General features: G+C 72.7%; 108 protein-coding genes (1 of these 108 cut by a window edge). 64 read left to right on the forward strand and 44 right to left on the reverse strand.

What is annotated here, in order from left to right; all coding sequences use genetic code 11:
• Positions 1-106 precede the first annotated feature (106 nt).
• From ACFYXU_RS33855 to ACFYXU_RS33890, 8 genes are all read left to right on the forward strand, one after another.
• Complete coding sequence (locus ACFYXU_RS33855) at positions 107-754, forward strand: HAD family hydrolase (protein ID WP_389461462.1); 648 nt, start codon at positions 107-109, stop codon at positions 752-754.
• A gap of 43 nt (positions 755-797) precedes the next feature.
• On the forward strand, positions 798-2000 hold the full coding sequence (locus ACFYXU_RS33860) for an MFS transporter (RefSeq protein ID WP_376516577.1): 1203 nt from the start codon (positions 798-800) through the stop codon (positions 1998-2000).
• Positions 1969-3144 (forward strand): acetoin utilization protein AcuC, encoded by a 1176-nt coding sequence (locus tag ACFYXU_RS33865; RefSeq protein WP_389461464.1) that lies wholly within the window; start codon positions 1969-1971, stop codon positions 3142-3144. The genes ACFYXU_RS33860 and ACFYXU_RS33865 overlap by 32 nt, the downstream gene beginning before the upstream one ends.
• Before the next feature lie 113 nt (positions 3145-3257).
• Positions 3258-4073, forward strand: a complete 816-nt coding sequence (locus ACFYXU_RS33870; RefSeq protein WP_389461466.1) for a phosphatase — start codon at positions 3258-3260, stop codon at positions 4071-4073.
• Positions 4074-4200: 127 nt separating this feature from the next.
• Positions 4201-4410 carry a helix-turn-helix domain-containing protein gene (locus ACFYXU_RS33875; RefSeq protein WP_015034391.1) on the forward strand — a complete coding sequence of 70 codons (210 nt, stop codon included), beginning with the start codon at positions 4201-4203 and terminating at the stop codon, positions 4408-4410.
• Positions 4411-4572: 162 nt separating this feature from the next.
• Positions 4573-4671: a 30S ribosomal protein bS22 gene (locus ACFYXU_RS33880; protein WP_003948845.1), complete on the forward strand. Its 99-nt coding sequence runs from the start codon at positions 4573-4575 to the stop codon at positions 4669-4671.
• Between the two features lie 136 nt (positions 4672-4807).
• A complete protein-coding gene (locus ACFYXU_RS33885; RefSeq protein WP_389408900.1) occupies positions 4808-5866 on the forward strand; it encodes an NAD-dependent epimerase/dehydratase family protein in 1059 nt (352 codons plus the stop codon).
• Between the two features lie 15 nt (positions 5867-5881).
• A complete protein-coding gene (locus tag ACFYXU_RS33890; protein WP_376516585.1) occupies positions 5882-6940 on the forward strand; it encodes a lysophospholipid acyltransferase family protein in 1059 nt (352 codons plus the stop codon).
• Positions 6941-7024: 84 nt separating this feature from the next.
• Here ACFYXU_RS33890 and ACFYXU_RS33895 read toward each other — a convergent pair whose 3' ends face one another.
• From ACFYXU_RS33895 to ACFYXU_RS33905, 3 genes are all read right to left on the reverse strand, one after another.
• Positions 7025-8275 (reverse strand): DUF5667 domain-containing protein, encoded by a 1251-nt coding sequence (locus ACFYXU_RS33895; RefSeq protein ID WP_389461468.1) that lies wholly within the window; start codon positions 8273-8275, stop codon positions 7025-7027.
• A gap of 298 nt (positions 8276-8573) precedes the next feature.
• Positions 8574-9365 carry an ECF subfamily RNA polymerase sigma factor, BldN family gene (locus ACFYXU_RS33900; protein ID WP_329857936.1) on the reverse strand — a complete coding sequence of 264 codons (792 nt, stop codon included), beginning with the start codon at positions 9363-9365 and terminating at the stop codon, positions 8574-8576.
• Between the two features lie 438 nt (positions 9366-9803).
• A complete protein-coding gene (locus ACFYXU_RS33905; RefSeq protein ID WP_376516589.1) occupies positions 9804-10751 on the reverse strand; it encodes an HAD family hydrolase in 948 nt (315 codons plus the stop codon).
• 93 nt (positions 10752-10844) lie between these two features.
• Between ACFYXU_RS33905 and ACFYXU_RS33910 the strand changes: the two genes are divergently transcribed.
• The 7 genes from ACFYXU_RS33910 to ACFYXU_RS33940 all read left to right on the forward strand — a co-directional run bounded on the left by ACFYXU_RS33910 (position 10845) and on the right by ACFYXU_RS33940 (position 18135).
• Positions 10845-11123, forward strand: coding sequence for a glutaredoxin family protein (locus ACFYXU_RS33910; RefSeq protein WP_329857933.1), 279 nt, complete (start codon positions 10845-10847; stop codon positions 11121-11123).
• A 272-nt stretch (positions 11124-11395) separates the two neighbouring features.
• Positions 11396-12193, forward strand: coding sequence for a redox-sensing transcriptional repressor Rex (locus ACFYXU_RS33915; RefSeq protein WP_361394369.1), 798 nt, complete (start codon positions 11396-11398; stop codon positions 12191-12193).
• A complete protein-coding gene (locus tag ACFYXU_RS33920) occupies positions 12190-13545 on the forward strand; it encodes a glutamyl-tRNA reductase (protein ID WP_329857930.1) in 1356 nt (451 codons plus the stop codon). Before ACFYXU_RS33915 ends, ACFYXU_RS33920 begins: the two co-directional genes overlap by 4 nt.
• Positions 13542-14528 carry a hydroxymethylbilane synthase gene (gene hemC, locus ACFYXU_RS33925; protein ID WP_376516593.1) on the forward strand — a complete coding sequence of 329 codons (987 nt, stop codon included), beginning with the start codon at positions 13542-13544 and terminating at the stop codon, positions 14526-14528. Before ACFYXU_RS33920 ends, hemC begins: the two co-directional genes overlap by 4 nt.
• The gene (locus ACFYXU_RS33930; RefSeq protein WP_376516596.1) at positions 14525-16195 is read left to right on the forward strand and encodes a uroporphyrinogen-III synthase; all 1671 of its coding nucleotides are present in this window, start codon (positions 14525-14527) and stop codon (positions 16193-16195) included. The genes hemC and ACFYXU_RS33930 overlap by 4 nt, the downstream gene beginning before the upstream one ends.
• Before the next feature lie 564 nt (positions 16196-16759).
• Positions 16760-17764 (forward strand): porphobilinogen synthase, encoded by a 1005-nt coding sequence (hemB, locus tag ACFYXU_RS33935; protein ID WP_376516598.1) that lies wholly within the window; start codon positions 16760-16762, stop codon positions 17762-17764.
• A gap of 101 nt (positions 17765-17865) precedes the next feature.
• On the forward strand, positions 17866-18135 hold the full coding sequence (locus tag ACFYXU_RS33940) for a DUF1876 domain-containing protein (protein WP_361395026.1): 270 nt from the start codon (positions 17866-17868) through the stop codon (positions 18133-18135).
• A gap of 58 nt (positions 18136-18193) precedes the next feature.
• Here ACFYXU_RS33940 and argS read toward each other — a convergent pair whose 3' ends face one another.
• On the reverse strand, positions 18194-19990 hold the full coding sequence (argS, locus tag ACFYXU_RS33945; RefSeq protein ID WP_389461471.1) for an arginine--tRNA ligase: 1797 nt from the start codon (positions 19988-19990) through the stop codon (positions 18194-18196).
• Between the two features lie 173 nt (positions 19991-20163).
• Here argS and lysS point away from each other — a divergent pair, with 173 nt between their 5' ends.
• The gene (gene lysS, locus ACFYXU_RS33950) at positions 20164-21888 is read left to right on the forward strand and encodes a lysine--tRNA ligase (RefSeq protein WP_376516601.1); all 1725 of its coding nucleotides are present in this window, start codon (positions 20164-20166) and stop codon (positions 21886-21888) included.
• Positions 21889-21960: 72 nt separating this feature from the next.
• Here lysS and ACFYXU_RS33955 read toward each other — a convergent pair whose 3' ends face one another.
• The 3 genes from ACFYXU_RS33955 to ACFYXU_RS33965 form a co-directional block, all read right to left on the reverse strand.
• A complete protein-coding gene (locus ACFYXU_RS33955; protein ID WP_389461474.1) occupies positions 21961-23271 on the reverse strand; it encodes a DUF2637 domain-containing protein in 1311 nt (436 codons plus the stop codon).
• 120 nt (positions 23272-23391) lie between these two features.
• Complete coding sequence (locus tag ACFYXU_RS33960) at positions 23392-24135, reverse strand: DUF3558 domain-containing protein (protein ID WP_389408895.1); 744 nt, start codon at positions 24133-24135, stop codon at positions 23392-23394.
• Between the two features lie 81 nt (positions 24136-24216).
• Positions 24217-25143 carry a DUF3558 domain-containing protein gene (locus ACFYXU_RS33965; protein ID WP_389461476.1) on the reverse strand — a complete coding sequence of 309 codons (927 nt, stop codon included), beginning with the start codon at positions 25141-25143 and terminating at the stop codon, positions 24217-24219.
• Positions 25144-25316: 173 nt separating this feature from the next.
• Between ACFYXU_RS33965 and ACFYXU_RS33970 the strand changes: the two genes are divergently transcribed.
• Positions 25317-26510, forward strand: coding sequence for an RtcB family protein (locus ACFYXU_RS33970; RefSeq protein ID WP_389408893.1), 1194 nt, complete (start codon positions 25317-25319; stop codon positions 26508-26510).
• A gap of 168 nt (positions 26511-26678) precedes the next feature.
• Here ACFYXU_RS33970 and ACFYXU_RS33975 read toward each other — a convergent pair whose 3' ends face one another.
• Both ACFYXU_RS33975 and ACFYXU_RS33980 read right to left on the reverse strand, forming a co-directional pair.
• A complete protein-coding gene (locus ACFYXU_RS33975; RefSeq protein ID WP_376511744.1) occupies positions 26679-27443 on the reverse strand; it encodes an SDR family NAD(P)-dependent oxidoreductase in 765 nt (254 codons plus the stop codon).
• 65 nt (positions 27444-27508) lie between these two features.
• Positions 27509-27844, reverse strand: coding sequence for a YnfA family protein (locus tag ACFYXU_RS33980; protein ID WP_329857914.1), 336 nt, complete (start codon positions 27842-27844; stop codon positions 27509-27511).
• Positions 27845-27919: 75 nt separating this feature from the next.
• Between ACFYXU_RS33980 and ACFYXU_RS33985 the strand changes: the two genes are divergently transcribed.
• Positions 27920-28405 (forward strand): hypothetical protein, encoded by a 486-nt coding sequence (locus ACFYXU_RS33985; protein ID WP_329857913.1) that lies wholly within the window; start codon positions 27920-27922, stop codon positions 28403-28405.
• A gap of 22 nt (positions 28406-28427) precedes the next feature.
• Here ACFYXU_RS33985 and ACFYXU_RS33990 read toward each other — a convergent pair whose 3' ends face one another.
• Entirely contained in the window at positions 28428-29843 is a 1416-nt protein-coding gene (locus tag ACFYXU_RS33990) for an FAD-dependent oxidoreductase (protein ID WP_389461478.1), read from the reverse strand.
• Positions 29844-29957: 114 nt separating this feature from the next.
• Between ACFYXU_RS33990 and ACFYXU_RS33995 the strand changes: the two genes are divergently transcribed.
• Together ACFYXU_RS33995 and ACFYXU_RS34000 are read left to right on the forward strand one after the other, a co-directional pair.
• Positions 29958-30518, forward strand: coding sequence for a TetR family transcriptional regulator (locus ACFYXU_RS33995; protein ID WP_389408892.1), 561 nt, complete (start codon positions 29958-29960; stop codon positions 30516-30518).
• A 54-nt stretch (positions 30519-30572) separates the two neighbouring features.
• Positions 30573-31058 carry a MarR family winged helix-turn-helix transcriptional regulator gene (locus ACFYXU_RS34000; RefSeq protein ID WP_389461480.1) on the forward strand — a complete coding sequence of 162 codons (486 nt, stop codon included), beginning with the start codon at positions 30573-30575 and terminating at the stop codon, positions 31056-31058.
• A gap of 69 nt (positions 31059-31127) precedes the next feature.
• On the opposite strand, the gene ACFYXU_RS34005 is transcribed toward ACFYXU_RS34000, so the two are convergent.
• Together ACFYXU_RS34005 and ACFYXU_RS34010 are read right to left on the reverse strand one after the other, a co-directional pair.
• On the reverse strand, positions 31128-31865 hold the full coding sequence (locus ACFYXU_RS34005) for a Mut7-C RNAse domain-containing protein (RefSeq protein ID WP_389461482.1): 738 nt from the start codon (positions 31863-31865) through the stop codon (positions 31128-31130).
• A 112-nt stretch (positions 31866-31977) separates the two neighbouring features.
• Positions 31978-32856, reverse strand: coding sequence for an NAD(P)H-binding protein (locus tag ACFYXU_RS34010; protein WP_389461484.1), 879 nt, complete (start codon positions 32854-32856; stop codon positions 31978-31980).
• Between the two features lie 111 nt (positions 32857-32967).
• Here ACFYXU_RS34010 and ACFYXU_RS34015 point away from each other — a divergent pair, with 111 nt between their 5' ends.
• Positions 32968-33438 (forward strand): GNAT family N-acetyltransferase, encoded by a 471-nt coding sequence (locus ACFYXU_RS34015; RefSeq protein WP_376511755.1) that lies wholly within the window; start codon positions 32968-32970, stop codon positions 33436-33438.
• A gap of 119 nt (positions 33439-33557) precedes the next feature.
• On the opposite strand, the gene ACFYXU_RS34020 is transcribed toward ACFYXU_RS34015, so the two are convergent.
• The 3 genes from ACFYXU_RS34020 to ACFYXU_RS34030 are packed head-to-tail and all read right to left on the reverse strand — an operon-like array spanning position 33558 to position 35270.
• On the reverse strand, positions 33558-34085 hold the full coding sequence (locus tag ACFYXU_RS34020) for a GNAT family N-acetyltransferase (RefSeq protein WP_389408889.1): 528 nt from the start codon (positions 34083-34085) through the stop codon (positions 33558-33560).
• Positions 34086-34099: 14 nt separating this feature from the next.
• Positions 34100-34966 (reverse strand): DUF6597 domain-containing transcriptional factor, encoded by an 867-nt coding sequence (locus tag ACFYXU_RS34025; protein WP_389408888.1) that lies wholly within the window; start codon positions 34964-34966, stop codon positions 34100-34102.
• A gap of 55 nt (positions 34967-35021) precedes the next feature.
• Positions 35022-35270 (reverse strand): hypothetical protein, encoded by a 249-nt coding sequence (locus ACFYXU_RS34030; RefSeq protein WP_329853059.1) that lies wholly within the window; start codon positions 35268-35270, stop codon positions 35022-35024.
• Positions 35271-35525: 255 nt separating this feature from the next.
• Here ACFYXU_RS34030 and ACFYXU_RS34035 point away from each other — a divergent pair, with 255 nt between their 5' ends.
• Entirely contained in the window at positions 35526-36365 is an 840-nt protein-coding gene (locus ACFYXU_RS34035; RefSeq protein WP_389408886.1) for an ABC transporter substrate-binding protein, read from the forward strand.
• Between the two features lie 73 nt (positions 36366-36438).
• On the opposite strand, the gene ACFYXU_RS34040 is transcribed toward ACFYXU_RS34035, so the two are convergent.
• Positions 36439-36849: a MerR family transcriptional regulator gene (locus ACFYXU_RS34040; RefSeq protein ID WP_376511763.1), complete on the reverse strand. Its 411-nt coding sequence runs from the start codon at positions 36847-36849 to the stop codon at positions 36439-36441.
• 116 nt (positions 36850-36965) lie between these two features.
• On the opposite strand from ACFYXU_RS34040, the gene ACFYXU_RS34045 reads away from it, so the two are divergent.
• On the forward strand, positions 36966-38921 hold the full coding sequence (locus ACFYXU_RS34045; protein WP_376511765.1) for an APC family permease: 1956 nt from the start codon (positions 36966-36968) through the stop codon (positions 38919-38921).
• An 11-nt stretch (positions 38922-38932) separates the two neighbouring features.
• Here the strand turns inward: ACFYXU_RS34045 and ACFYXU_RS34050 are convergent, their stop codons facing one another.
• Positions 38933-39535, reverse strand: coding sequence for a hypothetical protein (locus ACFYXU_RS34050; protein ID WP_376511767.1), 603 nt, complete (start codon positions 39533-39535; stop codon positions 38933-38935).
• Positions 39536-39766: 231 nt separating this feature from the next.
• Between ACFYXU_RS34050 and hemL the strand changes: the two genes are divergently transcribed.
• The 8 genes from hemL (at position 39767) to ACFYXU_RS34090 (ending at position 48096) form a co-directional block, all read left to right on the forward strand.
• Positions 39767-41113 carry a glutamate-1-semialdehyde 2,1-aminomutase gene (gene hemL, locus ACFYXU_RS34055; RefSeq protein ID WP_329853390.1) on the forward strand — a complete coding sequence of 449 codons (1347 nt, stop codon included), beginning with the start codon at positions 39767-39769 and terminating at the stop codon, positions 41111-41113.
• Entirely contained in the window at positions 41110-41805 is a 696-nt protein-coding gene (locus ACFYXU_RS34060) for a histidine phosphatase family protein (RefSeq protein ID WP_376511769.1), read from the forward strand. Before hemL ends, ACFYXU_RS34060 begins: the two co-directional genes overlap by 4 nt.
• 214 nt (positions 41806-42019) lie before the next feature.
• Positions 42020-43297 (forward strand): hypothetical protein, encoded by a 1278-nt coding sequence (locus ACFYXU_RS34065; RefSeq protein ID WP_389461695.1) that lies wholly within the window; start codon positions 42020-42022, stop codon positions 43295-43297.
• A gap of 77 nt (positions 43298-43374) precedes the next feature.
• Positions 43375-43992, forward strand: coding sequence for a TlpA family protein disulfide reductase (locus ACFYXU_RS34070; RefSeq protein WP_389408883.1), 618 nt, complete (start codon positions 43375-43377; stop codon positions 43990-43992).
• A 22-nt stretch (positions 43993-44014) separates the two neighbouring features.
• Complete coding sequence (locus ACFYXU_RS34075) at positions 44015-44737, forward strand: cytochrome c biogenesis protein CcdA (protein WP_361395032.1); 723 nt, start codon at positions 44015-44017, stop codon at positions 44735-44737.
• 5 nt (positions 44738-44742) lie between these two features.
• Entirely contained in the window at positions 44743-46446 is a 1704-nt protein-coding gene (locus tag ACFYXU_RS34080; protein WP_376511772.1) for a cytochrome c biogenesis protein ResB, read from the forward strand.
• Entirely contained in the window at positions 46443-47525 is a 1083-nt protein-coding gene (gene ccsB / locus ACFYXU_RS34085) for a c-type cytochrome biogenesis protein CcsB (protein ID WP_361394451.1), read from the forward strand. Before ACFYXU_RS34080 ends, ccsB begins: the two co-directional genes overlap by 4 nt.
• A gap of 37 nt (positions 47526-47562) precedes the next feature.
• The gene (locus ACFYXU_RS34090; RefSeq protein WP_389408882.1) at positions 47563-48096 is read left to right on the forward strand and encodes an SRPBCC domain-containing protein; all 534 of its coding nucleotides are present in this window, start codon (positions 47563-47565) and stop codon (positions 48094-48096) included.
• Between the two features lie 28 nt (positions 48097-48124).
• On the opposite strand, the gene ACFYXU_RS34095 is transcribed toward ACFYXU_RS34090, so the two are convergent.
• The 3 genes from ACFYXU_RS34095 to ACFYXU_RS34105 form a co-directional block, all read right to left on the reverse strand.
• On the reverse strand, positions 48125-49672 hold the full coding sequence (locus tag ACFYXU_RS34095; protein WP_376511776.1) for an ABC transporter substrate-binding protein: 1548 nt from the start codon (positions 49670-49672) through the stop codon (positions 48125-48127).
• 4 nt (positions 49673-49676) lie between these two features.
• Positions 49677-51740, reverse strand: coding sequence for a hypothetical protein (locus tag ACFYXU_RS34100; protein ID WP_376511778.1), 2064 nt, complete (start codon positions 51738-51740; stop codon positions 49677-49679).
• A gap of 100 nt (positions 51741-51840) precedes the next feature.
• On the reverse strand, positions 51841-52293 hold the full coding sequence (locus ACFYXU_RS34105) for a nucleoside deaminase (RefSeq protein WP_376511780.1): 453 nt from the start codon (positions 52291-52293) through the stop codon (positions 51841-51843).
• A 156-nt stretch (positions 52294-52449) separates the two neighbouring features.
• Here ACFYXU_RS34105 and ACFYXU_RS34110 point away from each other — a divergent pair, with 156 nt between their 5' ends.
• Positions 52450-52641 (forward strand): hypothetical protein, encoded by a 192-nt coding sequence (locus ACFYXU_RS34110; protein WP_376511782.1) that lies wholly within the window; start codon positions 52450-52452, stop codon positions 52639-52641.
• Positions 52642-52648: 7 nt separating this feature from the next.
• Here the strand turns inward: ACFYXU_RS34110 and ACFYXU_RS34115 are convergent, their stop codons facing one another.
• Positions 52649-53266 carry a flavodoxin family protein gene (locus tag ACFYXU_RS34115; protein ID WP_389461488.1) on the reverse strand — a complete coding sequence of 206 codons (618 nt, stop codon included), beginning with the start codon at positions 53264-53266 and terminating at the stop codon, positions 52649-52651.
• 149 nt (positions 53267-53415) lie between these two features.
• Between ACFYXU_RS34115 and ACFYXU_RS34120 the strand changes: the two genes are divergently transcribed.
• On the forward strand, positions 53416-54345 hold the full coding sequence (locus tag ACFYXU_RS34120) for a DMT family transporter (RefSeq protein WP_376511786.1): 930 nt from the start codon (positions 53416-53418) through the stop codon (positions 54343-54345).
• On the opposite strand, the gene ACFYXU_RS34125 is transcribed toward ACFYXU_RS34120, so the two are convergent.
• On the reverse strand, positions 54248-55126 hold the full coding sequence (locus tag ACFYXU_RS34125) for a LysR family transcriptional regulator (protein ID WP_376511788.1): 879 nt from the start codon (positions 55124-55126) through the stop codon (positions 54248-54250). The genes ACFYXU_RS34120 and ACFYXU_RS34125 overlap by 98 nt on opposite strands.
• Positions 55126-55530 (reverse strand): PLD nuclease N-terminal domain-containing protein, encoded by a 405-nt coding sequence (locus tag ACFYXU_RS34130; protein ID WP_361394474.1) that lies wholly within the window; start codon positions 55528-55530, stop codon positions 55126-55128. The genes ACFYXU_RS34125 and ACFYXU_RS34130 overlap by 1 nt, the downstream gene beginning before the upstream one ends.
• Before the next feature lie 89 nt (positions 55531-55619).
• Here ACFYXU_RS34130 and ACFYXU_RS34135 point away from each other — a divergent pair, with 89 nt between their 5' ends.
• From ACFYXU_RS34135 to ACFYXU_RS34145, 3 genes are read left to right on the forward strand one after another with little or no spacing between them, the layout of a single operon-like run.
• The gene (locus tag ACFYXU_RS34135; RefSeq protein WP_389408878.1) at positions 55620-57077 is read left to right on the forward strand and encodes a menaquinone biosynthesis decarboxylase; all 1458 of its coding nucleotides are present in this window, start codon (positions 55620-55622) and stop codon (positions 57075-57077) included.
• Complete coding sequence (gene mqnP, locus ACFYXU_RS34140) at positions 57074-57976, forward strand: menaquinone biosynthesis prenyltransferase MqnP (protein WP_329853087.1); 903 nt, start codon at positions 57074-57076, stop codon at positions 57974-57976. The genes ACFYXU_RS34135 and mqnP overlap by 4 nt, the downstream gene beginning before the upstream one ends.
• A gap of 31 nt (positions 57977-58007) precedes the next feature.
• Positions 58008-58676, forward strand: coding sequence for a UbiX family flavin prenyltransferase (locus ACFYXU_RS34145; protein ID WP_376511794.1), 669 nt, complete (start codon positions 58008-58010; stop codon positions 58674-58676).
• On the opposite strand, the gene ACFYXU_RS34150 is transcribed toward ACFYXU_RS34145, so the two are convergent.
• A complete protein-coding gene (locus ACFYXU_RS34150; RefSeq protein ID WP_329853089.1) occupies positions 58673-58810 on the reverse strand; it encodes a hypothetical protein in 138 nt (45 codons plus the stop codon). The two genes, ACFYXU_RS34145 and ACFYXU_RS34150, sit on opposite strands and share 4 nt — an antisense overlap.
• A 113-nt stretch (positions 58811-58923) precedes the next feature.
• Here ACFYXU_RS34150 and ACFYXU_RS34155 point away from each other — a divergent pair, with 113 nt between their 5' ends.
• Positions 58924-59379, forward strand: a complete 456-nt coding sequence (locus tag ACFYXU_RS34155) for an Lrp/AsnC family transcriptional regulator (RefSeq protein ID WP_361394483.1) — start codon at positions 58924-58926, stop codon at positions 59377-59379.
• Between the two features lie 91 nt (positions 59380-59470).
• Positions 59471-60634 (forward strand): aminofutalosine synthase MqnE, encoded by a 1164-nt coding sequence (gene mqnE, locus ACFYXU_RS34160; protein ID WP_361394486.1) that lies wholly within the window; start codon positions 59471-59473, stop codon positions 60632-60634.
• 134 nt (positions 60635-60768) lie between these two features.
• Here the strand turns inward: mqnE and ACFYXU_RS34165 are convergent, their stop codons facing one another.
• Positions 60769-61302, reverse strand: a complete 534-nt coding sequence (locus ACFYXU_RS34165) for a GNAT family N-acetyltransferase (protein WP_329853092.1) — start codon at positions 61300-61302, stop codon at positions 60769-60771.
• Positions 61303-61437: 135 nt separating this feature from the next.
• Here ACFYXU_RS34165 and ACFYXU_RS34170 point away from each other — a divergent pair, with 135 nt between their 5' ends.
• The 4 genes from ACFYXU_RS34170 to ACFYXU_RS34185 all read left to right on the forward strand — a co-directional run bounded on the left by ACFYXU_RS34170 (position 61438) and on the right by ACFYXU_RS34185 (position 66126).
• The gene (locus tag ACFYXU_RS34170; RefSeq protein WP_329853093.1) at positions 61438-61704 is read left to right on the forward strand and encodes a DUF4229 domain-containing protein; all 267 of its coding nucleotides are present in this window, start codon (positions 61438-61440) and stop codon (positions 61702-61704) included.
• Between the two features lie 359 nt (positions 61705-62063).
• Entirely contained in the window at positions 62064-63404 is a 1341-nt protein-coding gene (locus ACFYXU_RS34175; RefSeq protein ID WP_361394491.1) for a dicarboxylate/amino acid:cation symporter, read from the forward strand.
• Positions 63405-63558: 154 nt separating this feature from the next.
• Positions 63559-64137: a TetR/AcrR family transcriptional regulator gene (locus tag ACFYXU_RS34180; protein WP_361394494.1), complete on the forward strand. Its 579-nt coding sequence runs from the start codon at positions 63559-63561 to the stop codon at positions 64135-64137.
• A 108-nt stretch (positions 64138-64245) separates the two neighbouring features.
• The gene (locus ACFYXU_RS34185) at positions 64246-66126 is read left to right on the forward strand and encodes an AMP-dependent synthetase/ligase (RefSeq protein ID WP_389461493.1); all 1881 of its coding nucleotides are present in this window, start codon (positions 64246-64248) and stop codon (positions 66124-66126) included.
• Between the two features lie 3 nt (positions 66127-66129).
• On the opposite strand, the gene ACFYXU_RS34190 is transcribed toward ACFYXU_RS34185, so the two are convergent.
• The 3 genes from ACFYXU_RS34190 to ACFYXU_RS34200 all read right to left on the reverse strand — a co-directional run bounded on the left by ACFYXU_RS34190 (position 66130) and on the right by ACFYXU_RS34200 (position 69367).
• Positions 66130-66786 (reverse strand): pyridoxal 5'-phosphate synthase, encoded by a 657-nt coding sequence (locus ACFYXU_RS34190; RefSeq protein ID WP_389461495.1) that lies wholly within the window; start codon positions 66784-66786, stop codon positions 66130-66132.
• On the reverse strand, positions 66783-68048 hold the full coding sequence (locus ACFYXU_RS34195) for an FAD-dependent monooxygenase (protein WP_389461497.1): 1266 nt from the start codon (positions 68046-68048) through the stop codon (positions 66783-66785). Before ACFYXU_RS34195 ends, ACFYXU_RS34190 begins: the two co-directional genes overlap by 4 nt.
• Before the next feature lie 155 nt (positions 68049-68203).
• Complete coding sequence (locus ACFYXU_RS34200; protein ID WP_389408868.1) at positions 68204-69367, reverse strand: acetyl-CoA acetyltransferase; 1164 nt, start codon at positions 69365-69367, stop codon at positions 68204-68206.
• Between the two features lie 106 nt (positions 69368-69473).
• Between ACFYXU_RS34200 and ACFYXU_RS34205 the strand changes: the two genes are divergently transcribed.
• Together ACFYXU_RS34205 and ACFYXU_RS34210 are read left to right on the forward strand one after the other, a co-directional pair.
• Complete coding sequence (locus ACFYXU_RS34205; protein WP_389461499.1) at positions 69474-70694, forward strand: acyl-CoA dehydrogenase family protein; 1221 nt, start codon at positions 69474-69476, stop codon at positions 70692-70694.
• The gene (locus ACFYXU_RS34210; RefSeq protein ID WP_361394511.1) at positions 70695-71165 is read left to right on the forward strand and encodes a nitroreductase family deazaflavin-dependent oxidoreductase; all 471 of its coding nucleotides are present in this window, start codon (positions 70695-70697) and stop codon (positions 71163-71165) included.
• Positions 71166-71428: 263 nt separating this feature from the next.
• Here the strand turns inward: ACFYXU_RS34210 and ACFYXU_RS34215 are convergent, their stop codons facing one another.
• Positions 71429-72076 carry a TetR family transcriptional regulator gene (locus tag ACFYXU_RS34215; protein ID WP_329853105.1) on the reverse strand — a complete coding sequence of 216 codons (648 nt, stop codon included), beginning with the start codon at positions 72074-72076 and terminating at the stop codon, positions 71429-71431.
• A 307-nt stretch (positions 72077-72383) separates the two neighbouring features.
• Here ACFYXU_RS34215 and ACFYXU_RS34220 point away from each other — a divergent pair, with 307 nt between their 5' ends.
• Both ACFYXU_RS34220 and ACFYXU_RS34225 read left to right on the forward strand, forming a co-directional pair.
• On the forward strand, positions 72384-73169 hold the full coding sequence (locus ACFYXU_RS34220) for a VOC family protein (protein WP_376511810.1): 786 nt from the start codon (positions 72384-72386) through the stop codon (positions 73167-73169).
• Positions 73170-73332: 163 nt separating this feature from the next.
• On the forward strand, positions 73333-75762 hold the full coding sequence (locus ACFYXU_RS34225) for a PQQ-binding-like beta-propeller repeat protein (protein ID WP_389461501.1): 2430 nt from the start codon (positions 73333-73335) through the stop codon (positions 75760-75762).
• A 36-nt stretch (positions 75763-75798) separates the two neighbouring features.
• Here the strand turns inward: ACFYXU_RS34225 and ACFYXU_RS34230 are convergent, their stop codons facing one another.
• Positions 75799-76380 carry a hypothetical protein gene (locus ACFYXU_RS34230; protein ID WP_389461503.1) on the reverse strand — a complete coding sequence of 194 codons (582 nt, stop codon included), beginning with the start codon at positions 76378-76380 and terminating at the stop codon, positions 75799-75801.
• A 126-nt stretch (positions 76381-76506) separates the two neighbouring features.
• Here ACFYXU_RS34230 and ACFYXU_RS34235 point away from each other — a divergent pair, with 126 nt between their 5' ends.
• A complete protein-coding gene (locus ACFYXU_RS34235) occupies positions 76507-77061 on the forward strand; it encodes a hypothetical protein (protein ID WP_389408866.1) in 555 nt (184 codons plus the stop codon).
• Between the two features lie 52 nt (positions 77062-77113).
• Here ACFYXU_RS34235 and ACFYXU_RS34240 read toward each other — a convergent pair whose 3' ends face one another.
• Genes ACFYXU_RS34240 through ACFYXU_RS34250 form a run of 3 tightly spaced genes read right to left on the reverse strand, consistent with a single transcriptional unit; the run spans position 77114 to position 79456 of the window.
• Positions 77114-77890: an enoyl-CoA hydratase/isomerase family protein gene (locus ACFYXU_RS34240; RefSeq protein ID WP_389461505.1), complete on the reverse strand. Its 777-nt coding sequence runs from the start codon at positions 77888-77890 to the stop codon at positions 77114-77116.
• Positions 77887-78312: a Zn-ribbon domain-containing OB-fold protein gene (locus ACFYXU_RS34245; protein ID WP_376511817.1), complete on the reverse strand. Its 426-nt coding sequence runs from the start codon at positions 78310-78312 to the stop codon at positions 77887-77889. Before ACFYXU_RS34245 ends, ACFYXU_RS34240 begins: the two co-directional genes overlap by 4 nt.
• 1 nt (position 78313) lies before the next feature.
• On the reverse strand, positions 78314-79456 hold the full coding sequence (locus ACFYXU_RS34250) for a lipid-transfer protein (protein WP_389461507.1): 1143 nt from the start codon (positions 79454-79456) through the stop codon (positions 78314-78316).
• A gap of 84 nt (positions 79457-79540) precedes the next feature.
• On the opposite strand from ACFYXU_RS34250, the gene ACFYXU_RS34255 reads away from it, so the two are divergent.
• Positions 79541-81106 (forward strand): FadD3 family acyl-CoA ligase, encoded by a 1566-nt coding sequence (locus ACFYXU_RS34255; protein WP_376511820.1) that lies wholly within the window; start codon positions 79541-79543, stop codon positions 81104-81106.
• 55 nt (positions 81107-81161) lie between these two features.
• On the opposite strand, the gene ACFYXU_RS34260 is transcribed toward ACFYXU_RS34255, so the two are convergent.
• The 3 genes from ACFYXU_RS34260 to ACFYXU_RS34270 all read right to left on the reverse strand — a co-directional run bounded on the left by ACFYXU_RS34260 (position 81162) and on the right by ACFYXU_RS34270 (position 85133).
• Entirely contained in the window at positions 81162-81332 is a 171-nt protein-coding gene (locus tag ACFYXU_RS34260; RefSeq protein ID WP_389408864.1) for a hypothetical protein, read from the reverse strand.
• A gap of 290 nt (positions 81333-81622) precedes the next feature.
• A complete protein-coding gene (locus tag ACFYXU_RS34265) occupies positions 81623-81853 on the reverse strand; it encodes a hypothetical protein (protein ID WP_376511823.1) in 231 nt (76 codons plus the stop codon).
• 211 nt (positions 81854-82064) lie between these two features.
• On the reverse strand, positions 82065-85133 hold the full coding sequence (locus ACFYXU_RS34270; RefSeq protein WP_389461509.1) for a BTAD domain-containing putative transcriptional regulator: 3069 nt from the start codon (positions 85131-85133) through the stop codon (positions 82065-82067).
• A 156-nt stretch (positions 85134-85289) separates the two neighbouring features.
• Between ACFYXU_RS34270 and ACFYXU_RS34275 the strand changes: the two genes are divergently transcribed.
• The 8 genes from ACFYXU_RS34275 (at position 85290) to ACFYXU_RS34310 (ending at position 96570) form a co-directional block, all read left to right on the forward strand.
• A complete protein-coding gene (locus tag ACFYXU_RS34275) occupies positions 85290-86507 on the forward strand; it encodes an amidohydrolase family protein (RefSeq protein ID WP_389461511.1) in 1218 nt (405 codons plus the stop codon).
• A gap of 216 nt (positions 86508-86723) precedes the next feature.
• Positions 86724-87944, forward strand: a complete 1221-nt coding sequence (locus ACFYXU_RS34280; protein ID WP_389461513.1) for a hypothetical protein — start codon at positions 86724-86726, stop codon at positions 87942-87944.
• Between the two features lie 164 nt (positions 87945-88108).
• Positions 88109-89026, forward strand: a complete 918-nt coding sequence (locus ACFYXU_RS34285; protein WP_376511831.1) for an LLM class F420-dependent oxidoreductase — start codon at positions 88109-88111, stop codon at positions 89024-89026.
• 19 nt (positions 89027-89045) lie between these two features.
• Positions 89046-89807, forward strand: coding sequence for an SDR family NAD(P)-dependent oxidoreductase (locus ACFYXU_RS34290; RefSeq protein WP_376511833.1), 762 nt, complete (start codon positions 89046-89048; stop codon positions 89805-89807).
• A gap of 98 nt (positions 89808-89905) precedes the next feature.
• A complete protein-coding gene (locus tag ACFYXU_RS34295; RefSeq protein WP_361394550.1) occupies positions 89906-91030 on the forward strand; it encodes an LLM class flavin-dependent oxidoreductase in 1125 nt (374 codons plus the stop codon).
• Positions 91031-91529: 499 nt separating this feature from the next.
• The gene (locus ACFYXU_RS34300; RefSeq protein ID WP_376508367.1) at positions 91530-93266 is read left to right on the forward strand and encodes an amidohydrolase family protein; all 1737 of its coding nucleotides are present in this window, start codon (positions 91530-91532) and stop codon (positions 93264-93266) included.
• Positions 93267-93309: 43 nt separating this feature from the next.
• Positions 93310-94767, forward strand: coding sequence for an aldehyde dehydrogenase family protein (locus ACFYXU_RS34305; protein ID WP_376508366.1), 1458 nt, complete (start codon positions 93310-93312; stop codon positions 94765-94767).
• A 237-nt stretch (positions 94768-95004) separates the two neighbouring features.
• Complete coding sequence (locus ACFYXU_RS34310; RefSeq protein WP_389461517.1) at positions 95005-96570, forward strand: APC family permease; 1566 nt, start codon at positions 95005-95007, stop codon at positions 96568-96570.
• A gap of 75 nt (positions 96571-96645) precedes the next feature.
• Here ACFYXU_RS34310 and ACFYXU_RS34315 read toward each other — a convergent pair whose 3' ends face one another.
• On the reverse strand, positions 96646-96864 hold the full coding sequence (locus ACFYXU_RS34315) for a hypothetical protein (RefSeq protein ID WP_376508364.1): 219 nt from the start codon (positions 96862-96864) through the stop codon (positions 96646-96648).
• 116 nt (positions 96865-96980) lie between these two features.
• On the opposite strand from ACFYXU_RS34315, the gene ACFYXU_RS34320 reads away from it, so the two are divergent.
• Positions 96981-97454 (forward strand): GNAT family N-acetyltransferase, encoded by a 474-nt coding sequence (locus ACFYXU_RS34320; RefSeq protein ID WP_389461520.1) that lies wholly within the window; start codon positions 96981-96983, stop codon positions 97452-97454.
• On the opposite strand, the gene ACFYXU_RS34325 is transcribed toward ACFYXU_RS34320, so the two are convergent.
• The 3 genes from ACFYXU_RS34325 to ACFYXU_RS34335 form a co-directional block, all read right to left on the reverse strand.
• A complete protein-coding gene (locus ACFYXU_RS34325; RefSeq protein WP_376508362.1) occupies positions 97420-97887 on the reverse strand; it encodes a carboxymuconolactone decarboxylase family protein in 468 nt (155 codons plus the stop codon). The two genes, ACFYXU_RS34320 and ACFYXU_RS34325, sit on opposite strands and share 35 nt — an antisense overlap.
• 99 nt (positions 97888-97986) lie before the next feature.
• A complete protein-coding gene (locus ACFYXU_RS34330) occupies positions 97987-98793 on the reverse strand; it encodes a GNAT family N-acetyltransferase (RefSeq protein WP_389461522.1) in 807 nt (268 codons plus the stop codon).
• A 4-nt stretch (positions 98794-98797) separates the two neighbouring features.
• On the reverse strand, positions 98798-99235 hold the full coding sequence (locus tag ACFYXU_RS34335) for a nuclear transport factor 2 family protein (RefSeq protein WP_389461524.1): 438 nt from the start codon (positions 99233-99235) through the stop codon (positions 98798-98800).
• Positions 99236-99334: 99 nt separating this feature from the next.
• Between ACFYXU_RS34335 and ACFYXU_RS34340 the strand changes: the two genes are divergently transcribed.
• From ACFYXU_RS34340 to ACFYXU_RS34360, 5 genes are all read left to right on the forward strand, one after another.
• Complete coding sequence (locus ACFYXU_RS34340) at positions 99335-100165, forward strand: LLM class F420-dependent oxidoreductase (protein WP_389461526.1); 831 nt, start codon at positions 99335-99337, stop codon at positions 100163-100165.
• A gap of 51 nt (positions 100166-100216) precedes the next feature.
• Positions 100217-100678, forward strand: coding sequence for a DUF6247 family protein (locus tag ACFYXU_RS34345; RefSeq protein ID WP_376508358.1), 462 nt, complete (start codon positions 100217-100219; stop codon positions 100676-100678).
• On the forward strand, positions 100675-101028 hold the full coding sequence (locus ACFYXU_RS34350; RefSeq protein ID WP_389408855.1) for a hypothetical protein: 354 nt from the start codon (positions 100675-100677) through the stop codon (positions 101026-101028). Before ACFYXU_RS34345 ends, ACFYXU_RS34350 begins: the two co-directional genes overlap by 4 nt.
• A gap of 58 nt (positions 101029-101086) precedes the next feature.
• Entirely contained in the window at positions 101087-103672 is a 2586-nt protein-coding gene (locus ACFYXU_RS34355) for a bifunctional FO biosynthesis protein CofGH (protein ID WP_389461528.1), read from the forward strand.
• 733 nt (positions 103673-104405) lie between these two features.
• On the forward strand, positions 104406-105524 hold the full coding sequence (locus tag ACFYXU_RS34360) for an ADP-ribosylglycohydrolase family protein (protein WP_389408853.1): 1119 nt from the start codon (positions 104406-104408) through the stop codon (positions 105522-105524).
• A 133-nt stretch (positions 105525-105657) separates the two neighbouring features.
• Here the strand turns inward: ACFYXU_RS34360 and ACFYXU_RS34365 are convergent, their stop codons facing one another.
• Positions 105658-106440, reverse strand: coding sequence for an SDR family oxidoreductase (locus ACFYXU_RS34365; RefSeq protein ID WP_361394584.1), 783 nt, complete (start codon positions 106438-106440; stop codon positions 105658-105660).
• Between the two features lie 82 nt (positions 106441-106522).
• Here ACFYXU_RS34365 and ACFYXU_RS34370 point away from each other — a divergent pair, with 82 nt between their 5' ends.
• Positions 106523-107347 (forward strand): hypothetical protein, encoded by an 825-nt coding sequence (locus tag ACFYXU_RS34370; RefSeq protein ID WP_389408851.1) that lies wholly within the window; start codon positions 106523-106525, stop codon positions 107345-107347.
• Positions 107348-107466: 119 nt separating this feature from the next.
• Here ACFYXU_RS34370 and ACFYXU_RS34375 read toward each other — a convergent pair whose 3' ends face one another.
• The 3 genes from ACFYXU_RS34375 to ACFYXU_RS34385 form a co-directional block, all read right to left on the reverse strand.
• Positions 107467-107667 (reverse strand): DUF397 domain-containing protein, encoded by a 201-nt coding sequence (locus ACFYXU_RS34375; RefSeq protein WP_041133951.1) that lies wholly within the window; start codon positions 107665-107667, stop codon positions 107467-107469.
• Between the two features lie 180 nt (positions 107668-107847).
• Positions 107848-108708, reverse strand: coding sequence for a helix-turn-helix transcriptional regulator (locus tag ACFYXU_RS34380; protein ID WP_329853151.1), 861 nt, complete (start codon positions 108706-108708; stop codon positions 107848-107850).
• 206 nt (positions 108709-108914) lie between these two features.
• Positions 108915-109613, reverse strand: a complete 699-nt coding sequence (locus ACFYXU_RS34385; RefSeq protein ID WP_329853152.1) for a GPP34 family phosphoprotein — start codon at positions 109611-109613, stop codon at positions 108915-108917.
• Between the two features lie 183 nt (positions 109614-109796).
• On the opposite strand from ACFYXU_RS34385, the gene ACFYXU_RS34390 reads away from it, so the two are divergent.
• On the forward strand, positions 109797-111022 hold the 5' end (the start) of the coding sequence (locus tag ACFYXU_RS34390; RefSeq protein WP_389461531.1) for a serine hydrolase. Its footprint extends 1258 nt past the window's final position; 1226 of the gene's 2484 nt are visible here — the first part of the coding sequence; the start codon lies at positions 109797-109799; its stop codon lies beyond the right edge, outside the window.

Consider the following 111022-nt stretch of genomic DNA (forward strand, 5'->3'; position numbering starts at 1 on the left):
GCAGGGGGGACCCTGTGGGAGAGTAGGACGCCGCCGAACAATTTTTAGCCTCAACCCCTGGACCTTGTCCGGGGGTTGAGGCATTTTTGCGTTCTAGGCTGTGGTCATGCGATACGACCTGGTCATCTTCGACAACGACGGGGTGCTCGTCGACAGCGAGCCGATTTCCAACACCCTGCTGGCCGGCTATCTGACGGAGCTCGGGCACCCCACCACGTACGAGGAGTCCGTGCGCGACTACATGGGTTCGGCCATGCACACCATCCATGAGCGTGTCGAGGAGCGGAGCGGGCAGAAGCTGCCCGCGGACTTCGACGACGTCTTCCACTCCCGTGTGTTCGCCGCCTTCCAGGCCGAGTTGGAGCCCGTGGCCGGGGCCGGAGACGTCCTCAAGGGGCTTGCCGCGGCCGGCGTCCCGTACTGCGTGGCCTCCTCCGGCAGCCACGAGCGCATCAGGGTCGGTCACCGGAAGACCGGGCTCGACGTCTGGTTCACGGACGCGACCATCTTCAGCGCCGAGGACGTCGGCCGGGGCAAGCCGGCGCCCGACCTCTTCCTCCACGCCGCCGAGCGGATGGGGGTCGCGCCCGAGCGGTGTGTGGTGGTCGAGGACAGCGGGCCCGGGGTGCAGGCCGCCCTGGCCGCCGGGATGGACGTCTACGGGTTCACCGCCATGACCCCGGAGGCCAAGCTCACGGGGGCCAAGGGCTTCTTCGACAGGATGGATGGGCTTCCCGCGATTTTGGGGACGTGATCCATCTACCCAGCGGTAGTTTCCGGCCGTACGCTGTGCCGCCATGACGGATGCGCGTGTGCGGCGTGGGCGGGGAGCCCTGGCGGTCAGCTTCTTCGTGCAGGGGGTCACCTTCGCCCTGCTCGTGACCCGAATACCAGCGATCCAGGACCAGTACGGGATCTCGGACGGGCTGCTGCCGGCCTTCCTGGCGGCCGTCCCGATCCTGGCCGGTGTGGCGAGTGTGGTGACCGAGAAGGTCGTCGCGAGGGTCGGGCCCGCGGTGGTACTGCGGTGGGCGCAGCCCTTCGTGCTGCTGGCCCTCCTCGCGGTGGGCCTGGGGTCCGAGCTGTGGCACGCGGCGGTCGCCCTGGGGCTCTTCGGGCTGGCCGTGGGCGCCCTGGACGCCTCGATGAACATGCTGGGCGTCAGCCTCCAGCGGGCGTACGGGCGGAGCATCATGCTCGGCTTCCACGCCGCGTACAGCCTCGGCGGGATCGCGGGGGCGTCGCTGGCCTGGGTGGGGGCCCACTGGCACCTGTCGCTGTTCGTCTCGTACCTGCCGGTGGTGGCCGTGCTGCTGCCCGTAGTGCTCGTCGGCAGCCGGTGGTACGTGGGCGGCGGGGAGCCGGCGGTCGACGGGGCGGAGGCGGGCGGTCGGGGGAACGGTGTCGTCTTCAAGCTGCTGCTGCCGCTCTGCCTCGTGATGACCTTCGCGTACATCGGGGACTCGACGGTCTCCAACTGGAGTGCCAAGTACCTCCAGGACGTGCTCGGCAGCTCCGAGGAGCTGGCGACGGTGCCGTACAACGCGTACATGGTGACGACGCTGCTCGGGCGGGCCGTCGGGGACTTCGGGGTGCGGCGCTTCGGGGCCGTCCTGGTGGTGCGCGCGGGTGCCGTGCTCGCCGGGCTCGGGTTCGCGGTGGTCGCGGTGGCCCCGGGGTCCTGGGCAGGGATCGCCGGGTTCACGGTGCTGGGGCTCGGGCTGAGCGTGATCGTGCCGCAGACCTTCGCCGCGGCCGGGCGGCTGTTCCCGGGGGCCAGTGACGCGGCGGTGGCGCGGCTGAACGTCTTCAACTACGTCGGGTTCCTCGTGGGATCCCCGCTCGTGGGGGCGCTCGGGGACGCGTGGAGCTACCGGGGGGCGATGCTGGTGCCGATGGTGCTGGTGCTCGTCACGGTGGTGTACGCCACGTCGTTCGGCTCGCGCGAGGCCCGATACGGTGGCGGGCATGAGCGGCCGCGCACTGTTGATGTGGGATGAAGCTGTCACGCAGTACGACTTCGGGTCCGAGCATCCGATGGATCCGGTCCGGCTCGCGCTGACGATGTCGCTGGTGCGGGCCTACGGGCTCGACCGGGCGGTGAATGTGGTGGCTGCGAAGCCGGCCGGGGAGTCGACGCTTCGGCTCGTGCACCGTGAGGACTACGTCGCTGCGGTGCGGGCGGCCTCGGCCGATCCCCGGCACGCGGACCAGGCGTACGGGCTGGGCACGGTCGACGATCCGGCTTTCTCCGGGATGCACGAGGTGTCGGCGCTGATCGCCGGGCAGTCGGTGGGCGCGGCCGAGGCGGTCTGGCGCGGGGAGGCCGCGCACGCGGTGAACTTCGCCGGGGGGCTGCACCACGCCATGCCGGGGGCCGCCTCGGGCTTCTGCATCTACAACGACGCGTCGCTGGCGATCGCCCGGCTGCTCGAACTGGGCGCGGAGCGGGTCGCGTACGTGGACGTGGACGTGCACCACGGCGACGGGGTGCAGGCGGCGTTCTGGGAGGACCCGCGGGTGCTGACGGTCTCCCTGCACGAGCATCCGCGGACGCTGTTCCCGCAGACCGGCTGGCCGGAGGAGACGGGTGCCCCGGGCCCCGGGGAGGGCGGGGCCGTGAACGTGGCGCTGCCGGCCGGGACGGGGGACGCGGGGTGGCTGCGGGCCTTCCACGCGGTGGTGCCGGAGCTCCTGGCGGACTTCCGTCCGCAGGTGCTGGTGACGCAGCACGGGGCGGACACGCACTTCGAGGATCCGCTGGCGCACCTGGCGGTGTCGCTGGACGCGCAGCGGGCGGTGCAGGAGGCCTGTCACGAGCTCGCGCACGAGCACGCGGAGGGGCGCTGGGTGGCGCTCGGCGGCGGCGGGTACGCGGTGGTCGACGTCGTACCGCGGTCGTGGACGCATCTGGTGGGGATCGCGGCGCACGCCCCGGTGGATCCGGCGTCGGTGATCCCGGAGTCCTGGCGGGACGAGGTGTACGCGCGGACCCGGCAGCGGGGGCCGGCGCGGATGACGGACGGGCGGTGGCCGGTGGGCTTCCGCGACTGGGCCGGGGGGTACGACCCGGCGGACCGGCTCGACCAGGCGGTGCTGGCGACCCGGAAGGCGGCGTTTCCGCTGCGGGGGCTGCTGGCCTAGTCCCGGGGCCTCGGCCTGCCCGCGCTGGAACGTTTTCCCGGGTGTTACGCCGACGGTGGGGTGTCCGGGGGGTTTGGATCCCGGGGTGGGGGCGTTCCGGCAGCATCGGGTGGGTGTGGAGTACCGGGGCGCTGCGGGCGCATCTGTTGGCGGCGGGGTTGGCGGGCACGGTGGCGACCTCGCGGGAGGAGAACCTGCGGAGCTACCGGCTCTTCGCCGCGCGTGATCCGAGGGTGCTGCTGGGGCTCGACCCCGCCTGGGGGTGGGACGAGGCCGGTCTGCTGCGGCTGATGGCCGACAAGTGCGGGGTGTCGGGGGATCCGGGGCACCGGTCGGGGGCGGACGTCATCGATCCGGAGCGCACGGTGCGGGGGCTCGACGCCTTCGCGGCGCGCCTGGGCGCGGCGGCGGCGCGGCGGGTCCCGGTGCTCCTGGGGACGGGTCATCCGCACCGTCTCCTCGGTTTCTACGCCGCTCTCGCAGACGCGTTGTCGTCGGCGGGATGTCTTGTCCTCACACCGGCGCAGGGGCGATGTGTCGACATAACGACCCGGTTCGGCGTACGTACGTACCTCCTCGACTACGTACGGGGGGTCGCGCTGGTACGGGAGCCCGGGCCGTCCGGCGGGGGGCGTGTGCCGGGGGCGCACTGCCATTCGCCGCTGCCGGTCAGGGCCGCCCTGGAGAGCGCGGCGGACGGCGGCGGGCCGCTGCCGGAGCTCGTGGTGGGGGACCACGGATGGGTCTGCGGGGCAGGTCAGCTGGGTATCGAGGCCATCGGTCTGGCCGATACGGACGATCCGGCGCTGTTCGTCGGTGAGGCGGAGGGGCAGGTGTCGGTGGCCGTTCCGCTCGATGACGGCGTGCGCTCCGCCTCGTACCTCCCGCTGACGCGCTATGTACTCAATCGAGCGCGTCTGTCACGGTAAACGGCCGATGGCAGCTCCTCTTCCCCACTCGTACCACCCGCCCCTAGTCTGGAGAGTGAGCGCTCGGCGACGAAGAGTCACCGGAGGGGAAGCCGGTGGGCGTCGCGGCGGAAGGTACAGGTGGGTCATGGCTGCTGGCGAACGACCTCTCAACGAGGTCAAGTTTCTGACCGTGGCGGAAGTCGCCTCGGTGATGCGCGTCTCGAAGATGACCGTGTACCGCTTGGTGCACAGCGGTCATCTGCCGGCGATCCGGGTGGGCAGGTCCTTCCGGGTGCCGGAACAGGCGGTTCACGAGTACCTGCGGGAGTCCTTCGTGGGGGTGGGGACCGCGTAGAGAGCGCCCGGCCGTCGGGCCGGGAGCCCTGAACCGCCCTCGGAGTACGAGCCCGGTCCTCGGGACGGTAGGCTAGGCCGACGTAGGTCGTGTGGGCCCAGACGCCCCGCACCGATCCCCGCCGGGAGGCGGGGATGTTCCGAGAAGTGAGCGAGGGTAGTCGTGGGCTCTGTTATCAAGAAGCGGCGCAAGCGGATGGCGAAGAAGAAGCACCGCAAGCTGCTCAAGCGCACGCGCGTTCAGCGTCGCAACAAGAAGTAAGGCGACAGCTGCTCCGCAGCGTTTCGCGTCAAGCGTGGCCCTTCACCGTTCGCGGTGGAGGGCCACGCTTTTATCCCGCGGAAATCTCGAGGCGCTACGGTGGCGACCAACGGAAGACGGACGGAAGGCGCTGATCTTGGGCAGGGTCGTGCTCGTCACCGGTGCCGCCCGGCATCTCGGGGGCCGCTTCGTGCGGCGGATCCAGCGGGACCCGGAAGTGGAGCGGGTGGTCGCCGTGGACGCGATCGACCCCGCGCACCAGTTGGGCGCCGCCGAGTTCGTACGGGCGGACATCCGCCGGCCCGAGATCGCCAAGGTCCTCGCCGAGCACGACGTCGACACGGTGGTCCATCTGGACGTCACCGGTACGGCGCTCGGCGGCGGCGGGCGGACCTCGGTCAAGGAGACCAACGTCATCGGCACCATGCAGCTGCTGGGTGCCTGTCAGAAGTCGCCGCGCATCAGGCGGCTGGTCATCAAGTCCAGTACGAGCGTCTACGGGGCCGCGCCCCGGGACCCGGCCGTCTTCACCGAGACGACCGCCGCGAAGTCCCTGCCGAGCGGCGGCTTCGCCAAGGACGCCGTCGAGGTCGAGGGCTACGTCCGGGGTTTCGCCCGGCGCCGGCCGGACGTCGCGGTGTGCGTGCTGCGGTTCGCGAACATCCTCGGGCCCCGGATCGACTCGCCGCTCGCCGAGTACCTGGCGCTGCCGGTGCTGCCGACCGTCCTCGGCTACGACCCCCGGCTCCAGTTCGTCCACGAGGACGACGTCGTCGACGTCCTGCGCCTGGGGGCGCACGAGCCCCGCAGGGCGACCCAGAACAGCGGCACCTTCAACGTGGCCGGGGACGGCGTCCTGCTGCTGTCCCAGTGCGCGCGGCGCCTCGGGCGGCCGACGGTGCCGGTGCTGCTGCCCGCGGTCACCTGGGTGGGCACGGCGCTGCGCACGGTCGGGATCACCGACTTCGCGCCCGAGCAGATCCGGCTCCTCACGCACGGCCGGGTCGTCTCGACGGTCCAGACCCGGGAGGTCCTCGGCTTCTCCCCGCGCTACTCGACGGCGGAGGCGCTCGCCGACTTCGCGCGCGGCCGGGGGCCGGGACTGCTGCCGCCCGAGCTGCTCGCCGGGGCGGTGGACCGGCTCGCCGGGCGGCTGGGCACCACTGACGCTTCCACCCTTCACCACGGCGCCTGAGGAGACCCGACTGCGATGGCGGACGCCAAGGTCATTCCGTTCGACGACGACCGCTCACGGGCCCGGCGGCGGCCCGCCAGGGCCGAGGGCGAGGCGGCGGCCGTACGGGCCCTGCCGGGGGCCGAGGAGGTCCCGGGGGAGCCCGCGGAGCCGGCGGCCGTGCCACGGCCCCCCGTGCCCGCCGGGGCGGCTCCCGGGCCCGGCCCCGGGGCGGAGCCGGCCGGGGGTGGCCGGGGTGGCTGGGAGCGGCGGCTCGCGGGCGGGCTCGCGTTCCTGCGGCGGCGGGTCACCGGGGAGTACGAGGTCGACGAGTTCGGCTACGACGAGGAGCTCACCGACCAGGTCCTGATGTCGCTGCTGCGCCCGCTGTACGAGAAGTACTTCCGGGTGGAGGTGAAGGGCGTCGAGAACATCCCGGCCGAGGGCGGGGCGCTGATCGTCGCCAACCACTCCGGGACGCTGCCGCTGGACGGGCTGATGATGCAGGTCGCCGTCCACGACAACCATCCGGCCGGACGGCATCTGCGGCTGCTCGCGGCGGACCTCGTCTTCGTGCTGCCGGTCGTCAACGAGCTGGCCCGCAAGGCGGGACACACCCTGGCCTGCGCCGAGGACGCGGAGCGGCTGCTGCGCGCGGGCGAGATCGTCGGCGTGATGCCGGAGGGCTTCAAGGGGATCGGGAAGCCCTTCGGGGAGCGGTACAAGCTCCAGCGGTTCGGTCGGGGCGGCTTCGTCTCGACGGCGCTGCGGGCCGGGGTGCCGATCGTGCCCTGCTCGATCGTGGGCGCGGAGGAGATATACCCGATGCTCGGGAACGCCAAGACCCTGGCACGGGTCCTGGGCTTCCCCTACTTCCCGCTCACGCCGACCTTCCCCTGGCTGGGGCCGCTCGGCGCGGTGCCGCTGCCGACGAAGTGGACGATCCAGTTCGGCGAGCCGATCCCGACGGACTCGTACGCGCCGGAGGCGGCGGAGGACCCGATGCTGATGTTCAACCTGACGGACCAGGTGCGGGAGCAGATCCAGCACACGCTCTACAAGCTGCTGGTGCAGCGGCGCTCGGTGTTCTTCTGACCCGGAGAGACCCAGGCAGACCCCGACAGACCCCGGCAGGAAGGAAGGGGCGCCCCCCGTCCGTGGGGGCGCCCCTTCTCCGTGTCAGCGAGCGTCCTCGCTGTCGATGCCGAGGCCCGGAAGCAGGCCCGGCAGGAGTGGCGGCAGGGTCACGTCCGGCACGTCGGGGGTCGGGTGACCCTCGGTGGGTGCCGCCGGCGTGCCCGTCGGGGAGGGCTTGAGCAGTCCGCCGGCGCTGCCGCCGAGCAGGCCGTCGTCCTCCGGCGCGTCCGTGCCGCCGCCCGTGCTCGGGGTGGTTCCCGTGCTGGGCCCGGACGAGTGCGGCGGGGCCGAGTGGCTGCCCGGGGCGGAGGACTGCGGGCCGGTGTGGGGGTGCTGGGTGCCCGCGCCCGGGGTGCTGCTTCCCGGGGTGCGGGGCCCGCCGCTCGGGCCCGTGGAGCCGACCGCGCCCTTCTGGGGGGTGCGGGGCAGCATCGACTGGAGCGGCTGGACCTCTTCGTCTATGGCGTCGAAGACGTCCGTCACCTCGCTGCCGACGTCCGCCAGCTGGACGGGGAGCCGGTCGCGCAGGCCGTTCCAGGTGTCCCGGTGGGCCTGGGCGAAGGAGTTGAGCCGGGCCATCGGGCCGATCTCGCCGTCCCGCTCATAGGCCGCGTGGAGCAGCCGGTGGCCCTCGGCGGCGTCGTGCGTGACCCCGCTCAGGACGCGCCGGATCTCGGCGAGGGACTCGTGGTCGAGCTCCCCGAAGCGGCCGCGCTCCATGAGTCTGCGGGCCTCGCTGAGGCGGGTGGAGGCCTGGTCGAGGTAGATGCCGCCGCGGTCCGCGTCGTCGTCCGCCATGCCCAGCTTGATGTCCTCCATGCCCCGCTTGAGCCCGTAGAGGGAGTCACCGGGGAGGGCGTCGGAGCTGGCCGCGGCCACCCCGCCGAAGGCGCCCGCCGCGACGCCGACCGTGAGGCCGCCGGCGGCGAGGCCCTTGGTCCAGCGGGACCTCGGGCGCAGTTTCCGGAGGGGGGACGCCCGGTGGGCGCCCTTCCCGGAGGACGTCCGCTGCTCCGGGACCGAAGGGCCCGCGCCGGCGCCCCCTTCCATGAGCATCGCTTCCATGGCGGCGACGAGCTGCGCTCGCTGCACCACCTTGACCTCGGGGTCGAGCTGTGGCTTCGGCAGCTCGCCCAGGCCGTTCGCCAAGGCCAACAGCTGTCCGTGTCCGGCGGGTTCGGCCGGTTCCGCCGGGGCCTCGGGCTGATCGGCCGCCGCGTCCTCGGACGCCCGGTCCTCCAGGGCCTGGGCGAAGGCGTTCGCCCGCCGGTGCGCCGATACGTTCGCGATCACTGGCGGCACCTCCTCTCGTCATGACGGTCGACTCCCCGGGGTGTCCGGAAGGTTGCACACCTTGAGCACATCCACTCGAAGGAGTGAGTGGCTGCGGACGTGGCGTGACCAGAGGGAGCCTGCATCCCGCACAACGAGCGGCGCGGCACTTGGGTTACGCGCGAAAGATGATCGGACCAGTGCGTCATCGGAGCGTCACCGACTGTGAGTTGGGCAGGGGTCGTGGGGATGTGGGGGGAGGTGGGTGCGTGGGGGCGCGGACCGGGGTGGGGGAGCGCGTGTGGGGGGCGCGGAACGGTCAGCGGGCGTCGTCCGGGAGGAGGCGGGCGAGGGTGCGGACGGCCCGGTACTGGAGGGTCTTGATCGCCCCCTCGTTCTTGCCCATGACCCGGGCGGTCTCGGCGACCGAGAGGCCCTGGAGGAAGCGCAGGGTCACGCACTCCTGCTGCTGGGGGTTGAGGCGGCGGACCGCGTCGAGGAGCGCCGCGTTCGACAGGGACTCCAGGACGGAGTCCTCGGGGCTGCGCTCGACCTCGTTGGCGTCGAGCATCTCGCCGGTGGTGACCTCGAGGCGGAAACGGCTGGACTTGAAGTGGTCCGCGACCAGGTTCCGCGCGATGGTGACCAGCCAGGCGCCGAAGTCGCGGCCCTGCCAGGTGAAGGTGGAGATCCGGCGCAGGGCGCGCAGGAACGTCTCGCTGGTGAGGTCCTCCGCCGTCGCCTTCCCGCCGACGCGGTAGTAGATGTAGCGGTAGACCGTGTCGCTGTACTGGTCGTACAGGCGGCCGAAGGCCTCGGCCTCGCCCGCCTGGGCGCGCTCGACCAGGTCCATCATGCGGGCGCTGTCGCTGTCGGCCGTGGGGCGGCGGGCGGTCGTCGAGGTTCCGGAGCCGGAGCGGGCGCCCCGTCTGCTCACGGCGGCGCCGCCCTCGGCCAGGGCGTAGCAAGGACCGGCGGGTGCCGGTGCGGCGAAGGCGAAGGCGGGGACAGGGCCGGCGTACGCGGTGGGGACGAAGCCGCGCAAGTGGTCGAGGACCGTTGCGCGCAGCGTAGCCAGGCCCGAGGCGTCAACCCCGACGTGTGGGTACACGGGACTCCCAGAGGCAGAGCTTCCATCACGTGCAGTGCGGGACCGTTCACCCGTCGTGGCGACGTGAGGGGTCCTTTGTGCGTTTGAGGAGAATAACGCTTCGTACAGGCAGCGCTACACCCAGTTGCTCAAATCACCGGTTACGACGTATCTGTTACTGCTTGTAGTCGCATCAAGGCACAGTTTGTGACCGGTCTTTGATCACTTTGCTTCCGAGTGTGACTGCGCGAGCGATGCGTTGTGCTCAAGTGCGGGACCGGTGAGTGATCGGGGCCGCTGCGGGGTAAGGAGCCCGGAATGCCCGGGAGTCGACGTGTGCGGTGCTGTTCGACCACGGACGGCTGAGCGCGGCTGGTCCGGGGTTGTCGCAGTCGATCGCAGCCGAAACGTATCGCCAGGCCGGCGGCGTGCCGGAGCGCGGGAGCTCCGGGCGGTGCGTCAGTGGCGGCGGCGGTGCAGGGCGACCGCGGCGGCGGTGCCGCCGGCCAGCGCGCCCAGGCCCGCGGCGGCGGGGATGCCGACCTTGGCGGCCTTGCGGCCGGTCCGGTAGTCGCGCAGCCGCCAGTCCCGGTCCTTCGCGTGCTTGCGGAGCTTGGCGTCCGGGTTGATCGCGTACGGGTGGCCCACCAGCGACAGCATCGGGATGTCGTTGTGCGAGTCGCTGTACGCCGCGCAGCGGCCCAGGTCGAGCCCCTCGGCGGCGGCGAGGGCCCGCACCGCCTCGGCCTTGGCCGGTCCGTGCAGGGGCTCGCCTACCAGCCGGCCCGTGTAGACGCCGTCGACCGACTCGGCGACCGTGCCGAGCGCGCCGGTCAGTCCCAGGCGGCGGGCGATGATCGTGGCGGTCTCGACCGGGGCCGCGGTGACCAGCCAGACCTTCTGGCCGGCGTCCAGGTGCGCCTGGGCGAGGCCCCGGGTGCCGGGCCAGATGCGGTCGGCCATGTACTCGTCGTAGATCTCCTCGCCGATCGACATCAGCTCGGCGACCCGGTGGCCCTTCACGATGGACAGGGCGCTGTCGCGGGCGTCCTGCATGTGCTCGGGGTCCTCGACGCCGGCGAGCCGGAACCAGGCCTGCTGCCAGGCGAAGCGCGCGAGTTCGCGGCGCTGGAAGAACTTCCGCTTGTACAGGCCGCGACCGAAGTGGAAGATCGCGGCGCCCTGCATCACGGTGTTGTCGAGGTCGAAGAAGGCGGCCGCCCGGACGTCGCCGACGACCGGGAACTCCGGCTCGGCCGGCTCCGTCTCCGCGGCGGCGGACTCCTCGCGCTCCTGTTCCAGCTGGAGCGAGGACTTGCGTGCCGCCTCGGCGGCGGCCTCGCCTGCCAGGACGCTGCGCGCGGTGGCGGAGCGCCTACGGGGGGTGAGCCATCCCAGAGCGGCCATGCCGTTGAGCATAGCCAGTCTGTTCGGTACTTCCCGACTTGTGGGGATGCCGTGGTGTGAACAGTGGGGTACTCCACTGTTACCGGCGTCAGAATGGACGCCATGTTCGGACGTACGAAGAAGAAGGACGCCGCGTCGCGCACGGTGACGCTGATCGGCAAGCCCGGATGCCATCTCTGCGACGACGCCCGCGCGGTGGTCGAGGCCGTGTGCGCGGAGACCGGAGCATCCTGGGAGGAGAAGGACATCACCCGGGACGAGGAGCTCCACCGGGCCTACTGGGAACAGATCCCCGTGGTCCTGATCGACGGCGAACAGCACACCTTCTGGCGTGTCGACGCCGAGCGGCTCCGGCGCGAACTGGGTGCCTGACCGGAAGGCGGCTACCATCATGGACGTTTTGTTGGGTTTCGGGGGCGGCATCGTGAGGAGAGTGTGCGGCTTTGCCCCCTTCGGGTTCTCAACGCACTGAAGCGCTCCGCGGTTCCGCGACGATACGAACCGGCCGCGTGACCCCGGTCACTTTGGGCGGACAAAACGGACACCATCTTTGTGCACGCGTTCACAAAGACATAGCCTGCATTCGACGGGGCGGTCTTGTGACACACGGCCGCCTACAGCCCCGCTCATCCCGCAGGAGCACCGTGGCAACTGGCCGAACTCACCGACCGGCGACCCGTAGCCGAGGAATTCCCGAGGCCACCGTCGCCCGGCTTCCGCTGTATCTGCGCGCACTCACCGCGCTCTCGGAGCGCTCCGTACCCACGGTCTCCTCCGAGGAGCTCGCGGCCGCGGCGGGGGTCAACTCCGCGAAGCTGCGCAAGGACTTCAGCTACCTCGGCTCGTACGGCACCCGCGGTGTCGGCTACGACGTCGAGTACCTCGTCTACCAGATCTCCCGTGAGCTGGGGCTCACCCAGGACTGGCCCGTCGTCATCGTCGGCATCGGAAACCTGGGCGCCGCCCTCGCGGGCTACGGCGGCTTCGCCTCCCGCGGCTTCCGCGTCGCCGCGCTCATCGACGCCGACCCCGCCATGACCGGCAAGCCGGTCGCCGGGATCCCCGTCCAACACAGCGACGACCTCGAGAAGATCATCGACGAGGACGGCGTCTCCATCGGCGTCATCGCGACCCCGGCCGGCGTCGCCCAGCAGGTCTGCGACCGGCTCGTCGCCGCCGGAGTCACCTCCATCCTGAACTTCGCCCCGACCGTCCTCTCCGTCCCCGACGGCGTGGACGTCCGCAAGGTCGACCTCTCCATCGAGCTCCAGATCCTCGCCTTCCACGAGCAGCGCAAGGCCGGCGAGGAGACGAACGCCGAGGACGCCCCCGACGCGGGCGCCGACACCTCCGCCGTCGCACCCCCGGCCCCCCGCGGCGCCGCGGGCGGCACCGGCCGCAAGGGACCCGACGGGGACGTCCCCGCGGTGATGCCGGCATGAGCCTCCTCGTCGTCGGACTGAGCCACCGCAGCGCCCCCGTCTCCATCCTGGAGCGGGCCTCGCTGCCGGCGGACACCCAGGCCAAGCTCCTCCAGGACACCCTCGCCGCCGAACCGGCCGCCGAGGCCACCGTCCTGGCCACCTGCAACCGCATCGAGCTCTACGCCGACGTGGACAAGTTCCACGCCGGCGTCGCCGAGCTGTCCACGCTGCTCGCGCAGCACAGCGGCGTCGGCCTCGACGAGCTCACCCCCTATCTCTACGTGCACTACGAGGACCGGGCCGTCCACCACCTCTTCTCGGTGGCCTGCGGTCTCGACTCCATGGTCGTCGGCGAGGGCCAGATCCTCGGCCAGATCAAGGACACCCTCGCCCTCGGCCAGGAGCTCCACACCGCCGGGCGGCTCCTCAACGACCTCTTCCAGCAGGCCCTGAGGGTCGGCAAGCGCGCCCACAGCGAGACCGGGATCGACCGGGCCGGGCAGTCCCTCGTCACCTTCGGCCTGGAGCAGCTCGCCCAGGACACGGACGTCGAGACCTGGGCCAAGGGCAAGCGCGCCCTCGTCATCGGCGCCGGCTCGATGTCCTCCCTGGCCGCCGCAACGCTCGCGCGCTCCGGCGTCTCCGAGATCGTCATCGCCAACCGCACCCTCACCCGCGCCGAGCGCCTCGCACAGATCCTGGGCGAGGCCGGCGGAACGGGCGTGGCCGCACGCGCGGCCGAGATGGTTGCCGTCGGCGACGAACTGACACGTGCCGACATCGTCGTCTCCTGCACCGGCGCCACCGGACTCGTCCTCACCGGCGACGCCGTCGAGGACGCCACCCGCGGCCGCCGCACCCCGCTCTTCCTCCTCGACCTCGCCATGCCCCGCGACATCGACGCCGCCGCCCACCGGATCCCCGGTGTCCGGCTCGTCGACATCGAGTCGCTCGCCGAGGCCTCCGCCGACGCTCCCATGGCCGCCGACGTCGACCAGGTCCGGGGCATCGTCTCCGACGAGGTCGCCGCCTTCGGCGCCGCCCAGCGCGCCGCCCACATCACCCCGACCGTCGTCGCCCTGCGCACGATGGCCGCCGAAGTGGTCGCCGGCGAGGTCGCCCGGCTCGAAGGCCGCCTCCCCGGCCTCGACGACAAGCAGCGCGCCGAGATCACCCAGACCGTGCGCCGCGTGGTCGACAAGCTCCTGCACGCGCCGACCGTGCGGGTCAAGCAGCTGGCCAGCGAGCCCGGCGGCGCCGGGTACGCGGACGCGCTGCGGACACTCTTCGACCTCGACCCGGAGACGGTGGCTGCCGTCAGCCGGGCCGACCTGAATGACGCCGACGTCAAGAACCGAGGGCGAGTATGACCGAGAGGGCACTGAGGCTCGGGACCAGGCGCAGCAAGCTCGCCATGGCCCAGTCCGGGCACGTGGCCGACGCCGTCCGGCGGCAGACCGGCCGGCCCGTCGAGCTCGTGGAGATCACGACGTACGGGGACACCTCCCGGGAGCACCTGGCGCAGATCGGCGGCACCGGCGTCTTCGTCGCCGCCCTCCGCGACGCGCTGCTCGCCGGCGAGGTCGACTTCGCCGTCCACTCCCTGAAGGACCTGCCGACCGCACAGCACCCCGACCTGGTGCTGGCCGCGATCCCGCGCCGCGAGGACCCGCGCGACGTCCTGATCGCGGGCGAGGGCGTCACGCTGGACACGCTGCCCGAGGGCGCGCGTGTCGGCACCGGCTCCCCGCGCCGGATGGCCCAGCTCCACGCCCACGCGCGGAGCCACGGCCTGCACCTCACCTGCGTCCCCATCCGCGGCAACGTCGACACCCGCGTCGGCTTCGTCCGCAAGGGCGAGCTGGACGCGGTCGTCCTGGCCGCGGCCGGACTCAACCGCATCGGCGGCAAGGACGAGCTCCTCGGCGGCCTGTCCGCCGAGGAGCTGGCCGTCGACACCGTCCTGCCCGCCCCCGGCCAGGGGGCCCTGGCCGTCGAATGCCTGGCGTCGAACACCGAACTCGTCGCCGCGCTCGCGCCGCTCGACGACCCGCACACGCGGGCCGCCGTGACCGCCGAGCGATCCCTGCTCGCCGCCCTGGAGGCCGGCTGCTCCGCACCCGTGGGTGCGCTCGCCGACCTGCTGGCCGACGACCCCGGTCACGGGCAGGTTGTCACCGAAATGCGCCTGCGCGGCGTCGTCGGCACCACCGACGGCTCGACGCTGGTGCAGCTGTCCACCACCGGACCCGTACCCACCTCGCACGACGAGGCCCTGGCGCTCGGACGCGAACTCGCGGACGAGATGCTCGCCAAGGGTGCGGCCGGTCTTATGGGGGAGCGAGCACTTTGAGCCCCACCAGCCCGACCACCAGCCCCCTGTCCCCGGTCTTCGCGGGCCACGGGCACGTCACGTTCCTCGGCGCAGGCCCGGGCGACCCCGGACTCCTGACCCTCAGGGCCGTCGAGGCCCTCGCGGGGGCGGACGTCCTGATCGCCGAGCCGGAAGTGCTCGACGTCGTTCGTGGCCATGCGCGCGCGGGGGTGAGCACGCCTGAGCTGACGGTTGTTGACGAGGCGTCAACAACCGCCGGAGTCCCCGTGTTGAGGGATGCGGCCAATCTTGTCATGGAGGCCGCGAGGGGCGGCAGGCGGGTCGTCCGTGCGGTGACGGGCGACCCCGGACTCGACGGGAACGCGGGAGCCGAGATGCTCGCCTGCGCCGCAGAGGGCATCCCCTTCGAGGTCGTCCCCGGTGTCGCCACCGCCGTCGGCGTGCCCGCGTACGCCGGTGTGCCGCTGCGCGACGCACAGGGCACCGACGTGCGCTTCGTCGACGCGCGCACCGCCGACGAGCGGTGCTGGGCCGAGGTCGGTGCCTCCGACGGCACCGTCGTCGTCTCCGCGTCCCTGGACTCGGTCGCCGCGGCGGCCGGTGAGCTGGTGGCGGCTGGCCGTAAGCCGGACACCCCGCTCACCGTGACCGTCGCCGGTACGACGACGCGCCAGCGCACCTGGAACGCGACGCTCGGCACCATCGCCCAGGTCTTCAAGCAGGGCAAGGTCCTCCCCTCGCCCGAGGGCCACCGGCCGGTCATAGCCGTGGTCGGCGAGCGCAGCGCCCCGGCGCAGCGGGACCAGCTGTCGTGGTTCGAGTCCAAGCCGCTCTTCGGGTGGCGGGTCCTCGTGCCGCGCACCAAGGAGCAGGCCGCGTCGCTCTCCGACCAGCTGCGCTCGTACGGCGCGGTGCCGCACGAGGTGCCGACCATCGCCGTCGAGCCGCCGCGGACCCCGCAGCAGATGGAGCGGGCGGTCAAGGGGCTCGTCACCGGACGGTACGAGTGGATCGCCTTCACCTCCGTGAACGCGGTCAAGGCCGTACGCGAGAAGTTCGAGGAGTACGGGCTCGACGCCCGCGCCTTCGCCGGGATCAAGGTCGCGGCGGTCGGCGAGCAGACCGCCGCGGCGCTGGTCGACTTCGGCGTGAAGCCCGACCTGGTGCCCAGCGGCGAGCAGTCCGCCGCCGGACTCCTGGAGGACTGGCCGCCCTACGACCCGGTCTTCGACCCGATCGACCGCGTCTTCCTGCCGCGCGCCGACATCGCGACCGAGACGCTGGTCGCGGGCCTCATCGAGCTCGGGTGGGAGGTCGACGACGTCACCGCCTACCGGACCGTACGGGCCTCGCCGCCGCCGGCGGACACCCGGGAGGCGATCAAGGGCGGCGGCTTCGACGCGGTGCTCTTCACGTCCTCGTCGACGGTGCGGAACCTGGTCGGCATCGCCGGCAAGCCGCACAACGTGACCGTGATCGCCTGCATCGGTCCCGCCACGGCCAAGACGGCCGAGGAGCACGGGCTCCGGGTCGACGTGCTCTCGCCCGAGCCGTCGGTCCACAAGCTCGCCGAGGCACTGGCGGACTTCGGGCTGCGGCGCCGGGAGTCGGCGCTGGAGGCGGGGGATCCGGTGACGCGGCCGAGTGAGCGGCGGCCGGGGGCGCGGCGGCGTCGTACGACGTAGCGGTTCGGTCTCTCCTCGCGCGGGGCGCGGGCCCGTCTTCACGGACGGGGCCGCGCCCTGCGGGCGTCGCGGGCCTGCGCGCCGCCGGTTGTGGGCCCGCGCCCGGTGCCCGTGGGGGCCCGCCGCTGTGGGCCCGCGCCCGCTGCCGGTCGGGGTCTTCGCCCCGCGCGCGTCGTGGGCGCCTCGCCCACGCCCGTGTGGGGCCGTCGCCCACGCCCGTGTGGGCAATCGTCCCGCTGGGGCGGGACGGGTGGGCACACGGGACGGCGCCCCTTAGCGGCGCCTCCGCGTTCTGTGCCCTGGCCCGCACCACCTGGTGCTGCACCTGTCGGTGCGGGTCCAGGTCCAGGAGCCTCTGGCGCCGGCAGGGCGCTGGTCCGTTGTGCCCACCCGTTCCGCCCCTTGCGGAACGCCTGCCCACAACGGCGGGGCGCGGGCCCACAGCGGGGCGGGGCGCTGGCCCACAGCGGGGTGAGGAGCGGGCGCCCGTGTGGGTCCGGCGGTGGGGCGTATGCCCACAACGTGTCTGTAAGGGCATCGTGCACGCGGGCGTAGCCTCGGAATATGAACTCGTACGGATCCTTTCCCGGGGCCCGCCCGCGGCGGCTGCGGACGACACCTGCCATGCGCCGGATGGTGGCCGAGACCCGCCTGCATCCCGCCGACCTGATCCTGCCCGCGTTCGTGCGCGAGGGGATCAGCGAGCCCGTGCCGATCCAGGCCATGCCCGGCGTCGTCCAGCACACCCGCGACACGCTCCGGAAGGCCGCCGTGGAGGCGCTGGAGGCCGGGGTCTCCGGGATCATGCTCTTCGGCGTCCCCGAGGACGCCAAGAAGGACGCCGCCGGAACGGCCGGGACCGACCCCGACGGGATCCTTCAGCTCGCGATCCGCGACGTGAGGGCCGAGGTCGGCGACGACCTCGTCATCATGTCCGACCTGTGCCTCGACGAGTTCACCGACCACGGCCACTGCGGCGTCCTGGACGCCGAGGGCCGCGTCGACAACGACGCCACGCTGGAACGTTACGCCGAGATGGCCCAGGTCCAGGCCGACGCCGGCGTCCACGTCGTCGGCCCCTCCGGGATGATGGACGGCCAGGTCGGGGTCGTCCGGGACGCCCTGGACACCATCGGCAAGGAGGACGTGTCGATCCTCGCGTACACCGCGAAGTACTCCTCCGCCTTCTACGGCCCCTTCCGCGAGGCCGTCGGCTCCTCCCTCAAGGGCGACCGCAAGACCTATCAGCAGGACCCCGCCAACCTCCGCGAGTCCCTCCGCGAGCTGGCGCTCGACCTGGAGGAGGGCGCCGACATGGTGATGGTCAAGCCCGCCGGGCCCTACCTCGACGTGCTCGCCCAGGTCGCCGCCGCGGTCGACGTGCCCGTCGCCGCCTACCAGATCAGCGGCGAGTACTCGATGGTCGAGGCCGCCGCCGAGAAGGGCTGGATCGACCGCGACAAGGCGATCATGGAGACCCTCACCGGCATCCGCCGCGCCGGCGCCGGAATGATCCTCACCTACTGGGCCACCGAGGCCGCGCGGAACCTGTCCGTCGGCCGCGGCTAGGCCCACCACGAGGACCGCGCCGGGGCGAGTGGTGGGGCCGCACCGTACGGCGCACCCTGGAGAAGTACCCGACAGGTACCTCGGTGGAGGTGGTCCTCATGATGAACACGCTGGTCGGATGGCATGTCGAGATGGAGTTCCAGGAAGACGGCGACCGGACGCGGGCCGCGGCCATGGTCCGGCTCACCGACGGCACCGAGTTCCGCGCCCACGGCACCGCGAACCGGCATCCCTCCGATCCGGACCAGCTGCGCGTGGGCGAGGAGATCGCCGGAGCGCGCGCCCTGATGGACCTCGCCTCGCAGCTGTTGCAGAAGGCCCACAAGGAGATCGACGAGGTCTCCGGCCGTACCTCGCACGGCATCCGCTGACACGACGAAGCCCCCGGCACGGAAAAGGTCCGCACCGGGGGCTCTCGCCTACGAGGCCTCAGAGACGCTCGGGCGTCCGGATCCCCAGCAGGGCAATGCCCTGGTGGAGCGTGCGGCCCGCGAGGTCGCACAGGAACAGCCGGTTCTCCGCGATGTCCTGCGCCGGCGCCGGCTTGATGACCGGGCACTGGTCGTAGAACGTCGTGAACAGCGAGGCCAGCTGGTACAGGTACGCGGTGAGCTTGTGCGGCGCGTACTCGGCGGCGGCGTCGGCCACCGTCTCCGCGAAGCTGTCCAGGTGCAGACCGAGCGCCCGCTCCGCCGGGGCGAGCTCCAGCTCCGGGTGCGCGACGGGCGTGCGGTCCCCCGCGTTGCCGAAGATCGACCGGATACGCGCGTACGCGTACTGCAGGTACACCGACGTGTCACCGTTCAGCGACACCATCTGGTCCAGGTCGAACTTGTAGTCGCGCGCCGCGGACGTCGACAGGTCGGCGTACTTCACCGCACCGATGCCGACGTACTGGCCGTTCTCGACGATCTCCGTCTCGGACAGGAGCGCCTTCCCGGTCTTCTGCTGGTAACCGTCCGCCTTCTCGCGGACGACGGCCGTCGCCCGGTCGACGGCCTCGTCCAGCAGATCCACCAGCCGCACCGTCTCGCCCTCACGGGTCTTGAACGGCTTGCCGTCCTTGCCCAGGACCGTGCCGAAGGCCAGCTGAACGGCCTTCACCTCGTCGTTCAGCCAGCCCGCCCGGCGGGCCGTCTCGAAGACCATCTTGAAGTGCAGCGACTGACGGGCGTCCACCACGTACAGCAGGGACGTCGCCTTCAGGTTCCGCACCCGGTCACGGATCGCCGACAGGTCCGTCGCCGCGTAGCCGAAGCCGCCGTCGGACTTCTGCACGATCAGCGGCGTCGGGTTGCCGTCCGGGCCCTTCACATCGTCGAAGAACACGCACAGCGCACCCTCGGAACGGACCGCGACGCCCGACTCCTCCAGGATCCGGCAGGTCTCCACCAGCATGTCGTTGTACCCGGACTCGCCGACCACGTCGCCGTCCCGGATGTCCATGTCCAGCTTGTCGAAGACCGAGTAGAAGTAGATCTTCGACTCGTCGACGAACCGCTGCCACAGCGCCAGCGTCTCCTCGTCCCCCGCCTGGAGGTCCACGACCCGGGCACGCGCCCGCGTCTTGAACTCCTCGTCCGAGTCGAAGAGCGCGCGCGAGGCCTTGTAGAGCCGGTTCAGGTTCGACATGGCCTCCTCGCCGGAGACCTCCGCGCCGTCCTCGGCCTTGTGGTCCAGCTCGTGCGGGTGCTCGATCAGGTACTGGATGAGCATGCCGAACTGGGTGCCCCAGTCGCCGATGTGGTGGCGGCGGACCACGCTCTCACCGGTGAACTCCAGGATCTCGACCATCGCGGCGCCGATCACGGCGGAGCGCAGGTGCCCGACGTGCATCTCCTTCGCCACGTTCGGCTGCGCGTAGTCGATGACCGTCGTGCCGGCCGACTCGTTGAACGGCACCCCGAGCCTGGCGTCGGCGGCGCGGGCCGCGAGGGTCCGCACGATCGCCGCGTCCGTCACCGTGATGTTCAGGAAGCCGGGGCCCGAGACCTCGATCTCCTTCAGGACGTCATTGGCCGGAATCGCCTCGACGACCTTCGTCGCCAGCTCACGCGGATTGCCCTTGAGCCGCTTCGCCAGTGCCAGGATCCCGTTGGCCTGGAAGTCGGCCCGGTCGCTTCGTCGCAGCAGCGGGTCGGCGGACGCGGCGTCCGGCAGAGCCGCCGAGAGGCCGTCCGCGAGGCGCTGCTGCACGGTAGAAGCGAGGGAAGGGACCGAGGCCATGAGCTTCCGTTCCTGTTGAGTCCGTCAGGTCTGAATCGCCTGTCAAGTGTCCCACGGGAGCGCAACGAGATTTCCCCGCCTGTGGACAACCTCAAAGGGCGTCGTTCCGTCTGGGAGAATGGTTGTCGCAGGGCCGTCAGGCAGAACCACCCAGGAAGAAGGATGTACCGACCGTGGCTCAGAGCAGCACCGAGACCGACTGGGTCTCCCGTTTCGCGGACGAGGTCATCGCCGAGTCGGAGCGACGTGCGCCTGGCAAACCGGTCGTCGTCGCCTCCGGCCTCTCCCCGTCCGGCCCGATCCACCTCGGCAACCTCCGCGAGGTCATGACCCCGCACCTGGTCGCCGACGAGATCCGCCGCCGCGGACACCAGGTCAGGCACCTCATCTCGTGGGACGACTACGACCGCTACCGCAAGGTGCCCGGCGGCATCGAGGGCATCGACGCGTCCTGGGCCGACCACATCGGCAAGCCCCTGACCTCCGTCCCCGCCCCGGCCGGATCGCCCCACCCGAACTGGGCCGAGCACTTCAAGGCCGCCATGGTCGAGTCGCTCGCCGAGCTCGGCGTCGAGTACGACCCGATCAGCCAGACCGAGCAGTACACCGCCGGCGCCTACCGCGAGCAGATCCTGCACGCGATGAAGCACCGCGGCGACATCGACGCCATCCTCGACCAGTACCGGACGAAGAAGGCCCCGAAGAAGCAGTCCCAGAAGCCCCTCGACGAGGCCGAGCTGGAGGCCGAGGAAGGCTCCGGCGCCGCCGCCGAGGACGACGGCTCCGGCGGCACCTCGGGCTACTTCCCGTACAAGCCCTACTGCGGGCAGTGCGAGAAGGACCTGACCACCGTCACCTCCTACGACGACGAGACCACCGAGCTCGCCTACACCTGCACGAACTGCGGCTTCGCCGAGACCGTCAAGCTCAGCGAGTTCAACCGCGGCAAGTTGGTGTGGAAGGTCGACTGGCCCATGCGCTGGGCCTACGAGGGCGTCATCTTCGAGCCCTCCGGCGTCGACCACTCCTCGCCCGGCTCCTCCTTCGTCGTCGGCGGCCAGATCGTCCGCGACATCTTCGACGGCGTCCAGCCCATCGGCCCCATGTACGCCTTCGTCGGCATCAGCGGCATGGCCAAGATGTCCTCCTCCCGCGGCGGCGTGCCCACCGCGGCCGACGCGCTGAAGATCATGGAAGCCCCGCTGCTGCGCTGGCTGTACGCCCGCCGCAAGCCGAACCAGTCCTTCAAGATCGCCTTCGACCAGGAGATCCAGCGGCTCTACGACGAGTGGGACAAGCTGGAGGCCAAGGTCGCCGACGGCACCGTCCTGCCCGCCGACGCCGCCGCCCACTCCCGCGCCGCCCGCACCGCCGCCGGCGAGCTGCCGCGCACCCCGCGCCCCCTGCCGTACCGCACCCTGGCCTCGGTCATGGACATCACGGCCGGACACGACGAGCAGACCCTCCGGATCCTCACCGAACTCGACCCCGAGAACCCGGTGACCTCCCTCGACGAGGTCCGCCCGCGCCTGGACCGCGCCGAGAGCTGGATCACCAACCAGGTCCCGGCCGACCAGCGCACCATCGTCCGCGCGGAGCCCGACACCGAGCTCCTCGGCTCCCTGGACGACGAGGGCCGCGAGTCACTCCGCCTCCTCCTGGAGGGCCTCGACACCCACTGGTCGCTCGACGGACTCACCACCCTCGTCTACGGCGTCCCCAAGCTCATGGCCGGCCTCGACGCCGAAGCCAAGCCCACCCCGGAGCTGAAGCTCGCCCAGCGCGCCTTCTTCGCCCTCCTCTACAAGCTCCTCGTCAGCCGCGAGACCGGCCCCCGCCTGCCCACGCTCCTCCTCGCCGTCGGCGCGGACCGCGTGCGCAAGCTCCTCGGCGCCTGACCCGCCACGCCGGCGACAGAGGGGCCGCCACCCGGATCCGGGTGGCGGCCCCTCTCGTCTCCTGCCGGGCCCCTACGGGGTGTCCACGTCGGCCCGCGCCTGCTGCACCCGCTCCTGCGCCCCCGGCACCGTCTGCCGCAGCAGCTCGATCTCGGACGGCGGGAACTCGGGAAGCCCGTACTGCTCGGCCACGAGCCGCGCCAGCTCGGCCTCCTCGGGAAAACGCTCGTGCTCCAGCACGTACGAACCCATGACCTTGTAGACGACGTCCTCGAACTCGTCCGCCCGAGGCTCCGGCCGCTCCACGTACTCCGGGTACTCCACGAACTCCTCCGGACCCGCCGGAGGAACGTCCTCGGGACCCTGCGGCACCGGAACCGGCATGGGCTCCAGGCCCTCCACGATCTGAGGGTTGTAACTGCCCTCGTACGACTCCGAGGACACCTGCGAGGCGTCGAACCAGTGACTCTCGTGATTCACCGGCCCCGTCGGAGCAGCCGGAGCAGTCGGAGCGGCCTGACCCGCAGCGCCCGCCGGACCCTGCGCCTGAGACGGCACCGGGCCCTGCGCCTGGGACTGCTCCTGCTCCTGAGGCTGCGGCGGCACCTGAGCCGCTACCTGCTGGGGCAGCGCCGCCTGCTGGACCTGCGCCAACGCCACCGCCTGCGCACCCGACTCCGCCGGAAGCACTGCCGGCTCGATCCCCGCCGCCGCCAGGCCCGCCGCCGCCGTCTCCGCCAGCGGCACCCCGTAGCGCGCGAGACGCAGCGGCATCAGCGCCTCCACCGGCGCCTTCCGCCGCCAGCCGCGCCCGAAGCGCGCCTGCAACCGCGCCTGGTAGATCAGCCGCTCCTGCTCCAGCTTGATGACCTGCTCGTACGACCGCAGCTCCCACAGCTTCATCCGCCGCCACAACCGGAACGTCGGCACCGGCGAGAGCAGCCAGCGGGTGATCCGGACGCCCTCCATGTGCTTGTCCGCCGTGATGTCCGCGATCCGCCCCACCGCGTGCCGCGCGGCCTCCACGGCCACCACGAACAGCACCGGGATCACCGCGTGCATGCCCACACCCAGCGGATCGGGCCACGCCGCCGCGCCGTTGAACGCGATCGTCGCCGCCGTCAGCACCCACGCCGTCTGCCGCAGCAGCGGGAACGGAATCCGCAGCCACGTCAGCAGCAGGTCGAGCGCGAGCAGCACACAGATGCCCGCGTCGATGCCGATCGGGAAGAAGTACGAGAAGGTGCCGAAGCCCTTCTGCAGGGCGAGCTCGCGCACGGCGGCGTACGAACCCGCGAAACCGATCCCCGCGATGATCAGCGCACCGCCGATGACGAGGCCGATCAGTATTCGGTGTGTGCGTGTCAGCTGCATCGCGGCCACCCGCGATCCCCTCCCGTCATTGGACATCCGGCGCGCACAGAGTGGCACACGCGCACGGAGCCCGGCCCTCGGGGGAGGGACGGGCTCCGCGCGAAAGTGCCACTCCGTGCTGGTTTGTGACTACTTGTTGGCTGCCGCGACTGACGCGACAGCCTCCTTGACCGCCTTCACCGCACCGTCCGTCACCGTCTTCTCCGACGGCGTCTCGGCCCCCGCGTAACCGGCACCGTTGTACGACAGCAGCACCAGCACGTTCCCCGTACGCGCCACGATCGACGTGTACACGAAGTCCTCGTCCGTCTTGCGCAGCTGGTACGTGACCGTCTTCGCCTCGTCGCCGATGCCCGCGGACGAAACCGTCTTCAGCTTCTTCGCACCCGGCGTCTGCTCGATCTTGGCGAGCTCCTTCGCCAGGTTCTCGTGCGCGCGGTCCTGACCGCTGCCGAGCGCCGCGTCGGAGTCGTACCGGTAGAAGGACACGTCCAGCCACCGGTACTGCGAGCCCTTCACGCCCTTGTCCTCAAGACCGTTCCACGAGCAGCCGCCCCGGCTGGTCAGATCGCTCGACGCGGCGGGCGTGCCGTTCTTCGTCTTCGCCTTGGGCACCAGCGCCGCCGTCGTCTTCGCCGAGACCGACTTGCACACCTCGGGCAGCTTCGCGAACCTCGGCGGATCGACCGTCTTCGTCGTCTGCGACGGCGAAGGCGTCACGGACGCCGACGCGGACGTCTTGTCCTGCCCCTGCCCCGCCGCCTTCCCGGAGTCGCCGGAGTCCGAGGAGCAGCCCGCGGCGACGAGCATCACCGGGACGGCGGCGCAGGCGAGTATGCGGGTGAGTCGCGTTCGCGGAGCTGATCGCTGCATGGTTCCTTCAGTCGCTGGTCGGCCGGGAGTACGCCGACACGTTACGTGGTCGCCGTCCGCTCACGGAGCGGATGCGGACCGCTACTCCTCCAGCCGCTCGGCGAGCCGCCGGGCCAGATTCCGGGCCTTTTCCTGCAGTTCCGCGCTGTCGGGGGCATCGACGGCACCCGCCGTCTGCTCCCGGTAGGACACCGTCACGATCACGTTCGATGTGCGGAACACCACGCTCACGGCACGCTGATGACCGTCCGCGCCGACCGTGCTGAGCACGTCGTCGAGGTACGCGATGTCCCCGAGGCCCGTCAGGACGCGCGGTTCCAGACCCGTCGTGGCGGGGGTCGGGGTGGTGGTGGCGGACGGAGCTCCGGACGCCGGGGACCTGTCCGCGACCGGGGACGTCGCGGCCGGCGAACCGGTGGCGGACGGCGTCCCCGAGGGAGCCCCCGACGGTGTCCCCGCGGAACTGCCGGAAGGGGTGCCCGACGGGGTGCCCGAGGGGGTGCCCGACGGGGTGGGCGGGGCCGTGGGTGCCAGCGGGATGCCCGCCGCGAGCTGCTTGCGGACGTACACCTCCTGCGCCCGGTCGTCGTCGCTGACGGCCGCGTCGTACGACACGACCCGCTCGATGTCGAGGGAGACCCAGTGCGAGGCCTCGGGGGTCTCGGCCCGCCACGTGCAGCCGACGCGCCGGTCGGTGTCGTACGTGACGGCCGCGACGCCCCGGTACGCCTTGTCGCGCTCCGCGTCGGGGAGGTCGGCGGCGCCCGGGAGGAGGTCCTTGAGGGTGGCCTGCGGGACGGCGCCGCAGGGCTCGAAGAGGGTGCGGTAGCGCCCGGGCGGTGCGACGGCGACGGCCGGGCCGGCCTTGGCGTCGACCGCGACGCCGTCGGCGGGGGCGCCGCCGGAGCAGGCGGTGAGCCCGGCGCCCAGGCCGAGGCCGAGCGCGAGGGCGACGGCGGTACGAACGGTGGACCCGGTGCGACCGGGTACGTACCTCTTTCGCTGCACGTCCCAGGCTCCCTTCACCTGAAGTCATTCCCGAAAACTGTTTGCCGCGCGAACCCGGCCGATGGACACAATGTCTATCGCACACGCAGCCGTTGATGCCGGTCCGCTGTCACCTGTACGGGCTTTGGCTCCGGTTTTTGCGTTATCAGACTTTTCGGGGGAATTGAGGGAGTATGTCGTACGTAGAGGTGCCGGGCGCGAAAGTGCCGATCAGGATGTGGGCCGACCCCGCCTCGGTGGAGGACGGCGCCATGCGGCAGCTGCACAACGTGGCGACGCTGCCGTGGATCAAGGGCCTGGCCGTGATGCCGGACGTGCACTACGGCAAGGGCGCGACGGTCGGTTCGGTGATCGCGATGCAGGGGGCGGTCTGTCCGGCGGCGGTCGGCGTGGACATCGGCTGCGGGATGTCGGCCGTGAAGACGTCCCTGACGGCGAACGACCTGCCGGGTGACCTGTCCCGACTGCGCTCCAAGATCGAGCAGGCGATCCCGGTCGGCCGGGGCCTGCATCGCGAGGCGGTGAACCCGAAGCGGCTGTTCCAGTTCCCGACGGCGGGCTGGGAGGACTTCTGGTCGCGGTTCGACGGGGTGGCGGAATCAGTCAAGTTCCGTCGCGAACGAGCGGGCCAGCAGATGGGAACGCTCGGGCAGGGCAACCATTTTGTGGAGCTTTGCGTTGATGTGTCTGGTTCGGTGTGGCTCATGCTGCACTCCGGGTCCCGGAACATCGGCAAGGAGCTGGCCGAGTACCACATCGGCGAGGCGCAGAAGCTGCCGCACAACCAGGGGCTCGTCGACCGTGACCTGGCGGTGTTCGTCGCGGACACGCCGCAGATGGCCGCCTACCGCCACGACCTCTTCTGGGCGCAGGAGTACGCCAAGTACAACCGCGCGATCATGATGGCGCTCTTCCAGGAGGTCGTCCGGCGGGAGTTCCGCAAGGCCCGGGTGACCTTCGAGCCGGTGATCTCCTGCCACCACAACTACGTGGCGGAGGAGCGGTACGAGGGCATGGACATGCTGGTTACGCGGAAGGGCGCGATCCGGGCCGGCTCCGGGGAGTTCGGGATCATCCCGGGCTCGATGGGCACGGGTTCGTACATCGTGAAGGGCCTCGGGAACGTGGCGTCCTTCAACTCCGCCTCGCACGGCGCCGGCCGGAGGATGAGCCGGAGCGAGGCCAAGAGGCGCTTCTCGGCGAAGGACCTGGAGGACCAGACGCGGGGTGTGGAGTGCCGCAAGGACTCCGGCGTCGTGGACGAGATTCCGGGCGCCTACAAGCCGATCGAGAAGGTGATCGACCAGCAGCGGGACCTGGTGGAGGTCGTCGCCAAGCTGAAGCAGCTCATCTGCGTGAAGGGCTGAGGAGCCCACCGGAACGGGGTGCCGCCGGCGCGGCACCCCGTCGTCGGTTCCCGTAGGCGTACGCGGGGATCTCCAGGTTCATGAACGTGGGCGCGAGGGTGCCGACGCCAAGCAGCGCGGGCGCGTGAGGGTCCTGTCCGGGTGGTCCAGCTGGTTCACCCGGACGCGTCACAGCTCGCGGTGGACCTTGGTGTTGGAGGCCTGGGCGCGGGGGCGGACGACCAGGAGGTCGATGTTGACGTGCGGGGGGCGGGTGCAGGCCCAGGTGATCGTGTCGGCGACGTCGTCGGCCGTGAGGGGTTCGGCCACTCCGGCGTAGACCTTGGCCGCCTTCTCCGCGTCGCCGCGGAAGCGGGTCGTGGCGAACTCGTCCGTCTTCACCATGCCGGGGGCGATCTCGATGACCCGGACCGGGGTGCCGACGATCTCCAGGCGGAGGGTCTCGGCCAGGACGCGGGCGCCGTTCTTGGCGGCCACGTAGCCGCCGCCGCCCTCGTACGTGGAGTGGCCCGCGGTGGAGGAGAGGACGACCACCGTGCCGTCGCCGCTCGCGGTGAGGGCGGGGAGCAGGGCCTGGGTGACGTGGAGGGTGCCGAGGACGTTGACCTCGTACATCCGGCGCCAGTCCTCGGGGTCGCCGGTGGCGACGGGGTCGGCTCCGAGGGCGCCGCCGGCGTTGTTGACGAGGACGGCGAGGCTGCGGAAGGCGGTGGCGAACTCGTCGACGGCGGTGCGGTCGGTGACGTCGAGGGCGTAGGCGGTGGCCTGGTGGCCGGCTTCGTTGATCTCGGCGGCGAGGGCCTCGATGCGGTCCTTGCGGCGGGCGGTGAGGACCACGCGGTAGCCGGCGGCGGCCAGTTGCCGGGCGGTGGCGGCGCCGATGCCGCTGCTGGCTCCGGTGATGACGGCGATGGGGGTGCCGGCGGCTGTCATGACGTGCTCCTCGCGCGTGTGGTCGATTGCGGGTCGATCGCCCGGTCAGGATAGGCGGGGTGGGGTCAGCGGCCGCGCGGGGCGTACATGATCACGGCCATGCCGGCGAGGCAGACGAGGGCGCCGGTGACGTCCCAGCGGTCGGGGCGGTAGCCGTCGGCGGCCATGCCCCAGGCGAGGGAGCCGGCGACGAAGACTCCGCCGTAGGCGGCGAGGACGCGGCCGAACTCGGCGTCGGGCTGGAGGGTGGCGACGAAGCCGTAGACGCCGAGGGCGAGGACTCCGGCGCCGATCCAGATCCAGCCGCGGTGCTCGCGGACGCCTTGCCAGACGAGCCAGGCGCCGCCGATCTCGAAGAGGGCGGCGAGGACGAACAGGGCGATGGAGCGGGCGATCGGCATGGGGGCAGCCTGCCATGGGACACGCGGGCCGACGGCTTGTCAGAAGATGTGATGAGTTGTGGTTATTTTGTGCCCATGCGTGGATTGCGGAAGGGTGTGCTCGGGGTCGCTCTCGCGGCCGTGGTCGTGACCGGTACGGGTGGGAGCGCGGCCGCCGGGGCGGGTGCGCCGGCCGGGGCCGAGGCGGATCTGTCCCACCACGGGCATGTCTCGCTGTGGGACGGGAGGGTCGGCGTCTGGCTGGTCAGCGAGAACCACGGGCCTTCCGACGTCTCCCAGGCCACGGTCCGGCTGGCCTTCTCCGTGCCGATGGCGGGCGGCCCGGAGCTGCCGCCGTCCTGTCTGTGGAGCAGTGACCGGGTGGTGTCCTGCCGGACGGGCGCGCTCCGGGCCGTGGGCGGTGCGGGTGAGCTGGCGCTCGATCTGCGGACGGCGGCCTTCCCGGAGGAGATGACGGTCGAGGTGACCACGGCCTGGCGGGACGGCGCGGCCGACCCGGATCCGCTGAACGACCGGCACCGGGTGCTGGTGCTCGCCACGGGGGATCCGTACGTCTTCTGAGCCCGGCTGCCGGGCCCGGCGGTCAGGGGCGCGCCCACTGGACGTATCCGTCGGGGCGGACCAGGACCGCCGCCTTCTTCGCCGGGTCCGTCCAGGTGGCCCGGACGAGGTGCTTCGGGCCGACGGGGGCTGAGGCCGGGAGGGCCGGGGCGGCTCCCGCCGGGGCGATGAGGACGAACTCGCCCCGGCGGAGCAGTTCGTGGAGCCGTCCCTCGCGCAGGGGGACGTCGGGGGCGCGGCGGCCGGAGGGGCGGCCGGTGCCCGGGGCGGGGGCGTAGGAGATGCCGATGCCGCTGATCATGCCGAGGGCGCGGTCGGAGGCGGGCCGGGCGGCGCTCAGGAGGCGGGCGGCGAGGGAGCGGGCCGCGCGGGTGAGGGGGGTGTGGGCCATCGCGAGGCGGACGATGGCGCCGCTGCTGCGGAGGACCATCGCGCCGACGGGGTGGCGCTCGGACTGGTAGCTGTCGAGGAGGGCCTCGGGGTCGGGGGCCTCACCGCGGAGCACGGCGGTGAGCTTCCAGGAGAGGTTGGCGGCGTCCTGGAGTCCGGTGTTCATGCCCTGGCCGCCGGCGGGGGAGTGGACGTGGGCGGCGTCCCCGGCGAGGAAGGCCCGGCCGACGCGGTAGGCGGGGGCCTGGCGCTCGTCGCTGTGGAAGCGGGAGATCCAGCGGGGGTCGTGCATGCCGTGGTCGGTGCCGAGGGCGCGGCGGGCGATCGCGCGGACCTCGTCGAGGTCGACGGGCTCGGTGTCGGCGACCTGGCGGGTGCGGGTCCAGCCCATGACGCGGTACCAGCCGTCGCCGAAGGGGGCGAGGAAGGCGAAGGTGTCTCCGGTGCCGTTGACGCTGAAGGAGTCGGTGGGTTCCTCGGTGAGGCGCACGTCGGCGAGGACGATCGAGCGGATGACGGAGCGGCCGGGGAACGGCAGGCCGAGGGCGGTGCGGACGGAGCTGCGGACGCCGTCCGTGCCGACCAGGTAGCGGGCGCGGAGGGTACGGGGGGTGCCGTCGGGGTCGGTGAGCTGCGCGGTGACGCCGTCGGTGTCCTGGTGGAGTCCGGTCAGCTCGGTGCCGTGGCGGAAGGTGGCGCCCGCGGCGGCGGCCCGGCGCTCCAGGAGGCGCTCGACCTCGTACTGCGGGGTGACGAGCAGGTGGTTGAAGCGGGTGGGCAGCCGGGTCATGTCCAGGTCGAGGCGGCCGAAGAGCCGGGCCGTGGTGAGGGTGGTGCCGGTGGTGAGGAGTTCCTCGGCGAGGCCCCGGGCGTCGAGCTGCTCCAGGGTGCGGGCGTGGACGCCGAAGGCGCGGGTCAGGTTGCCGAGGCCGGCCGGGCGGCGCTCGACGAGGGTGACGTCGATGCCGGCGGTGGCGAGGTCTCCGGCGAGGAGGAGGCCGGTGGGGCCCGCTCCGACGACGAGTACGTCCGTGTCCGTGGTGCTCATGGCTGCCTCCGGGATGCCCACGATCGTTTGCCAACAGGTGTTGGTCAACGCTTGTTGGCAACGGTAGGGCGGCCCGAATGGCGTGTCAACACCCGTTGGCCTACAGTTGTTGACATGACGACCGTCCGCCGCTCCGACGCCACCCGGGCCGCCATCCTGGAGGCCGCCCGCGAGCGCTTCGCCTCCGACGGGTACGAGCGCGCCACCATCCGGGCCATCGCCCGCGACGCGGGGATCGACCCGTCGATGGTGATGCGCTACTACGGCAACAAGGAGGGGCTCTTCGCCGCCGCCTCCGAGGTCGAGATCGGCCTGCCCGAACTGGGCGCCCTGCCCGCGCGGCACGTCGGGGCCGTCCTCGTCACCCACTTCCTGGAGCGCTGGGAGCGCGACGAGGTCCTCACCGCGATGCTCCGGGTGGGCGTGACGAACGAGGCCGGGGCCGCGCGCATGCGGGAGATCTTCACCCGGCAGCTCGGCCCGGTCACCCGGGGCGTCTGCCCCGATCCGGAGGACGCCCCGCGCCGGGCCGGGCTCGTCGCCTCCCAGATCCTCGGCATGGCGCTGACCCGATACGTGCTGCGGCTGCCGCCGGTGGCCGAGATGTCCACCGAGGAGGTCGTGGCCTGGCTGGCTCCGACCGTGCAGCGCTATCTGACCGCCGAGGCGCCGTGAGCGCGGGCCCGCACGACCCCTGACCCGGCGGTGCCTGGACCGTACAATCTCTGCATGACGCAGAAGAGGTCCGGCCGGCGCGAAGCGCTCATGACCGAGCTGTACGGGGAGGCCCGCCGCTACATGGCCGCCTACGCCCTGTTCAACCAGGCCGTCGCCGACCACCTGGGTCTCCACCCGACCGACGTGCAGTGCCTGAACCTCCTCAGCCTGGAGGAAGGCCCCGTGACCACCGGGCGGGTCGCGGAGCTGACCGGGCTCACCACCGGCTCCGCGACCCGGCTCGTGGACCGGCTCGAACGCTCCGGCTACGTCACCCGCGAGCGCGACACGGAGGACCGGCGCCGGGTCCTCGTCGCCCTCGTCCCCCTGCGGATGGCCGAGCTCGGCGATCTCTGGCGGAAGCTCAACAGCACCTGGGGCACGATGTTCGACGTGTACAGCGATGCCGAGGTCGCGCTGCTCATCGCCCACATGCGGCGCACCGTCGAGGTCAGCGCCGCACAGGTCGAGCGGCTGCGCGGCGGCGACCTCGCCTGAGGCCGGGGCCGGGTCCGCTGCCGGGCGGGCGGTCGGATCGGCGGCCGTGACCGGGCCTCTCGCCGCGGCTCAGTGAGGCGTCGCCGCGCCGAACTCCCGCACCGCGTCGGTGACGATCGCCTCCAGGCGGGCGTGGTGCGCGCCCCGCCAGTACACCCTGCCGCACGCCACGCACTGCGCGAACACGTCGTACGTCTTCTCGGTGCCCTGCTCCAGCCGCTCGCGCACCGCGTCCTTGTCGGCGCCGCTCAGCTCCCCGTTGCACGCCGTGCAGCGGGTCCAGGGCGCCAGTGCCGGCGCGAACCGCTCCAGCACGTCGCGGAGCTGGTCCTCCGGCCGGTCGCTGTAGACGTACGCGCCGGCCCACAGCTCGCGTCGCCGCAGCAGGCCGCGGTCCCGGGAGAGCATGACGCGCCGCTCCCGCGCGGAGAGCGCGGCCAGGGCGGGGTCGCCGATGTCCTCGCTCTCGTACGCCGCGTCCACGCCGAGCAGCCGCAGCCGCCGGGCCAGCGTGCCGAGGTGCACGTCGAGCAGGAACCGGAGCGGGGCGCCCGGCACCGGCTGCGGGCGGACGGCCTCCTCCACCCGGACGGTCTCGCCCGCGACCGGCACGTGCGAGGCGTCGACGGGCCGTCCGTCCACCAGCAGGCGGCCCGCCTCGGTCAGGGGCACCCCCACCGATTCCACGACGTGCCCCAGGGACGAGGTCCCGTCGGTGGTGAGGGGGGTGAGGCCGCCGCGCCGCTCCGCCGAGACGAAGAGGTGCAGTCCGGGGGCGAAGCTGATCTGGATCTCCGGTCCGTTCACGGGGTCAGGATGGCACCGCGGTTCGGTCCGGGGCCACTGGATTCGCCGCCGCGCCCACCCCGGGCCCCACCCCGTGCCCCGCACCGGTCGGCGTCGTGCCGGTGGCGCGGCCTCAGACGCGGGGGAGGCCGCGCGCGGCGGCCGGGTCGAAGGCCTCGGCGTGGTCCTCCGCCCAGGTGCGGAAGGTGCGGGGAGCGTGGCCCGTCAGGGTCTCGACGGTCTCCGTCAGCGGGGTCGGGCGGCCGTCCTGCGAGGACCAGTACGCGAGGAGGGCGTCCGCGAACGGCTCCGGCATGAACGGGGTGACCGACGTCTTCCACGCCTCGGGCGTGACGGTCGTGTAGGGCGCCGGCCGGCCCGTCACCTCGGCCACGATCGCCAGCTGCTCGGCGAAGTCCAGCGACTCGGGGCCGGTCAGCAGGTGCGAGGAACCGCGCAGCCGGGGCTCGGTGAGGACCGCGAAGGCGGCTTCGGCGAGGTCCAGCTCGTGGATCGGGTCGCTGTGCGCGTGCGGATACGGCAGGGCCGGTCCGTGGCCCTCCCTGAGCGGCCACGCCCACTGCAGGGCGTTCGTGGCGAAGGCGCCGGGCTGGAGGACGGTGGCCTCGAAGGCGCCCGACTCCGCGGCGGCCGACAGGGCGCGCTCGGCCGCGAGGTGCGAGGCCGCGATCGCGTTCCCGGCGGCGTCCGGGGCGAGGACGGAGCTGGAGGAGAGCAGGGCGATGTGCCGGACGCCGGCGGCGCGGGCCCGGTCGGCGAAGGTGCCGACGTGGGCGGCCTCCGCGTACAGGAAGACGGATTCCACGCCGTCCAGGGCGGCGTCGAAGGTGGCCGGGTCGGTGAGATCGCAGCGGACCGCGGCCACGTCCGGGGGTGGGGAGAGGGCGTCGGGGTTCCTGGATCCGGCCCTGGCCTCGACGCCGGCGGCGGCGAGCAGGCCGAGCAGGGTGGCGGCGACGCGGCCGCGGCTTCCGGTGACGAGAACGGTCATGGGAGATCCTCCAGAGTCTTCTGCGCTGCGCATCATCTGCGTGGCGCAGTCAAATATCCGCGACCGTGCCGCGCCCGTCAACCCTGAAAAAACCTGGGGTACCGTCCCGGCATGAAGATCACCGACCTCGCCCCCGGCGACCCCCGCCTGGAGAGCGACCTCCTGCCGGTCCTCTCCGAGCTCCGCCCCCACCTCACCCCGGAGCTCTTCCGCGAGGTCTACGAGGCCGGGCACGCCGAGGGGCTGCGGTTCAGCGCCGCCTGGACGGACGAGGGCCGCTGCGTCGGTGCCGCCGGCTGGCGGATCGTCAACAACACCAGCTCCCTGCGCCAGCTCTACGTCGACGACCTGGTGACCGCCGCCGCCGAGCGCTCCACCGGCGTCGGGCACGCGCTCGTCGCCCACCTGGAGGAGCACGCCCGCGCGGCCGGCTGCCGCGAGCTCAACCTGGACTCCGGCACCCACCGCACCGGCGCCCACCGCTTCTACCTGCGCGAGCGCTTCGACATCGTGGCCTTCCACTTCAGCCGGCCGCTCACCGCGCCGGACGCGGGCCAGGCCCGACAGGCCCAGGCCGAGTAGAGCGGGCCGGAGCCGGCAGGCCCGAGCCGAGCAGAGCGGGACCGGACCCACAGGCCCGAGCCGAGTAGGCGCGGCCGGAACCGGCAGACCCTACTCGGCCAGGGCCGACGCCTCCGCGCCTACACCCCCTGGCCGAGGTCGAACCGCCAGTCGTTGCAGCGCATCGGGTTCCCCGGCGGGTACTCGAAGTCCCGCTCGCCGAGCAGCTCGAACCCCGCCTTGCGGCACACCGCGTTCGACGCGGCGTTGTCCGCGGACGGGAAGGCGTGCAGATGGCGGCGCAGCCCCGCCGCCCGGGCCTCGGCGACCACCGCGCGCGTGGCGGACGTCGCCAGGCCCCGGCCCTGGAAGCCGGGCAGCACCGCCCACCCCGTCTCGTACACCGGCTCGCCGTCCCAGGTCTGCGCCCAGAAGCCGATGCTGCCCACCACGGCCTCCTCCGGCAGCAGCACGATCCGGAACATGCGCCCCGTGCCCGCCGCGTCGGCGCTCAGGTCCACGTACCGCCGGTGCCGCCGGTCGAGCTGCTCCTCGGTCTCGGGGCCGCCGAGATGGTCCATCAACTCCGGTGCGTTCAGGGCGCGCAGCAGGGCCGCGTCCCCCTCGGACCAGGCTTCCAGGCGGACGTGCGCTGTGTCGTCGGTCATGCCCGTACGGTAGGTCAGGGCACTGACACCGCGCGGGCGTACGCGGTCGGCGAGGCCCCGATCGTCGCCGTGAAGTCCCGTACGAGATGGGCCTGGTCGCTGTAGCCCAGCTCGGCGGCGAGCGCGGCCCAGTCCGGGGGGCCCGCGGCCTCGGCCCGCTCCAGGGCCTCGTGGATCCGGTAGCGCAGGATCACCCACTTCGGCCCCACGCCCACGTGACCGGCGAACAGCCGCTGGAGCGAGCGCGAGGACAGGCCGCTCGCGGCGGCCAGCCGGGACACCTTGCGGACCGAGCGGTCCGAGCGGATCAGGTCCACCAGTTCCATGGCCTGCCCGGCCGCCGGGTCGGGCGCGGGGCCGCGGGCCAGGAGGAAGGCGTCGAGCGCCGCCACGCGCGCGTGGTCCTCGTCGGGGCCGAGCACGGCGGTGAGCGGGTCCGCCCCGGTGCCGCCGGGCGGCGGCGCCGGGAAGACCTCCGCCAGCGGCACCCGGCGGCCCGTCCACTCCGACACCGGCCACGCGGGCGCGAAGGGCCGGAAACCGCCGGGACGGAACTGCACGCCGCAGACCCGGCCCGCGTCCGAGAGCTTCTGCGTGAACAGGCCGAGCCCGACCCCCGACACCTCGGCCGAGGCGCTCGCCTCGGCGGCGGGGGAGCCCAGTGCCCCGTACCGCTGGAAGACGACGTTCACCGAGGGGTGCGGGACGAGGTGGCTCGCGTACGGCTCCGGCAGCTCCCAGTCGATCAGCCAGTAGTGCTCCAGGTAGGGCCGCAGCTCGGGCGCCGGGGCGTGCCGGCGGAAGCGGACCCGGGAGAGCAGCTCGGCGGGGTCGACGATGCCCCGGGTGTCCCGGCGGGGCTGGGGCGCTGATGCGGGCATGGCCAGGATGCTAGGGGGTGTCTTGTCGATCGGGCCGGGCTCGCGGCGAGGCCCGTCAGCGCAGGCGGCCCGCCGGGCCCGGGGTGAGCCGGGACACGACCTGGCCGAAGGCGTGCTCCTCCGCGGGGGTCAGCGGCACCGACTCCTGCGGGTGCCAGACGCGCTCCAGCGGGGTGCCGGCCGGATCGCGGCGGGTCCGGGCGCGGGCGCGCAGGCTCAGCGTCAGCCAGGCCACCGTGGACACGGCGAGCAGGCCGAAGAGGGTGATCACACGGGGGTCCGAGAACTGGCCGGGCAAGGACATGGCGCACTCCAGGGCGTGAGGGCCGCCCGCGTCCGGCGCGCCCCGGCAGGTGGCGCGCGGGCACGACGGCATCGACGATTCCTACTGTTTCCTCCCGACCCGTTCAGTTAACACCACCCCGGGGGACTTTCGGCAGGGGGGCCGGGACCAAAGTCCCCACCCCGGCGGCCGCCTCCCGGAGGCCCTCTTGTGCGGGCCGGGGAACCGTTCCAAGGTGACGGGCGAGGGAGATTCCGGCCGGGGAGGAGCAGCCGCATGTCCGGAGCGCAGGCATGGGGATTCACGGACGACAGGGGTACGGAGCTGGGGGCGGAGCGCGTCCCCGCGCGGGTGGTGGCGTACGTGCGGGCGGGCGCGGCCCTGCTCGACCTGGGGGTGGAGCCGGTCGCCGTGTACGGCTCCGGGCACGACGGCGCCGCCCTGGATCCGGCGAAGGCGGGCGGTCTGGCGGCGGCCGGGGTGCCGTACCTCGGACCGGGCCGGGCCCTGGACGCGGAGGTCCTGCGGGAGGTGCGCCCGGACCTGATCGTCGACGTGACCTACGACGGCAAGAGCCCGTACGCGCTCGACGAGGCCGTCGCCGCGCCGCCGGGGGTCCCGCTCGCGGCGCTCTCGGTCGGCAACGAGCTCACCCTTCCGGCGATCCTCGACCGCTTCGCCGCGCTGGCCGCGGGCCTCGGCGCGGAGCCGGTGCGCACGGCCCCGGACCGGGAGCTCGCCGCCGCGGAGGCCGAGCTCCGCCGCGTCGCCGCCGCCCCGTCGGCGCCCGCCGTCCTGGCGCTCTCCGGTGCCGGGCCCGAGCAGGTGCACCTGGCCCGTCCGGCCGCCTGGCCGGAGCTCGCGCACCTCGCCGGGCTCGGCGTGCGGCTGCTCGACCCGGGGCCCGGGCCGGGCGCCAACTGGCTCACCGGGGACTGGGCCGGGGCCGCCGGGCTCCGCCCGGGTCTGGTCCTCTTCGACGAGCGGGAGCACGCGACCCCGCCGTACGAGCTGCCCTCCGGGGTGCGCCTCACCCCGTGGAACCCCGAGACCCCGCCGAGCCCGGCCGCGTACGCCCGCTTCTTCCGCGTCCTCGCGGAGGCCCTGGCCCCCTGAGCGGTGCCGACGACCTGCCCGGCGCCCGCCGAGGGCCTGCCCCCGAAGCCGCCCTGACGCCCCGCCCCGCCCCCTAAGCGGCCCCGAGCCTCGTGCGGAGCGAGGAGGCGAACTCCTCGGCCCGGGTGAGCTGGGCCCGGAGCTCGGCGACGCGTTCCGCCGCGGCGGCCTCGTAGCGGCGGACGCGGGCGACGAGGGCCGACCGCTCGTCCGGTTCGAGTTCCGCGTCCGTGCCCGGGCGGTCGGCGGACAGCCGGTCCACCGCCGTGAGGAGTTCGCGGGTCTCGTCGAGGGTGAAGCCGAGCGGCTTCATGCGCCGCACGACCATCAGCCGGGACACGTCCGCGTCCGTGTAGAGCGGGAAGCCGCCCTGTGAGGCCGCGGACGGGACGACCAGCCCGCTGTCCTCGTACTGCCGGATGGTCCGCAGCGGCAGTTCGGTCCGTGCGGCGACCTCGCCGATCTGCATCGGCCGGCCTGCCATGCCTCCTGCGCTCACGCGTCGGGTCCTTCCTCGTCGGGACTCCCGCGGGGGCGTACGGGTCCCCACAGGGCGCGGCTTCCGCGCATTAGATACCATTCGTCCTAACTTCAGCACTTATGAGAGCTGGAAGTGCGGCGAAACGCCTGTTGGTAGGTCGTCCGTTGGACAGCGGGCGGCTCGGGGAGACGCTGCTGCCCAAGCGGGTGGCCCTGCCGGTCTTCTGCAGCGACCCGCTGTCCTCGGTCGCGTACGCCACCGAGGAGATCCTTCTCGTCCTCGCCCTCGGCGGCCTCGCCGTGCTCCATCTGGCCTGGTACGCGGCGGTCGGCATCGTCGTCCTGCTGCTGGTCGTCGTGGCCTCGTACCGGCAGACCTGCTACGCCTATCCGGGCGGCGGCGGGGCCTACGTCGTCTCCGCCGAGAACCTCGGACAGCGGGCGGCGCTGACCGCCGCCTCCGCGCTGCTCATCGACTACGTGATGACCGTGGCCGTGTCGGTCGTCTCCGGGGTCGCCGCCATCACCTCGGCGGCCCCCTCGCTCGACGGGCACGCGGTGGCCCTTTCGGTGTTCTTCGTCGCGCTCCTGGCCTGGATGAACCTGCGGGGGGTCCGCGAGTCGGGGCGCTGGTTCGCCGTCCCCACGTACGCGTTTATCGGCGTCATCTACCTGATGTTCGCCGTGGCCGCCGTCCGGATGGCGACCGGCGCGACGATCCGCGCCGAGTCCGCGGACCTGCCCGTGGACAAGGTCTCCACCTACTCGGGGATCGCGCTCGTCCTGCTCGCCCTGCGTGCCTTCGCCTCCGGCTGCACCGCCCTGACCGGCGTCGAGGCCGTCAGCAACGGCGTGCCGGCGTTCGCGAAGCCGAAGAGCCGGAACGCGGCCATGACGCTCGCGATCATGGGCGCCTTTTCCGCGACCATGTTCTTCGGGATCACCGTGCTTGCCATGGTCTACGAGGTCCACGTCGCGGAGGACCCCACCGAACTCGGGCTCCCTCCGGGCACCCCGATGTCCACGGCGCTCGCCCAGATCGGACGGGCCACCTTCGGCGACTGGCACGTCCTCTTCTACGCGCTCCAGGCCGTCACCGCCGGCGTCCTGGTCCTCGCGGCCAACACCGCCTTCAACGGCTTCCCGATGCTCGCGTCCGTCCTCGGCCGGGACCGCTTCGCGCCCCGCCAGCTCTTCCACCGCGGCGACCGGCTCGTCCACTCCAACGGCATCGTCCTCCTCGCGCTCGCCGCCATCGCCCTGATCGTGGCCTTCGACGCGCAGCTGACCCGCCTCATCCAGCTGTACATCATCGGCGTCTTCGTCTCCTTCACCCTGTCCCAGGCCGGCATGGTCAAGCACTGGCGGCGTGAACTCGCCGGCCCCGCGGGGGCCACCGCCCGCCACTCGATCCGCCGCCGCCTCGCGATCAACGCCTTCGGCGCCTGCCTGACGGCGGTCGTCCTGGTCATCGTCCTCATCACCAAGTTCACCCACGGCGCCTGGCTGGTCGTCATCGCGATGCCCGTGCTCTACGCCGGGATGAAGGGGGTCCGGCGGCACTACGACACGGTCGCCGCGGAGGTAGCCGTCGGCCCCGGGGAGCGCCCCCACCCCCTCGCCGCGAACCACGTCCTGGTCCTCGTGGCCTCCGTGAACGCGCCGAGCCTCCGGGCCCTGTCGTACGCGAAGACCCTGCACGCCGACTCCCTCGCCGCCGTCACCGTCGCCGAGGACCCGGCGGAGGCGGAGGTGCTCCGCGCGACCTGGGAGGCGCACGGCATCGACGTGCCGCTGCGGGTGCTCAGCTCCCCGTACCGCTCGCTCGTCCAGCCGATCCTGCGGCACGTCCGCGACGCGCCCGGACGGACGGCGGACTCGGTGGTCTCGGTCGTCATCCCCGAGTACGTGGTGGGGCACTGGTGGGAGCAGCCGCTGCACAACCAGAGCGCGCTGCGCCTCAAGACGCGTCTGCTGTTCATGAAGAACGTCGTGGTCGTCGACGTCCCCTACCGGCTGGCGTCCGCCCGCGAGCTGGCCGCCGAGCGGGCCAGGGCGGCGGCCGACCGGCCGTGAGCGTCAGCGGCTCACGGCCACACCAGGCAGTACGGCTGGTGGCCCGCCTCGTGGAGGCGGACCGAGAAGTCCTGCCACTCGTGGAGCAGCTGGTAGACGTCGAAGGCGTCGCGCGGGCCGCCCCGGTCCGGCACCGTCGACCAGATGAAGGCGGCGGCGCCGACCGACTCCTCGCCGATCCCGCGCAGCGGGTCGACCACGGTCATCGGCAGCTTCACCACGGCGTAGTCCGGGTGCAGCACGACCAGTTCCAGCGGCGGCACCTTGTGCAGGGGCATGCCCTGGATGCCGGTCAGGACCATGGCGGCTATCGTCTCGGGCTTGATCTTGGTGAACATCCCGCCCATGCCGAGCTCGTCGCCGCCGAGCTCCTCGGGGCGCATCGAGATCGGGACCTGGGCCGCCGTGGCGCTGTTGGGCGCGCCGAAGTACTTGTACGTCACCCCCAAGCTCCGGCCCCCGGTCGCAGGGGGCGGCTCGCCCGCGGGCTCGGGCCTCGGCCGGCCCTCCGCCGCCGGGGTCTCCTCGGTCCGCCGGCGCCGGTGCCTTCCCCGCCGGGCAGACTCCGGGCCCAGGTCGTCCGTCCCCTCGCCCGGTCCGCCACCGCGATGCATATCTCCACCCGACTGCTTTTTCTCGGCAACACGACCCCGCCGCGCAACCCGATCATCGTGTCAGTGACCTCCCCCGCGTTCGTACGGTGAAACACCTGTCCGCAAGAACGCCGTGGCCTCTGACACCATGGATTCCGTGAGTCATCCCCATGTCGCCCCAGTTTCGCAGACGCGGAAGGGGTACGCCCCGGCGTAGTACAGAGGATGTCCACCACCGTCCCTCCGTTCCCGATGTCGTGCCCGAAGTCGTTCTCGCAGGTCAGGATCACAGTGCCGTATTCATACGAAGCCCCAGTCTCACAGACGCTTTTCGACCGCGCTTCCCTCGTGACGCCCGGCGGCGTGAACTCACCGGTGCGTGCCTTCCGGGCCGTGGGCGGAACGCCCCGGTTCATGGTGTCCGGTTCCGGTCCGTACCTCACCGACGCGGACGGTCGTGAGTACGTCGACCTGGTCTGCTCGTGGGGACCGATGATCCTCGGCCACGCGCACCCCGAGGTCACCGCCGCGGTGCAGGCCGCGGTGGCCCGCGGCACCTCGTTCGGCACGCCGGGCGAGGGCGAGGTCGCGCTCGGCGAGGAGATCGTCGCCCGGATCGAGCCGGTGGAGCAGGTCCGGCTCGTGTCCTCCGGGACCGAGGCCACGATGTCCGCGATCCGGCTCGCCCGCGGGTTCACCGGGCGCGCGAAGGTCGTCAAGTTCGCGGGCTGCTACCACGGCCACGTGGACGCGCTGCTCGCCGCGGCCGGTTCGGGTCTGGCCACCTTCGGCCTCCCGGACACGCCGGGTGTGACCGGCGCCCAGGCCGGGGACACGATCGTGCTGCCCTACAACGACCTGGAGGCGGTGCGGGCGGCGTTCGCCGCGAACCCGGGCGAGATCGCCTGTGTGATCACCGAGGCCTCGCCGGGCAACATGGGCGTGGTCCCGCCGGTGGCCGGTTTCAACCAGGGCCTCGCGGACCTGTGCCGGGAGAACGGCGCGCTGTACGTCTCCGACGAGGTGATGACCGGTTTCCGTACGAGCCGGGCCGGCTGGTACGGCGTGGACGGCGTGAAGCCGGACCTGATGACCTTCGGCAAGGTCATGGGCGGCGGCTTCCCGGCGGCCGCGTTCGGTGGCCGCGCGGACGTCATGGGGCACCTGGCGCCGGCCGGGCCGGTCTACCAGGCGGGCACCCTCTCCGGGAACCCGGTCGCGACCGCCGCCGGGCTCGCGCAGCTGCGGCTGCTCGACGAGGACGCGTACGCCACGGTGGACGCGGTCTCCAAGGAGATCCAGGGCCTGGTCACGGCCGCGCTGGCGAAGGAGGGCGTGGCGCACCGGCTGCAGACCGCCTCCAACATGTTCTCGGTGTTCTTCACCGCGGACGAGGTGCGGAACTACGACGACGCGAAGCGGCAGGAGGCGTTCCGCTTCAACGCGTTCTTCCACTCGATGCTGGCCGACGGGGTGTACCTGCCGCCGTCCGCGTTCGAGTCGTGGTTCGTGTCGACCGCGCACGACGAGCGGGCGATCGAGCGCGTCGCCGCCGCCCTGCCGGCCGCCGCCCGCGCCGCGGCGGAGGCCACGGCATGAGCGAGCGGAACACGGGCGACCAGGACATCACCGTCGTCCACCTGATGCGTCACGGCGAGGTGCACAACCCCGACGGCGTGCTGTACGGACGGCGGCCGGGCTACCACCTGTCCGAGCTGGGCCGGCAGATGGCGGACCGGGTCGCGGAGAGCCTGGCGGCCCGGGACATCACGCATGTCGTCGCCTCCCCGCTGGAGCGGGCGCAGGAGACGGCGGCGCCGATCGCGAAGACGCACGGTCTGGATCTGGCGAGCGACGAGCGGCTCATCGAGGCGGCGAACGTCTTCGAGGGCAAGACGTTCGGCGTCGGTGACGGCGCGCTGCGGAAGCCGGCGAACTGGAAGCACCTGACGAACCCGTTCCAGCCGTCCTGGGGCGAGCCGTACGTCGAGCAGGTCGTGCGGATGATGGGCGCGCTCGACGCGGCGAAGGACGCGGCGCGGGGGCACGAGGCGGTCTGCGTCAGCCACCAGCTGCCGATCTGGATCGTGCGCAGCTTCGTGGAGAAGCGGCGCCTGTGGCACGACCCGCGGCGCCGGCAGTGCACGCTGGCCTCGCTGACCTCGTTCACGTACCGCGGCGACAAGATCGTGTCGGTGGGGTACAGCGAGCCGGCCCGGGACCTCGTCCCGGCGCATCTCCTGGCGGGCGCGAAGCCGGTGAAGGGGAAGTCGAAGGCTTTCGGCGCGTAATCCTCACACCGTGGACACGTGGTCCACGGAACAGCTGCACACCCGGGCGGCACAGTTCAGGGCGATCGGATGATGAGGTTCATATCATCCGATCGCCCTGAAATTTTTGTGCGAATTTCCGGAACCTCCGTGTTCCTCCCCGCATCTCACTCATTGTCGGTTTGGATGACTTTCAGGTCATACTTCAGCGCGAATGGGGATGTTCATGCGCGGGATCAGCGGAATCAGTCGAAGGGGGCTGCTCGGGGCGGGCGTCGGGGCCGCGGCGGCGATGGGACTCGCCGCTTGCAGCACCGGTAACCAGGACAAGCCGGGACGTTCCGGACCTGGCAAGGGGGGTGACGTCTCGGCGGACCCGGGCACGCCCACCCCGACGAAGGGCGACGCCCGGCTCATCGGCGACGGTTCCACCGCCGACACCGGCAAGCAGCCGCACCAGCCCGACGCCCCCGTCCCGCTCGAACCCGGCCAGACCCCGCCCCAGTTCGTCGTCTTCTCCTGGGACGGCGCCGGCGAGGTCGGCAACGGACTCTTCCCGCGCTTCCTCGAACTCGCCAGGAACAACGACGCGGCGATGACCTTCTTCCTCTCCGGGATCTACCTCCTCCCCGAGGCGAAGAAGAACCTCTACCGCCCGCCGAACAACCGCGTCGGCGCCTCCGACATCGGCTACCTCACCGACGCGCACATCAAGGAGACCCTGAAGCACGTCCGGCAGGCCTGGCTCGACGGCCACGAGATCGGCACCCACTTCAACGGCCACTTCTGCGGCGGCTCCGGCTCCGTCGGCAACTGGACCCCCGCCCAGTGGCAGAGCGAGATCGACCAGGCGACCACGTTCGTCACCGAGTGGAAGACCAACACCGGCTGGACCGACCTCGACCCGCTGCCCTTCGACTACTCCAAGGAGCTCGTCGGCGGCCGCACCCCCTGCCTCCTCGGCCAGGACAATCTGCTCCCCACCGCCAAGCGCCTGAACTGGCGCTACGACGCCAGCTCGCCCGGCGGCCGGCAGACCTGGCCCGTCAAGCGCCAGGGCATCTGGGACCTGCCCCTCCAGGCCGTGCCCTTCCCCGGGCACTCCTTCGAGGTCCTCTCCATGGACTACAACATGCTCGCCAACCAGTCGAAGAACACGACCAAGGGCATGCCCTCGCGCTATCCCGGCTGGCGCAAGCAGGCGGCCGAGGCGTACCTCTCCGGCTTCACGCGCGCGTACGAGTCGAACCGGGCGCCCTTCTTCATCGGCAACCACTTCGAGGAGTGGAACGGCGGCATCTACATGGACGCCGTCGAGGAGGCGCTCAAGGGGATGGCCGGGAAGAAGGACGTCCGGCTCGTCTCCTTCCGGCAGTTCGTCGACTGGCTCGACGTCCAGGACCCCAAGATCCTGGAGAAGCTGCGCTCCCTGGAGGTCGGCCAGAAGCCCGCGGGCGGCTGGAACGCCTTCCTCAGGCCCACGCCCGCCACCCCGTCCACCCCGGCCGCTTAGCCGCTCTTGACAAGGGGCTTTACGGGCACGTAGGGGGGTGCCCAAGATCCCCCAAACGCCCATGCGAAACTTTTCACATGAGCCTTAGCCGCGCCCCCCGACGCACCCGGCGGACCCTGGCCGCCGTCGGACTGCTGTCCGCCGCCGCCCTGACGCTCTCGGCCTGCGGCGGCGAGAACAACGGCAAGTCCGGCGGCGGCGGCAACACCAACTTCGTGACCAACACGGGCGGTGTCTCCACCGTCGCCAAGGGCGAGCGCACGGCCCCGAACGACATCGCGGGCGAGACCCTCGACGGCAAGCGGCTCGACGTCGCCGACCTCAAGGGCAAGATCGTCGTCCTGAACGCCTGGGGCTCCTGGTGCGGCCCCTGCCGCGCCGAGGCCCCGCACTTCGCCAAGGTCGCCAAGGACCTCAAGGCCCGGGGCGTCGAGTTCGTCGGACTCAACACCCGCGACCCCAACAAGCAGCCCGCGATCGCCTTCGAGGAGGACTACGGGGTGCCCTACCCCAGCCTCTACGACCCGCAGGGCAAGCTCATCCTCTTCGGCTTCCCCAAGGGCACGCTCAACCCGCAGGCGATCCCCTCCACCGTCGTCCTCGACAAGGAGGGCAAGATCGCCGCCCGCTCCCTCATGGCGCTCGACGAGAAGAAGCTCCGGTCGATGATCGAGCCCCTGCTCGCGGAGAAGTGACGTGGACCCCAACCAGACGGTCATGAGCGGCGCCCTGCTGCTCGCGCTGCCCATCGCCGTGCTCGGCGGGCTCGTCTCCTTCTTCTCGCCCTGCGTCCTGCCGCTCGTGCCCGGATACCTCAGCTACGTGACCGGCGTCACCGGCACCGACCTCGCCGAGGCCCGGCGCGGCCGGATGACCGCGGGCGCCGCCCTCTTCGTCCTCGGCTTCTCCGCCGTCTTCGTCTCCAGCGGCGCCCTCTTCGGCTACTTCGGCTGGACGCTCCAGGAGCACCGCGAGACGCTGACGACCATCCTCGGCGTGCTCATGATCCTCATGGGCGTCTTCTTCCTCGGGCTCATGCCCTGGTTCACCCAGCGCGAGTTCCGCCTCCACAAGCGGCCCGTCGCCGGCCTCGTCGGAGCCCCCCTCCTGGGCGCGCTCTTCGGCATCGGCTGGACCCCGTGCATCGGCCCGACCCTCGCGGCCGTCAACGCCCTCGCCGCCCAGGAGGCCAGTGCCGGACGCGGGGCGCTGCTGACCCTCGCGTACTGTCTCGGACTCGGACTGCCGTTCATCCTCACCGCCATCGCCTTCCGCAAGGCACTCGGCGCGTTCGCCTGGGTGAAGAAGCACTACGCCTGGGTGATGAGGATCGGCGGCGGCATGATGATCGTGACCGGTGTCCTGCTCCTCACAGGCGCGTGGGACAGCATGGTGGCCACGATGCAGGGCTGGTCCAGCGGCTTCACGGTGGGGATCTGAGTTCCATGAGCAAGACCGAAACGACGGAGCAGCAGGACGGCCTCGGCGGCGCCGGGGACCGGCTGTCGACCGCTCCCCAGGAGGACACCGCCCTCGGCGGCCCCCGGCTCGGGGTGATCGGCTGGATCCGCTGGTTCTGGCGGCAGCTGACCTCGATGCGGGTCGCGCTGATCCTGCTCTTCATGCTCTCCCTGGGCGCCGTCCCCGGCTCCCTCATCCCGCAGAACAGCGCGGACGAACTGAAGGTGCAGACCTTCAAGAACGCCCACCGGACGCTCACCCCGCTGTACGAGAAGCTCCAGTTCTTCGACGTCTACAGCTCGGTATGGTTCTCCGCGATCTACATCCTGCTCTTCGTCTCCCTCATCGGCTGCATCGTGCCCCGCAGCTGGCAGTTCGTCGGCCAGCTCCGCAGCCGCCCGCCGGGCGCGCCCCGCCGCCTCGACCGGCTCCCCGCGTACACCACCTGGCGCACCGGGGCCGAGCCCGAGGAGGTCCGCGAGGCCGCGCTCACCGTCCTCAAGGGCCGCCGCTTCCGCGCCCACACGGCGGGCGACGCCGTCGCGGCCGAGAAGGGCTACCTGCGCGAGGCCGGGAACCTGGCCTTCCACGTCGCCCTGATCGTGATGCTCGTCGCCTTCGCCTGGGGCCAGCTCTTCAAGTCCGAGGGCGGCAAGCTGATCGTCGAGGGCGACGGCTTCTCCAACACGCTCACCCAGTACGACGACTTCAAGTCCGGCTCCCAGTTCGGCACCGACGAGCTACAGCCCTTCAGCTTCAAGCTGGACTCCTTCAACGGCACCTACGAGAAGAACGGCCCCCAGCGCGGCACCCCGCGCACCTTCGAGGCGGCCGTCACCTACTCGGAGGGCGGCGCCGACAAGAAGTCCGTCATCCGGGTCAACGAGCCCCTCGTGGTCGGCGACTCCAAGGTCTACCTGATCGCCCACGGCTACGCGCCCGTCGTCACCGTCAAGGACCCCCGCGGCAAGACCGTCTTCCACGGCGCCGTGCCGCTGCTCCCCATCGACAACAACATCACGTCGACCGGCGCGATCAAGGTCATGGACGGTTACCGCGACAAGAACGGCAAGAAGGAGCAGCTGGGCTTCCAGGCCTTCTTCGTGCCGACCTTCGCGGGCGCCGGCAAGGGCACGATGTTCTCGCAGTTCCCGGCGCTCGACTTCCCGGTCATGGCGCTCACCGGCTTCCACGGCGACCTGCGGGTGAACTCCGGTCTGCCGCAGAACGTGTACCAGCTCGACAAGTCCAAGATGAAGCAGTACACGGACGCGTCCGGCAACAAGCTGGCGCAGCGCCTGCTGCCCGGCGAGACCATGACGCTGCCCGGCGGCGCCGGCTCGATCACCTTCGAGAAGGACGTCAAGGAATGGGCGAGCTTCCAGATCTCGCAGCAGCCCGGCAACGGGCTCGCGCTCTCGGGCGCGATCGCCGCGATCGCCGGACTCACCGGTTCGCTGTTCATCCAGCGGCGCCGGGTCTGGGTCCGGGCCGTGCGCGGTGAGGACGGCGTCACCGTCGTCGAGATGGCGGGGCTCGGCCGCAGCGAGTCCGCCAAGCTGCCGGAGGAGCTGGGCGACCTCGCGGTCGCGCTGACCGTCCAGGCGCCCCCGGCGGCGGAAGCCGTACCGGAACCCGCGGAAGAACCCGCAGAAGACCCTGCCCCTTCTGGAGAGGCCGACAAGTGATCCTCGCCGCCACGACCAACGAGAGCCTGGCGCGGATGAGCGACCTGCTCATCTACTCCTCGATGGCCGTCTACACCCTGGCCTTCTTCGCCCACATCGCCGAGTGGGTGTTCGGCAGCCGCAGCAAGGTCGGCCGCACCGCCGCCGCCCTGACGCAGCGGGCCGAGGCCGCGCCCGCCGCCGTCAGCGTCCAGGTCAAGCAGGCCGGCGGGACCGCCGTCCTCGACAAGCCGAAGGTCGTCACGCGCTCCGCGGCGGGCACCCGGGACGTGCCGGACGGTCCCGGCGCGGCCGGCGGCACGGTCAAGGGCGACCTGTACGGCCGCATCGCCGTCTCGCTGACCGTCCTCGCCTTCCTGATCGAGGCCTCGGGCGTGGTCGCCCGCGCGCTCTCCGTGCAGCGGGCCCCCTGGGGCAACATGTACGAGTTCTCCACCACCTTCTCGACGGTGGCGGTCGGCGCGTACCTCGGCTTCCTCGTCGCGAAGAAGAACGTCCGCTGGATCGGCCTCCCCCTGGTCACCACCGTCCTGCTCGACCTGGGCATGGCCACGACCTGGCTGAAGACCCCCAGCGACCAGCTGGTCCCGGCGCTCGACTCGTACTGGCTGTGGATCCACGTCTCCACCGCGATCTTCTGCGGCGCGGTCTTCTACATCGGCGCGGTCGCGACCCTGCTCTACCTCTTCCGCGACTCGTACGAGAACAAGCTCGCGACCGGCGGGAACCCCGGCTCCTTCGCCCGCTCCGTCCTGGAGCGGCTGCCCGCCGCGGCCACGCTCGACAAGTTCGCCTACCGGGTCAACGCGGCCGTCTTCCCGCTCTGGACCTTCACGATCATCGCCGGCGCGATCTGGGCCGGCGACGCGTGGGGCCGCTACTGGGGCTGGGACGCCAAGGAGGTCTGGTCCTTCATCACGTGGGTCGGCTACGCCGCGTACCTGCACGCGCGCGCGACGGCCGGCTGGAAGGGCCGGAAGGCCGCGTACATCGCGCTCATCGCCTTCGGCTGCTTCCTGTTCAACTACTACGGCGTCAACATCTTCGTGAGCAGCAAGCACTCCTACGCCGGCGTCTGAGCTGGCACGGGGCCTCTCCCGGGGTGACGCTGGAGGTATGAGCGAGATCCCCCTGGGCAGGAGCGAGACCCACGACGGCGACGCGCACCTGCTGCGGTTCGTGGTGGACCTTCCGCATCCGGTGCCGGTGGTCTGGGCGGCGGTCGCCTCGCCCGAGGGGCTGCCGGGCTGGCTCTGCGAGGCGGACCCGCTGGAGCCGCGGCTCGACGGGAAGGTCACCCTCCGCCGGTTGGACGGCGACGACACCGAGGTCTCGGGGCTGGTGACGGCCTGGGACCCGGACGTCGTGGCCGAGTACACGGTCGGCCCCTCGCTCGGCCGGATCCGGTTCCATCTGGAGCCGGGATCCGGCGGCGAGGGGTCGACCGTGCTGCGTTTCACGAACGAGGTGCGCGGTCCGGCGGAGCACCGGCTGGACCGCCTCGCCGGGTGGCACGAGCACTTCGAGCGGCTCGCCGCGGCGCTCGCGGGTCACCCGACGGACTGGACCGCGTGGACGCCGGACCGCCGACGGCACCTGCGGGAGCTGTACGAGCGGGACGAGGCCCCCTGGCCCCGGTGGGAGCCGTAGGGGGTGTCCTGTCGATCAGGCGCCGGGCTCACTTCTTCTTCGGCGGCAGGCAGGTGGCCGTCGGGGGCCGTCCCTCCGGCCAGGCCATCTGGACGAACCGCTGGCTGCCGTCCTGGGCGAGCTCCACGATCGGGACCGCCTTGTTGTACGGGTTGCCGTAGTTGTCCAGGCAGATCCAGCCGCTCGCGCCCTCGACCCGCAGGGAGCCCTTGACCTGCGGCCACTGCGTGCCGACGTCCTCCTTCGTCGGGTAGGCGGCGCCTTCCGGGGTGGCCTGCCGGATCGCGTGGACCGCGGTGGCCATGGCGTCGTACGCGATGATCGCCTGGCCGTCCGCGAGGGCCACCGGCCGGTCCTTGGGGGCCGCCTTGGCGATGTCCGCCACGAAGTTCTCGTACGCCTGGGGGGAGCCGCCGGTCCTGGGCACGGCCCGGCCGGGCGCCGGCTTCCAGGCGTCGGGGTGGGCGAGCGCCGCGTACCGCACGGTCACCCGCGACTTGAGCGCCTTGCGTTCGAGCTTCTTGTCCGCGCCCAGGTACGAGCCCTCGTCGCCGGTCAGGACGGTGAAGGAGCGGCTGATGCAGCCCCGGTCGCCGAGCGCGTTGATGAACTGGCGCAGCTGGGTGTGCCGCCCCGCGAAGAAGACGGTCTCGGCGGTGGTGTCGCAGATGAGGTGCGTGATGTTGCGGAAGGTGTTGGCGGTGGTGCCCTCCTGGGTGGGGTCGGGGGCGGAGGTGAACTCCGACGCCTCCAGGGGCGCGTCCTCGAGCGACGCGGCGAACGCGGCCTTCAGGGTGTCGACGTAGTGGTCGCCGCTGCGGGTGTCCTGGACGAGGAGCGCCTTGGCCGCGTCGACCTTGCCGAAGTGCGCGAGCGCCTTCGCCTCGTCGCCGTTGGTGGGGGAGACGCGGGCGAGGCCGGGATAGGGCTTGCCGCCGGGGCCGTTGGCGATGTCGTCGGCGGTGATGGTCGTGCCGACGACGGCGATCCTGGCGCGGGTGAGGGCGGTCACGGCCTCGCGCATCTCGGTGGAGGAGGTGGCGATGCCGGAGACGGCCCGGAGCCGCTCGGGGCCGTCGGCCAGGGCGACGAGCTGGTCGACGGTGGTGCGCCAGTGGGCGTTGCCCCGGCCGGTGTTGGCGAGGACGAGACGGATGGTGGGCCGCTGCCCGTTGGACTCCTGGTTGGCCCGGCGCTGGTAGGCGTACGCGCCCTGCACCTCGTGCAGGACCTTGGTGCGCATGCCGGCGTCGGTGGAGGTCAGGGGCAGGAGGACGGCGACGGTGACGTACTCGCCGGGCTTGAGTCCGGCGTTCTCGGCGCGGATGGCCTCGGCGACGTCCCTGAGGTCGGCGTCGCCGAAGTCGTGGCCGGAGCCGTTGACGCCGACGCATTCGTCGCTGCCTGCGGGACGGGCCACGCCCTCGGCGCAGGAACGGTCTTCCGGGGTGGTGAGCCGGGCGAAGCCGTACCCGCCCAGACCGAGGACGACGGCGGCCGTGACGACCGAGGCGACGAGCTTCTGACGGGGCGTGCGGACGCGCCGGCGCAGCCGGGCGGTGAGGCGGTCGGGCATGGCGTCAGACTCCGTTCTCACGGCCCGGCGGCAGGGACAGCTCCCGCCAGGCACGGATGTCGCGCGGCCAGTGGCCTGCCGCGTCCCAGAGTGAACCGCTGCCCGAGAGGTGACGGCCGGAGAGCCGGCGCAGCTCGTGCGCGAGCCGGTCGGCGACCTCGTCGTCGGGCAGTGCGAGCGGATCGGTGAGCAGCCACACGGAGTGCAGCAGCCGCCGTACGGACAGGTGGAGTGCGGTGGTGTCGGGGTCGAGGCCGTCCGGGAGGGCGCCGGCCGGGTCCTGGCCGAGGGCGACGGCCCGCCGCGGATCGGGTCCGGGCCGGTTCCGCTCCCGGGGGTACGGGGCGGCGGCGATGAACCGCAGCCGGCCCAGCCAGCCGAGGACGTCCTGCTCGGGGAAGGTCTCCCGCAGGTGGGTGACGGCCTCCTCGGGCCGGCCGAGGGCCAGCGCGTGGTGGAGGCGGTACGGGCCGGGGTGCGGCCCGTAGTGCCGGTAGAGCGTCTCGTGGACCGCGTGCCAGGCGGCGTACCTCGGATGGTCGCCGTCCGCGAAGCGGAGCCGGTGCAGGAGCAGGGCGCGCAGCAGCGGGTCGGCGACGAAGTGCGCGGGGCCCTCGCTCCAGTCCTCGGCGCGGAGCTGGTCGCGGACCCGCAGCGCCACGTCCCCGTCCAGGGACTCCCCCTGGAGCCGGGCGTGGGCGAGCATCCGGGCCGACTCCTCGTCGTGGGTCGCGGCCAGCACGGCGTACGGCCCCGGACCGCGCACCGGCAGGAGCTCGGCGAGGAGCGTGGGCGCGACGGGCACCGGAGGGGCGTCCTCGCGCAGCTCCACGGTGAGGTCGAGGAGCCCGCCCGGGGTGAGGCCGGCCCGCAGCGCGGCCGGGGTCTCGCCGGCGGCCCGGCCGAGGAGCGCCACGCCGAGGGGCCGGCCGCCGGTCAGCCGGTGGACGGCGCGGGCGAGTTCGGCGGGGGTGCGGCCCGCCGGGTCGTGGTGGTCGAAGGCGGAGCGGGTCTGGGCGGGCGACAGCGGGGTCAGCTCGACGGCGAGGATCCCGGAGCCGACGCTCGCCCCGCGCGGGCACGGCGCGCGGTGTCCGGTCTCCGGGAGCCGGGTGCGGGTGGCGTGGCGCAGGCCCTCGTGGTCCCGGACCCGGGAGGTGGCCAGGACGACGACCCGGTCCCGGCGGCCCTCGGCGGCGCGGGCGCGCAGGATCGGTTCGACCAGCTGCCGGCCGAGCGGCTCGTGGGCGTTGTCGAGGAGGAGCAGGGGGCGGCCGACGCGGCTGCCGCGGCGGAGCCCCGTGTAGGCGGTCAGCAGGTCCTCGGTGAGGGCGCCCACGAGGAAGTCCTCGGCCTCGCGGCGGCGCCGGCCGTCGTGCTCGAAGTCGATGGCGAGCTGCTGGAGCCCGGCCTTGCCGCGCCCGCCGGCGTTGCGGTAGCTGCCGTACCAGCTCTCGGAGGAGCGCTGGAGGCGGCCGAAGACCTCTTCGAGGACGGTCTCCACGGTCGCCTCTGCGAGCAGCCCGGCGAGCGGGGCGGCGGCGTCGGCGAAGGTGGCGGCGAGCTTGGTGAGGACCTTGCCGACCCAGTTGCCGGCGGCGCCCCGGGTCGCGTCGACGGTCGCCAGGAGCGGTCCGAGCCGCTGGAGGTCGCGCCGGGCCCGCTCGTCGTCCTCCTGCGACCAGGCCAGCGAGGCGACCGCGACCAGGCCCAGCGAGAGCCGGGGGAAGCGCACCGGCCGGGCCGCGAGCACCTTCGGCGACAGCTGCACGGCCAGCTCCGACAGCGCCCCGGTGACCGGGGTCCAGCCGGGGCCGTGGTCGGCGGGCGGCTCGACGTGGGAGCAGTCGAGGAGGGCGAGCGGTGTGTAGCCCTTGTAGCGGTTGCGGACCTCCTTGAGCAGCGCGGTCTTGCCCATGCCGCGCCCGCCGGTGAAGACCGTCACCGGCGGGTCGTCCCCGTGCTCGTAGGCGACGCGCGCGCCGCCCTGCCGGCTGAGCCCGACGAGCCGGGCGACGAGCCCCCCGTCGTCCAGGACCGCTTCGCGGCCGTACAGCTCTCTGTCCACGCCCCTGCCACCCCCGTCACAGTCAACTCAAGGATATCGACGGTGTGTTGGGAAAGCGGTGACGTTTTCGACTCTCTTCTCGGCAGTCTTGGGCCCCGGCTCACCCAGCGCCGATGTCCTCGCTCCACAGGTCCGGCCGGTCCGCGACGAACGCGCGCATCAGGGCGACGCACTCGGGGTCGTCGAGCACCACGACCTCGACCCCGTGCTCCCTGAGCCAGTCGTGCCCGCCGTGGAAGGTCTCCGCCTCTCCGACGACCACCCGGGAGATCCCGAACTGCCGCACCAGACCGGAGCAGTACCAGCAGGGCGACAGGGTCGTGACCATCGTCGTCCCCCGGTACGAGCGCTGCCGCCCGGCGGCCCGGAAGGCCGCGGTCTCGGCGTGCGCGGACGGGTCGCCGTCCTGCACGCGCCGGTTGTGCCCGCGTCCGAGCGGCACCCCGTCGGCCCCGTACAGCACGGCCCCGATCGGGACACCCCCCTCGGCGAGACCGGCGCGGGCCTCGGCCAGGGCGGTGCGGAGCCACCGGTCGGCCAGTTCCAGATCCATGGGGGGAGCCTTCCCCGGCGGGGTGCCCGCCTCACTCCCGGGACTGCCGCCGATCGGCTGAGGCCGGGGGCCGCACCGGCCGGGTGAGCGGGGGACGGGCGCCGACAGGTCCTAGCGTGCCGGGTGACCTGCCGTCCGACCGAGAGGTTCCTTGCCATGCGTTCCCTGCTGACCGCCCTCGCCGTCGGTGCCGTCGTGCTCTGCTCCGCCGGAGTCGCCAGCGCCGACGTCACCGTCGAGATCGAGCCGGAGGCCTCGCACACGATCGTCTTCGGCGACTGGCTCCAGTTCGCCAAGGACGACGTGTTCAACGCCGGCCACGACAACACCGTCGGCTCGAACGACTGACCAGGCGCTACGCGACGGCGTCGGCCTCCTCGTACGGGAAACGGGCGAGGGGGGCGACGCCCTGGAAGAAGGTCCGGGCGCGGCCCATCGCGGCCTCGTCGGCGCGGACCCGGCCCGGCCGCGTGGCCGTCCCCGTCAGGACCCCGCCGAACCGCATCCGCAGGTACGCCGCCGAATGGCTCAGGCCCGTCACCAGGCCGTCCGCCACCTCGTGCTCGTCGTGCCCCATGGCCGTCACGCCCCACAGCGTGCCGCCCGCCATGCGCTCCTTGAAGTCCGATCCGGGCACGTTCAGCCAGCCCGACCAGTAGTCCAGGTACCGCTTGGCCTGCGCGGAGAGGCTGTACCAGTACAGCGGCGAGACGATCACGACGTCGGTGGCCTCCACGGTGGCCCGCAGCAGCAGCTCCTCGGCCCCGCCCACCGGCCGGCCGGTGGTCTCGTGCCGTCCGTCCCGGAAGTCCGGCAGGTCCAGCCCGCTCAGGTCCACCCAGCGCTGCGAGAAACCCGCGGGCAGGTGCGCGGCGGCCTCGCGGGCCAGGATCTCGGAGTTGCCCTCGGCACGTGAGCTGCCGAGGACGAAGAGGAACGAACGGTCCGTGCCGTGGGCGGCGTCGAGGGTCATGCTGCTGCTCCGGTCTCGTCGGGTATCCCCTGGCAACTCCGCCTCCCCCACCGCTATTCCGCCCCATCGGCCCCGCCGATCGGCCCCATCGGCAGGACGCCCCACTGGCCCGTGGACCGGCCCCCGGCCTCCTTCGTAGCGTCGTCGGCATGAGAAACGAGACCAGGGGAACCGTCGAACTCACCCTCGCCATGGTGCTCTCCGGCACCCTCGGCGTCTTCGTCGTCGAGTCCGGGGCCTCGCCCTTCGCGGTGGTGTTCTTCCGGTGCCTCTTCGGCGCCGTCGCGCTCGGCGCCTACAGCCTGCTGCGCGGCTTCCTCACCGGGCACGGGTTCACCGCCCGGAAGCTGGGACTCGCCGCGCTCGGCGGGGTCTTCATCGTCTTCAACTGGGTCTTTCTGTTCGAGGCGTACGCGGCGACCTCGATCTCCCTGGCCACCGTCGTCTACCACACGCAGCCGTTCTTCCTCGTGCTGCTCGGGGCGGTGTTCCTGCGGGAGCGGATCTCCGGGGCCAAGCTCGGCTGGCTCGTCCTCGCGTTCGCCGGGCTCGTCCTCGTCTCCGGCGTCCGCCCCGGCGACACGGCCTCCCTCGCCGGACTCGGCTACGCCCTGGCCGCCGCCGTCCTCTACGCCCTCGCGACCTTCGTCACCAAGCGGATCACCGGCGTGCGGCCCCACCTGATCGCGCTCGTCCAGGTCCTCGTCGGGCTGCCGCTGCTGCTGCCCTTCGTCGACTTCGGGACGACCGGCGGCCTCGGCACCGGATGGGCCTGGCTCGTGGGCCTCGGACTGATCCACACCGGGCTCATGTACGTGCTCATGTACGCCGCGTACGCCAAGCTGCCCACCGCGAAGATCGCCGTCCTGGCCTTCACCTACCCGGCCGTCGCCATGGGCGTCGACTGGGCCGTGTACGGGCACCACATCGGGCTCGTCCAGGCGCTCGGCGTCCCGCTGATCGTGCTCGCCAGCCTCAAGGTCACCCTCGCTGCTCGGACACCAGCCGCCGCGCCTGCTCCACGAACAGCCGCACGTGCGCCGGAAGCCGCTTCCCCCGCCGCCACGCGAGCTGCGTGAACAGGGTGAACGGCGCCTCCCAGGGCAGCGCGACCAGGGTTCCGCCCGCCAGCTCCCCCGCGACGGTCACGCGGGGGAGCAGCGCGATCCCGAGCCCGGAGGCCACCGCCCGCTTGCTCGCCTCGATGGTGCCGAACTCCAGGAACCGGGGCTCGTCCAGCGCGGCCTCGAACAGGTCGCGGTAGGCGCACCCCGGTTCGGTGCCCACCAGCGGGGTCCCGGTCAGATCGGCCGTGCTCAGCTCCGTACCGCCCGCGAGCGGGTGGCCCGGGGCGGCGACCAGGAGCAGCGGCTCGGGCGCGAGGACCTCCGACTCCAGACCCTCGTGCGCGGTCTCCGCCTCCATCAGGAAGCCGACGTCGTACGTGCCCTGTCGCAGCGCCTGCCGCGTCTCGTCGCCGAGGGTGGGCCGCAGCGCGAGCCGCACCTTCGGGTAGCGGTGGTGGAAGTACTCCAGGAGCGGCGGCAGCCGGTAGGAGGTGAGGGACTCCATGGTGCCGATCGCGATCGGGCCCGAGGGCTCCGCCGTGGCCGCGACGGCGGACCGGGCCTCCTCCGCCAGCTCCGCCATCCGGCGGGCGTACGGGAGGAGCCGCTCCCCGGCCTCCGTCAGCCGGATCCGGGAGCCGAGGCGCTCGAAGAGGTCGACGCCGAGCGAGGTCTCCAGGGCGCGGATCTGGCTGGTCACGCTCGACTGCGCGTAACCCAGCTCGGCGGCCGCCCGGGTGAAGGAGAGGACGTCGGCGACCTTCTCGAAGGTGGCGAGGAGCCGCAGCTCCATCAGGCCTGGTCCTTGTCCTCGCCCTGCTCGCGCCGCTTCAGCTCCTCCTCGCGGCGGCGCAGGTCCGCCTCCCAGTCCTCGAGGCGCGACTCGTCCTTCTCGCGGGGGGAGGAGGCGGTCTCGTCGCGGAGCGACTTCAGGAACTCGGGGTTGTCGTCGGGGGCGACCCACCGGCCGCGCCGGCCGCTGTGCCACTCGGAAGGCGTACGGCCTCCGGCGGGGGCGTGGCGCGCCTTGCCGGCCACGAGCCAGACGACCGGGCCCACGATCGGGAAGAGCAGGATGATGAGGACCCAGACCACCTTCTGGAGGTGCCTGGTCTCCTCCTCGGGGGTGTTCAGGCAGTCGATGAAGGCATAGATCGTCAGCGCCAGCGGCAGGATGAACATCAGCGCCCTGAGCATGTGGGACGGCCCCCTGGAAGCAGCGGCGGGGCTCCTTGGGGCGGCCCCGGTGACGAGCCAAGCCTAGCCCGTGACCGATACTGGCCCCTATGGCTTACGACGATCTCCGCTCGCTGCTCAGGGCCCTGGAGCGTGAAGGCGACCTCAAGCGCATCAAGGCCGAAGTCGACCCGTACCTGGAGGTCGGGGAGATCGTCGACCGGGTGAACAAGGCGGGAGGCCCGGCGCTTCTCTTCGAGAACGTCAAGGGCTCCTCGATGCCCCTCGCGATGAACGTCTTCGGCACGGACCGCCGCCTCCTCAAGGCCCTCGGCCTGAAGTCGTACGGCGAGATCAGCGAGAAGATCGGCGGGCTCCTCAAGCCGGAGCTGCCGCACGGCTTCGTCGGGGTCCGCGAGGCCTTCGGGAAGCTGGGCTCGATGATCCACGTGCCGCCGAAGAAGGTGAAGCCCGGGGACGCCCCCGTGCAGGAGGTCGTGCTCACCGGCGACGACGTCGACCTCGACCTCCTCCCGGCGCTGTTCACCTGGCCGAAGGACGGCGGCTCCTTCTTCAACCTGGGCCTGACCCACACCAAGCACCCCGAGACCGGCGTGCGGAACCTGGGCCTCTACCGGCTCCAGCGGCACGACAAGCGCACCATCGGCATGCACTGGCAGATCCACAAGGACAGCCGCAACCACTACGCCGTCGCGGCGGCGAAGGGCGAGCGGCTGCCGGTCGCGATCGCCTTCGGCTGCCCGCCGGCCGTCACGTACGCCTCGACGGCGCCGCTGCCCGGCGACATCGACGAGTACCTCTTCGCCGGCTTCGTGCAGGGCAAGCGGATCGAGATGGTCGACTGCAAGACCGTCCCGCTCCAGGTCCCGGCCCACGCCGAGGTCGTCGTCGAGGGCTGGCTGGAGCCGGGCGAGACGCTCCCGGAAGGTCCCTTCGGCGACCACACCGGCTTCTACACGCCGCAGGAGCCCTTCCCCGCCCTGAAGATCGACTGCATCACCATGCGGAAGCGTCCGCTGCTCCAGTCGATCGTCGTCGGCCGGCCGCCGACCGAGGACGGACCGCTGGGCCGGGCGACGGAGCGGTTCTTCCTGCCGCTCCTCAAGATCATCGTGCCGGACATCGTGGACTACCACCTGCCGGAGTCGGGCGGCTTCCACAACTGCGCGATCGTCTCGATCGACAAGAAGTACCCGAAGCACGCGCAGAAGGTCATGCACGCCATCTGGGGCGCGCACATGATGTCGCTGACCAAGCTGATCGTCGTGGTCGACAAGGACTGCGACGTGCACGACCTGCACGAGGTGTCCTGGCGGGCGCTCGGGAACACGGACTACGCCCGGGACCTGACGGTCGTCGAAGGACCGGTCGATCATCTGGACCACGCCTCCTACCAGCAGTTCTGGGGCGGCAAGGCCGGTATCGACGCCACGAAGAAGCTGCCCGAGGAGGGCTACACCCGGGACGGCGGCTGGCCGGACATGGTGGAGTCCGATCCGGCGACGGCGGCCCTGGTGGACCGCCGCTGGAAGGAGTACGGGCTGTGACCACCGCGGCCGTGCCCGGCGCCGAGCCGGGGCGCACCAAGGCATTCCTGCGGCTCGTGATGATCGAGCACTCGGTCTTCGCGCTGCCCTTCGCCTACATCGCCTCGCTCACCGCGATGTTCCGGCTGGACCGGAACATCCACTGGTGGACGCTGTTCCTGGTCACCGTGTGCATGGTGGGCCTGCGGACCTTCGCGATGGCCTGCAACCGGATCATCGACCGCGAGATCGACGCGCGCAATCCGCGCACGGCCGGGCGGGAGCTGGTCACCGGCGCGGTGTCGGTGCGCTCCGCGTGGACCGGGGCCGGGATCGCCGTCGTCGTCTTCCTCGGCGCGGCCGCCCTCCTGAACCCGCTGTGCCTGGCGCTCGCGCCGCTCGCCGTCATCCCGATGGTGGTCTATCCGTACGGCAAGCGGTTCACGAACTTCCCGCACGCCATCCTGGGCCTCGCCCAGTCGATCGGGCCGATCGGCGCCTGGCTCGCGGTGACGGGGGAGTGGTCCTGGGACGCGGTCGTCCTGGGCCTCGCGGTGGGCGTCTGGATCGGCGGCTTCGACCTGATCTTCGCCTGCCAGGACGTGCAGGCGGACCGGGCGCACGGCGTCATGTCGGTGCCGGCCCGCTTCGGCGTGCCGGCCGCGCTCTGGGGCGCCCGGGCCTCGGCGGTCGTCACGACGGGGCTCCTGGTCTGGTACGCGCTGCTGACGGACGCGGGGCTGTTCTTCTGGGTGGGCCTGGTGATCGTGGTCGCCGCCTTCTGCTACGAGCACTCGATCGTGAAGCCGCACGACCTGTCCCGGCTGAACAGGGCCTTCTTCACGACGAACGGGTTCATCGGGATCAGCCTCTTCGTGTGCGCGCTGCTGGACCTGCTGGTCCGCGGGCTCACTCCGTAGCCCCGGTCCGAGGACGGATAGGCTCGACGGCATGAACGACGGCAAGCGCACCCCCTGGATCGTGGGGGTTTCCGGGGCGTCGGGTACGCCGTACGCCGCCGCCGTCCTGAGGGGGCTGCTCGACGCGGGGGAGAGCGTCGACCTCGTCGTCTCGCGGGCCTCGCGGCTGACGCTGCTCGACGAGACGGGGATCAGCTTCCGGGACGCGCACTGGCGCGAGGACCTGGCGGCCTGGCTGGCGCGGGGCGCGGACGGGAAGCCGGACACGTTCACCGCCGACCTGGGGGACGTGCGGTACTGGGCCGCCGGGGACCTGGGGGCGGGACCGTCCTCCGGCTCGTACCCGGCGAAGGGGATGCTGGTGGTGCCGGCCTCGACCGCGGCGGTGGCGGGAGTGGCACTCGGGCTCTCGAAGGACCTGCTGCAACGGGTCGCGAGCGTGACGCTGAAGGAGCGGCGTCCGCTGGTGGTCGCGGTGCGGGAGACCCCGCTGAACGGGCAGACCCTCAAGCACATGGTGGCGCTGGACGAGGCGGGCGCCGTGGTGCTGCCCGCCTCTCCGGCGTTCTACGCGGGGGCGACGCACATCCAGGATCTGGTGGACTTCGTCGCCGGGCGGGTGCTGGACGCGGCGGGAGTGCCGCACCAGCTGTACCGCCGGTGGGAAGGAGAGCTGGGTGCGGCTCTCCGGGCTGATTAGCGCTTCTTGGCGTGCTTCTTCGCGGCGCGCTTCGAGGCGGCGGTCGGCTGGTGGGCACGCGAGCGGTTGGCCAGGTCCTGAAGCTCGCGCATGCGTGCGTAGGCCATCTCGATCGTGTACACGGTGAACACCACTCCTGAAAGATCGTCTTTGATCTGCTGAAAGATTCACAGGGCGTCTTCCCTGTGTACCTTAGATTCTATACCTAAACTCGCGGTATCGCTGGACAATGGAAGGCTTCATACCTATGGACGCCGTGGACAGGCAGCTCATCCAGGCTCTGCGCGAGAACGGCCGTGCCTCGTACGCCGAGCTCGGCCGGCTCGTCGGGCTCTCCGGCCCCTCCGTCACCGACCGCATCAACCGTCTTGAGGCCGCCGGGGTGATCACCGGCTACCGCGCCACCGTCGACGCCGCCTCGCTCGGCCTCGGCGTCACCGCCCTCATCGGCATCTCGCTCTCCGACGCCGCCGACCACGAGGACGTGGCCCGCCGGCTCAAGGACCTCGCCGAGATCGAGGACTGCTGGTTCATCGCCGGCGACGACTCCTTCATGCTCAAGGTGCGGGTCAACGACGTCGACGGCCTGGAGAAGACGATCCGCCGGCTCTCCGGCACCAAGGGCGTCTCCCGCACCCGTACGACGATCGTGCTCTCCACGAAGTGGGAGAACCGGGTCGGGGAGCTGCCTGAGGAGGGCTGACGCGAAGCGTCAATGGGGGTACCTCCCGCCCGAAGGGTGGGGGAGTACGGTGGGCAGGCTTGGATTCGGAGATAAAGGAAGGCGGCCGTACATGGACGCGGGACTCAAGCGCGAACTTGAGCAGAAGGTCCGGGACGGTGAGCGGCTGAGCCGTGAGGACGGCATCGCCCTGTACGAGTCCGACGACCTCGCCTGGCTCGGCGGTCTGGCCCACGAGGTCCGGACCCGCAAGAACGGCGACGTGGTCCACTTCAATGTCAACCGGCATCTGAACATGACCAACGTCTGCACCGCCTCCTGCGCCTACTGCTCCTTCCAGCGCAAGCCGGGCGAGAAGGACGCGTACACCATGCGCATCGAGGAGGCCGTGCGCCTCGCGAAGGCGATGGAGAACGAGAACCTCACCGAGCTCCACATCGTCAACGGGCTGCACCCCAACCTGCCCTGGCGCTACTACCCGCGCTCCCTCTCCGAGCTCAAGAAGGCCCTGCCGCACGTCTCCCTCAAGGCGTTCACGGCCACCGAGATCCACCACTTCGAGACGATCTCCGGCCTCTCGGCCTCCGAGATCCTCGACGAGCTGATCGAGGCCGGCCTGGAGTCGCTGACCGGCGGCGGCGCCGAGATCTTCGACTGGGAGGTCCGGCAGCACATCGTGGACCACCGCACCCACTGGGAGGACTGGTCCCGGATCCACCGGCTCGCCCACGAGAAGGGGCTCAAGACCCCCTCGACCATGCTCTACGGCCACATCGAGGAGCCGCGCCACCGCGTGGACCACGTGCTGCGGCTGCGGGAGCTCCAGGACGAGACCGGCGGCTTCCAGGTCTTCATCCCGCTGCGCTACCAGCACGACTTCGTGGACATGCAGGACGGCAAGGTCCGCAACAAGCTCCAGGCGCGCACCACGATGGCGACCGGTGCCGAGGCCCTGAAGACCTTCGCGGTCTCCCGGCTGCTCTTCGACAACGTGCCGCACGTCAAGGTCTTCTGGGTCATGCACGGCGTCCAGACCGCGCAGCTGGCGCTCCAGCACGGCGCGGACGACATGGACGGCTCGGTCGTCGAGTACAAGATCACGCACGACGCCGACAACTACGGCACGCCGAACAAGCTGGGCCGCGAGGACCTGCTCGAACTGATCCGCGACGCGGGCTTCCGGCCGGTGGAGCGGAACACGCGGTACGAGATCATCCGCGAGTACCCGGGCCCGGACGCCGAGCGGCGCGAGACGCCGCAGGCGATGCGCTTCTGACGCGGTCGTGAGGAAGGGCCGGCGGGGAGGACACTCCCGCCGGCCCTTCTCGCTGTCCGGAGGGGGACTCCCGGCCGGTTCTTCCCACTGTCCGGGGGAGAGGACTCCGCGCCGGCGCCCTCGCGGTCCCGAGGTCACTTCAGGGGCAGCAGCATGACGATGTCGTCGCGGTCGTCGCCGGGGGCGACCCGGATCGCGTCGGGGACGCGGCCGACCTCCTTGTAGCCCGACCGGGCGTAGAAGCCGTCGACGCCGGTGCCGCCCCGGCAGGTCAGCCGGATCGCCTCGACCGCCTCGAAGCCCGGGGCGGTGCGGGCGGTGTGCTCGACGGCCGCCATGAGTGCGCGGCCGTAGCCCCTGCCCTGGTGCCGGGGGTGGACCATCACCGTGTAGAGCCACACCCAGTGGGTCATCAGCGGGTGGCTGTTGAAGGTGAAGAAGGCGGTGGCGGCGACCCGGCCGTCCTCGTCGCGGCCGACGAGCAGGCGGGTGCCGCCCTCGGTCATCGCGACGAGGTGCCTGAGCAGCGCGGGGCGTATCTCGTCGGGGGTCACGGGGGGTACGAAGCCAACGGCGCCGCCCGCGTTCGAGACGTCGGCCCAGAGGGAGAGCACGCCGTCGCGCAGGGCGGGATCGACTGCCGGGTCCACCTCGAAAGTAAGGGTCATGAGGTCAATGTATCTATTACTTTCGGAGGGCTCAAGAGGCCCGGTCCCGGGTCGCCCGCCGCCGCGTGCTTCACTGGATGACGCTCGTCCCTCAGGGGAACTTTGGGATCTTTCGGAACGGAAGAGTGGACTGACATGCTCCGCTACACGCTGATGCGGCTCGGGATCTTCGCCGGGTGCTTCCTCGCCCTGTGGGGTCTCGTCTACGTCGGCGTGCTGCCGCGCGGCCTGGGTGACTCGAACCTGCTCTGGGTGCTCGTCCTCTCCATCGTCATCTCCGCCCCGCTGAGCTTCGTCCTGCTGCGCAAGGTGCGGGACGAGGCGAGCGCCGAGATCGTGGCGAAGGTGGACCGCGCGAAGGGCCGTCTGGACGCGAACCGGTCCCAGGAGGACGCGCTCTGACCGCGTAAGGGCCGCGTAAGCTTCCTCACAGACACCCACCCCGGGCAGAGCCTTCCAAGGCTCCGGCCTGGGGTGTTCTGCGTTTCGGAGGCGAAAGGGCGCTTCTGTGACCCAAAGAATGGCTTTGAGGTTCTCAAAGTTCAAGTGTTAACGTGTTCGACATGAAGACAGCAGTGCGCCCCTCTCCTGCCGCGAGCACCCCGCTCGTGGCGCGCCTGCACGTCGACCTCTGCCGCTGTATGTCCGCGGTCTGTTGCCGCGCGCTCTGATCCGGCATCATGCAGCGGCCCGCGCCCGAGCGCGTGTGTGCCGCACCCCCGTCCTCGTATTCCCCCGATACGCACCTGTGGAGTGTGCCTGTGTCCGCGTCCGCGTCCGAGACGAAGTCCCCGGCTTCCTCGCGCATACCCAAGGTCCCCTTCTGGGCCCAGATCATCGTCGGTCTGGTCCTGGGCGCCCTGCTCGGCTGGGTCGCCCGCAGCCAGGACGTCTCCTGGCTCAAGGAGACCCTCGGCCAGATCGGCGACATCTTCGTCCAGCTGCTCAAGCTGGCCGTCGCACCGCTCGTCTTCTTCGCGATCCTGGTCTCGATCACCAACCTGCGGAAGGTGAACAACGCCGCCAGGCTCGCCACCCGCACCCTGCTCTGGTTCATGATCACCTCGCTGATCGCGGTGGCCATCGGCCTCGCCATCGGCCTGATCACCAACCCGGGCGCCGGCACCGGCCTCACCCCGCAGGACGGCAAGCTGCCCAAGCGCGAGGGCTCCTGGATCGACTTCCTCACCGGCATCATCCCGACGGACGTCATCACGCCCTTCACCGAGCTGAACGTCCTCCAGATCGTCTTCATGGCCGCCGTCGCCGGCATCGCCGCCCTCAAGCTCGGCGACCGCGCCAAGCCGATCCTCACCCTCTCCGAGTCGGTCCTGGAGCTCCTCCAGAAGGCCCTCTGGTGGGTCATCCGCCTCGCCCCGCTCGGCACCGTCGGCCTCATCGGCTTCGCCATCGCCGACTACGGCTGGGACCTCATCGGCAAGTACGCGACCTTCACCGCCGACGTCTACGTCGGCTGCGCCCTGGTCCTCTTCGGCGTCTACCCGCTGCTGCTCGCCACGGTCGCCAAGGTCAACCCGCTCCAGTTCTACAAGGGCGCCTGGCCCGCCATCCAGCTGGCCTTCGTCTCCCGCTCCTCGGTCGGCACCATGCCGGTCACCCAGAAGGTCACCGAGCGCCTCGGCGTCCCGAAGGAGTACGCCTCCTTCGCCGTCCCGTTCGGCGCCACCACCAAGATGGACGGCTGCGCCGCGATCTACCCGGCGCTCGCCGCGATCTTCATCGCGCAGATCTTCGACGTGCAGCTGGGCATCGGCGACTACGTGCTGATCGCCTTCGTCTCGGTCATCGGCTCGGCGGCCACCGCCGGCCTCACCGGCGCCACGGTCATGCTCACCCTGACCCTCTCCACCCTGGGCCTCCCCCTGGAGGGCGTCGGCCTGCTGATGGCGATCGACCCGATCCTGGACATGATGAGGACGGCCACCAACGTGGCGGGACAGGCTCTGATCCCGGTCATCGTGTCCGCCCGCGAGAAGATCCTCGACCACACCGCGTACGAGAACGCCTCGTCCTCCCCGATCGACGACCTGGTCGAGGTCGGCGAGAAGGACCAGAAGGTCGCGGTCACGGCCGCCGCCTGACCCCCGCACCGGGCATCCGCGCCCCCTGCCCCCTCCGGGCAGGGGGCGCGTACGCTTTCGCGGGGCGTCCAGAGGATCTTGGAAGCAGGGGTGGGCCGTCATGGCCGGTGGGGAGAAGGCGCGGCGGTTGCCGCGGGCCGTTCGGGAGCGGCAGATGGTGGACGCGGCCGTGCGGTGCTTCGCGCGGCAGGGGTACCAGGCGGCGTCCATGGACGGGATCGCCGAGCTCGCCGGGGTCTCCAAGCCGCTGGTCTATCTCTACCTCGGCTCCAAGGAGGAGCTGTTCACCACCGTCATCCGGCGGGAGGCCGGGGAGCTGCTCGCGGCCGTCGCGGCCGGGGTCGGGGGGCCCGGGACGCCGCCCGACGAGCGGCTGTGGGCGGGGCTGCTCGCCTTCTTCACGTACGCCGCCGAGCATCCGGACTCGTGGGTGGTGCTGAGCCGGCAGGCGCGGACGCAGGGGGAGCCGTTCGCCGGGGAGGCGGCGCGGATGCGGGACGAGATCGTGGGCTTCGTGGCCGGTCTCCTCGGGGAGGCGGCGGAGGGCGCGGGCCTCGTCGCGCGGGACGTCGACGCGCTGGCGCAGGCGCTGGTGGGGGCCGCCGAGTCGCTGGCGGCCTGGGCGAACGAGACCCCCGGGGTGACGGCGAAGGAGGCCGCCTCGACGCTGATGGACTTCGCCTGGTCCGGACTCGGAAACCTCATGAAAAGCGAGCGCTGGTCTCCCCGTTGAGCCTTACCGCGCAGTAAGGTTACCGGCTAGTCAAGGCTGTTGACGCTCCGTGGCGCCCAACGTGCCGACGCACGACCTCAGTTCATCGCGCAGACCGAGGAGCCGCCCGTGTCCGTCGTCACCGCAGCGTCCGGGACCGAGCCGGTCGAGCCGCACAAGGTCGTGGTGGACGGACGGGTGCGGGAGGTCTCCGTGCCCGCCCTGGTCCCCCGGGTGGCCCGCGGCTCGCTCGCCGACCTGCCCTACGACAACGCCCGGCAGGCCCCCGACGCCGTCCTCTTCTCCCGGAAGGACGGACAGGGGGTCTGGCAGGACGTCACCGCCGCCCGGTTCGCCGCCGAGGTGCACTCCGTCGCCAAGGGCCTCATCGCCTCCGGCCTGCGCCCCGGCGACCGGCTCGCCCTGATGGCCCGCACCACCTACGAGTGGACCCTGATCGACTTCGCCGCCTGGGCCGCCGGGCTCGTCACCGTCCCCGTCCACCCCACCTCCTCCGCCTTCCAGACCCGCTGGATCCTGGAGGACTCCGGGGCCTCGGCCTGTGTCGTCGAGGGCCCGGAGCAGGCCCGGCTCGTCTCGGCCGAGCGGCGGCAGCTGCCCGGCCTGACCCACCTGTGGGTCCTCGGCACCGGCGCCGTCGACCAGCTCCGCCGGGCGGGCGCGCGGGTCGCCGACGAGGCCGTCACCGCCCGCCGGGGGCTGCTCACCCCGGCGGCCCTCGCCACCCTCGTCTACACCTCCGGCACCACCGGCCGGCCGAAGGGCTGCGCCCTCACCCACGCCAACTTCTTCGCCGAGGTCGACAACGCGGTCCGGCTCCTGCACCCCGTCTTCCTCTCGGAGAGCAAGGAGCCCGCCTCGACCCTCCTCTTCCTGCCGCTCTCCCACGTCTTCGGGCGGATGGTCGCGGTCGGCTGCGTCCGGGCCCGCGTCCGCGTCGGACACGCGCCCTCCGTCGAGGGCGAGGAACTGCTCACCGATCTGGCCGCCTTCCGGCCCACCTTCCTCCTCGCCATCCCGTACGTCCTGGAGAAGGTCTTCAACAAGGCCCGGGCCACCGCCGAGCGGGGCGGGAAGGCCGCCGCCTTCGACCGGGCCGCGCGGGTCGCCCGCCGGTACGGGCAGGAGGCCTCGCCCTCGCTCGCGCTGCGGACCGTGCGGGCGCTCTACGACCCGCTCGTCTACCGGCGGATCCGGGCCGCGCTCGGCGGCCGGGTGACGTACGTGATCTGCGGCGGCTCCCCGCTCGGCGCCCGGCTCGCCGAGTTCTTCGCGGGCGCCGGGGTCGAGGTCTTCGAGGGGTACGGCCTGACGGAGACCACGGCCGCCTCGACGGTCACCCCGCCCCGCCGGCCGCGCACCGGGACCGTCGGCTGGCCGCTGCCGGGCACGGCCGTCCGGATCGCCGACGACGGGGAGGTGTGGCTCCGGGGCGGGCACGTCTTCGCCGGCTACTGGGACGCGCGGCGCGGGATGGCCCTGCCGTACACCGACGACGGCTGGTTCCCCACCGGGGACCTGGGGTCGCTCGACGCGGATGGCTATCTGCGGATCACCGGCCGCAAGAAGGACATCCTCATCACGTCGGCGGGCAAGAACGTCGCCCCGGCGCCGCTGGAGGACTGGCTGCGGGCCCATCCGCTGATCGGCCAGTGCATGGTGGTCGGCGACGACCGCCCGTACGTCACGGCCCTGATCACCCTGGACCACGAGGGGCTGACGCACTGGCGGCGGATGCGGCGCAAGGACCATCTGGCGCTGTGGGAGCTGGCCCGGGACCCGGAGCTGCTCGCCGCGCTCCAGCGGGGCGTGGACGACGCGAACCGGCTGGTCTCGCGGGCCGAGTCGATCCGCGCCTTCCGGGTCCTGAACACCGACTTCTCGGAGGCCTCCGGACATCTGACGCCGTCCCTGAAGCTCAAACGGCGTGCGGTGCTCCGGGACTTCGCCCGGGACATCGAGGAGATGTACGGCTCGGGGGCCGAATAGGCCTCAGGGCCAAAGGAGTTCGCGGGTCCAGTCGCCGTCCGTCGTGCGGCGGTAGCGGAAGCGGACGTGGCGGCGGCGTTCGTCGCCCTGGAAGAACTCGACCTCGGCCGGTGCGACGACGTACAGGGTCCAGGAGGGGGCGGGGGCGTCCGGCTCGGCCTCGGCCCGGGTCCAGGCGGCCTCGCTCGCGGAGGCGAGGGTGCCGGGGGAGTCGAGGAGCTCGCTCTGCCGGCCCACGAGCGCGGCGGCGAGCGCGCCGGTGCTGCGGGCGTGGAGGTCCTCGTACGCCTCCTCGCGGGTGCCGGCGGTGACGTGGCCCCGGATCCGGACCTGGCGGCCCTGGACCGGCCAGTAGAAGCCGAGCGCGGCCTCGGGGCGGGCGGCGAGCTGGAGGCCCTTGGCGCTGGTGGCGTGCGAGGCGAAGTGCCAGCCCCGGGCGTCCGCGTCGTGCAGCATCACCGTGCGGACGTCGGGCCTGCCCTCCTCGTCCGCGGTGGCCAGGGAGAGGGTGTGCGGCTCGGTCTGGCCGGCCTCGACCGCCGCCGTGAACCACTCGTGGAAGAGCGGGAGCGGCTCGGGCGGGGCGGTCGCCGGGTCGAAGGACGGGAGGTCGGTGTCCCAGACCCGGAGGGAGCGGAGGGCGCTGTGGAAGTCGGTCATGCGGACACGGTAGGGCGTGCGGGGGTGCCGGCGGCGGCCGGTGCCGGGTAGTCGACCAGCGGGACCGCGTGGGCGGCCGCCTGGATGCCGTCGCGGATCTTCTTCGCGATGAGGTTCTTCCAGGGGGTCTTCGGCAGGGTGCGGACCATGAACATGCGCAGGGCGATCTTCCACTTCGAGGCGACGGTCATCTCCCCGACGAAGCCCTCGGCCATCTTCTGGTTCTGCTCGACGCCGGGCCGCATGAGCCGCTCGTAGCGGGCGAAGGCCGCGGTGTGGTCGCCGCCCGCGCGGGCGAGTTCGCCCGCCAGGACGTAGGCGCCGGTGAGGGCGAGGCCGGTGCCCTGGCCGGAGGCGGGGGAGGCGCAGTGGGCGGCGTCGCCGAGGAGGACGACCCGGCCCCGGGACCAGCGGTCCATCTCGATGAGGGACATGGAGTCGAGGTAGAAGTCGTCGGCGTCGGCGGCGTGGCCGAGGAGCCGGGGGACCTCCCAGCCGTCGCCGGCGAAGCGGTCGGCGAGGGCGCGCTTCTGGGCGGTGACGTCCCGCGGGTCGTGGGGGAGTTCGGGGGAGGAGAAGACGAAGAGGTTCTTGGCGTCGCTCTCGCCGGCCGAGCTGTAGGCGCAGACCAGCTTCCCGGGGAGGGCGTGGTAGGTCTCCCAGCGGTCCAGGCGGAGGTGGTTGGGGGCGGTGAAGATGGAGACGTACGCGCCGAGGTGGCGCTTGTAGCGCTCCTCGGGGCCGAAGGCGAGCCGGCGGGTGTTCGAGTGGAGTCCGTCGGCGCCGACGACCAGGTCGAAGCGGCGGACGGTGCCGCTGTCGAAGGTGACGGTGACGCCGTCGGCGTCCTCGTCCAGGGCGGCGATCGAGTCGCCGAAGACGTACTCGACGTCCTCGCGGGTGCGGTCGTACAGGATGCGGGCGAGCTCGCCGCGCATGATCTCGTCGTCCCCCTCGACGCGGCCGCCGAAGATGTCGGCGGGCAGTTCGCCGATGGTGCGGCCCGCGTCGTCGACGTAGGAGCCGCCGCGCATGTCGGTGGAGCGGGCGCGGATGTCGTCGAGGACGCCCATCCGGCGGCAGACCTCGATCGCGGTGCCGCGGATGTCCACCTTGTAGCCGCCGGTGCGGAGTTCGGGGGCGCGCTCGACGACGGTGGGCGCGAAGCCGTAGCGGTGCAGCCAGAGGGCGAGGGCGGGGCCGGCGATCGAGGCGCCGGAGATCAGGACGGTCCGGGCGGCGGTGGGCTTCGTGCTGCTCATGGCAGGACTCCTTGTCGGGTGTCTGCGGGCCGTTCCCCTGCCCGCGGACATGACTATACGGATGTCCTACACGCTTGTCTATGACGCTTGTATAGATCTCTTGGGGCGGTCGGTCGGCCCCGGCCCGGCGCCGGTGCTCCCGGGGCGCCGGCCCGTCAGCCCCGCCCCAGCACCACCGTCCCCGAGGAGCAGAACCAGCCCCCCGTCCCCGAGGCCACCGCCAGCTCCGGCAGGGAGCCGTCCGGCCGCCGCACCTGGAGTCCCGGCGCCTCGCCGCGCAGCTGCCGCACCGCCTCCACCAGCAGGAACAGGCCGCGCATCCCCGGATGGCAGGCCGACAGGCCGCCGCCGTCCGTGTTCACCGGCAGCCCGTCCTTCTGCTGGACGAACGCCCCGCCCTCGCCCTTCGCGCAGAAGCCCAGGTCCTCCAGGGTCACCAGCGTCATGTACGTGAAGGCGTCGTAGACCTCGGCCACCTCGATGTCGGCGGGCCGCACGCCCGCGCGCGCGAAGGCCAGCCGCCCGCTGACCGCCGCCGGCGAGACCGTGAAGTCCTCCCACTCGGACATCGTGGTGTGCGAGGCGTGCTCGCCCGTGCCGAGCACCCACACCGGCGCCGTGCGGCAGTCCTGGACGTACTCCTCGGCGACCAGCAGCACCGCGCAGCCGCCGTCGCTGCGGATGCAGCAGTGCAGCTTGGTGAAGGGGTCCGCGATCATCGGCCCGTCCAGGACGTCGTCCACGGTGATCGGCTCGCGGAACATCGCCTCCGGGTTGAGCGCCGCGTTCGCCCGCGCCCGGACGGCCACCTCCGCGAGCTGCTCCGGCGTCGTGCCGTACTCGTGCATGTGACGGCGGGCGGCCATCGCGTACTTGGCGATCAGGGTGTGCCCGTACGGGACCTCGAACTGGAGCGGCCCGCGCGAGCCGAACGACAGGTTCGCGGTGCGGCGGCGGGCCCGGACGTCGGCGCGGGCGGTGGAGCCGTACACGAGCAGGACCGCGTTCGCGTGACCCGCCGCGATCGCGTCGGCGGCGTGCGCGGCCATGACCTCCCAGGTGGCGCCGCCGACGGCGGTCGAGTCCACCCAGCGGGGGCGCAGGCCCAGGTACTCGGCGACCTCGACCGGGGCGAGGGTCCCGAGGCCCGCCGAGGCCAGGCCGTCGACCAGCGAGCGGTCGAGGCCGCTGTCCGCGAGGGCGCGCCGGGCGGCCTGGGCGTGCAGGGCGTACGGGGTGGCCTCGTCGACCCGGCCGCAGTCGGAGAGGGAGACGCCGACGACGGCGACGCGGCGGGAGCTGCGTGTGGTGGTGGGCATGAATCTGACGGTACATCAGATTTGCCGAATCGGGACCGGCGCTTCTCTGGGCAACCAGCCCCGCACCGCCTTAGCATGACGCACCGTCAGATACGGAGGGAGCTCCATGGACGCCGTCGATGCCGCCGCGCTCACCGCCCCACGAGCGGAACCGCCCACCCGCGGACCCGTCGCCCCGACCGCCGAGGAGCAGGAGTTCCGCCGCCCCCTGCGGGACCTGCTCGCCGAGCGGGCCGGACCCCGCGCCAACCGCGCGGCCACCGCCACCCCCGAGGGCTACGACACCGCGCTCTGGGCCCGCATGGCCGACCCCCTGGGCCTCGCCGGACTCACCCTCCCCGCCGAGTACGGCGGCACCGGCCGCGGCCCGGCCGCGCTCGCCCTCGCCTGCGAGGAGACCGGCCGCGCCCTCGCCCCCTCCCCGCTCCTCGCCACGACCGTCCTCGTCGCCCCGCTCCTCGCGGCCCTCGGCACCCCCGCGCAGCGCGCCGCACTCCTCCCGCGCGTCGCCGACGGCACCCTCACCTGCGCCCTCGCCGTCCCCGTCGGCATCGCCCACGCCCTCGGCCTGACCGGCGACAACACCGCGGACCACTGGTCCGGCGGCGGCCGGGCCGGCGGCATCCAGGCGGCGCGCGCGGCGGACGGCGGCTGGCGCCTCTACGGCGAGGCCGCCCGGGTCATCGACGGACACTGCGCCGGACTCCTCCTCGTCGCCGCCCACGCCGGCGGCTTCGCCCGCAGCCGGACGCTCCTCTTCCTGGTCCCCGCCGACGCCCCCGGGCTCGTACGGACCCGGGAACCGGCCCTCGACCTCACCCGCAACCAGGCCACCGTCCAGTTCCGGGACACCGCCGCTGAACTCCTCGGCGAGGAACCCGCCGACGTCCTCGGCGCCCTCGCGGCCACCGGCCGCACCGCCGCCGTGATGCTGGCCGCCGAGGCGGTCGGCGCCGCCTCGGCCGCCCTCGACCGCGCCGCCGGGCACCTCGGACGGGGCGCCGGGCACCTCGGCGGGGGGCCCGCCGCCGGATCCCGCCACCGCCTCGCCGAGCTGTACGTCCAGGTCGAGGCGGCCCGCGCGCTGACCTACTGCGCGGCCCGCGAGGCCGGCCCGGGCCCCGACGGCGGACCGCTCGCCCTCGCCCACGCCCTGGAGGCCCTGCGCGCCACCTCGGCGGAGGTCCTCCAGCTCGACGGCACCGACACCTGGGAGGACGTCTCCTTCAAGCGGGCCGCCTCCGACGACATGCTCTTCGGCCCCGCCCGGCGGCTGCGCGCCCGGGTCGCGGAGCGCACCGGACTCCACGGAGAGGAGGCGGCGTAGATGGCCGCCGGACGCAGGCTCGTGCAGAAGGTGTCCTCGACCCGGACCTTCGCCCGGGTCGCCCCCCATGTCATCCCGGCCATGGACCGGGCCGTGCACCGGCTGACCGGGGGAAAGGTGCTGCTCAGCGCACGGATGCTGCCCGGGGTGATCCTCACCGCCCGGGGGGCGAGGAGCGGCCTGCCACGGGTCACGCCGCTGGCCTGCATGCCCGAGGGGGAGGGCCGCTGGCTGCTGGTCGGCTCCAACTTCGGCCGTCCGGGGCACCCCGCCTGGACGGCGAACCTGCTCGCCCATCCGGACGCCGAGGTCAACTGGCGGGGCGAGGACGTCCCCGTACGGGCGGAACTGCTCGCGGGGGAGGAGCGGGCGGAGGCCTGGCGGGCGGCGCTGGAGTTCTGGCCGCCCTACGCCACGTACCAGGCACGCATCGAGCGCGAGATCCGGCTCTTCCGGCTGACCCGGAGGTGAGGCCGCCGATCCGGGCGTCGGGGGACGGGCCCGTGCGGCGGCGGTCCGGGCGGCCCCTGCGGCGGCGGCCGGGCCCGGCCCCGGAGCCGGGCTCCCGGCCCCCGGACACGCGGCCCGGCCCCCGGACGCGCGCCCGACCCCGGAAAGGGGCCCTCACCCCGGGAACGGCCCCCCGCCCCCGGACACGGCGACGCCGACGGCGGTCCGTGGGGGCGGGCCGCCGCCGGCGTCGGCGACAGGACGGGTGAAGGGGCGGGGCGGAGCTATCTGGTCGGCTTCTTGCCGGTGATGCCCAGATGCACCAACAGGGCCAGGTTCGGCTTGAGTTCGGCCTGCTTGACGCCCCAGGTCTGGAAGCCCTTCTGGTGTCCCGCGACCGAGGCCAGCATCGCCACCAGGGAGCCGGCCATCGCGGCGGGGCTGACGTCCTTGTCGACCTTGCCCTTGGCCTGGAGCTCCTTCACCGCGTCCGTGAGGGAGTTGGTGACCGAGTTCAGGATCTTCATGCGGATCTTGTAGAACCGCTTGTCGCCCTCGGCGGCGCCGAGGTCCACGACCCGCAGGATCGCGTCGTGCTTCCGCCAGAAGTCCAGGAAGCCCTCGACGAGGTCCTCCGAGGTCTGCCAGCCTGCCTTGCCGACCCAAGAGCGGCCGGAGACCAGCTCGGTCAACGCGGCGCCCTCCTTGGCCATTTCCTCCGCGATCTCGAGGACCGCTCCCTCGACGTCCGGGAAGTACTGATAGAACGTCGCGGGTGAAGTACCCGCCTTCCGGGCCACATCGATGACCTTGACGTCCCGGTAGGGCGAGGAGCTGAGCATCTCACCGAGGCAGTCGAGCAGCTTCTGCCGCGTCGCCTGGCCGCGTCGTCCGGCCACGCGGCCGTCGACGGTGCGTACTTGTCCTGTCATGCCGTCAGCTTACCGAGGGGGGGTCGGCGCGCGATTCGGCCGACTGCAAATGGGGTGCGAGCCCGTTCTGCGAGGTCGGCGCGGGTGCGTGGTGGAGGGGGAGGGGCGGTATCGAGCCAGTGTCATGAGCGGGCGGGCGGCCGCCGGGGCCGGCCGGGGGAGTCCCGCACTCGAATAGGCTTATGAACAGCCTGTGGACAACTTCGGTGGACAACTCAGGCGCCGCAAGGGTTCCGCCCGGATGAATCGCCACTTTGTTCGCATTCCGGGGCGTGCGGGGCCGCCCCCGCCGCCCTAGCGTGGACGCATGGCCGTACGCACCGAGGGCACCCCCTGCTGGGTGGACGCACAGCTCCCCGACCTGGAAGCGGGCAAGCGCTTCTACGGCGAGCTCTTCGGCTGGACCTTCGACCCCGACCGCGACGAGGCCCTCCTCGACGGCCGCCGGGCCGCCGGGCTCGTGCCCAAGCGCGACGGGCGCATGCCCACCACATGGACCCTCTACCTCGCCACCGCCGACGCCGGCACCCTCGCCGCCCGGATCAGGGCCGCCGGCGGGCAGATGGTCATGGACCCCTACCCCGTCGGCCCCTTCGGGGTCTATGCGCTCGCCGCCGACCCCGGCGGCGCGGTCTTCGGCCTCCGCCAGGACGGCGACGACGACGGCTTCGAGGTCACGGACGAACCCGGCGCCTTCCGCTGGATGGAGGTCCACACGCGCCGCCCGGACGCCGTCGACACCTTCTACGCCACCGTCTTCGGCTACCTCGGCCGCCAGGCCGACGCCCAGCGGGAGGGCGCGGGCTTCGACTACCGCGTCTGGTCCCCGCCCGGCTCCCGGCCCGGCGACGACAGCGCCTTCGCCGGGCGGGCCGTCATCACCGACGCCTTCCCCGCCGAGATGCCCGGCCACGTCCTGGTCCACTTCGCCGTCGCGGACTGCGACGAGGCCTGCGAGACCGCGGTCCGGCTCGGCGGCCGGGTCGCCACCCCGGCCGTCGACACCCCGCACGGCCGCGTCGCCGTCCTCCACGACGACCAGGGCGCCCGGTTCGCCGTCCTGGCGGCACCGAATCCGCCCCCTGTGGACTGATCCGTCCCCCGCTGTACCGGCCGGTACCCCCCGTACCGCAGCACCCCCGTACGAGGTGTGACACCCCGATCCGCCCCCGGGTTCGCAACCGGGCCTCCGGACAGGAAGAATCAGGGGCCACGGGGCCGTACCCTCATGGCCCGTACGGGGAGGTGGCAGGCAAGTGGAACAGCTGACGCAGCACGACCCGAGACGTATCGGGCCCTTCGAGGTGCTGGGCCGGCTCGGCGCGGGCGGAATGGGCCTGGTCTATCTCGCGCGCTCGGCCTCGGGCCGGCGCGTGGCGATCAAGACCGTGCGCACGGAGCTCGCGGAGGACCAGCTGTTCCGGGTCCGCTTCACCCGGGAGGTGGAGGCCGCCCGGGCGGTCTCCGGCTTCTACACGGCGGCCGTCGTCGACGCCGACCCGCGGGCCGCCGTGCCCTGGCTGGCCACCGCCTACGTCCCGGCGCCCTCCCTCGAAGAGATAGTGAACGAGTGCGGGCCGCTCCCGGCCCAGGCCGTCCGCTGGTTCGCCGCGGGCGTCGCCGAGGCGTTGCAGTCCATCCACGGCGCGGGCCTGGTCCACCGCGACCTCAAGCCCTCGAACGTCCTCGTCGTCGAGGACGGTCCCCGGGTGATCGACTTCGGCATCGCGTCGGGCGTCTCCAACACGCGCCTGACCATGACCAACGTCGCCGTCGGCACCCCCGCCTACATGTCGCCCGAGCAGGCCCGCGACTCGCGCAGCGTCACCGGCGCCAGCGACGTCTTCTCGCTGGGCTCGATGCTGGTCTTCGCCGCCACCGGCCACGCGCCCTACCACGGCGCCAACCCGGTCGAGACGGTCTTCATGCTGCTGCGGGAGGGCCCGGACCTGGAGGGCCTCCCGGAGGAGCTGCGGCCCCTCATCGAGTCCTGCATGCAGATGGACGTCACCCGCAGGCCCACCCCGGCCGACCTCCAGGCGCAGCTCGCCCCGCACCTCTTCGGGCCCGGCAGCGACGACAGCGGCACGGCGTCCGCGTGGCTGCCGCAGAGCGCCACCGCCATGATCGAGCGGCGCCGCGGCGGCGGCCGCAGGCCGGCCGCGCCGGTCGCGCCGCCGCGTCCCCCGGCGGACCCGCCGGGCCCGCGCCAGGACCCGCGCTTCCCGGACCGCGCCCCGGAGCGGCCGGAGCACGCTCCGGACCCGGCGCCCGTCGGCGGCCGGCACGCCGGTCCCGCCGCGAGCACGGGCGGTCCGGTGCGGCTCGGCGGCGCGACCGTGCCGATCGGCCCCGGGCCCCGGGTCGCCGACACCCGGGCGGCGCTCGCCGTCGGCCGGGGTGCCGACGCGGGTCCCGCGACCGGCTGGATCCGCCCGCCCGGCGGCGGCCCGCACGGTGCCGAGCAGGCACCGCGGCCCGGCTCCCGCGCGGTGCCCCCGCAGGGCGCCGACCAGGCGGCGCCGCAGCCCCCGCCGGAGCCCGGCCACTGGCGGCCCTGGCGCTTCCGCATGTCGAACGACGTCTGGGGCACCCCGGTCGTCGACGGCGACCTGCTGTACGTGACCTCCTTCGAGGTGCACGCCCTGGACACGGGGAGCGGCCGGCGCCAGTTCAAGACCCGGGACGTGGCCTGGTCGATGGCCGTGGCCGCGGGCCGTATCCACGCCTCCGACGGGCCCACGCTGTACGCCCTCGACGCCACCGACGGCAGCGAGCGCTGGCGGCTGCGCACGGACGCCTGGGTGTACTCCCTCCAGGTCGACCGGGGCACGGTCGTCACCGGTACGCGCGGCGGCGGGGTGCAGGGCTGGGAGGCCTCCAACGGCGCCAAGCTGTGGGAGGTGACCGGGGCCCAGACCGACTTCGAGACCCCGGAGGCGGGGCCCGCCGTGCACGGCGACACCGTGTACGTGTGGCGGGACGCCCGGCTCCAGGCGCTCGACGCCCGTACGGGCGTGGAGCGCTGGTCGTACCCGATCGGGGACGCCGCCTCCTGCGCGAACGTGCCGGTCCGGGTGGCCCCGGCCGAGGACGGCTGCGTCTACGTCTCCGCCGGCACCCGGGTGCTGTCGATCGACATCGCGGGCGGGCACGTCCGCTGGCACTTCGAGGCGCCGGCCGTGTTCCTGTCCCCGCCCGCGTTCGCGCCGGGACCGGCGGTCACCGGCGGCGGGGTGTACCTGTCGGACCACCTCGGCACGGTGTACGCGCTCGACGCGACCACCGGGCAGGACCGCTGGCGGATCGCGACCGAGCCGCGCCAGTCCGCCGAGCCGGTGCTCGTCGCCGACGGCAACGTCCACGTGGGCAGCGGCAGCGCGCTCTACACGCTCGACGCGGTGACCGGCACCCCCCGGTGGCGGTTCGCGGCGGGCGGCGAACTGGTCGGCTCCCCGGTCGTCGCGGACGGCCGGGTGCACTTCGGCTCGGCCGACCACGTCCTGTACACCCTGGACGCGACCGGCGGTCAGCTCCGCTGGAAGCTCGCGACCGGCGGCGAGATCACCGGCTCGCCGGTGGCGAAGGGCGGTGTCGTGTACGCGTGCAGCAAGGACCGCTGCGTGTACGCGCTGGACGCGGTCAAGGGCACGGCGACCGGCAACCGGGGAGCGGCCCGCTCGTAGCCGGCCCCGCCGCACGACGAACCCGCCGCTCCCGGGCTAGCTCCCGGGCGGCGGGTTCTTCCCTTCCGGGTCCCGCGCCGGCGGCCCGTCCGGCACGTCGTAGGTCCGGGTCTCCGCCCACGGGGCGTCCGCGGGAGGGGGCTCCGGGGCCGGTTCCGGTGCCGGACGGTGGGGCCCGGGCGGCACGTCCACCCGGTGGCGGCGCGGGTGGCGCCCCGACATCACGAGCGCGCCGAGGAGCAGCAGGACCCCGCCGCCCAGGGCGTTCGCGACGCCGTCGCCGAGCCCGGCGCCGTCCGGGCCGACCGCGAGGCTGCCCTCGGCCTGGCCGACCCGCACCATCCACAGCACGGTGAAGCCGAGGACGACGAGCCCGGCGAGGGCGACGAGCGGGCGGGAGCGGAGCACGACGCCGACGAGGGTGAGGAGCGCGGCGAAGGCGAAGGGCAGCAGGATCGAGCCCGCGAGGTCCGCCTTGGCGTCGGTGATGCCGGTGAAGAGTTCCCCGATGGCGTAGTCACGCCCGTGACGGCCGTCGTACCAGGCACGGAAGGGGCTCCAGACGGCGGCCGTCGCTCCGGCGAGAGCCAGGACGGATCCGACGACGTTGCGGATCATCGATGCGGCCTCCTCGGCGGTCCGGCTCTCGCTCCCGACGCTACGCCGGGTGAGGGGGGCCCGCCATGCGGCGCGGGGACGGCGCTACTGTGGCGCGGACACGACAGACAGGACGAGGGTGCGGCGATGGTACGGACGCGTCTGAAGCTCGCGGCGACGCTCACGGTGGTGGTCCTCGCGCTGACGGGGTTCCACACCGGGAAGGGCGGCCACGGCAGCGGCGGCGGGAAGGGCAAGAGCGGCAAGAGCCGGAGCCACTCCGGTTCGCACGACGACGACGATGACGATTCGGGCGGCGGCTGCTCCAGCGACGAGAAGAGCAACGACGACTACAGCGGGTCGGGCGGCTCCACCCCCTCCGCCAGTCCTTCGCCCACGTCGGCACAGGTCGAGGTCGTCGTCGTCGACTGCGTGAAGCCCGCCCGGAAGAAGCGCGCGGGCCGGCCCGCCCGGAAGGCGGACACCACGTCGACCCTGCGGATCACCTCGCACGACGCCGTGGAGGGCACGTACGAGGTGACCCTGGAGTTCAAGGGGGCGACGGGTTCGGCGGTCGACTCGAAGACGGCCCTCGTCACCGTCGGGGCCTACGAGAAGAAGACCTTCGAGGTCGCGATGAGGAACCCGAAGGCCGTCTCGTCGGTCCGGGACTGCTGGGTGTACGACGTGCGGAAGAAGTAGCGGTGCCCACCGGCCGGCCGCCGGTGGTCCCCGCGAACTCCGGCCGCCTCCGCTACCGGAGCCGGTGCCCGCCGCCCCTCCGGGTGAACAGCTCGGTCTGCCGGTCCGCCGGGAGGTTGCCGAGCGTCACCAGGTGCGGGGCGTGGGCGAAGGCCTGGGCGCGGGCGGCGCCGTCGACCGACCACAGGGCCCGCACCGTCCCCTGGACGGCCTCGGTCGGGTGGGAGGCGATGACGGCGGCGGCCGCCCGGGCGGCGTCGAGCGCCCCGCCCGCCGGGGTCAGCTCGGAGACCAGTCCCGTCTCGTACGCGCGCCGGGCGGAGATCCGCTCGGCGCTGCCCATGAGGGCCATCCGGGCGACCTCCCCGTAGGGCATCCTCCGCGCCATGTGGATGGTCTCGAAGGCGCTGACCATCCCGTAGGTGGTGTGCGGGTCGAAGAAGGCGGCGCCCTCGCCCGCGACCACGAACTCCGCCTCGCCGAGCAGGTAGAAGGCCCCGCCGCAGGCCAGGCCCTCGACCGCGGCGATCACCGGTTTCCACAGGTCGTTGGCCTTGGGGCCGAGGGTGAGGAGGGGGTCGTCGATCGTGTACGGGGACGAGGGCTGCGGGATCCGCCCGGCGTCCTCGCGGTCGATCCCGGTGCAGAAGGCCCGCCCGCCGGCCCCGGTGACGACGACCGCCCGGACCTCGTCCTCGTACCGGAAGCCCTTCCAGACGGAGGCGAGTCCGCGGGCCATCTCCAGGGTGATCGCGTTGTGCTTCGCCGCCCGGTCGAGGGTGACGACGGCGACGCCGGTCTCCTTGTCGCGCTCGACGCGGATGCTCACGCGCGCTCCAGGAGCCAGCGCGGGACGGAGACGCCGTCGATCTCGGTGAAGGCGATCCGCACCGGGGCGCCGATGCGCAGCCGGGCCGGATCGACCGAGTTCAGGGGCGCGTCCGCGTCCGCCACGACGTTCCCGGCGAGGCGGATCCGGGGGGCGTCGGCGAGCTCGACGAGCACCGCGTTGTACGGGGCCTGGGCGGCGTAGTCGGGCAGGAGCGGCGGGTGGGGCAGGACGTACGACCAGATCCGGCCGCGCCCCGACATGAGCCGCCACTCGCTGTCGAAGGACCGGCAGCGCGGGCAGCAGGGGCGGGGCGGGAAGCGGAGCTCGCCGCAGGCGGCGCAGGCCTGGATCCGGAGTTCGCCCCGGGCGGTGAACTCCCAGAAGGGGGCGCCGTCTTCGTCGATGACGGGGTTCAGCATGTCAGCTCCTGAGGAGGATCGCCGATGTGGGGACGCCCTCGCCCGCCGTGACCAGGCAGGTGGCGGCGTCGGGGACCTGGGCGGTGGAGGTGCCGCGGAGCTGCTTCACGCCCTCGTTGATGAGGTTGAAGCCGTGGACGTACGCCTCGGAGAGCCCGCCGCCGCCGGTGTTGAGCGGCAGCCGGCCGCCGATCTCCAGGGCGCCGCCCTCGGTGAAGGCGCCGCCCTCGCCGCGCCCGCAGAAGCCGTAGCCCTCCAGGGAGAGCGGGACGAGCGGGGTGAAGGCGTCGTAGATCTGGGCGACGTCGACGTCCTCGGGGCCGAAGTCGGCCTGCTTCCAGAGGTGGCGGGCGGCGGTCCAGGCGGGACCGGACAGCGGGTCGTCGTTCCAGTAGTTGACCATGCCGTGGTGCTGGCTGGGCAGGCCCTGCGCGGCGGCGTGCACGTAGACGGGCCTGCGGCGGCAGTCGCGGGCGCGCGCGGCGCCGACGATGACGCAGGCCAGGGCGCCGTCGGTCTCCAGGCAGTTGTCGAAGAGGCAGAGCGGCTCGCTGATCCAGCGGGCGGTCATGTACATCTCGCGGGTCAGCGGCCGCTCGTACATGATCGCGGCGGGGTTCTGGTTGGCGCGGTTGCGGCAGGCCAGGGCCACGTTGAAGAGGTGGTCGCGGGTGGCGCCGTACTCGTGCATGTACCGGCGGGTGAGCATGCCGATCTCGTCGGCGGGGCGCAGCAGCCCGAAGGGGCGGGTCCACTGGCCGGGGGTGGGCAGCTGGACGGCGGTGTTCTTCCAGGGGCGGGGCCCGGAGCCGCGCTTCCTGGAGCGCCAGGCGACGCCGACGCTCGCCTGCCCGGTGGCGATCGCGGCGGCGAGGTGGCCGACGGTGGCGCAGGACCCGCCCCCGCCGTAGCCGACCTTGCTGAAGAAGGTGACGTCCCCGGCTCCGATGGCCTTGGCCACCTCGACCTCGTCGGTCTCCTCCATCGTGTACGAGGCGAAGGCGTCGACCTCGGAGGGGTCGATGCCGGCGTCGTCGAGAGCGGCGAGGATCGCCCGGCAGGCCAGGGTCTTCTCCGTCTCGGGGAGCTGTTTCGCGAAGGCGGTCTGTCCTATGCCGACGATGGCCGTGGCGTCCTTGAGCACCGAACCTCCTCATGGGGCAGCACTGCTGACAGCGCGTCAGGCTACAACTAATCTGACGGATAGTCAGCTACAGGGAGGTTGGGTATGGACCTGCGCGGCGACCTGGAGTGGGGCACGATCCCCGGGCTCGTACGGGCGGCGGCCGAGCGCCACGGGCCGAGGGAGGCCGTCGTCGACGGCCGCGTCCGCGTCACCTACGCCGAACTCGGCGAACGCGTCGAGCGGGCGGCCGCCGCCTGTCTCGCCACCGGCATACGGGCCGGGGACCGGGTCGCGGTCTGGGCCCCCAACACCCTCGACTGGATCGTCTCCGCCCTCGGCGCGGTCACCGCCGGAGCCGTCCTCGTCCCCCTCAACACCCGCTTCAAGGGCACCGAGGCCGCCGACGTCCTCCGGCGCTCCCGGGCCCGGCTGCTCTTCGTCACCGGCACCTTCCTCGGCACCTCGTACGTGGCCTCGCTGCGCCGCTCCGGGATCCCGCTCCCGCACCTGGAGAGGGTCGTGGTCCTCGGCGACACCGCGCCCGACGAGGCAGAGTGGACCACCTGGAAGGCCTTCCTCGCGGCCGGCGACGGCGTCCCGGCCGCCCGCGTCCGCGCCCGGGCCGACGGGATCGACCCTGCGGCCCCCTCCGACATCATCTACACCTCGGGCACCACCGGCCGCCCCAAGGGTGCGGTCATCAGCCACGCCCAGTCCCTGCGCTGCTACGCGATCTGGTCCGAGCTCGCCGGGCTCGCGGAGGGCGACCGCTACCTGGTGGTCAACCCCTTCTTCCACACCTTCGGCTACAAGGCCGGCATCCTCGCCTGCCTCATGCGGGGCGCGGTGATCGTCCCGCAGTCCGTCTTCACCGTGGACACCGTCCTCGCCAACATCGCCGCCGAACGCATCACCGTCCTCCCCGGCCCGCCCACCCTCCACCAGTCCCTCCTGGACCACCCCTCCCGCCCCGCCGCCGGACTCTCCACCCTCCGCCTCGTCGTCACCGGCGCGGCCGTGGTCCCGCTGCGGCTCGTCGAGCGCCTGCGCGACGAGCTGGGCGTGGGCACGGTCCTCACCGCGTACGGCCTCTCCGAGGCGAGCGGCGTCGTCACCATGTGCCGCCGCGACGACCCCGACGAGACCGTCGCCACCACCTCGGGCCGCCCGATCCCCGGCACCGAGGTCCGGCTCTCCGCCTCCGGCGAGGTCCTGGTCCGCGGCCACCACGTCATGCGCGGCTACTTCGAGGACGAGGCCGCGACGGCGGCGGCGATCGACGCGGACGGCTGGCTGCGCACGGGCGACATCGGCGTCCTGGACGAGGCGGGGAACCTCCGGATCACCGACCGCCTGAAGGACATGTTCATCGTGGGCGGCTTCAACGCCTACCCGGCCGAGATCGAGCAGCTCCTCGGCCTGCACCCGGACATCGCGGACGTCGCCGTCATCGGGATCCCGGACCCGCGCCTGGGCGAGGTCGGCAAGGCGTACGCCGTGCGGCGGGCGGGCGCGCGGGTCACGGCGGACGACCTGATCGCCTGGTCCCGCCGGGAGATGGCGAACTACAAGGTCCCGAGGGAGGTCGAGTTCGTCCCGGAACTCCCGAGGAACGCGAGCGGGAAGGTGGTGAAGGGGGAGCTGAGGGAGCGGGCGGCGACGACGTGACGGCGCGGGGAGGCGCGTCAGGTGCCACGCCTCCCCGCGCCCGTCGTGGCGGCGGTCAGGTCGCGTGGATGTTGTCCGTGCCGAGGTCCGTGGCCGGGACGTCCTTCGTGGGCGGAGCCCCGGTGACGTACGGGTCGGCCGGTGCCGGAGAGGCGACGACCGCGGCGACGGCGAGGGCTGCGGCGGCGAGGAGGGCGCCGATGAGGAAGCGCTTCGTGCGGGTCATGTCCAACTTTCCGTGGAGGCGGGGAGATGCGTACAGGTGGAGCGGGACCGCGCGCACGAAACGGACGGTCCCGCCGCGCACCGAAGCGACTGGAGGGGCCGGGCGGATGCCCGGCCCCTCCAGTCGCGGTGGTCCGATCGCGTTGCGCACGGGCCCTGCCCGGACGGATCCCCCCTGGTTCCGTCGGGCGTCCCCCGAGCCCGTGTGCTCCCCCGTCGACCGGACCTTCCCGGGCGGCCCCGGCGACTCCCCCGAAGTCGCCGCCGTGGCCGTTCCCCGTCGGGAGTGGTCTACTTGGCCGGCTCCGTGGTGGCGTGCATGTTGTCCGTGGTGGCCGTGCCGCCGCTGCCGTCGATCGGCTCCGTGGTGGCGTGCATGTTGCCGTTGATGCCGAGCTTCGCGGCCACCGAGTCGGCGAGCGGAGCGTCCGTCGCGTGCATGTTCTTGCTGACGATGTCCTCGCCGGTGGCGTGCATGTTCGTCGGCTTCGCGATGGGGGTGGTCGGGTCCAGGTCGGCCATGTTGATCAACTCCCGTGATGACTTCGGATGGGGCGAGTGGGCCCTGCCTGCCGTTCCCCCGTGGACAGCCGGAGGGCCCACTCGGAGCCGTTCACCCTAGTGCGACGGTGTGACGGCCAATCCATCGACCCGTCTGCCCCCCGACGCGGCGGATCGATGAGTGAAGACTGCCGCACGGTCATAAACGAACGATGAACGGGCAGCTCAACGGTCAGGCGGCGGCGGTCTCCAGCAGCAGCGCGCGCACCTCGGACTCCTCCGGCGAGCCCAGCTCCACGAAGATGTCGAGCGCCTCCCGCCAGCAGACCCGCGCCCGGCCGTGCTGCCCGATGCCGGACAGCGCGCGCCCCAGCACGACGAGGACCTGTCCGCGCCGCCACTCGCCGCCCACCCCCCTGAGGACGACCAGGGCCGTCTCGGAGTTCGACGCGGCCTGGGCGAAACGACGGGCGGCGATGTCCACTTCGGCGATCCGGAAGAGCGACATGCCCTCCCAGAGGCGCTGCCTGCTGTCCTGGAACACCTCCAGGGCCTCGGTGAGCCGTCCGGCGGCCTCGACCAGCTGCCCGCTCTGCGTCAGCGCGAGCCCCAGCGCGTACCGGCCGTTCGCGCCCTTCAGGGCGTGCCCCATGGCGTCGTACATGTCGCTGCCCCGCTGGGCCAGTTCGACCGCGATGTCGGTCTGTCCCATGGCCAGGTGGATCCGGGAGAGATTGCACAGGGCGCTGGCCTCGCCGGCGGCGTCGTCACAGGCGCGGAACGACTCCGTGGCCTGGGTGAGGAAGCGTTCCCCGTCGGCGTTGCGCCCCTGGTAGAGCGCCATGATGCCGAGGGCGTTGGCCGCCCAGCACAGCGGAAGGTCGTCGCCCGTCGTGGAGGCGAGGTCCATCGACTCGTGGGCGTGGCCGTCGGCCTGGTCGAAACGCCCCGCCACATGCTGGACGTACGCCAGGGTCAGCGCCGCGCGGCCCTCCGCGCGGAAGTCCGCCGCCCCCTGCGCCGCCTCCCGCAGGACCGTCGCCACCGTCTCGTACTCGCGGGAGTTCGCGCCCGATTCCGCCAGGTCCAGGGACGCCCACAGCAGGTCCACGCCCCGGCGGAGGGTGATCGGGGACGCGGCCGACTGGCGGACCGTGGCCAGGAGGCCGTTCGCCTCCGCGTACAGCCAGTCCTGGGCCGCGTGCCGGTCGGTGAAGGTGAGGCCCTCGTACGCCGTCGGCTCCAGATGGTCGACCAGCCGGTCGCCGGGCCGCTCGATCGCGTACACCCCGGCCGCCGTCGACAGGTAGAAGTCAAGGAGCCGGGAGAGCGCCGCCTCCTTCTCCGACGGGGGCTGCTCGTCCCGGTCCGCGCACGCGCGCGCGTAGAGACGGACCAGATCGTGGTACCGGTAGCGGCCCGGCGCCGCCGACTCCAGGAGCGAGGTGTCGACCAGCGCCTCCAGCAGGTCCTCCGCGTCCCACAGCGACAGGTCCAGGACCGCCGCCGCGGCCGCCAGCGAGATGTCCGGGCCGTCCGCCAGACCCAGCAGGCGGAAGGCGCGGGCCTGGGCCGGCTCCAGCTGGCCGTAGCCGAGTTCGAAGGTGGCCTTCACCGCCAGGTCGCCCGCCTGGAGCTCGTCGAGCCGGCGGCGCTCGTCCGCGAGCTTCGCCGCCAGGACCGAGACCGTCCAGGTGCGCCGGGCCGCCAGCCGGGAGGCCGCGATGCGGATCGCCAGCGGGAGGAAGCCGCAGGCCGCCACCACGTCGAGGGCCGCCTCGCGCTCCGACCGGACCCGCTCCTCGCCCACGATCCGCGTGAACAGCTGGAGCGCCTCCTCGGGAGACATGACGTCCAGGTCCACCAGGTGCGCCCCGGCCAGGTCGACCATGCGGATGCGGCTGGTCACCAGCGCCGCGCAGCCCGCCGTGCCGGGCAGGAGCGGGCGGATCTGGGCCGCGTCGCGGGCGTTGTCCAGGAGGACCAGGACCCGGCGGCCGTCCAGCGTGGAGCGGTACAGCGCGGCCCGGTCCTCCAGCGAGTCCGGGATGGCCGTGTCCGCCGTGCCGAGCGCCCGCAGGAAGGAGCCGAGGACCGTCTCCGGCGCGGCGGCGCCGCTCCCCGCGCCCTGGAGGTCCACGTACAGCTGGCCGTCCGGGAAGTGCGGCCGGGCCTCGTGCGCGACGTGCACCGCGAGCGTGGTCTTGCCGACGCCGCCGATGCCCGCGAGCGCCGAGACCGCCATGACGTGGCCCTCGGCGGTGGCGAGCCGCGCGCCCAGTTCCCGTACGAAGGCGGCGCGGCCGGTGAAGTCCGGGACCGTCGCCGGGAGCTGGGCCGGGCGGGCGACCGGCGCCGCCGCCGGCACCGGCTCCTCGACCGGGCGGGCCAGTTCCGCGTCGGCCTGGAGGATGCGCTGCTGGAGGCGGGAGAGCTCCGGGGTCGGGTCGACGCCCAGCTCGTCCGCGAGGAGCCGGCGGGTGTCCGCGTACACGGCGAGCGCCTCCGCCTGCCGTCCGCTGCGGTAGAGCGCCAGCATGAGGAGTTCGCGCAGGCGCTCCCGCAGGGGGTGCGCGGCGGTGAGCGCGGTCAGTTCGGAGACGGCCTCCGCGTGCGCGCCGACCTCCAGGTCGATGTCCAGGCGGGTCTCCAGGAGGGTGATCCGCCATTCCTCCAGGCGGGTCCGCTGCGTCTCGGCGTACGGGCCCGGCACGGACGCCAGCACCTCGCCGTCCCACAGGTCCAGCGCCTCGGCGAGCCGCTCCCGCGCGGCCGCGCGGTCCCCGGCGGCGCGGAGCCGGTCCGCCTCGGCGGCCAGTTCCTGGGCGGCGGTCACGTCCAGCGCGGCGGTCCGCAGCGCGTAGCCGCCGGACTCGCTGACCAGGACCTTCGGGTCGAGGGCCTTGCGGAGCCGGGAGGCGTACGTGCGGACCGCGGCGAGCGCCTGGGAGGGGGGCTCCTCGCCCCAGAGCGCGTCGATCAGTTCGTGCGCGGTGGCGGTGCGGCCGCCGCGCAGGAGCAGCGCGGCGAGCAGGGCGCGCTGCTGCGGGGAGCCGGTGGGGACGGGCTCGCCGTCGCGCCAGGCGCGGACGGGGCCGAGCACGCCGAAGCGCAGTCCGCCGTCGGCGGACGGCTCGGCGGAGGCCTTCGCCGCGGTGTCGTCGGTGTCCGCCGGCCGCTCGCCGGCACCGCCGGCGGCCGTCGTCCGGCCGTTCCGCTGTGCGGGCACAGCGGGTTCGGTCGTGGCGTCGTTCCCGCCCGGGAACCGCGCCGGAACTCGCGGCCCGTTCTCACGGTCCATCGCTCCCCCTGCCCCTGCCGCTGGTTTCGCCCTGGACAGTCTGCCTTGTCCGGAGGGACTCCGTCAGCATCGGGTCGGCCGTTGCGAGGCCGTAACACGGGCCGTTCTGGACCGCACTAGCTGACGGGTCGTCAGATCGGCGCTACCGTGAAAGCCATGGAGACCTTCCCGAAGATCATCTCGGTGGACGACCACACCGTGGAGCCCCCGCACGTCTGGCGGGACCGGCTCCCGTCCCGGTACCACGACACCGGCCCCCGGATCGTCCGCGCCCCGCTCAGGGAAATGACCTTCCTCGGGGGCAGGTTCGCGCCGGTCATGGGCGCCAAGGGGGACGAGGGCCCGATCGGCGACTGGTGGGTCTACGAGGACCTGCACCGGCCCCTCACCCGGCTCGACACCGCCGTCGGCTACGACCGGGACGAGATACGCCTCGAAGTCATCACCTACGAGCAGATGCGGCCCGGCTCCCACTCCGTCCCCGACCGGCTCGCCGACATGGACGTCAACCACGTCCAGTCCGCGCTCTGCTTCCCCACCTTCCCCCGCTTCTGCGGCCAGACCTTCACGGAGGCGGCCGACCGCGAGCTCGGGCTGCTCTGCGTCCGCGCCTACAACGACTGGACGGTCGAGGAGTGGTGCGGGCCCGAGGCGCACGGGCGGCTGATCCCGCTCACCCTCATCCCGCTCTGGGACCCGGAGCTCGCCGCCGCCGAGGTCCGGCGCAACGCCGCGCGCGGGGTCCGGGCCGTCGCCTTCTCGGAGATCCCGCCGCACCTCGGGCTCCCCTCGGTCCACACGGACCACTGGGACCCCTTCTTCCGCGCCTGCGACGAGACCGGCACGGTCATCGCCATGCACATCGGCTCCTCCAGCCGCATGCCGTCCACCTCGGCCGACGCCCCTCCGGCCGTCGGCTCCACCATCACCTTCGCGAACTGCTGCTTCTCGATGGTCGACTGGCTGATGAGCGGCAAGTTCGAGCGCTTTCCGAATCTGAAAATCATGTACGCCGAGGGGCAGATCGGGTGGATCCCGTACATCCTGGAGCGCGCGAACGTGGTCTGGGAGGAGAACCGGGCCTGGGGCGGCGTCGCCGACAAGGTCACCCGCCCGCCGTCCGAGCTCTTCGCCGAGCACGTCTTCGGCTGCTTCTTCGACGACGCCTTCGGGCTGCGGAACCTCGACGCGATCGGGGCGGGGAACGTCCTGTACGAGACGGACTACCCGCACTCGGACTCGACCTGGCCCCGGTCGAAGGAGGTCGGCGAGGCCCAGATGGGACACCTGCCCCCGGACGTCGTCGAGCGGATCGTGCGGGGCAACGCGATCGACCTCCTGGGGCTGACCCCGGAGGGGCTCTGGCGGCCGTAGCACCGGCCGGGCGGCGCGCGGCCGGATCCGCCCGAAAGGGCCCGGCCGCGCGCCGGTTCGGGCTGCTCGTCGCCGCAATGGCCCAATGAGGCCGCGCTCTGATGGCGGAGCGTCATGGACTGCGCGCAAATAGTACTCAAGTGTGCGTTTCTTGCACATCACGAGACAGCCAGTGGGCAGCCCCCCGAGGGGGTGCCCACGAACGGAGCCTGTGACATGACCCCCGACCTCCCGCACCGCCCTCACGCGGACGACGACATAGAACGCCCCGAAGCGACCGACGCCTCCCCGACCTTCACCGAAGCCCCCGAATCCGCAGAAGCAGCAGCATCCACAGAGCTCCGCCCGGGTCTGTCCCGCGTGCCGGTCGTCTCCTCGTCACCGGTGCCCGCCGCCCACCCCCGCCCCGAGCACCCACCGACGGCCCCCGCGGCGCCGGTCCCCGAGCGCCCACCGACGGTCGAGGCGGAGCCCCCGGCCGAAGTCGGGCCGTACGCCGCCCCGGAGGTCCCGGTCGACGCGGAGCCGTACGCCGCCCCGGAGCCCCCCGCCGACGAGGACGTCCCCGAGGAGTCCGGTGACGAGGCGGTCCGCACGCTGTTGCGGACGGCGGCCACCGAGCGCCCCGTGGAGGAGGTCGCCACGCTCGTGGCCCGCCTCCAGGAGACCGGCGAGCTCTCCAGCCCCGCCGACGTGGCGCTCCGCGCGGCGGCCGTCACCCGGCCGCTGGAGGAAGTGCGCCAGCTGCTGGCCCTGTTGAACGCCTCCGGGTACGACCTCCACCAGGCCGAGACCACGCTGCGCGCCGCGGCGGTGGGCCGCCCGGTCGAGGACGTGGTCCGGCTCGTCGGCATCCTCGGTGCCGACAGCAGCGACTGGCAGCCCGCCCCGGACGGGGGCGACGGCCCGGCGCGGACGTCCGCACCCGAGGGTGCCGCGCCGCCCGCCACCGCCCCGCGCCGGGGCCGGGGCGCGGCGAAGGGCCGCAGGTCCCCGCTGGACGGCGCCCTGGCCGCGGGACCGGGCAGTCACACCACCTCGCCCGCGCTGCGGTCCGTGCTGCGCTGGCCTGCGGCCCTCGCGCTCTTCGCGTCCGGCCTCGTCCACCTGCCGACGGACCTCGACGGCCTGCGCTCCGGCGGTGACGCGCAGGCGCTGTCCGTGGTCGTCACCGTGCTCTGCCTGGCCTGCGGGCTGTGGCTGGCGGCCCGGGACACCCTGATCGCCTGGGCCGCGGCGGCCGGTGTCGCCGTCTTCGTCATCGCGCTCCACGGCGTCGCGGGCGCCCGCACCGTCGACCTGATGGCCGGCAGCCTCGGCACCACCTTCGCCTGGGCGAAGGCGCTGGCGCTGCTCAGCGCCGTGGGCATCGTCTGTCTGGCCGGCACGGCCGTGGTGCGCCACGCGCGGGCGGCCGGAGCGGCGGACAGCACCTGACCCGACCCTTCCGCACCGCACGCGCCCCCGCCCGGACGGCTCCCCGCCGCCCGGGCGGGGGTGCGTCGCGCACCGGGACTCCCCGACCCCTTGCCTGATGGATCGTCAGGTACGAGCATGGGCCTGCCCGACAGAAGTGACGGTCCGTCAGATTAGGGGTTCCCATGGTGGTCTACGGCATGCAGCTGCCGGTCCAGTCGCAGAGCACCCTCTACGCCGAGGCCTGGGAGGCCGCCGCCGGTCCGGCGGACCTGCTGGCCGTGGCGAGGGCCGCCGAGGCGCACGGCTTCGACTACCTCGCGAGCTGCGACCACGTCGCCATCCCGCGCCGGCTGGCCGGACCGATGAGCACCGTCTGGTACGACCCGGTCGCCACGCTCTCCTTCCTCGCCGCCGCCACCGAGCGGGTCCGGCTCCTCTCGCACGTCGCCGTCGTCGGCCTGCGCCACCCACTCGTCACGGCCAAGGCGTACGCGACGCTCGACCACCTCTCCGGCGGCCGGCTGGTCCTCGGGGTCGGCGCCGGGCACGTCCAGGAGGAGTTCGAGGCGCTCGGAGTGGACTTCGCCCGCCGGGGCGCCGTGCTCGACGAGACGGTCGACGCGCTGCGGGCGGCCCTCGGGCCCGAGGAGTACCCCGAGCACCTGGGGGAGCGGTTCGCCTTCAAGGACCTCGGGCAGCTGCCCCGGCCCGCGCAGCAGCGGGTGCCGCTCTGGGTGGGCGGTTCCTCGCCGGCGGCCGTGCGCCGGGCCGCGCTCAAGGGTGACGGCTGGCTGCCGCAGGGGGACCCGCGCCCCCGGCTCGCCGAGCAGATCGGGAAGCTGCTCCGGATCCGCGCGGAGGCCGGGATCGCCGAGCCGTTCACGGTCGGCGCGATCACCGAGGCGCTGTACGTCGGCCCGCCCGGCTGGGAGGTCGGCCGCCGCACCCTGAGCGGCCGCCCCGAGGAGCTCGCCGCCTCGCTGCGCGCGTACGGGGAGATGGGCGTGCACCAGATCCAGGTCCGGTTCCGGTCCCGGAGCCGTGCCGAGCTCACCGACCAGATGGCGGCCTTCGGCACGGAGGTCGCCCCCCACCTGTAGACCTCTAGGGAGTACGGACATGGGCAAGCTCGACGGGCGGGTCGTCCTCGTCACCGGAGCGGCGCGCGGGCAGGGCGAGCAGGAGGCGCGGCTGTTCGCCGCGGAGGGGGCCAGGGTGGTCCTCGGGGACGTCCTGGACGACGCGGGGGAGGCGCTGGCCAAGGAGCTGGGGGCGGACCGGGCGGCGTACGTCCACCTGGACGTGACCAGCGAGGACGACTGGACGGCGGCCGTGGCGGCCGCCACGGAGCGGTTCGGGAGGATCGACGGGCTCGTCAACAACGCGGGCATCCTCCGCTTCAACGAGCTGGTCTCGACGCCGCTGGAGGAGTTCCGGGCGATCGTGTCGGTGAACCAGACCGGCTGCTTCCTGGGCATCCGCACGGTCGCGCCCGAGATCGCGGCGGCCGGCGGCGGGACGATCGTCAACACCGCCTCGTACACGGGGATCACCGGCATGGCCGGGGTCGGCGCCTACGCGGCGACGAAGCACGCGGTCCTGGGGCTCACCAGGGTCGCGGCCCTGGAGCTGGCGGGGAAGGGCATCCGGGTGAACGCGGTCTGTCCGGGCGCCATCGACACCGCCATGAGCAATCCGGAGGGCGTCGACCCGGCCGCCACGGCCGAGCTGTACCGCAAGCTCGTGCCGCTCGGGCGGATCGGCCGGCCGGAGGAGGTGGCGGCGCTCGCGCTCTTCCTGACCGGGGAGGACTCGGCGTACATCACGGGCCAGCCGTTCGTCATCGACGGCGGGTGGCTGGCGGGCGTCAGCCTTTTCTGACGCAGTGTCAGGTATTGACGCACCTGTGCGGCGGTGCGAGAGTCGGGCCATCAAGAAATCTGACGGATCGTCAGATCAGACGAGGACGGTGAACCCCCTTGGAATTCGGGATCTTCGTACAGGGATACGTCGGCAAGCGCGCCGAGACCGATCCCGAAGCCGAGCACAAGGCCCTCATGGAGGAGACCGAGTACGTCATCCAGGCGGACCGGTCCGGCTTCAAGTACGCCTGGGCCTCCGAGCACCACTTCCTGGAGGAGTACTCCCACCTCTCCGCCAACGACGTCTACCTGGGCTACCTCGCCCACGCCACCGAGCGGATCCACCTCGGCTCCGGCATCTTCAACCCCCTCGCCCCCGTCAACCACCCCGTGAAGGTCGCCGAGAAGGTCGCCATGCTCGACCACCTCTCCGGCGGCCGCTTCGAGTTCGGCTCCGGGCGCGGCGCGGGCTCCCACGAGATCCTCGGGTTCATGCCGGGCATCACCGACATGAACCACACGAAGGAGATCTGGGAGGAGACCATCGCCGAGTTCCCCAAGATGTGGCTCCAGGACGAGTACCCCGGCTTCCAGGGCAAGCACTGGTCGCTGCCGCCCCGCAAGGTCCTCCCCAAGCCGTACGGGAAGTCCCACCCGGCCATGTGGTACGCGGCCGGCTCCCCCTCCTCGTACGCCATGGCCGGGAAGATGGGCCTCGGCGTCCTCGGCTTCAGCGTCCAGAAGGTCTCCGACATGGAGTGGGTCGTCGAGTCCTACAAGAACGCGATCAAGGAGGCCAAGGCGGTCGGCGACTTCGTCAACGACAACGTCATGGTGACCTCGACCGCGATCTGCGCCGAGACGCACGAGAAGGCCGTCGAGATCGCGGTCGGCGGCGGACTGAACTACCTCCAGTCCCTGCTCTTCCGCTACCACGACACCTTCCCCCGGCCGGAGGGCATCCCCGAGTGGCCCGAGCTCCTCCCCGAGTACTCGGCCGAGATCATCGAACTCCTCATCCAGGAGGAGCTGATGATCTGCGGCGACCCGTCGGAGGTCCTCGCCCAGTGCGAGCGGTGGGAGCAGGCGGGGGCGGACCAGCTGTCCTTCGGGCTCCCGATCGGGATCTCGTACGAGGACACGATGAACTCGATCAGGCTGATCGGGGAGCACGTGATCCCCCGCATCGACACGGACCCGGTCCACCGCACGACCCGCATGCGACAGTCCTCGGGCACGTAGCCCGGCCCGCCACCGCGGGGCCCGCGCCCGGAGCGGGCCGCGCCCGTGCGGGCCTTCGCCCCGCGCGCCGTGTGCCCGCGCCGCCCTGTGCGGGCCGTCGCCCACGTCCGTGTGGGCGCTCGCCCGTTGCCCGTGTGGGCAATCGTCCCGCTGGGGCGGGACGGGTGGGCACACGGGACGGCGCGCTGAGCGGCGCCTCCGCGTTCTGCGCCCCGGCCCGCACCACAAGTGACGGGCACGAATCGGTGCGGGTCCAGGCGCAGGAGCCTCTGGCGCCGGCAGGGCACGGGTCCGTTGTGCCCACCCGTTCCGCCCCTTGCGGAACGCCTGCCCACAACGGGCGGGGCGCCGCCCACAACGCGCGGGGGCGCAGCACGAAGCGCGGGGTGGTGTCTTCCCGGATCGCCGCCCCGTACCGGCCCCGGCCGGAGGCCGTTCCGCGGCGGCCCCGGTCCGGGGCACACCCGCGTCCACGGAGAACGGACAGAGAGGGACCGTCATGCTCGACCACCTGATCACCGGCGCCACCGTCGTGGACGGCACCGGCGCCCCCGCCCGCGTCGCCGACGTCGGCGTGCGCGACGGGCGGATCGTCTTCCCCGTCCCCGCCGGGGCGGAGGCGACCGCCCGGACCACCGAGGACGCCACCGGCCTGGTCCTCGCCCCCGGCTTCGTCGACCCGCACACCCACTACGACGCCCAGCTGTTCTGGGACCCGTACGCCACCCCGTCCATGAACCACGGCGTCACCACCGTCGCCGGCGGCAACTGCGGCTTCACCCTCGCGCCGCTCCACCCGGACCGCCCCGAGGACGCCGACTACACGCGCCGCATGATGTCGAAGGTGGAGGGCATGGCCCTCAAGGCCCTGGAGGAGGGCGTCGACTGGAGCTGGTCCTCCTTCGCCGAGTACCTGGACGCCCTGGAGGGCCGGATCGCCGTCAACGCCGGCTTCATGGTCGGCCACTGCGCCCTGCGCCGGTACGTGATGGGCGCGGACGCGGTCGGCGGGCAGCCGACGCCCGAGCAGCTGGAGCGGATGGTCGGCCTGCTCAAGGAGGCCATGGAGGCCGGCGCCTGGGGCCTCTCCACCACCCAGTCCGCCACCCACTCCGACGGCGACGGCGCCCCCGTCGCCTCCCGGCACGCCACCCCCGCCGAGCTCATCGCCCTGTCCAGGGCCGTCGGCGAGCACGAGGGGACGCAGATCGAGGCCATCCTCGCCGGCTGCCTGGACCAGTTCTCGGACGACGAGATCGAGCTGTTCGTCGAGATGACCGCCGCCGCCGGGCGGCCCCTCAACTGGAACGTCCTGACCGTCGACGCCGCCGTCCCCGAGCGCGTCCCGCGCCAGCTGACCGCCTCCGAGCGGGCCCGCAAGTCCGGCGGCCGGATCGTCGCCCTCACGATGCCGATCCTCACCCCGATGAACATGTCGCTCGGCACCTTCTGCGCCCTCAACCTCATCCCCGGGTGGGGCGAGGTCCTCGCGCTCCCCGTGCCCGAGCGGATCGCGAAGCTCCGCGACCCGGAGGTGCGGGCCGTGATGCTGCGGCGGGCGGACTCCCGGGAGGCCGGCGTCTTCCGGCGCCTCGCCCGCTTCGACCGGTACGTCATAGGGGACACGTACAGCCGTGAGAACGAGGGCCTCACCGGCCGCGTCGTCGGCGACATCGCGGCCGAGCGCGGCCAGGACCCCTTCCAGGCCCTCGTCGAGATCTGCGCCAACGACGACCTGCGGACCGTCCTGTGGCCGATGCCCAGCGACAACGACCCGGCCTCCTGGGCGCTGCGCCGGGAGACCTGGGACCACGAGGACGTGCTGCTCGGCGGCTCGGACGCGGGCGCGCACCTGGACCGGATGTGCGGGGCCCCGTACACGACCCGTTTCCTCGGGGACTGCCTGCGCGGCCGGAAGCTGGTCCCGCTGGAGAGGGCGGTGAAGATGCTGAGCGACGACCCGGCGCGGCTCTTCGGTCTGCGGGAGCGCGGCCGGATCGCGGACGGCTTCCACGCCGACCTGGTCCTCTTCGACCCGGAGCGGATCGACGCGGGCCCGGCGACCCTCGTGCACGACCTGCCGGGCGACAGCCCGCGCCTGGACTCGCGGGCGGTCGGGATCGTGTCGGTGCGGGTCAACGGCGTGGAGACGGTGCGGGACGACGAGGTGACCGGCGCGATCCCGGGCCGGGTGCTGCGCTCGGGCCGTGACACGAGGACGGTGAGCACGCGATGACCCGGTCCGAGCGACTCTGTGACACGAGGACGGTGAGCACGCGATGACCCGGTCCGAGCGCCTCTACATAGGGGGAGAGTGGGTCGAGCCCGACGGCGGCCACTACGAGGTGATCGACCCGGCCTCGGAGGAGGTCGTCGGCCTCGCGCCGGAGGCCTCGCGGGCCCAGGTGTACGAGGCGGCCGCCGCCGCCCGCGAGGCCTTCGCGACCTGGTCGCGGACGAGGCCGGAGGAGCGGGCGGCGATCCTCGACCGGGCCGCCGACCTGATGGACCGGGACGCCGAGGCGCACACGCTCCTCGCCCGGGCGGAGACGGGCGCCACCACCGGCACCGCGCGCGGGATGCAGGTCGCGGTCGGCTCCGCCCGCTTCCGCCGGTACGCGCGCGGGGCCCTGGAGCCGGTCGAGCAGGCGCTGCCCCCGCAGATCAACGAGGCGGGTCCGATGGGGCGGGCCGGGGTGTTCGGCGCGGTGGCGGTGCGGCGCCCGGTCGGCGTCGTCACCTGCGTCACCTCGTACAACAACCCCTGGGCCAACCCGGCGGGCAAGATCGCCCCGGCGCTCGCGATGGGCAACACGGTCGTGGTGAAGCCGGCGCCGCAGGACCCGCTCTCCGTGTACGCGATGACCCGGGCCCTGGCGGAGGCCGGCGTCCCGGCGGGGGTGGTGAACGTCGTCACCGGCTCGGCGCCCTCGGTCGGCGAGGCGGCCGTCGACTCCCCGGACGTCGACATGGTCTCCTTCACCGGCTCCACGGCCGTCGGGCAGGCGATCGGCGAGGTCTGCGGCCGCGCGCTCAAGCGGCAGCTGATGGAGCTGGGGGGGAAGGGGGCGGCGCTGGTCTTCGACGACGCCGACCTGGACGCGGCGGTGGCGGGGATCGGGACGACCTTCGCCTTCTACAGCGGCCAGATCTGCACCGCCCCGACCCGGGTCCTCGCCCAGCGCGGGATCTACGAGCGGCTGATCGGGAAGCTGACCGGCTACCTCGCCTTCATGAAGGTGGGCGACCCGGCGGAGCAGGGGACGGTGGTCGGCCCGGTGATCTCGGCGGCCCACCGGGACCGGGTGGAGTCGTACGTCGAGCTCGGGCGGAAGGAGGGGGCGAGGGTCGTCGCGGGCGGCGAGCGCCCGGACTTCGCCCGGGGCTTCTACGTGGCTCCGACGCTGCTCGCCGACTGCACCCCGGAGATGCGGGTGGTGCGGGAGGAGATCTTCGGCCCGGTCGTGGTGGTCGTCCCCTTCGACGGGGAGGAGGAGGGGATCGCGCTCGCCAACGACAGCGACTACGGCCTGATCGACTACGTGTGGTCCGGCGACGTGGCCCGCGCCTTCCGGGTCGCGGCCCGGCTGAGGGCCGGCGGGGTGGGCGTGAACACGATCGGCCGGAACATGGAGGCGCCCTTCGGCGGCTTCAAGAAGAGCGGGGTCGGGCGGGACGTCGGCTCGTACGCGCTGCACGCCTACAGCGAGCTTCAGGCGGTGGTCTGGCCCGGCTGAGACACCTGCGGAAAATTCTTCGGGAAAATTTCGAAACGGACATTCGGGACACTGCTGCGGTTCCCGCATATCGGACACTCGCGACCGGACCTACCGGTTGGTCGGCTCGCCCGGTTGGTCGATCTTTCAATCATTGGCGAGTGTCCGATTCGCCCATGCAATGCAAGGCAATGATCGATCAAGTGAGCGGACTTCGATCCTCCGGATGTGGAAACCGCAGCATTTAACGTCCTGTTCATGACTCAGGTGGACGTGCGGCCGCAGGCCGGAGACACGGTAAGGGGCGTCGACGCTCAGGGCGGCACCTCCGGCGTGCGCACGAAGGGCCTCGGCGGCAACTCCGTCGGACTCCTCGGCAGTGCCGTCATCGGCATCTCGACCGTCGCCCCGGTCTACTGTCTGACCTCCACGCTCGGCTCCACCGCCGGCGAGGTCGGGCTCCAGATGCCCGCGATCTTCCTTGCGGGCTTCCTCCCGATGCTCCTCGTGGCCTTCGCCTACCGGGAGCTCAACAAGGTCATGCCCGACTGCGGCACCTCGTTCACCTGGACCGTGAAGGCCTTCGGGCCCCGGATCGGCTGGATGTGCGGCTGGGGCCTCGTCATCGCGACGATCATCGTGCTGTCCAACCTGGCCGGCGTCGCGACCTCCTACTTCTGGCTCCTCGCGGGAGAGATCAGCGGCAGCGACTCCGTCGCCGCCCTGGACGACAACAAGGCCGTCCACATCCTCACCTGCCTGACGCTCATCGCCGTCGCCACCGCGATCAGCTACCGGGGCATGACCGCCACCAAGGGCCTCCAGTACACCCTCGTCGGCCTCCAGCTCGTCGTCCTCGGCGTCTTCATCGCCATGGCCATCTCCAAGGCCGGCTCCTTCGAGACCTCGGTCGACTTCTCCTGGTCCTGGATGAACCCCTTCGCGGTGCAGTCCTTCGCCGCCTTCACGGCCGGACTCTCGCTCTCGATCTTCATGTACTGGGGCTGGGACGCCTGCATGGCGACCAACGAGGAGACCACCGGCAGCGCCAAGACGCCCGGCCGGGCCGCCCTCATCGCGATGGTCGTCCTGGTCGGCTCGTACCTGGCCACCGGCGTCGCCGCCCAGATGGTCGTCGGCTCCGGCCAGCAGGGCCTCGGCCTCGCCAACCCGGAGACCTCCGACAACGTCTTCGCCGCCCTCGCCGGCCCCGTCATGGGCCCCACGCTCGGCATCCTGCTCTTCGTCGCGGTCCTCGCCTCGGCGGCCGCGAGCCTCCAGACCACCTTCATCCCGGTCGCCCGCACGGTGCTCGCGATGTCCACATACGAGGCACTGCCGAAGTCCTTCACCAAGGTCCACCCGGTCTTCAAGACGCCCGGCAAGGCCACCATCGTGGCCGGCGTCGCCACCGGCGTCTTCTACACCGTGATGACCCTGGTCAGCGAGCACGTCCTGGTCGACACCATCTACGCGCTCGGCCTGATGATCTGCTTCTACTACGCGCTGACGGCCTTCGCCTGCGTCTGGTACTTCCGCGGCGAGCTCTTCCGCTCCGTCCGCTCCTTCGCCTTCAAGGGCCTCCTGCCGGCCCTCGGCGGACTCATGCTGACCGCCGTCTTCGGCAAGACCCTCTACGACATGTGGGACCCGGCCTACGGCTCCGGCTCCGCGGTCCTCGGCGTCGGCTCGGTCTTCGTCATCGGCGTCGGGCTGCTGCTCCTCGGCGGGGTGATCATGCTGGTGATGCAGCGGAGGAGCCCGGCGTTCTTCCGCGGCGAGATCCTCACGAAGGAGACCCCGTCCCTGGTGGTCGCCGACTGACGCCCTCCCCGGGCGTCCGGAAACGCGGAGGCGGCGGGCCCGTGGGGGGTCCCGCCGCCTCCGTCATGCCCGGGGTCAGTGGTGTCCGGGGAGCAGGCGCTCCACCGCCGTGTTCGCGGGCGGCAGGCCGTGCGTGCCGGCCGGCCGGGCCTTGGGGGTCAGGACGCCGCTGAGCGGGACGACCGAGGGCAGGTTCATGCCGCCGGTGTCGGCGGCGGCGGTCCCGGCGGCCGCGCCGGCGGCACCGGCGGCGGCGAAGACGGTCAGGGCGGCTGCGGTGAGGATCCTCTTCATGCCCGCTCCAACGCGGACGGCACGCGTCCGGTTACGACCGCGGGAGCGGGCCGGTCCGTGTCCGCAGGCGGGCCCGGGCCCGCGTGCGGGGTCGGGCGGCTCCCTAGGATGCGCGCATGCACGGTGAAACGAACTGGTCGCTGCGCCCGGGCCGCCCCGAGGACGTCGAGCCGATGGCGGAGCTGCGGGCCGAGGCCATGCGCTCCGACCTCGAACGCCTCGGCCGCTACGACGAGCACCGGGTGCGCCGCCGGCTGCGGGAGGGCTTCTCGCCGGCGCACACCTCGGTGATCGAACTGGACGGCGCCTTCGCCGGATGCGTGACGGTGCGCCCGTACGAGGACGGCGACGGGCTCTACCTGGAGCACTTCTACCTGGCCGCCGAGACCCGCGGCCGGGGCCTCGGGACGGCCGTCCTGCGCGCGCTGCTCGGCCGGGCCGACGCGGCGGGGGCGCCGGTCCGGCTCGTGGTCCTGCGGGGCAGCGCGGCCCGCCGGCTCTACGAGCGGGAGGGGTTCACCTTCGAGTCCGAGGACCCGGTGGACGTGACGCTGGTCAGAACCCCGAGCCCGCGGGCTGCCGGACGGTGACGTTGAGCCGGTTGAACAGGTTGGTGACGGCGACCATCAGCACGATCGCGGCGAGCTGCTTCTCGTCGAAGTGGTCGGCGGCGGCGTCCCACACCTCGTCCGGCACCGCGTCCGAGACGTCGGCGAGCCGGGTCGCCGCCTCGGTGAGGGCGAGCGCGGCCCGCTCCTCGTCCGTGAAGTACGGCGTCTCCCGCCAGGCGGCGACGGCGAACAGCTTCTCGTCGGCCACCCCGTTCTTCCGGGCGCTCCGGGCGCCGTGGTCGACGCAGAAGCCGCAGTTGTTGATCTGGCTGGCCCGCAGGTGCACGAGCTCCAGGACCGACTCGTCGACACCGCCCTGACGGGTGGCGGCGACCAGCTTCTGGATCGCCGGCCCTGCGTCGGCCAGGACGTGGGCGGGGTTGCTCATCCGGGCGGTGGGCGTGTGCGCCATGGTGATCGCTCCTCGGGGTCGGTCGTTCGCTGCCTTCACCGCATTGACGGACCGGACGCCGGGGATGTGACAGGGCGGGCGAAGATTTCTCGGGATTCCTCAGGCCCCGCCCGCCTCCGCCCCGGCCCCGGCCTCCCCGTGGGTCTCCGTCTCCACCTCTTCCGTCTCCGCCTCCGCGATGAGGGCGGTGGCGACCGTGCGGAAGCCGAGCCGGCCGTAGAGCCGGGCCACGTCCGCGTCCGAGGCCGTCAGGAAGACGAGCTCCGTCCCGCGGGCGCGGGCGTCCGCGACCAGGGCGGCCGTGACCGCGAGCCCGAGGCCCCGGCGCCGCTCCGACGGGACGGTGCCGACCCCGACCACCTCGGAGACGGCCCCGACGGGCTGGTGCTGGCCCGCCGCGAGGGCGCCGCCACCGGCGTCCAGGGCCGCCGCGAGCCGGGTCAGACCGGCGGTGAGGCGCGCGGAGACCAGGGCGGTGCTGCCGGGCGGCGGCTCCGCCCCGAAGGCGGCGAACGGGGCGGCGACCGCGCTCCCCAGGGCCGGGTCGGCCGCGCCCACCATCCGTACCGTGACGCCCTCGGGCTCCGGCACGGCGAGCGGCTCGCCCTCCAGGACCATCAGCGGGTGCTCGTGCACGGTCAGCCCGGTCGCCTCCACGGCGGCCCGGAGCCCCGGCGTCGTCTCCGCGACCCACTCGAAGGCCTCGGGCACGCCGAGATCCCGCTGCCGGGCCCGCACGGCCTCCACGGCCGCCACGGGGACCTCGCCCGCGTGACCGAGCGCGGGACGGGCGTAGTAGGGCCAGCCCACCCCCTCCTGCACGAACAGGGTGAGCGGCCCGAACGGCTCGGCGCGGGCGGCGGAGCGGGGGACGGCGTCGTAGTACGTCTCGATGCGATGCAGCACCGGCTCATCCAAGCAGGCTCGACGGGGGAAGGGCGGGGGGATTTCCCTGCTTCCAGGCGATCCGCAGGTCGGCGCGGGACAGCCGCCAGCCGTCTGCGGTGCGGACGAGGTCGTTGTCCGTCCGTCCGCCGGAGACGAACAGGGCGCCGTCGGCCGCGAGGACGTGCGTGGAGAGCTGGTTCCCGAGCAGGGTGGCGCGGTCGCCGTCGACGTCGATGACGTAGTTCGAGCCGAAGTGGACGGTCCGGTCGAAGAGCGCCATCGCCCCGCCGACGTTCGCGGCGATGGCGTCACGGCCGCGGACGTCCCCGGCGGGGGTGGACGTCGTCGCGTCCTCGGTGAAGAACGCGGCGGCCCAGGCCCCGTCGAACGGGCCGCGGTCGTCGAGGGAGCGGAGGTAGAGGTCGAAGAGGCGGGTGATGGCGATGATGTCCGTGGTCATGCGAGAAGCCTCGTACCTCAAGCAAGCTTCAGGTCAAGGGGCGGCGAGAAGCCCCGCGTACCTCTCGGAAATCCGCGCCGCACGCCCTACCGTGCCCCCATGCGGATCTCGACCACGATCTTCCTGACCGACGAGACCATCGGCCCCGTGCGGCTCGCGCGCGAGCTGGAGCAGCGCGGCTTCGCGGGGCTCTACCTCCCCGAGCACACCCACATCCCCGTCTCCCGCGAGACGCCCTACCCGGCGGGCGGGGAGCTGCCCCGGGAGTACGCCCGCACGCTCGACCCGCTGGTGGCCCTCGGCCAGGCCGCCGCGGTCACCGAACGCCTGGGCCTCGGCACCGGCATCACCCTGATCACCCAGCACGACCCGATCGTCCTCGCCAAGCAGATCGCCACCCTCGACCACCTCTCCGGCGGCCGCTTCACGCTGGGCCTCGGCTTCGGCTGGAACCGGGAGGAGGCCGCCGACCACGGCGTCGACTGGGCCACCCGCCGGGAGCTCGGCCGCGACCGGCTCGACCTGATGCGCGCCCTGTGGGCCCCCGAACCGCGGGCGTACGAAGGGGAGCACGGCGAGTCCGTCCGCGCCTCCGAGGTCTGGCCGAAGCCGGCCGGCGGCGCCCCGCGCGTCCTCCTGGGCGGCGCGGCGGGCCCGAAGCTCTTCGCCCAGATCGCGGCCCAGACCGACGGCTGGATGCCGATCGGCGGCCGGGGCCTGACGGAGTCCCTCCCGGTCCTCCGCGAGGCCTGGGACCGCGCCGGCCGCGCCCCGGAGACCCTCCAGCTCGTCCCGTACGCGGTCCTCCCCAGCCCCGGCAAGCTCGCCCACTACGAGGAACTGGGCTGCGAGGAGGTCGTCCTCCAACTGCCCCCGGGCGACGAGAAGGAGGTCCTGGGGGTGCTCGACGGGTACGCGCGGTACCTGTGAGGCCCCCGCCTCCGATTGACTTCGGAATACGTTCCGAAGTACGGTCGGTCCATGCTGACCCAGAGTGTGTCCTTCTCCGAGCTCTCCAAGAACTCGAAGCGGGTCGCCGAGCGGCTCGACAGGGCGTACCGCCTGCTCGTCACCCGCCGCGACGGGGAGGACCTCTACCTCACGACCGCCGGCTACGACCAGGAGCGCGAGGAGACGGCCGACGTCACGGCCCGCCTCCTGGTCGCCCTCCTCGCCGCCGACGGCGGGGCACGCGTCATAGGGCGGGCTCTGCCCGCGGTCTTCCCCTGGGCGCGACACCTCTCCCCCGAGGAGAGCCGGGAGTTCGCCGAGGACCTGGCGAACGCGATGCACGACGCCGCACAGCTGGACGTGCACGCCGGCCTCCACCGCACGATCGTGGAATGGCGGGCGACGGCCCGCGTCCTCGCCGACCCCGGCCTCACGGCCCGGCTGACCCGACCGCTCCCCGACGAGGACCATGGCGAGGTGACGGCTCCGTGACCCCGAAGCGCGGCGACGAGGTCGCCCCGCCCGCGGTCGGAGAGGAGTGGCGCCTGCGCTTCGCGACGAACGTGGCGGCGAAGGCCTGGGGCGAGCTCGGCGCCGAAGCGCCGGGCAACACCCGGCGGTGCTTCGAGGCGCTGCGCCGCGATCCGCTCCGTCAGGACGACCCGGACCGCCGGCACCGGCTCCGCGGCCGCCTCGCCACCGGGACGCTCGGAGGGCGCGCCCTCCCGCAGTGGGAGTACGAGGTGACGGCCGGCGGCCGAGTCCGGTACCTCGTGGACGAGCCGCGCCGCACGGTGCACCTCGTGTACGCGGCACCCCGTCATCCCAAGGACACCGACTGACCGACCTTCCTGCGGGGACCCGAACCTCCGGCGGGAGGGGCGCTCGTATGCTCGGTTCATGACGGATCACCAGGCAGGACGACCCACCGAGAACGCCATGCGCCGCGCCCTCAAGCGGGCCAGGGACGGGGTCGCGCTCGACGTCGCCGAGGCCGCCGTGCTGCTGCGGGCGCGGGGGACCGATCTGGACGACCTCGTCGCCACCGCGGGCCGCGTCCGGGACGCCGGCCTCGCCGCGGCGGGGCGGCCCGGGGTCGTCACGTACTCGAAGAGCGTGTTCATACCGCTCACCCGCCTCTGCCGGGACAAGTGCCACTACTGCACCTTCGTCACCGTCCCCGGCAAGCTGCGCCGGGACGGCCACGGGATGTTCATGTCGCCGGACGAGGTCCTCGACATCGCCCGGCGGGGCGCCGAGGCGGGCTGCAAGGAGGCCCTGATCACCCTGGGCGACAAGCCCGAGGACCGCTGGCCCGAGGCCCGCGAGTGGCTCGACGCGCACGGCTACGACGACACGATCGCGTACGTGCGGGCCATGGCCATCCGCATCCTGGAGGAGACCGGGCTCCTGCCCCACCTCAACCCCGGCGTGCTGTCCTGGACCGACTTCCAGCGCCTCAAGCCCGTCGCCCCCTCCATGGGCATGATGCTGGAGACGACCGCGACCCGGCTCTGGTCCGAGCCCGGCGGCCCCCACCACGGGTCCCCCGACAAGGAACCGGCCGTCCGGCTCCGGGTCCTGGAGGACGCCGGGCGCTCCTCCGTCCCCTTCACCTCGGGGCTGCTGCTCGGCATCGGGGAGACCCTGGAGGAGCGCGCCGAGTCCCTCTTCGCGCTGCGCCGGATCGCCCGCGCCTACCACTCCATCCAGGAACTGATCATCCAGAACTTCCGCGCCAAGCCCGACACGGCCATGCGCGGGATGCCGGACGCCGAGCTCGACGACCTCGTCGCCACCGTCGCCGTCGCCCGGATCATCATGGGCCCCTCGGCCTGCCTCCAGGCCCCGCCGAACCTCGTCGACTCCGCGTACGAGCGGCTGATCGCCGCCGGCATCGACGACTGGGGCGGCGTCTCCCCGCTCACCATCGACCACGTCAACCCCGAGCGGCCCTGGCCGCAGATCGAGGAGCTGGCCGCCCGCTCCGCCGCCGCCGGCTTCGAGCTGCGCGAACGGCTCTGCGTCTACCCCGAGTTCGTCACCCGGGGCGAACCCTGGCTCGACCCCCGACTCCTCCCGCACGTCCGCGCCCTCGCCGACCCCGAGACCGGCCTCGCGAACCCCGGGGCACCCGTCCGCGGCCTGCCCTGGCAGGAGCCCGACGAGGCCTTCACCGCCACCGGCCGCACCGACCTGCACACCACCATCGACACCGAGGGCCGCACCGGCGACCGGCGCCAGGACTTCGACGAGGTGTACGGCGACTGGGAGGCCCTGCGCGAGGCCGCCGCGCCCGGCATGGTGCCGGAGCGCGTCGACGCCGACGTCCGCGAGGCGCTCGCCGTCGCCGCCGACGACCCGACGCGCCTCACCGACGCCCAGGCGCTCGCCCTGCTGCACGCCGACGGGCCCGCCCTCGACGCCCTGACCCGGATCGCGAACGACGTCCGCGCCTCGGTGGCCGGCGACGACGTCACGTACATCGTCACCCGCAACATCAACTTCACCAACGTCTGCTACACCGGCTGCCGCTTCTGCGCCTTCGCCCAGCGCCGCACCGACGCCGACGCGTACACCCTCTCCCTGGACCAGGTCGCGGACCGCGCCGAACAGGCCTGGGACGTCGGCGCCGTCGAGGTCTGCATGCAGGGCGGCATCCACCCCGACCTGCCCGGCACCGCCTACTTCGACATCGCCCGCGCGGTGAAGCAGCGGGTCCCGGGGATGCACGTCCACGCCTTCTCCCCGATGGAGGTCGTCAACGGCGCCACCCGCACCGGCCTCTCCATCCGCGAGTGGCTGACCGCCGCGAAGGAGGCGGGCCTCGACTCGATCCCCGGCACCGCCGCCGAGATCCTCGACGACGAGGTCCGCTGGGTCCTCACGAAGGGCAAGCTGCCGACGGCGACGTGGATCGAGGTGATCACGACGGCCCACGAACTGGGCATCCGCTCCTCGTCCACCATGATGTACGGGCACGTGGACCAGCCCCGGCACTGGCTCGGCCACTTCCGGACGCTCTCCCGCATCCAGCAGGAGACCGGCGGCTTCACGGAGTTCGTGACCCTCCCCTTCATCCACACCAACGCGCCCGTCTACCTCGCGGGGATCGCCCGCCCCGGCCCGACCGTCCGCGACAACCGCGCCGTCATCGCCATGGCCCGGCTCCTGCTCCACCCCCACATCCCGAACATCCAGACCAGCTGGGTGAAGCTCGGCACCGAGGGCGCGGCGGAGATGCTGCGCTCGGGCGCGAACGACCTGGGCGGCACGCTCATGGAGGAGACCATCTCCCGGATGGCGGGCTCCAGTTACGGCTCGTACCGCTCCATCCGCGACCTGGAGGCGATCGCGGAGGCGGCGGGGCGGCCGGCGCGGCCGAGGACGACGCTGTACGGGGAGGTGCCGCGGGAGCGCCAGGAGACGGCCCGAGCCTCGGACGGCCACCTCCCGACCCTCCTCCCACTCCTGCCCGAGGCCTGACGGGGGGCTTCGGCGGGGGTGGTGGGCTGCAGCGGCCTCGCGGCCACCTCGCGCGGGGGGCTGTGCCGCCCCGCCGTGCGGTGCCCACCCGCACGGCCGGTGCAGGCCCGCCGCCGTGGCCCCCGTGGGCCCGCGCCGTGTGTGCGCGGCTGCGCCCCGTCCCCGTGCGCCCGCGCCGCTCGTTGCGGGCCTTCGCCCGCGCCCGTGTGGGCCTGCGCCCCGCGCCCGTGCGGGCTCGCGCCCGCCACCCGTCGGGGCCCGTCGCCCGCTGCCCGTGTGGGCAATCGTCCCGCTGGGGCGGGACGGGTGGGCACACGGGACGGCGCCCCTTAGCGGCGCCTCCGCGTCCTGTGCCCTGACCCGCACCGCCCAGTGGCCGTGCACCGGGGTGCGGGTCCGGGCGCAGGAGCCTCTGGCGCCGGCAAGGGCGCCGTCCGTTGTGCCCACCCGTTCCGCCCCTTGCGGAACGCCTGCCCACAACGGGCGGGCGGGCGCGGGCCCACAACGGCGGGGCGCTGCCCACAAGGGACCGGCGGGGGGCGCCGCCCACAACGGGCGGGCGCGGGCCCGCAACGGAGCGCCGGCCCACAACGGGCGGAGCGCCGGCCCACAACGGGGGCGACGGTCAAAAGTGGTCTCGCGGGCGTCCCGCCACATAACGTTCCGCACCCCGATCCGCCACACCCGGTCGATTACAGTGCTGCGCAGACCGCCAACGGGGGGAGTGCACGTCGTGGCCACGACAGCCGCAGCCGTGTGGGGCCGTGCCGAGCAGCAGGACTTCCGGGCCCGGGTCCGGGGCTGTCTCCTCGGCGGGGCCCTCGGTGACGCCCTGGGCGCCGGCGGCGACGGCCTCACGCTCGCGGAGCTGCGCGAGGCCCACGGACCTGACGGACTGACCGAGCCCGTGCCCGCGTTCGGCCGCCGCGGCGCCGTCACCGCCGCGACCCAGATGTCCCTGTTCACGGTCGACGGCCTCATCCGCGCCCAGGTCCGCCGCGACACCGGCGCCTGGCACCCGCCCACCGACGTCCACCGCGCGCACCTGCGCTGGGCCGCCACCCAGCGCGACTGGGGCCCCGACGAGCGCCGCAAGGACAACGGCTGGCTGGCCCGCGAGGAGTGGCTCTACGCCCGCCGCACCCCGCCCCGCGCCTGCCTCACCGGCCTCGGCGACGAGGTCCTCGGCACCCTCGACAAGCCCAAGAACCCGGACGCCGCCGGCTCCGGCGCCCTCATGCGCTCGGCGCCCTTCGGCCTGCTCGTCGGCTGGGAGCCGCAGCTCGTGTGCCAGCTCGCCGTGGAGTGCGCCGCGCAGACCCACGGCGCCCCGGCGGCCGGCCTCGCCGCGGGCGCCCTCGCGGTCACCGTGCACGGCCTCGCACGCGGCGGCTCCGTCGAGGCGGCGGTGTCCCGCGCCCTGGAGCAGGTGGCCGCCCGCCCCGGCCACGAGCCGGTGACCGAGGCGCTCGGCCGCGCCCTCGGAGCCGTACGGGAGGGGGCGCCGGGCGCGGACCGGGTGACGGCCCTGGGGGCCGGTGAGGACCGGGCCGAGGGGCAGCTGGCGGCGGCGGTCTACTGCGCCCTGGTCGGCGAGGACGTACGGCACGGGCTGCGGCTCGCGGTGAACCACGACGGGCCCTCGGCGGTGACGGGCGCGCTCACGGGCGCGCTGCTCGGCGCCCTGCACGGCGAGACGGCGCTCCCGCCGGCCTGGCTGGCCGAACTGGAGGGCCGGGCGACGGTCCTGGAGCTCGCGGACGACTTCTCGATGGAGATGACCCAGGGGGCCGCCCTGCACGGCCCGGCGGAGTCCTCGCCGGGCTGGCTGGCGCGCTACCCGAGGGGCTGATCGGCGCGGGCACCGGCCCGGGAGGGACCGGCCCGTCGGCTCCTGCGGCTCGGTCATGAGGGCGTACGCGTCGGGGCCGTAGGTATTCGCCGGGTCGACGAGCGGCGGGGCGGCGCATCGCATGGCGAGGGGGTCAGCGCATCAGCTCCCCCGCGTTCACCAGCAGCGACTGCCCCGTGATCGCCCGCGCCCGGTCCGAGGCGAGGAAGGCCGCCGCCTCCGCCACGTCCCCGTCCGTCGCGAGCTCCGGCAGCGCCATCCGCTCGGTGAGCCGGGCGAGCACCTCGGCCTCCGGGACCCCCTCGGTGTGCGCGGCGAACTGGACGTACGCCTGCACCGGCGGCCCCCACATCCAGCCCGGCAGCACCGTGTTGACCCGGATCCGGTGCGGCCCCAGCTCGTGCGCGAGCGAGTACATCGCCGAGGTCAGCGCGCCCTTCGAGGCCGCGTACGCCGCCTGCCGCACCTGCGAGGGGGCCGCCACCGCCGACTGCGTCCCGATCAGGACCACCGAACCCCCGCGCTCCTTCAGCGCCGGCAGGCAGGCCCGGGTCATCCGCAGCGTGCCGAGCAGGTTCACGTCCAGCACGCCCTGCCAGGTCGCGAAGTCGGCGTCCTCCAGGCCGCCGAAGTAGGAGTCCCAGGCGGCGACGTGGACCACCGCGTCGATCCCGCCGAAGCGCTCGACGGCGAGCGCGGCGAGCGCCTCGCACTGCCCCTCGTCGGTGATGTCCGTGACCCGGTACGCGGTGGCGCGCCCCTCCGGGTCGATCTCCGCCGCCGACTTGGCGAGGTTGGCCCCGGTGCGGGCGCCCAGGACCGCGCGCCCCCCGTCCCGTACCACCGTCTCCGCGATCCGGTGCCCGAGTCCGGCACCGACCCCCGACACGACGACGGTCTTTCCCTGGAGCAGCATCCGGGACCTCCCTGGGCCTGTTCTTTGATCTGACGGCCCGTCAGAGTAGGGGCAGGCAACGGAGCAGGGAAGGGGCAGGACGATGAGCGACATCGAGACCTACGCGGAACTGGCGTCGGTCGGCCCGTACGGGGTGCACCCCGGCCACGCGCTGATCACCATGGTCGAGCCACACCCGGGCCACGAGCACGCCTACAACCGCTGGTACGAGGACGACCACTACTACGCGGGCGCGATGGCCATGCCCTGGATGTTCGCGGGCCGCCGCTGGGTCGCCCCCCGGGCCCTCCAGGAGCTGCGCGGGCCCGAGAAGTCCGCCGTCGCCCAGCCCGTCACCGCGGGCTGCTACCTCTCCACGTACTGGATCACCGACGGCCGCTACGACGAGCACATGAAGTGGACCGTCGGCATCAACAAGCGGCTCAACCGGGACGCCCGCGTCTACCACGACCGCACCCACGTCTTCACGTCGTTCCAGGACCACGAGGCCACGGTCTACCGCGACGGCGCCGCGGGCCCCCGCGACTTCCACGCCCTCGACCACCCCTACGCCGGGCTCGTCCTCCAGGTCGTCGACACCGAGGGCCCGGAGGCGCGGGACGCCCTCGTGGAACGGCTCCGCTCGCGCGAACTGCCCCGGCGGCTGGCCGGCTCACCCACCGCGATGGTGACGCTCTTCCGCCCGACCCCGCTGCCCGGCGACCGCATGACGTACGTGAAGCAGGTCGAGGGCGTCGACACCCGCCTGACCCTGCTGTGGTTCCTGGAGCGGGACCCGGGGGAGTGCTGGACGGAGCACTACGCCGACCTGGGCACCCTGGGCGGCCCCGACGCCCGGGTGGAACTGGTCGCCCCCTTCGTCCCCACGGTCCCGGGGACGGACCGGTACGTGGACGAGCTGCGCTGACCCCGGCGGACCGGCGGGGGAGGAGCCACCCGGAAAAACAGCCGAGCCCCCTCGGCCAGGACGGCGGACCGGTCGAGAGGGCTCTTGTGTACCGCGTGTGACGGCGTGCGCACCGGGGCTCAGAGGGCCCCGTTGCTCACCTCGCCGACGAAGGCGTTCCACGATCCCGGTCCGAAAGAGAGCGACGGACCCTCGGGAGCCTTGGAGTCGCGCACCGCGATCGCGGCCACCACGGGGGACTTGACCTCGACGCAGGCGCCGTTGCCGCCCGAGTACGAGGACTTCGTCCAGGTGTCCGTACCACCCTGAATAATCGCCATGCTGCTCACTCCGGTTCTGCCGAGTCTCGTGTCTCTCGCCAACGTTCTTGATGGCGTGATCGACGCTACTCGCCGGTCCCGACCGACGGGACCGGCGTTCACACGTCCGAGTGGCATATTCCAACCGTGCTTCCGTGGGAGCGATCACGGGGTGTACGGTGCCTGCCCCGCCGCCGGCTATCAGCCCTGGGCGTGCTTCTTCGCCATCTTCGAGATGAACTCCCGCGTCTGGTCCACGTTCAGCGCCTGCGCCCTGAGGTGCTCGTACATCACCGAGTACTTGCCGACGTCCTGCGCCTTCTCCAGGTACAGATCGCTCGTCACGCCCTCGATGTAGACGACGCTGGAGTCCGAGGTGTCGGGGAACTCCAGGATCGAGTACTGGCCGCTGATCCCCGGATGCGCGCCCATCTCGAACGGCAGCACCTGCACGGTGACGTGCGGCAGGTGCGACTGCTCGATCAGGTGCTCCAACTGCTCCACCATCAGCTGCCTGCTGCCGACGATCCGGTGCAGCGCCCCCTCGTCGATGACCGCCCACAGACGCAGCGGACGCTCCTCGTCGCGGATCCTCTCCTGGCGCCGGGTCCGGACCGTGACCCGCTTCTCGATGTCGGCGGGCGCCGACTCCGGCAGCGCGCCCGAGATCACGGCCTCCGCGTACGAGTGGGTCTGGAGCAGTCCCGGGATGATCTGCGGCTCGTACATCCGCAGGCTCTCGGCGTCCGTCTCCAGGCCGATGTACACGCTGTACGGGATGTCGCCGAAGGCGTGCCACCAGCCCTGCTGGCGGGAGTCCTTGGCCATCTGCATGAGGGAGTCGACCATGCGCTCGTCCTCGACCTCGTACACGCCGCACAGGTCCCGGACGTCACGCTGGCTGATGGAGCGACGGCCGTTCTCCAGCCGACTGATCTTGGACTGCGAGACGAGGAGGCGCTCGGCGACCTGCTCGGCCGTCATGTTCTTCGCCTCGCGGAGCTTGCGCAGCTCCTGGCCCAATCGGCGTCGCCTGACGGTGGGGTTGACGTTGGACGCCACGGAAACTGCACCTCCGGCTGTCTGCTGCGTAGCTGTGAGTATCTACCGCTTGGCAGACTGCCACCAATGGCCGGGTGCGCGCTGGGAAAACCGGACAACGCCCAGGGCAACGCACATGTGCGGGACGGCCGTCCAGACCGTCCCGCACACCTGTGCGGCTCCCGGGGTGGTTCTTCGGGATGGTTCCTGGTGCCTGGCGCGACGGTTCAGTGCGCGGCCGCGCGGGCCATGCTGCCGCGAGGCTGCGCCGGGACACCCGCGGCGCTCCGGCGCGGCTGTGCCGCCGCGCCGTTCTGGACGTCCATCACGGCGTGCGCCACGAGTCCGCCCATCGGGTCGTGCCGGATCAGGTCGCGCAGCCTGGACCGCGACGACCGTCCTTCGTTGCCGGGGTAGAGGTGCTTCCCGAGACCGACCGCATGGGCCAGCGCGGCAAGCGCCGCGGTCCGCGGGTCCGGCGGTACGCCGGTGCGGATCGCACTGTCCAGCCGGGTACGGATCTCCCGACTGATCGCCGTGTCCGTCGCCTGGTAGCGAGTCGTCGGCAACACCCCGCACATCTGGCCCTCCACGGCATGCACCATGCCGCATCGCTCCAGATGCGAGAGATACGTCTGACGGAGCCCCAGCCGGGGCCCGCCGATCCAGTGGACGGCCCGAACCGGGCTGCCACGCCTGCGCAGCAGCTCCAGTGCGGAGTCCAATGTCGGATCTCCGGTCGGCCGTGGCATCACCACGGCGATACGATCCCCGTCAGGGGCTATCCGGCCTGCCAGAGCCAGCTCCACTAGCTGTGCTCCGGCCAGACCGAGGTCGAGCGACTGCGGCTGCGCTGTGGTACCCGTGGTCGGGTCCAGAGCGAGCAGCAGAAGCTCTTCCGGAATGGTTCTGCGGCTCCTGCCCATCCATGCCTCCCCGCGTGGATGAATGACAGGGTGACCCCTCTCACATTCATCTGTCGAGAGTGCCTGGGTGGTTCATCCGGGAACCGGTAGGTATGTCGTTCTCGTCTAGCACGGGAGCCAAGGGGTTCACACAGGACACTGGTAGACGGTTCGGACGTACGTATGACGCATGGAGGAGGCACGGTGGCGGGCGAGTCCCCCGACAGGGCGGAGCAGCAGGGGTCGTCGCAGGAGACGGCGGCCTCGGGCGGCGGCGGCCGGGATCCTCGGCTTTCCGTGCTCCGTGAGTCAGAGTCCGCGACGTCCTCGGCGGTCCGGGTGGACCAGCCGACGGCCGTGTTCAAGACTCTGGCGCCGCGCACGCCGGAGGACGACGAGCCGGCGGCGGAGAAGTCGGCCGCGGAGACGACGGCTGCGGCGGAGAAGCCGGCCGCGGAGAAGTCCGGCGCGGGCGATGCCCCTGTCGCGGACGAGACGGCGGCGGACGCGACGGACGCGGCGGAGCCCGAGGCGGCCGCCGAGCCGGAGGGCGACCGCCTGAAGGCCGCCGTGGCGGCCTGGGTCGCGACGGCGGAGGAGCCGGAGGAGTCCGGGAAGGGCGCCGAGGCGTCGGCCGGCGGCTCCGAGGGGCGGGACGAGCCGGAGCCCGAGGACGACGGCGAGCCCGAGGCCGACGACGAGGCCGACGACGAGGCCGACGACGCCGAGGGCGCGGACGAGCCGCGGGACGACGAGCCCGAGGCCGACGAGGCCGGGGACGAGTCGGACGACGACAGCGAGGCCGGGGACGACTCCGAGGGTGAGCCCGAGGGCGAGCCCGTCGAGGACAAGGCCGCTTCGGCGTCCTGGTTCGCCGCGCGGAAGCCGGCCGCCGACGAGAAGCCCGCGACCCGGTCCGGCGAGGTCTCCGGCGGCTCCGCCGAGGACGCGGCCGAGGACGCTTCCGGCGACGACCCGTCCGGCGGCGGCTCCGCCAAGGCCGCCGTCGAGGGTTCGGCCAAGGACTCCTCCGACGCCGCCGCCAAGGACTCCTCCCCGGACGACGAGCCGGACGACGAGCCGGTCGACCAGCCGACGACCATGTTCAAGATGGTCCGTCCGCCCGTCGTGGACCAGCCGACGACCGCCCTGAAGCTGCCGTCCACGCCCGCCGCGGACTCCGACAGCGAGCGCACCAGCGTCTTCCGCGCGCTGCGGCCCGACATCCCCGCCGAGCAGAAGGCAGAGAAGGCCGAGAACGCCGCCAGGACGGCCCAGGAGGCCGCCAAGGCCCCCGCCGCGCCCGCGCCGGGCTCCAAGGCTCCCGCGCCCGCCCCCGTGGCCTCGCCGGCGCCCGCCGGGCTCGCCGAGGCGGAGCGGACCCGGCAGCAGCCGCTGCCCCCGCTGCCGCCGCTGGACCTACTCGCGGA

Source organism: Streptomyces sp. NPDC002232 (assembly GCF_042890295.1).
Taxonomy (GTDB): domain Bacteria; phylum Actinomycetota; class Actinomycetes; order Streptomycetales; family Streptomycetaceae; genus Streptomyces.

Excerpts from the sequence above, each read along its gene's own strand:
- ACFYXU_RS34080 (WP_376511772.1), top strand. The coding sequence starts at position 44,743 with ATGAGCAAGACCGAAACGACGGAGCAGCAGGACGGCCTCGGCGGCGCC.
- ACFYXU_RS34095 (WP_376511776.1), bottom strand. The coding sequence starts at position 49,672 with ATGCCCGACCGCCTCACCGCCCGGCTGCGCCGGCGCGTCCGCACGCCC.
- ACFYXU_RS34355 (WP_389461528.1), top strand. The coding sequence starts at position 101,087 with ATGACGGATCACCAGGCAGGACGACCCACCGAGAACGCCATGCGCCGC.
- ACFYXU_RS34135 (WP_389408878.1), top strand. The coding sequence starts at position 55,620 with ATGGCTTACGACGATCTCCGCTCGCTGCTCAGGGCCCTGGAGCGTGAA.
- ACFYXU_RS34130 (WP_361394474.1), bottom strand. The coding sequence starts at position 55,530 with ATGCTCAGGGCGCTGATGTTCATCCTGCCGCTGGCGCTGACGATCTAT.
- ACFYXU_RS34305 (WP_376508366.1), top strand. The coding sequence starts at position 93,310 with ATGACCCGGTCCGAGCGCCTCTACATAGGGGGAGAGTGGGTCGAGCCC.
- hemL (WP_329853390.1), top strand. The coding sequence starts at position 39,767 with ATGTCGTGCCCGAAGTCGTTCTCGCAGGTCAGGATCACAGTGCCGTAT.
- ACFYXU_RS34270 (WP_389461509.1), bottom strand. The coding sequence starts at position 85,133 with ATGGACCGTGAGAACGGGCCGCGAGTTCCGGCGCGGTTCCCGGGCGGG.
- ACFYXU_RS34365 (WP_361394584.1), bottom strand. The coding sequence starts at position 106,440 with ATGCTGCTCCAGGGAAAGACCGTCGTCGTGTCGGGGGTCGGTGCCGGA.
- ACFYXU_RS34010 (WP_389461484.1), bottom strand. The coding sequence starts at position 32,856 with ATGACCGTTCTCGTCACCGGAAGCCGCGGCCGCGTCGCCGCCACCCTG.
- ACFYXU_RS34210 (WP_361394511.1), top strand. The coding sequence starts at position 70,695 with ATGGCCGCCGGACGCAGGCTCGTGCAGAAGGTGTCCTCGACCCGGACC.
- ACFYXU_RS34025 (WP_389408888.1), bottom strand. The coding sequence starts at position 34,966 with ATGCCCGCATCAGCGCCCCAGCCCCGCCGGGACACCCGGGGCATCGTC.
- ACFYXU_RS33855 (WP_389461462.1), top strand. The coding sequence starts at position 107 with ATGCGATACGACCTGGTCATCTTCGACAACGACGGGGTGCTCGTCGAC.
- ACFYXU_RS33980 (WP_329857914.1), bottom strand. The coding sequence starts at position 27,844 with ATGCCGATCGCCCGCTCCATCGCCCTGTTCGTCCTCGCCGCCCTCTTC.
- ACFYXU_RS34235 (WP_389408866.1), top strand. The coding sequence starts at position 76,507 with ATGGTACGGACGCGTCTGAAGCTCGCGGCGACGCTCACGGTGGTGGTC.
- ACFYXU_RS34280 (WP_389461513.1), top strand. The coding sequence starts at position 86,724 with ATGACCCCCGACCTCCCGCACCGCCCTCACGCGGACGACGACATAGAA.
- ACFYXU_RS34090 (WP_389408882.1), top strand. The coding sequence starts at position 47,563 with ATGAGCGAGATCCCCCTGGGCAGGAGCGAGACCCACGACGGCGACGCG.
- ACFYXU_RS34000 (WP_389461480.1), top strand. The coding sequence starts at position 30,573 with ATGACGCAGAAGAGGTCCGGCCGGCGCGAAGCGCTCATGACCGAGCTG.
- ACFYXU_RS34325 (WP_376508362.1), bottom strand. The coding sequence starts at position 97,887 with ATGGCGCACACGCCCACCGCCCGGATGAGCAACCCCGCCCACGTCCTG.
- ACFYXU_RS33975 (WP_376511744.1), bottom strand. The coding sequence starts at position 27,443 with ATGACAGCCGCCGGCACCCCCATCGCCGTCATCACCGGAGCCAGCAGC.
- ACFYXU_RS34220 (WP_376511810.1), top strand. The coding sequence starts at position 72,384 with ATGGCCGTACGCACCGAGGGCACCCCCTGCTGGGTGGACGCACAGCTC.
- ACFYXU_RS34385 (WP_329853152.1), bottom strand. The coding sequence starts at position 109,613 with ATGGGCAGGAGCCGCAGAACCATTCCGGAAGAGCTTCTGCTGCTCGCT.
- ACFYXU_RS34370 (WP_389408851.1), top strand. The coding sequence starts at position 106,523 with ATGAGCGACATCGAGACCTACGCGGAACTGGCGTCGGTCGGCCCGTAC.
- ACFYXU_RS34290 (WP_376511833.1), top strand. The coding sequence starts at position 89,046 with ATGGGCAAGCTCGACGGGCGGGTCGTCCTCGTCACCGGAGCGGCGCGC.
- ACFYXU_RS34050 (WP_376511767.1), bottom strand. The coding sequence starts at position 39,535 with ATGCATCGCGGTGGCGGACCGGGCGAGGGGACGGACGACCTGGGCCCG.
- ACFYXU_RS34030 (WP_329853059.1), bottom strand. The coding sequence starts at position 35,270 with ATGTCCTTGCCCGGCCAGTTCTCGGACCCCCGTGTGATCACCCTCTTC.
- ACFYXU_RS34045 (WP_376511765.1), top strand. The coding sequence starts at position 36,966 with ATGAGAGCTGGAAGTGCGGCGAAACGCCTGTTGGTAGGTCGTCCGTTG.
- ACFYXU_RS34345 (WP_376508358.1), top strand. The coding sequence starts at position 100,217 with ATGCTGACCCAGAGTGTGTCCTTCTCCGAGCTCTCCAAGAACTCGAAG.
- ACFYXU_RS34075 (WP_361395032.1), top strand. The coding sequence starts at position 44,015 with ATGAGCGGCGCCCTGCTGCTCGCGCTGCCCATCGCCGTGCTCGGCGGG.
- ACFYXU_RS33865 (WP_389461464.1), top strand. The coding sequence starts at position 1,969 with ATGAGCGGCCGCGCACTGTTGATGTGGGATGAAGCTGTCACGCAGTAC.
- ACFYXU_RS34145 (WP_376511794.1), top strand. The coding sequence starts at position 58,008 with ATGAACGACGGCAAGCGCACCCCCTGGATCGTGGGGGTTTCCGGGGCG.
- ACFYXU_RS34320 (WP_389461520.1), top strand. The coding sequence starts at position 96,981 with ATGCACGGTGAAACGAACTGGTCGCTGCGCCCGGGCCGCCCCGAGGAC.
- mqnE (WP_361394486.1), top strand. The coding sequence starts at position 59,471 with ATGGACGCGGGACTCAAGCGCGAACTTGAGCAGAAGGTCCGGGACGGT.
- ACFYXU_RS33905 (WP_376516589.1), bottom strand. The coding sequence starts at position 10,751 with ATGGCCGCTCTGGGATGGCTCACCCCCCGTAGGCGCTCCGCCACCGCG.
- ACFYXU_RS34205 (WP_389461499.1), top strand. The coding sequence starts at position 69,474 with ATGGACGCCGTCGATGCCGCCGCGCTCACCGCCCCACGAGCGGAACCG.
- hemC (WP_376516593.1), top strand. The coding sequence starts at position 13,542 with ATGACCGAGAGGGCACTGAGGCTCGGGACCAGGCGCAGCAAGCTCGCC.
- ACFYXU_RS34340 (WP_389461526.1), top strand. The coding sequence starts at position 99,335 with ATGCGGATCTCGACCACGATCTTCCTGACCGACGAGACCATCGGCCCC.
- ACFYXU_RS33985 (WP_329857913.1), top strand. The coding sequence starts at position 27,920 with ATGCGTGGATTGCGGAAGGGTGTGCTCGGGGTCGCTCTCGCGGCCGTG.
- ACFYXU_RS34125 (WP_376511788.1), bottom strand. The coding sequence starts at position 55,126 with ATGGAGCTGCGGCTCCTCGCCACCTTCGAGAAGGTCGCCGACGTCCTC.
- ACFYXU_RS34115 (WP_389461488.1), bottom strand. The coding sequence starts at position 53,266 with ATGACCCTCGACGCCGCCCACGGCACGGACCGTTCGTTCCTCTTCGTC.
- ACFYXU_RS34180 (WP_361394494.1), top strand. The coding sequence starts at position 63,559 with ATGGTGGACGCGGCCGTGCGGTGCTTCGCGCGGCAGGGGTACCAGGCG.
- ACFYXU_RS34275 (WP_389461511.1), top strand. The coding sequence starts at position 85,290 with ATGGAGACCTTCCCGAAGATCATCTCGGTGGACGACCACACCGTGGAG.
- ACFYXU_RS34315 (WP_376508364.1), bottom strand. The coding sequence starts at position 96,864 with ATGAAGAGGATCCTCACCGCAGCCGCCCTGACCGTCTTCGCCGCCGCC.
- ACFYXU_RS33860 (WP_376516577.1), top strand. The coding sequence starts at position 798 with ATGACGGATGCGCGTGTGCGGCGTGGGCGGGGAGCCCTGGCGGTCAGC.
- ACFYXU_RS34260 (WP_389408864.1), bottom strand. The coding sequence starts at position 81,332 with ATGACCCGCACGAAGCGCTTCCTCATCGGCGCCCTCCTCGCCGCCGCA.
- ACFYXU_RS34040 (WP_376511763.1), bottom strand. The coding sequence starts at position 36,849 with ATGGCAGGCCGGCCGATGCAGATCGGCGAGGTCGCCGCACGGACCGAA.
- ACFYXU_RS34170 (WP_329853093.1), top strand. The coding sequence starts at position 61,438 with ATGCTCCGCTACACGCTGATGCGGCTCGGGATCTTCGCCGGGTGCTTC.
- ACFYXU_RS34265 (WP_376511823.1), bottom strand. The coding sequence starts at position 81,853 with ATGGCCGACCTGGACCCGACCACCCCCATCGCGAAGCCGACGAACATG.
- ACFYXU_RS33995 (WP_389408892.1), top strand. The coding sequence starts at position 29,958 with ATGACGACCGTCCGCCGCTCCGACGCCACCCGGGCCGCCATCCTGGAG.
- ACFYXU_RS34110 (WP_376511782.1), top strand. The coding sequence starts at position 52,450 with ATGCGTTCCCTGCTGACCGCCCTCGCCGTCGGTGCCGTCGTGCTCTGC.
- ACFYXU_RS34245 (WP_376511817.1), bottom strand. The coding sequence starts at position 78,312 with ATGCTGAACCCCGTCATCGACGAAGACGGCGCCCCCTTCTGGGAGTTC.
- ACFYXU_RS34215 (WP_329853105.1), bottom strand. The coding sequence starts at position 72,076 with ATGACAGGACAAGTACGCACCGTCGACGGCCGCGTGGCCGGACGACGC.
- ACFYXU_RS34230 (WP_389461503.1), bottom strand. The coding sequence starts at position 76,380 with ATGATCCGCAACGTCGTCGGATCCGTCCTGGCTCTCGCCGGAGCGACG.
- ACFYXU_RS34310 (WP_389461517.1), top strand. The coding sequence starts at position 95,005 with ATGACTCAGGTGGACGTGCGGCCGCAGGCCGGAGACACGGTAAGGGGC.
- ACFYXU_RS33875 (WP_015034391.1), top strand. The coding sequence starts at position 4,201 with ATGGCTGCTGGCGAACGACCTCTCAACGAGGTCAAGTTTCTGACCGTG.
- ACFYXU_RS34335 (WP_389461524.1), bottom strand. The coding sequence starts at position 99,235 with ATGACCACGGACATCATCGCCATCACCCGCCTCTTCGACCTCTACCTC.
- hemB (WP_376516598.1), top strand. The coding sequence starts at position 16,760 with ATGAACTCGTACGGATCCTTTCCCGGGGCCCGCCCGCGGCGGCTGCGG.
- ACFYXU_RS34015 (WP_376511755.1), top strand. The coding sequence starts at position 32,968 with ATGAAGATCACCGACCTCGCCCCCGGCGACCCCCGCCTGGAGAGCGAC.
- argS (WP_389461471.1), bottom strand. The coding sequence starts at position 19,990 with ATGGCCTCGGTCCCTTCCCTCGCTTCTACCGTGCAGCAGCGCCTCGCG.
- ACFYXU_RS34020 (WP_389408889.1), bottom strand. The coding sequence starts at position 34,085 with ATGACCGACGACACAGCGCACGTCCGCCTGGAAGCCTGGTCCGAGGGG.
- ACFYXU_RS33960 (WP_389408895.1), bottom strand. The coding sequence starts at position 24,135 with ATGCAGCGATCAGCTCCGCGAACGCGACTCACCCGCATACTCGCCTGC.
- ACFYXU_RS34155 (WP_361394483.1), top strand. The coding sequence starts at position 58,924 with ATGGACGCCGTGGACAGGCAGCTCATCCAGGCTCTGCGCGAGAACGGC.
- ACFYXU_RS34200 (WP_389408868.1), bottom strand. The coding sequence starts at position 69,367 with ATGCCCACCACCACACGCAGCTCCCGCCGCGTCGCCGTCGTCGGCGTC.
- ACFYXU_RS34190 (WP_389461495.1), bottom strand. The coding sequence starts at position 66,786 with ATGACCGACTTCCACAGCGCCCTCCGCTCCCTCCGGGTCTGGGACACC.
- ACFYXU_RS34285 (WP_376511831.1), top strand. The coding sequence starts at position 88,109 with ATGGTGGTCTACGGCATGCAGCTGCCGGTCCAGTCGCAGAGCACCCTC.
- ACFYXU_RS34165 (WP_329853092.1), bottom strand. The coding sequence starts at position 61,302 with ATGACCCTTACTTTCGAGGTGGACCCGGCAGTCGATCCCGCCCTGCGC.
- ACFYXU_RS34120 (WP_376511786.1), top strand. The coding sequence starts at position 53,416 with ATGAGAAACGAGACCAGGGGAACCGTCGAACTCACCCTCGCCATGGTG.
- ACFYXU_RS33990 (WP_389461478.1), bottom strand. The coding sequence starts at position 29,843 with ATGAGCACCACGGACACGGACGTACTCGTCGTCGGAGCGGGCCCCACC.
- ACFYXU_RS34300 (WP_376508367.1), top strand. The coding sequence starts at position 91,530 with ATGCTCGACCACCTGATCACCGGCGCCACCGTCGTGGACGGCACCGGC.
- ACFYXU_RS33920 (WP_329857930.1), top strand. The coding sequence starts at position 12,190 with ATGAGCCTCCTCGTCGTCGGACTGAGCCACCGCAGCGCCCCCGTCTCC.
- ACFYXU_RS33890 (WP_376516585.1), top strand. The coding sequence starts at position 5,882 with ATGGCGGACGCCAAGGTCATTCCGTTCGACGACGACCGCTCACGGGCC.
- ACFYXU_RS34070 (WP_389408883.1), top strand. The coding sequence starts at position 43,375 with ATGAGCCTTAGCCGCGCCCCCCGACGCACCCGGCGGACCCTGGCCGCC.
- ACFYXU_RS33910 (WP_329857933.1), top strand. The coding sequence starts at position 10,845 with ATGGACGCCATGTTCGGACGTACGAAGAAGAAGGACGCCGCGTCGCGC.
- ACFYXU_RS34105 (WP_376511780.1), bottom strand. The coding sequence starts at position 52,293 with ATGGATCTGGAACTGGCCGACCGGTGGCTCCGCACCGCCCTGGCCGAG.
- ACFYXU_RS34060 (WP_376511769.1), top strand. The coding sequence starts at position 41,110 with ATGAGCGAGCGGAACACGGGCGACCAGGACATCACCGTCGTCCACCTG.
- ACFYXU_RS34035 (WP_389408886.1), top strand. The coding sequence starts at position 35,526 with ATGTCCGGAGCGCAGGCATGGGGATTCACGGACGACAGGGGTACGGAG.
- ACFYXU_RS33970 (WP_389408893.1), top strand. The coding sequence starts at position 25,317 with ATGTCGTACGTAGAGGTGCCGGGCGCGAAAGTGCCGATCAGGATGTGG.
- ACFYXU_RS33940 (WP_361395026.1), top strand. The coding sequence starts at position 17,866 with ATGAACACGCTGGTCGGATGGCATGTCGAGATGGAGTTCCAGGAAGAC.
- ACFYXU_RS34375 (WP_041133951.1), bottom strand. The coding sequence starts at position 107,667 with ATGGCGATTATTCAGGGTGGTACGGACACCTGGACGAAGTCCTCGTAC.
- ACFYXU_RS34255 (WP_376511820.1), top strand. The coding sequence starts at position 79,541 with ATGGACCTGCGCGGCGACCTGGAGTGGGGCACGATCCCCGGGCTCGTA.
- ACFYXU_RS34195 (WP_389461497.1), bottom strand. The coding sequence starts at position 68,048 with ATGAGCAGCACGAAGCCCACCGCCGCCCGGACCGTCCTGATCTCCGGC.